Below are 113,254 nucleotides of genomic sequence, written 5' to 3'. Positions count from 1 at the left end.
GCCGCGGTTCCCTGCGCCCTGATCTCCATGGGCATCGCGCTGCGCCGCTACGGGTTGCAGATGGGCTGGAAGCTGCCGACGGTGATCTCCTTCCTCAAGCTGATCGTGCATCCGCTCATCGTGCTGCTGCTCGCCACCTACGTCTTTCCGATGCCGCCTGTCTGGGCGGGCGTCGCCGTGCTCTTCGCGTCCTGCCCGTCGGGGATCAACGCCTATCTCTTCGCCGAACGCTACGGCGAGGGCGTGGCCCTGGCGTCCAGCGCCATCACCCTGTCGACGGCGCTTGCGCTCGGCACGACCCTGATCTGGCTGCGCGTGCTCGGCGTCGGCTAAAGCATCGGACCCAAAAGTGGATTGCACTTTTGGGATCCATCCGATGATTCTTCGTTATGATGGCGCATCGAACGATGCGCTAGAACCCGAGACGCCGCCGGATGTCCTGCGGGTCGATCCCCTCGGCGCGAGCCTCCGCCAGGGAGGTGGATTGGCGCCTTTTCGCCAGCTTATCTCCCATCGGATCGAGCACGAGACCATGGTGATGATAGAGCGGCGTCGGCAGGCCAAGCAGGACTTGGAGCAGGACGTGGAGATCGGTCGCCGCCTCGAGATCCTGGCCGCGGACCACATGGGTGATCCCCTGGAGCGCATCATCCACCACGACGGAAAGGTGATAGCTCGTCGGCGTCTCCTTGCGCACGATCACCGTATCGCCCCAGCGCCGGGGATCGGCCGCGACGGTTTCTTCGCGGCCCTCACGATCGAAGCGCCGATAGTGATAGGGGCCGGGCAGAATATGCTGCAGCCCCGCGCTGTCCAGGCGCCAGGCATGGGGCTCGCTCTTCGCGATACGCCGCTCCGCCTCCTCGCCGGACAGGCTCCGGCACGTGCCCGGATAGAGCGGCGTACCGTCGGGATCGCGCGGAGAGGGCCGGCCGGTCTCCGCCTCCCGGCAGGCGATGGCTGCCGCGATGTCCTTGCGCGAGCAGAAGCAGGGATAGACTGCTCCCCTCTCCTTCAGCTGCAGGAAAGCGACGCGGTAATCGGAAAAATGCTCCGACTGCCGGCGGACGGGAAGCTCCCAGGTCAGGCCGAGCCAGGCCAGGTCCTCATGGATCGCGGCCTCGAATTCGGGACGGCAGCGTGCGATATCGATATCCTCGATGCGCAGGAGAAACCGGCCGCCGAAGCGCCGGGCGAAATCGGCGTTGAGCAGGGCGGAATAGGCATGGCCCAGATGAAGCTGACCGTTCGGACTGGGAGCAAATCGAAAAACCGGCTTCGTCACGGGAGCCTGCAGTTGAAAGGGATGACGACGACATGGCCACCCTCCTCGAAACGGATGCGGTTCTCAAGAGGGGGCTCGATGCGCTGACCGAGGCCGACCCGGTCATGGCGAGGCTCGCCGCGAGCGGGATCATGCCGCAACTGCGCAAGCGTCCGCCGGGCTTCGAGGGTCTGGCCTGGATCGTCGTTGGGCAGCAGGTCTCGACCGCCAGCGCGACGGCGATCTGGAACCGGCTGCGGCAGCGCCTCGAACCGGCGACACCCGAGGCGCTTCTCCGGCTGTCCGATGAGGATCTGCGCATGGCCGGGCTCTCCGCGGGGAAGATCAGGACCCTGCGCGCCGTCGCGACTGAGATTGCCGAAGAACGCCTGCCCCTCGACCGTCTCCACGATCTCCCGGCGGACGAGGCGCACAATCTGCTCACGCGGGTGAAGGGGATCGGCCCCTGGACCGCCGACGTCTACCTGCTGTTCTGCCTCGGCCATCCGGATGCCTTCCCGAGCGGGGACCTTGCCGTCCAGGAAGCCGCCCGCCTCGCCTATGGCTTGGAGCAGCGCCCCGATGCGAAGGCGTTGACGGCTCTCGCGGAGAGCTGGCGCCCCTGGCGCGGCGTTGCCGCCAAGGTGCTCTGGGCCTATTACCGGGCGGTCAAGGCGCGGGAGGGTGCCCCTGTCTGACGATCGGGAGGGTGCATTATGGCCATGATTGACGGACCCCGCCTCGCGCCGAAATCCGGGACGGCGAAACAGCTCGTCGTGCTGCTGCACGGACTTGGGGCTGATGGAAGCGACCTCATCGAGCTCGGGCAGCAATGGCGGGAATGGCTGCCGGATGCCGCCTTCGTCGCGCCGCATGCGCCCGATCCCTGCAGCAATGTGCCGATGGGGCGGGAATGGTTTCCGCTCACGCTGACCGATCCGCGGGAGTTCTGGCGCGGGGTGACCTATGCGGCGCCCGGCCTCGAGGCTTTCCTTGACCGGGAACTCGCCCGGCATGCCCTGCCCGCTTCCCGCCTTGCCCTCGTCGGCTTCAGCCAGGGCGCGATGATGGCGCTGCATGTGGGCCTGCGCCGGCAGATCGCGCCGGCTGCGATCCTGGGCTATTCGGGTCTTCTGGTACTGGAGGACGGCAAGGGGCCTGAGAGCCTCAAGCCGGCGGCAGGAGCGGTCCCGCCGATCCTGCTGATCCATGGCGACCGGGACGATGTGGTGCCGGTCGAGATGTTTCTATTCTCCAAGGCGGCTCTCGGCGCTGCCGAGATCCCCTGCCAATGGCATCTCTCGGCCGGCCTCGGCCACGGCATCGACGAGGAGGGGCTCAAGCAGGGAGGCTTCTTCCTGACGCAGGCTTTCGGCCTCCCCTCCCCTGTGCGGATTTAGGCCCGCGCAGCAGCGAGGGCGGCGTGCGCTCCGGCTTTGAGCATGGAGATGTCGCTGCCGATGGAGACCATGTGGAAGCCTTTGCGGGCGAGTTCCGCCGCCCGGGCTCCCGAAACGGCGTAGATGGCCGTGAGCTTGTCGGCAGCTCGCGCCCGGGACAGCGCATGATCCAGAGCCTTCTCGACCTCGGCGCTGGTCGGGTCGAGGCCCTTTCCGCCTGAGAGCGCGATGGACAGGTCCGAGGGGCCGATGAAGATCCCGTCGATGCCGGGCACGGCCAGGATGTCGTCGACAAGGCCGAGCGCCTCGCGGGTCTCGATCATGGCGAAGGTGGCCGTGAGGCCGTTGGCCTTCTGCAGATACTCGCCCGCATCGAGCCCCGACAGCGAGAGTGCCCCATAGGCGCCCCAGCTGCGCTCGCCGACGGGCGGGAACTTGGTGAAGCCTGCCAGGCGCCTGGCATCCTCGACGGTGTTGATCATGGGGGCGATCACGCCGGAGACGCCGGCATCGAGATAGCGCGAGGCGGAGGCGAAATCCCCGACCGGGATGCGGACAAGGGCAGGCTTTCCCGCCGCCGCGATCAGCGGGATGGCCTGAAGCGCGGCGGCGAAATCGATGGAACCATGCTGCGCATCCAGCACCACCGCATCGAACGGCTCGCGAGCCAGGACCCCGGCAGTCGTCGGGTCGGGCAGGCCGCACCAGGCCGTCAGAAGCGGCGTGCCGCCTCGAAGGCGCTCGGGAAAGGACGGATCGGTCAGCATGGTGTCCTAATCAACAGGTTTCAAAAGGTCCGAGGGCACAGGTTAGGCCGACTACCGGCCCGCCTTGACCTCCTCGATCGCGCGCTCGGTCAGCTGAACCAGCTTGGCCTTGAGCTCGGTCTCGTCCGCCGGCTTGCCGGCGCCTTCCAGATCCTTGCTGGCCTTGCGCAGCACATCCGCGTCGCCGGCTTCCTCGAAATCGGCGAGAACGACGCTCCTGGCATAGGCCTCGGCCTCGTCTCCGGTCTTGCCCAGATGCTCGGCGAGCCAGAGACCGAACAGCTTGTTGCGGCGCGCGGTCGCCTTGAAGCGCAGGTCCTCGTCATGGGCGAACTGCTTCTCGAAGGCATTCCTGCGGTCGTCGAAAGCGGTCATTCCGTGTTCTCCTTAAGCTTGGGCCTTCGTGCGATATAAGGGCGCACTCGCGCGGATACCAGACGCTTCCCATCTTAAGAACTGTATTCGACGGGGCTGCGATCCTGGGGCCCACTCCACCGCGTTGTGCTTGCCCAAGGGATCGGATAGGTTGCCCCTTCAAGCGGAGCGCCGGTAAAAAGCCGCGCTTAACGCCAGCCGCGGATCTAAAAAATGACCATCCCCAGGAGCCACGGCAAATGGATTTTCTCAAACCACGGTACACGCCTATGAATCGTCGCCGTCGCATCTATGAGGGCAAGGCGAAGGTCCTCTATGAGGGCCCGGAACCCGGTACGCTGATCCAGCACTTCAAGGACGACGCGACCGCCTTCAATGCCAAGAAGCATGAAGTGATCGACGGCAAGGGCGTGCTCAACAACCGGATCTCGGAATACCTGTTCCAGCATCTGAACGACATCGGCATCCCGACCCACTTCATCCGCCGCCTGAACATGCGCGAGCAGTTGATTCGCGAGGTGGAGATCATTCCGCTCGAGGTAGTGGTCCGGAACGTGGCAGCGGGTTCGCTCGCCACCCGTCTCGGGATCGAGGAAGGCACGCAGCTGCCGCGCTCGATCATCGAATTCTATTACAAGAACGATGCCCTGAACGACCCGATGGTCTCGGAGGAGCACATCACCGCCTTCGGCTGGGCCTCGCCCCAGGAGATCGACGACATCATGGCGCTGGCCATCCGGGTCAACGACTTCCTGTCCGGCCTCTTCCTCGGCGTCGGCATCCGCCTCGTCGACTTCAAGCTGGAGACAGGCCGCCTCTGGGAAGGCGAGATGATGCGCATCATCGTCGCCGACGAGATCTCCCCGGATTCCTGCCGTCTCTGGGACATCAAGTCCAAGGACAAGCTCGACAAGGACCGGTTCCGCCGGGACATGGGCGGGCTGGTGGAAGCCTATACCGAGGTTGCCCGCCGTCTCGGCATCCTGTCCGAGAACGAGAACCCGGTCACCGGCGGCCCCCGCCTCGTGCAATAAGGCCTGCCTCCTGAACGACACGAAAGCCCGGCCAAGTGCCGGGCTTTTTCATGGTGTCGGTCATTCCCGCGCAGGCAGCAGCGGCATTCCCTTCGATGTCGAGGCCACATCGATTCCGGATCCTCTCCAGTCATTCCCGAACTTCTTCCGGGGATCCACGTCTTGGTTCAATCCCACCCCCTCACGTCATCACCGGCCTTGTGCCGGTGATCTCGACCCGAGAGGTGCGGCGCTTCACAGCATCGGGATGGCCGGGACAAGCCCGGCCATGACGTCTGTGGGGCGGCATGAGGGATGGTGTCATTTCCGGCCCGAAGCCACTGCGGGGCGCCGTGCGGCATTCCCCTTCCGCCCGTTTCGCGCATAGATAGAGCTATGCGTTTCCGTCCGTTGTGTTCCCCCTCCCTCATTCTGGCCCTCGGCCTGATCCTCGCCAGCTGCGGCTACATCCCCAGGCAGGTCGCAGGTCTTCAGGCGGACACGTCCTGGGATGCCCTGCCCTTGCGGAAATGGCTTGCCGAGGATCGGGCGGAGCCGGTGGCCCTGTCGTTCTGCGCCCCGCCCGAATGCGGGCCGGGTCTCGCCGTCAGTGTCATTCGCCTGGTCGGCAGGGATGCGGACGTCACGGAGGCTCTCCTGAAGGACCCGGAGCGCCTCGCCCGCGGCCTGCGCTCGCCCGCCGGGCGGGAGAAGCCCATCAAGACACAGATCGCCGTCGAGCGCCTGAGGGACGGGCCCAATCCCGGCTTCGCCATCGAGATGTCGCCGGTCGACGGCAGCAAGCGGCCGGCCTATGGCGCCGCCTTCGGCAGGCGCGAGGGGGAGGCCCTGTCGGTGGTCCTGGCGATCGGCGAGAATCAGGATGTTGTGAAGGACACGGCCCGACAGGTCGCTGCCCGCGAATTGGGCTCCTGAAGGCGTTGTCTCTTGCGCCTAATGGCTATAAGGCGTGGGGCACATTCCAAACAGCCCGAGGCCTCCATGAAAGCGCGTGTCACCGTGACCCTCAAGAACGGCGTTCTCGACCCCCAAGGCAAGGCCATCGAAGGCGCCCTCAAGTCGCTCGGCGTCGAGGGCATCGACGGCGTGCGCCAGGGCAAGGTCTTCGATATCGAGCTTGGAACCGCCGACAAGGCTCAGGCCGAAGCCCAGCTCAAGGCCGCCTGCGAGAAGCTGCTGGCGAACACGGTCATTGAAAACTATCGCGTCGAACTGACCTGACCGTCATGCCCGGACCTGATCCGGGCATCCACGTTTTTGCCGCGCCTTGAGGCGTGGATGGCCGGGACAAGACCGGCCATGACGATAGAAGGATGAACTGATGAAATCCGCAATCATCGTCTTCCCCGGCTCCAATCGCGAAGGCGATATGGTGCGGGCTCTCACATCGGCCGGCTCCGACGCCCAGAAGGTGTGGCACGCCGAAACCGAGCTGCCGAAGGGCACCGATCTCGTGGTGCTGCCCGGCGGCTTCTCCTACGGTGATTATCTGCGCTGCGGCGCGATTGCGGGCCGCGCAACGGTCATGGATGCGGTGCGGGCCCATGCGGCGCGCGGCGGCCTCGTGCTCGGCGTCTGCAACGGCTTCCAGATCCTGTGCGAGGCGGGCCTTCTTCCCGGCATCCTGATGCGCAACGCGAACCTCAAGTTCATCTGCCATCGCCAGTTCCTGCGGGTCGAGCGCAGCGACACGGCGTTCACCCGGGCTTACGCCAAGGGCCAGGCCATCGATGTCTGCGTTGCGCACGGCGAAGGCAATTACACCGCCGACGAGGAGACCTTGAAGCGGCTCGAAGGCGAGGGGCTGGTGGCCTTCCGCTATTCCGACGCGCAGGGCCACACCACACCGGATGCCAACCGCAACGGCTCGATGAACGCGATCGCGGGCATCTACTCGACCAAGCTCAACGTGCTCGGCATGATGCCCCACCCGGAAAACCTGATCGAGGACCTCGTGGGCGGCACCGACGGGCGCGGCCTGTTCGAGAGCCTCGTGTCGAGCTTTCCGAAGGCGGCCTGATCTCTGAAGCGGGACGAGACGCCCCGCAGCCCTCATCCTGAGGAGCGAAGCGTCTCGAAGGACGAGGGCGTCTCCAGCGTGCTCTGAAACCTCCTTCGAGACGCAGCTTTGCTGCTCCTCAGGATGAGGACATCCGATGTATTCCATTCCTCTTCGTTCTGGAGAGGGTAACAATGCGAGATAACGATGATCCGCAACGACGTCGCCATCACCCCGGAGCTGGTCAAGGAGCACGGGCTCAAACCCGATGAATACGATCGCTTCGTGAACCTGATCGGCCGCGAGCCGACCATCACCGAGCTCGGCATCGTCTCGGCCATGTGGAACGAGCATTGCTCGTACAAGTCATCGCGCATCCATCTGCGCGGCCTGCCCACCAAGGCCCCTTGGGTCATCCAGGGCCCCGGCGAGAATGCCGGCGTCATCGATATCGGCGATGGACAGGCCTGCATCTTCAAGATGGAGAGCCACAACCACCCGTCCTTCATCGAGCCCTATCAGGGCGCGGCGACCGGCGTCGGCGGAATCCTGCGCGACGTGTTCACCATGGGTGCGCGGCCGATCGCGTCGCTGAACTTCCTGCGCTTCGGCGAGCCTGACCATCCGAAGACCGCCCATCTGGTCTCGGGCGTGGTCGCCGGCATCGGCGGCTACGGCAATTCCTTCGGCGTGCCCACCGTCGGCGGCAGCGTCGGCTTCGACAAGCGCTACAACGGCAACATCCTCGTCAATGCCATGGCGGTGGGCCTCGCCCGCACCGACGAGATCTTTTATGCCAAGGCCACCGGCATCGGGAACCCGATCGTCTATCTCGGCTCCAAGACCGGCCGCGACGGCATCCATGGCGCCACCATGGCCTCGGCGGAATTCGACGATGCGTCCGAGGAGAAGCGCCCGACCGTGCAGGTGGGCGATCCCTTCGCCGAGAAGCTGCTGCTCGAAGCCTGCCTCGAGCTCATGAAATCGGGCGCGGTGATCGCGATCCAGGACATGGGCGCTGCCGGCCTCACCAGCTCCGCGGTCGAGATGGGCGCCAAGGGCAATCTCGGCATCGAGCTCGACCTCGACAAGGTGCCCTGCCGCGAGGAAGGCATGACCGCCTACGAGATGATGCTCTCCGAGAGCCAGGAGCGCATGCTCATGGTGCTCAAGCCCGGCATGGAGAAGGAAGCCGAGGCCATCTTCCACAAATGGGGCCTGGACTTCGCCGTCATCGGCAAGACCACCGACACCCTGCGCTTCGTGATCAAGCACGGGGGCGAGGTGATGGCGGATCTCCCGATCAAGGAGCTCGGCGACGAGGCGCCTCTCTATGACCGTCCATGGGTGGAAAGCCCGAAGCAGCCGGTGATCCTGCCCGACAGCGTGAAGGCCCCGATGTCGGAGGCAGAGGCCCTCCTGAAGCTCATCGGCTCGCCGGACCAGTGCTCGAAGCGCTGGGTCTGGGAGCAGTACGACCACCTGATCCTCGGCAACACGGTGCAGACGCCCGGCGGCGATGCCGCCATCGTGCGCGTGGAAGACGGACCGAAGGGCCTGGCGCTCACCACCGACGTGACGCCGCGCTATTGCGAGGCCGACCCGTTCGAGGGCGGCAAGCAGGCGGTGGCGGAGGCCTGGCGCAACATCACGGCGGTCGGCGGCCTGCCGCTCGCCATCACCGACAACCTCAATTTCGCGAGCCCCGAGCGGCCCGAATCCATGGGCCAGTTCGTCGGCTGCGTCAGGGGCATCGGCGAGGCCTGCAAGGCCCTCGACTTCCCGGTCGTATCCGGCAACGTCTCGCTCTACAACGAGACCAACGGCCAGGGCATCCTGCCGACCCCCGCCATCGGCGGCGTCGGCCTCATGGACGACGTCGCCCTGAACGCCTCCATAGCCTTCAAGAGCGAGGGCGAGGTCGTCATCCTCATCGGCGCGACGACCGGCTGGCTCGGGCAGTCGATCTATCTGCGCGACGTCTGCGGCCGCGAGGAAGGCGCTCCTCCGCCGGTCGATCTGGTCGTGGAGAAGCGCAACGGCGACTTCGTGCGCCAGCTCATCCGCTCCGCGCAGGTCAGGACGGTCCATGACTGCTCTGATGGCGGCATCGCGCTGGCACTGGCCGAGATGGCGATCGCCGGCAACATCGGCGCGGACATTGCGGTCGCACCCGAGGACATGCCGCTTAACGCCTTCCTCTTCGGCGAGGATCAGGGCCGCTACCTGATCGCAGCCGATCAGGATGCCGCAGCCGACATCCTCTATGAGGCCGGCGCCATCGGCATCCCCGCCGCCATGCTCGGCGTGACGGGGGGCGATGCGTTGATTCTGCCCGGCCGGCAGGCCATATCCGTCAAGCAGTTGAAGGCGACCCACGAAGCCTGGCTGCCGAACTACATGACCGGCAAGTCCTGACCGCTAAGTCCTGACCCGAAGATCCTGAGGAGCCCGATCCATGCCGATGGATTCGCGAGACATCGAAAGCCTGATCAAGACCGCCCTTCCCGACGCGGTGGTCGAGATCAAGGACCTGGCCGGCGACGGCGACCATTACGCCGCGACCGTTACCTCCTCCGCCTTCAGGGGGAAGTCGCGGGTGCAGCAGCATCAGATGGTCTATGCGGCGCTGCAAGGCCGCATGGGCGGCGTTCTGCACGCCCTTGCATTAACGACCGTGGCACCCGACAATTGAGACACGAACCCGGCGCCTTGACCGCCGGGACGAAGGAGAATTCCATGACCGACGCCCATCAGGTGATCGACAACGAAGTGAAGTCCAACGACGTCGTGCTGTTCATGAAGGGCACGCCGCAATTCCCCATGTGCGGTTTCTCGGGCCAGGTGGTCCAGATCCTCAACTATCTCGGCGTGCCGTATAAGGGCGTCAACGTGCTCGAGAACGAGGGCATCCGCCAGGGCATCAAGGATTATTCCAACTGGCCGACCATTCCCCAGCTCTACGTGAAGGGCGAGTTCGTCGGCGGCTGCGACATCACCCGCGAGATGTTCCAGGCCGGCGAGCTGCAGCAGCTCTTCACCGACAAGGGCATTCCGGTGCAGCAGAACGCCTGAGACAGGCACTTTTCCGGACAGGATCGAGGCGGGGCTTGGCCCCGCCTTTTTTCGTTCGGGAGCCCCGCTGCGGGGGCGTCTTATGTCGCATTCCTTAAACGGCTCAGTTTCCGGCACACTAGCGCATCGTGCGGAAAAGTGGACCCGGTTTTCCGCGCCCAACGATGCCAGCCAAGAGAAGGAGCATCGGATCCGATCCCAAAAGTGGGTCCACTTTTGGGTCCGATGCTCTGGATCTGTGCTGCATTCAACAGAAGAGCCGCTCGACACAGAATAAAAAGGAGCGGTGAGAAGGGGCTTTTCCATGCTCGAACCCGAGACCAACGTCATCGCCTTCAAGCCGCGGACGGCTGTTGCGCATCATCCGAAGAGCCTCATGGAGCGGATCTATGCCGCCGGATCCCTCTCCCTCCGGGCGGATGACAGGGCGACCAAGACCGCTGCTCTGATGTTGCAGGCCTTAGGATTTCTGGTGATCGAGGAAATCCTCGCCGACGGCACCCCGCGCCGGCTCAAGCGTGGCGAGGCCAGACAGGCCATGGACCGCCCCTGGCGTCTCTCGAAGCCCGCCTTCTCCGGCAAGATCGGGGTTCCGGACGGCGAAGCCTCGCCAGCCTGACCGGCTTGAGGGCAGACAATCGGTTGGCCGAGTCTGCCCGAAATGGTAGCTTGCACAGGCCGGTCGAAGCACGCGATCTTTTCGGTGTCGATAATCCCCCGATCCGATCCCGGCGCGATTTGGAAGTGCTTATCCATGGCGCACACCCAGTCCAGAATCTGCAAGGGCTGCTGGCAGCAGCTGCGGATCCCCGTACCCCTGCGCGGCCCCGCCTCCCTCCCCTTTCGGGCCTTCGGCATCCGCCCGAGCCGGATGAATCCCAATACCTGCACGGTCTGCGAACTGATGTTCACGCGGATCATGAGGGCGCGAAAGATCAGCGTTGACGTCTCCGTGCTGTTTGCGGATCTCAGGGGCTACACCGCCCTGACGCAGTCGCTTCCGCCGGATGCGGTCTCGTCCCTGCTCGATGCCTTCTACGACGAATGCGCCGAGGCGATCTGGGACCATGACGGCCTTCTCAACAAGACCATCGGCGATGCCGTGATGGCGATCTTCAACTTCCCGATCCAGCAGCCCGACCATGCCGAGCAGGCGGTGCGGACGGGACGGGAGATCCAGCGTCGCTGCAAGGCTCGATTCAAAGCCCTGCTGGAGGACCATCCCGCGCTTGGCGGGAGCGAGCTCGGCGTGGGCATCGGCATCGATTCAGGGGCTGTCAGCTTCGGGGAGTTCGGCCGCTCCCATCGCGACCTGACGGCGATCGGAACGGTGGTGAACACGGCCGCCCGCGCCCAGGCGGCGACCGCAACGGGCCAGATCCTGGTGACCCAGAGCGTTTACGACCGGGCCGGACGCGACCTGATCGAGGGTGAAGGCCGGGCCTATGACCTGAAGGGCTTCGAGGCTCCTGTGACGCTTTACGCGGCCTGACCCGGGCGCCGCTCGCTCAGGAACGGTTCAAAGCCGCTTTCATGAAGGCGAGCGCATCGGGCGATGCCCAATCGGCCGGGCCCTTCAAAAGCGCGATCTCGCAGCCGGAGCCGTCGACCACGAAGGTGGTGGGCAGACCGACCACATGGCCGGATTTCTGCAGCACCTGCAGCAGCTTGCCCTCGGGATCGGCGTGATAGGCGAGATTTTTGATCCCGTTCTCCTGCAGCCAGGCCTTCGGCTTGTCGCGGTTGCGGGTATCCACGTTGATGGCGACCACCTGGAAATCCGCGCCGCCCAGCTCCGTCTGGAGCTTGTCGAGGGCCGGCATCTCCTCGCGGCAGGGCACGCACCAGGTCGCCCAGAGATTGACCAGGATCGTCTTGCCCTTGAAGTCGGAAAGGCTCATGGGCTGCCCCTCCGGACCGTTGAAGGCGATGACCGGCGGCGGCTTTGGCGCGCCGTTCACGCCGACAGCCGCCACCTCGCCCTTGGCCAGCGGCTTCATCCGCTCGGTTACTGCCTTCGAAGCACGGCACTCGGCCGCTCCGGAGGCCATGGGATCACGGGGGGCGAGGCCGTACCAGACCGCGCCGGCACCGAGAAGTGCGACGGCGGCCAGGCCGGCCAGCCAGAATTTGCGGGATTTCACAGCGTTCGACATCGCCCGTCATGTGGCGCGTTTTCGGCAAAGCCTCAAGTCCTGGGCGCCGGAATGCCCACCGAAGCCCTTCACGAAAGCGTTGATCCGCCTCCACTTCTCCTCCCGTTGCGTGCTTTTTCGGATGCGGAAAAACCGGGTCCACTTTTCCACGCGATGCCTCTCTCGCCTGGCGCATCGCTTTGCGCGGAAAACCGGGTCCACTTTTCCACGCGATGCGCTATGGTGCGGCCACGTTTCGGAGTGTCTGATGTCGTCCAGCCTGTCCTTTCCTCGCGCCGTTCTGGTTGCGGGCCTTCTCGTTCTCAGCCTGACCGCCTGCGGCCGACGCGGCGCGCTGGAGCCGCCGCCGAGCGCCTCGGCACAGCCCGACACCCAGATGCAGACCCCGGTGAGCGATTCCACCCTTCCCTCGCCGGTCGGCACGCCCCGCTCCTCGGGCCGGCAGGGCTACACGATTCCGAACAAGCCCTTTATTCTCGACCCGTTGCTCTAGGCCCTTTCGATGCACCATTTCGCCTACCGTCAGGGCGTCCTCCACGCGGAGGGCGTCGACCTGCGCCGCCTCGCCGATGAGGTCGGAACCCCGTTCTATTGCTATTCCACCGCGACGCTCGAGCGGCATTACAAGGTCTTCGCCGAGGCCTTCGCCGACACGGATGCCCTCGTCTGCTACGCCATGAAGGCGAATTCCAACCAGGCGGTGCTGAAGACCCTCGGAAACCTCGGCGCCGGCATGGACATCGTCTCGGAGGGCGAATTGCGCCGGGCGCTCGCCGCCGGCGTTCCGGGAGAACGCATCGTGTTCTCCGGCGTCGGCAAGACCAGGACGGAAATGGCTTTCGCGCTGGAGAGCGGCATTCTCTGCTTCAACGTGGAATCCGAGCCGGAGCTCGACGCGCTCTCGGAAGTCGCGATCTCGAAGGGCGTGCGCGCCCCGATCTCGATCCGCATCAACCCGGACGTGGATGCCAAGACGCACAAGAAGATCTCGACGGGCAAGTCGGAGAACAAGTTCGGCATCCCCATCGCCCGCGCCCGCGACGTCTATGCGCGCGCAGCCTCCCTCAAGGGCATCGAGGTCACCGGCGTCGACATGCATATCGGCAGCCAGATCACCGATCTCACGCCCTACGACAACGCGACCGCCCTCTTGGCGGAGCTTGCCCGCGACCTCATGGCCGATGGCCACAGGCTGCATCACATCGATCTCGGCGGCGGCCTCGGCGTGCCCTATCGCGAGGATAACGAGCCCCCGCCCGATCCGCAGGCCTATGCGGCGATCATCAAGCGCCACACCAAGGATCTCGGCCTCAAACTCGTGTTCGAGATGGGCCGCATGATCGCCGGCAATGCGGGCGTGCTCGTCGCGCGGGTGATCTATGTGAAGCAAGGCGCCGACAAGCCGTTCGTGATCGTCGACGCGGCGATGAACGACCTCATCCGCCCGACTCTCTACGACGCCCATCACGACATCAGGATGGTGGTCGAGGCCTCGCCCGATACTCCGCGCATCGTCGCCGACGTTGTCGGCCCCGTCTGCGAGACAGGCGATTATCTCGCGCTTTCCCGCGATATGCCCGCGGTCAAGGCCGGCGACCTCATCGCGATCATGACCGCCGGCGCCTATGGCGCGGTGCAGGCCAACACCTACAACACCCGCCTCCTCGTGCCCGAAGTGCTGGTCAACGGCGACGATCATGCAGTGGTGCGCCCGCGGCCCACCTACGACGAACAGATCGGTCTCGACCGCATTCCAGGCTGGCTCGACTAAACTCCCAATGATGGTATCCATCCGCAAATGGAAAAACCCGGCGAGACGATCGCCGGGTTTTCGTTTGGTCACTACTTGGCTCAGATGATTAAGAAATCCTTCTCGGTCATGGCAAGACCCTTTTTCAGCGTAGCGATCTTGACCTGCGCCGCCTTGCCGTTGCCGTCGGCATCGTAATAGAGCGCGCCGGTCTTCTTGTCGTAGATCACGTAGTCGTTCTTGTCCTTGGCCTTCGTCCCGACGGTGAAGAAGTCCTTCTTCAGCTTTCCGGGCGCCGGCTCCGAGCCCTTGCCGATCTTGGTGAACACCGCATTGTCGAGCCAGATCGTGTCGTCCTTGACCACGAAGTCGGCGATCTTGTCGACGTTGGTCTTCTTGTTTGCCTTCGTGTTGAACACGAAGACATCCTTGCCTGCATTGCCGGTGAGCACGTCATTGCCCAAGCCGCCGAAGAGCGTGTCGTCGCCGAGGCCACCACCCAGCGTGTCGCGGCCTGCGCCGCCGACGAGGCGGTCGGAAGCCGCGGTGCCGGCGGTGCGCTCCGGATTGACGTCGCCGACGGCAATTGTCACCAGCGTGTCATTCGACAGGCCGGCAGAATCGGTCGCGCGGATGGTGAAGCTGTGCGAGCGCGCCTGCTCGAAATCGAGGGCGACGCCATCCGCCACTTCGAGCTTGTTGCCGTTCAGCCGGAAGGCGCCGGTTGCTCCGATGAGCGAATAGCTGACCGTGTCGCCCTGGTTCGGGTCGGCGGCCGTGATGGTTCCGACCAGCGTTCCTGCCGCCGAAAGCTCCGCCACGCTGCTCGCCTCGAGAGTGAGAACGGGTGCGGCCGGCGCGCGGTTGGCGGTCACAGCATTCACCGTCACCTGAGCCGTCACTTCGGGCGTGAAGCCGTCCGTCAGGGTCAACGAGAAGGCCGTTTCTTGCCCGGTGCCGATCGGGTCGGAGCGATCCGTCGGATTGAACTGGATCGCCTTGAGCGCATCGGTCACGAATCCGGCGCTGCCTTCGATCACGTAGCGGTCGTTCACCGCATCGTAGATCACGCCGCTCGGCACGACGAGCGTGCCCTTGGTCTTGTCGAACCGGATGGTGAGCGTGAGCGCATTCCCCTCCGCATCGTTGACGCGTGCGCTTGCGAACGGCGAGATGAGGCCTGTATCCGCAACCGTCACGGCCGAGGTCGGGAGACCTTGCAGCACCGGGGGCTCGTTGCTCTCAGGCGCTTCGACGACGTCAACGCTCACCCGTGCCTTCGTCTGCCCGGAAGCGGCATTGGTGAATGTCATCTCGATGAAGCGCACCCGGACGTCCGGATCGTTCGTTTCGATGTGCTGATAGGTGAGTGCCCGCACCAGCGTCTGCACCTGATTCGGCGTGACGGCGTCGGAGAAGTTGATCAACAGGCCGTTCGCACCGGAACCGTCGTGCACAAGGGTGCCGATCACAGTGCCGTCAACGCTGATGGTGCCATTGCCCACGCGAATGCCGCCGGTCTGAGCAATCGTCAGAAGATCCTGATCCTCGACCCGATTGACGATTTTCACGAGAAGCGAGGTGAATTGCCCGATGCCTGGGGTCACGGTCGCGTCGCCGCCGCGATCGAGACGGGCATTCCCGCCGACCGGCGACGTGGTGGCATCGCCGTCGATCTTATCGAGAACGGGTGCGTCGGCGATGTAGGTGCCGCCGCTGTCGACGACCTTTTCCACGCCCTGCCGCAGAAGCTGGTGGATCTGGTCATCATCGAGCTTTATCCCGCTGATGTCGACCGTGTCGTTTCTCCCCTCGCCCCAGATGCGAAGCGCCGTGTCCACCTGGGTTGCATCGAGGACGACGGTTGTTGCGGCGAGGCTGGCAAGGCTGATCCGCTCGACCTCGGTAATCGTCTTACCTTGCAGGTCGTATTCCGCAGCGGCGGTGAATCTCAACTCGTCCGTGCCGCCATTGCCGTCGATGGCGCTGAACTGTGCGAGCCGGTTCGCGTCCGTCAGGATCACGTCTGCACCGTCCGAACCGGCGATGGTTTCGAAGCTTGTCATCTGCCAGGGCTTGGTGAGATCGATGGCACCCGCGCCGGTCAGCTGAAGCGTATCGTTTCCGCCCAAGCCCTGAAGGATATCACCGTCGGTCAGGCCTCCCGCATCGACCAGCAGAGTGTCCGCCTGATCGCTGCCGGTTGCATGCTGAACGCCCTCGGTTATCCTGTCACCTTGCCGATATGTGCGCTGATGGATGTCGGTCTGGTTGTCTGTACGCAGTGATTCCCAAACAACGGTCCATCCGCCGTCATCTAACGCCGCTACTGCTGACTTCTCCTGATCCCTTGAGAAGTCAGCGTTGACGAACCGATCGCCCCCGATGGGATTTCCGTTATTGTCGAAATAGCGTTGGACGATGTAGTTCTCAACACCGCCGCCACCCGCATAGGTCCAGGTCACCACCCATCCGCCGTTTTCAAGCGCGGCGATCGACGCCTCCGTCTTGCTTCCGACAATCGCTCCGTGGACCTGCCTGTCGGCGTCGAATTGTGCGACCCCGAAGCGGTCGTAGTGCTGCATGAAGAGCCCGGGCGATCCTCCGCTCTCCGATTGCCAGATGACGACCCACCCTCCGTCTTTCAAAACGGTGACCTGAGGAAAGTTCTGCGCCCCGATGGTGGTCTGGTTGACGACGACATCCTGCTGGAACACCCGCGAGCCGTTGGCGTCGAAGCGCTGCATGCGGATGTCGGCTGCCGGTGAATTGTAGACGCCCTCGACCCACGTGACGATCCAGCCTCCATCGTCAGGATCCACCGGATCGTCCGGGAGCGCCGTGACCTGCGCGTGACTTTGACTATGGCCCGTTCCTGCCGAGAGCCTTTGACCCTCCGGCCCGAATTGAGCGACGCCGGATGCGTTGTAGAATTGTTGGACGACCCCGCCGCCGATGGCCGTGTCATGCCACGTCACGACCCAGCCGCCATTCGGCAAGCCGACAACCGTTGCTGGCTCACTCGCGGCAGTCAGATTGCTGCCGCTCACCTGTTGCACCGCATCGCGAGCCGTTCCGTCCGGATTGTAGCGCTGCTGGAAGACCTTGGCCCTCGATGCGTCGACCCCTTCCACCCATGTCACAACCCACCCGCCGTCGTCGAGCACCGCAACCTGAGATCTGAACTGGGCGCCGGTCGTATTTGTGTTGACCAGTTGATCGGCTTCGAAAAGGGCCGTTCCCTCTGCGTCGAAGCATTGCATGTAGACGCCGGCAAGGCTGCCGTCCTGGCCCTCGGAGGTCCATGTCACGACCCATCCGCTGCCCAATGAAGCTACGCTCGCGTCCCACTGGGTGGACGCTGTCGTGATGTTGACCCGCGTCTCGTCGCTGACGTCGAGAATGGAAAAGGCCATTGCACCCCCCAAGGAAACGGCGCGCAACGCGCGCTCGTCTGCCTTCCGTGGGGCCGCCTGTCCGCCCCCGGAGGCAGTGGATCGCTCGACCTTAATGTAAAGATATATCGATTCAATATATTTGTTATTAAATTCTCACTCTTGGCCTGCCCTTCGTCCTGCATATTGCAGCGGAACTCGTCTGTGACACGCCTCTAAATCACGAAAAATTCCTTCGCCGTCAGGGCGAGCCCCTTCTTCAGGCGGGCGACGTCGATGGCGGCCTTGGCGCCGGAGCCGTCGGGATCGTAGGAGAGGATGCCGGTTTTCTTGCTGTAGACCAGGTAGTCGTTCTTGTCTTTGGCCCCGTCGCCGACCTTGAAGAAAGCCTTGTTCAGTGCTGCCGGCTTCGCGAGGGAGCCGGACTTGCCGAGCTTGGAAAAAACCTTGTTGTCGAGCCAGATCGCGTCGTTCGGCACGCTGTAATCCCAGATGACGTCGACATTGGTCTTCTTGTACGGCTTGGTGTCGAACACGAAGATGTCCCGGCCGCCATCGCCGATGAGGGTATCCCGGCCGAGACCGCCATAGAGCCAGTCGTCGCCGGCCCCGCCGTAAAGCCGGTCGTTGCCGGCGAGCCCTTTCACGATGTCGCTGCCGGAGCCGCCCTTAAGAATGTCGCTGCGGCTCGTGCCGGTGACGGTGTCGATCCGGTCGAGCAGGACGATCTCGAAGCTGCCGCCGATCGTGTGGATGCCGTCGGAGACCGTGACGCTCACACGGTGGTGCGTCGGGTCCTCGTAATCGAGCACGATGCCGTCGCGGACGACGATGTCGTAGCCGCCCTGCTCGTTCTCCAGGAGCGCGAACAGCTTCGCACTCTCCGGCGAGAGCGTGTAGATCATCTCGTCGTTCTCGGGATCGGTTGCGAGCAGCTTGCCGACGACCGTGTCGCCCTGCGCGCCCTCCGCCACGGCGGCCGGCGTGAAATTGAGAGCGGGCTCCTTGTTGACGAAGGTGAGGTAGAAGGTTTTCTCGACCTCGTTGAATCCGCCATCGCCCGCGATGACGGCAAAGACCCTGTGCTCCGCTCTCGTGTAGTCGAGCGTCACGCCCGCCTTGACGAAGACGTCCCAATGCCCGCCGGCATTCCTGACGAGGTCGAACAGATCCTGGCCTTCGATCAGCTTGTAGGCGATGGCGTGACCGTCCGGATCTGTGGCGATGAGCGTCCCGACATGCGTGCCGCCCTGGGTGACCTGGCTGACGGGAATCGGCGCAAAATCGATCTCCGGCTCGAGGTTTTCCGAGAGGTTGAGGTCGAAGGTCTCCAGATAGGGTTCACCGCCATGCGTGATCGTCAGTGTGAATTGCTCGTGGCCGTCGGTTCCGAACCTGAGCCCGCCCGCGACCGACCGATCGACGATGACGCTCCAGCTCCCGTCCTTGTTGTCGACGAGGTCGAAGACCTTTTCGCTGTCTTCCGACAATTGATAGGTGACGAGATCGTCCTCGGGGTCGTCGGCGACGAGCCGGTAGACCACCGTTCCGGGCAAGGCGCCCTCATGCACGTCCCTTTCGTCGAGCGGGATATAGGGCCGCTCGTTCACATCGGCGATCCGGATCGCCAGTGGATGGTCATCGACCTGGGTGTTGCCGTTGGTGCTCGTCGCCTTGATGGGCAGGCTAAAAAACCGAGGCCCCGCCTCGTAGTCAAACTCCGCTCCCGCCTTCACCACGAGGTCGTAGATCCCGTCTCCGTTCTCATCGGTAACGGCGAAGTTCGGATCATTCAGCGTGAACTTGAAGGCCTCACCCTCCGCACCCTCGACGACGCGGAGCGTGCCGAGGACGGTACCGGCATCCGCATCTTCCGGAATGGTGTTGGCGGGATCGGTCGCCGACGAGAAAAAAATGGCAGCCATGAAATGTCCCAAAAATCATCGTTACTTTGTTATGGTGGAGATTATGTATCGGTATTACGTTAACAGGGTCAAGGAATTTACTGCCGCAACGGCAGGCCCACGGCGAAGCTTGGCACTTTCTCTAGTCACCGCTTGTTGAAGGGTTGTGCCCATTTGACGGCTGGTCATCCGGGGCATGCGTGCTAGCTTTTCCAGAAGGGGGCGACTGCACATCGCGTGCAGCGGGAGATTTTTTGGCATGAGCGAAGGCCCGAACCCGACGCCTGGACGCGGCCACCCGAACCGGCGGTTCGGGCGTCTGGTGTCCCATGCCCGCTGGTCTCTCTGGTGGGAGGAGGCCTGGCCGCGCCTCTGGCTGCCGCTCGCCATCGTCCTTGCGTTCTTCACCCTGTCCTGGCTCGGCCTCTGGCTCGACGCCTCGCCCCTGTGGCGCACCATCGGATTGGGGCTGTTCACGGCAGCCTTCCTGATCTCGCTCTGGCCCCTCGTCCGCCTGCGCCTTCCGAGCCGGACAAGGGCTCTCGACCGGCTCGACCGGGAAACGGGCCTCACCACGGGGCCGGCCCGCGTCCTCGACGACACTCTCGCCCTCGGCTCGGCGGATCCGGGGACCAAGGCGCTCTGGGCCCTTCACCGCAAGCGGGCGGAGGACGCGATCGGCCGCATGCGCGTCGGTCTGCCGCAGCCGAACATGCCGAGGCGCGACCGTTACGCCCTGCGCGCCGCGGGCCTTCTCGCCCTTGTCACCAGCGCCTTCGTGGCAGGCCCCGAGATCGGCTCGCGCCTTGCCGCCGCCTTCGACTGGCGTAAGGTGGAGACCGCCTCCCCGTCCTTCCGCATCGACGGCTGGATCGACCCGCCGCTCTATACCCGCACGCCGCCGCTCATGATCGACCTCGCCCGCGGCCAGAATCTGCGGGCACCGATCCATTCGACCGTCGTCATCCGCATCGCGGGCGAGGGCAGCGCCGAGATCAAGCCGGGCAAGGGGCTGACACCCCTGCCGCCCAAGGCCAACCAGCGCGCCGACATGCGAGAGGAGCGCTATCAGCTCGACGGCTCGAGCGAGCTCACCGTCAGCACTGGCTTCGCCAACAGCGTGACGCTGACCATCGAGGCCATTCCCGACCGGCTGCCGGAGATCGCCTTCACCATGCCGCCCGAGGTCAATGCGCGCGGCACCTTCACCTTGAGTTACAAGGGCAAGGACGATTACGGCATCGCCTCCCTCGACGGCATCGTCGAGAAGGCGGACAGGAGCCGTGGCCGCTCCCTCGTTCCCGCGCCGCAGCTCACCCTCGCCCTGCCGAGCCATGAGGAGAATGCGCCGGACACCAAGTCGCCGGTCGATCTCACGAACCATGCCTGGGCTGGAGCGCCGGTGACGATCCGGCTCAAGGCCAAGGACGAGGCCGGCCAGGAAGCATCGAGCGAGGCGATCAACTTCACCCTGCCGCAGCGCCCCTTCACCAATCCGCTCGCGAAAGCCCTTGTGGAGCAGCGGCGCAATCTCGTGCTCGCCCCCGATGACCGCAAGCGCGTGCAGATTGCCCTCGACGCGCTGCTGATCGCGCCGGCAACCTACACGCCGCAATGGGGCGTGTTCATGGGCCTGCGCGCCGGCGCGGAACGCCTGCGCGTTTCCCGGACCGACCAGGACCTGCTCGACGTGGCCGATTGGCTCTGGGCCATGGCGCTCCAGATCGAGGATGGGAATCTCTCCGATGCGGAACGGGAGCTGCGCGCCGCACAGGACCGCCTGAAGGAAGCCATCGACCGGGGCGCAACGGATGACGAGATCCGTCGCCTGATGGACGAGTTGCGGATGGCCATGGACAAGTTCCTGCGCGAGTTCGCACAGCGCATGCAGCAGAACCAGCAATCGCAGGATCAGAACCAGCGCACGCCGCCGGACCGGATGATCTCGCAGGACGACCTCAACCGCATGCTGCGCCAGATGGAAGACGCGATGCGTCGCGGTGACGTTGCGGAAGCCCAACGCCTGCTCGAGCAGCTGCGCAATATCCTGGAGAACCTGCAGACTGCTCAACCCAACAACCGCATGACCGATCCGCTCGGACGCGAGATGAACCAGGCCATGCAGGACCTGGAGGACATGGCGCGCGAGCAGCAGAACCTGCGCGACGAAACCTTCCGCGACGGCCAGAACCGGCGCATGCAGCAGGGCGACCGCAACGGGCAGCGCCAGCAGGGTCAGCGCCAGGGCCAGAGGCAGCAGGGTCAGCGCCAGCAGGGCCAACAGGGACAGCAGGGGGAGGGTCAGGAGCAGGCCGAGAACGGCCAGGGTCAGGATCCCTCGGGTCTGAGGCAGCGGCAGCAGGCCCTCCGCGAGCGGCTGCAGGAGTTGCAGCGTCGGATGGAAGGCATGGGCATGCAGGGCGAGCAGGGGCTCGGCGATGCCGAAGGGGCCATGCGCGAGGCCGAAGGCGCGCTCGGCCAGGGTCAGGACGGCCCCGCCGTCGATGCACAAGGAAGAGCGCTGGAGAACCTGCGCCGCGGCATGCAGGGCATGGCCCAGCAGATGCAGCAGATGCAGCGGGGCGACGGCCAGGGTAACGAGCAGGCCGGCGATCAGCCCGGCCAGGGCAATCCTCAGGGCAACCAGCAGACCGGCCAGCGCGACACCGATCCGCTCGGTCGTCCGACGCGGAACAGGGATTATTCCGACGGCCGCGTAGAAGTGCCCGGCGCAAACGCATCACCCGCGCAGAGGGCTCAGCGGATCCTGGAGGAATTGCGGCGCAAGCTTGGCGACCCCAGCCGTCCACAGGAAGAGCTGGACTACTTCGAGCGTCTCCTGCGCCGGAACTGAACGTTACGGCAGGCACCTTCTGTAGCGTCAGCGAGCCTCTTGCCTCCGCGATGGGTTCGGGCCACGGTCGCCCGACCATTCGAGTGGAACTCAGATGAATCGTTTCATTGATTTGCTTGTGCCGATCGCCGTCGTCGCAGTCGCTTTCGTGCTACTTCTAGGCTTGGTTAACATGCTGCGCGGCGGCAATGCCAATCGGTCGCAGCACCTTATGAGACTGCGTGTCCTGCTTCAGTTTATCGCCATTATCGTGATCATGGGCGTTATCTGGTGGAGAGCGGCTTAGGCTCCCCCGTATTGACACTTTTTCGCCACGCTCTGTATTAAGAGAACGTTAGCCATAAAGGCCTAGCCTGGTGGCGTGATTTTTATTGAGTTACGGATCTCTTAATGCGTGTCAGTCCAGCCATAGGCATGAGCCTTCTGATCCTTTTCATGGGATCATCGGGCGCCCTGGGCTCCGACTTCAAACGGCAAACGAATTCCTCCCCGGCCCCGATCTCACCGAGCTTCCTTTCGGAATTCCGTTTTGGATTGTCCGCTCAGGATCCCTGGGGCGCGGAAGGACGCGACGGCTCCGCCAACGTTACCGGCGAGATTCTTTTTGCGAAGCCATTCACCGCATCGGACCTTTTCACCAGCTATTTCATCCCCCGTCCGCATGTGGGCGGCAGCCTGAACTTCGACGGAAAGACGAGCTTCGCCTATGCGGGCCTGTCCTGGACCGTCGACGTGACGCCCGATCTCTTCATCGAGGGCAGCTTCGGCGGTGCCGTGCATAACGGCAAGGACCATCCCCTGGCCGACCGCCAGCAACTCGGCTGCTCGCCGCTGTTCCGCGAATCGGGATCGGTGGGCGTGCGGCTGTCGGCCAATTGGAGCGTCATGGCCACCATCGAGCATCTGACGGACGCGGGAACCTGCTCGGACGAGAATAGAGGCTTGACGAATGTCGGCGCGCGGGTTGGGTATTCATTTTAGCTGAATCCCACTCCCGGGCGCGTCATGGTCGTTCTGAACCGCATCTACACCCGCACCGGCGATACCGGCACCACGGCGCTTGCCGCCGGCGGGCGCCGCCCGAAATACGATCTCCGCGTCGAGGCCTACGGCACGGTCGACGAGACCAATGCCTGCATCGGACTGGTCCGCCTTCACACGAAGGGCGACGAGATCGATGCGATGCTCGGCCGCATCCAGAACGACCTGTTCGATCTCGGCGCCGATCTTTCCACCGTCGAGACGGGCAAGCCCCTTCCCTATGAACCCTTGCGCATCACGCAGGGACAGGTTGACCGCCTCGAGCAGGAGATCGACCGGCTGAACGCGGAACTGTCGGTGCTGCGCTCCTTCGTCCTTCCCGGCGGGACGCCCGCCGCCGCCGCTCTCCATCTCGCCCGCACCATCTGCCGCCGCGCGGAACGCCATGTGGTCGAGCTCATGGAAAAGCCCGAGGAGAAGGTCTCGCCGGAGACCGTGAAATATCTGAACCGTCTGTCCGATTTTCTCTTCGTCGCGTCACGTTACGTCAATGACAAGGGCGCGCTCGACGTTCTCTGGGTACCGGGGCAGAACCGCTAGAGCCGTTTCCACTGACGTGGAATCAGCTCTCTCCTTTGCTTTGCCGCATTTTTGACGGCGGACCGGATCCACTTCGCCGAAAAATGCTCTAGGAGGGGAAGATGTTTCTACCGCTTCACGACGGCGTTCCGCTCAAGAACATGAAGACGCCGCTCGCGACGCGGTGTCTGATCGGCCTGTGCGTCGTCGTTTACATCCTCACCTTCTACGGCCCCTGGGGCGAGGATGAGATTGTGGGCGGTCTCGCCTTCATCCCGTCGGTCCTGTTCGGCACGGAAGTGCTTCCCGACGGCTATCCGTTCGTGCCGGTCGAGCTGACGCTGGTCACCAACATCTTCCTGCACGCCTCCCTGTTCCACCTGATCGGAAACATGCTGTTTCTCTGGGTGTTCGGCGACAATGTCGAGGATGCGATGGGCCATCTGCGCTTCATCACCTTCTTCCTGCTCTGCGGCATCGCCGCCAGCCTTGCCCATGCCTTCATCACGCCGGAACCTCATCGCCCTCTCATCGGTGCGTCCGGCGGCGTGTCGGGCGTGGTGGCGGCCTATCTCATCCTCTATCCGCGCGTGAAGATCTGGGGCCTCTTCCTGAAGGGCATTCCGTTGCATCTTCCCGCCTATTGGACGATCGGCTTCTGGTTCGCCCTTCAGTTCATCGCCGCCTTCATCGGCGGGGACGACAGCGTGGGCTGGTTCGCGCATCTCGGCGGCTTCCTCGTCGGTGCCGCCCTCACGCCCCTGATGCGGCGGCGCTACGATCCCGTGCTCGCACGGATCGAGGCCCAGGAGCTGCAGACGCCGCGCTGATGCCCGTAGACCGGAAAATGCATTCCCCTTTCCGATCCGATGCTCTAGGGTCCCGTCCACCTTTTCCCTATATGTCCTGAGGGCCTTTTGGGTCATATCCGGACCTGACTTTCGATGAGGACGGGCAATGAAGCTTCTGGTCTGTGTGAAGCGTGTTGTTGACTACAACGTGAAGATCCGTGTGAAGGGCGACGGGTCCGGGGTCGAGCTGGCCAACGTCAAGATGTCGATGAACCCCTTCGACGAGATCGCCGTCGAGGAAGCCGTGCGCCTGAAGGAACAGGGCAAGGCCACCGAGATCGTCGCCGTCTCCATCGGCCCGCAACAGGCCGGCGAGACCATCCGCACCGCGCTCGCCATGGGCGCCGATCGCGGCATCCTGGTCAAGACCGAGGCAAGCGTCGAGCCGCTTTCCGTCGCCAAGATCCTGGCCAAGGTGGTGGAGCAGGAAAAGCCCGACCTCGTCATCCTGGGCAAGCAGGCCATCGACGACGACGCCAACCAGACCGGCCAGATGCTGGCGGCGCTCCTCGGCTGGCCGCAGGGCACCTTCGCCTTCAAGGTCGCTGTCGGCGAGGGTTCGATCGACGTCACCCGCGAGGTCGATGGTGGGTTGCAGACGGTGGCCTTGAAGCTTCCTGCCATCGTCACCACGGATCTGCGCCTCAACGAGCCGCGCTATGCGTCGCTCCCCAACATCATGAAGGCCAAGAAGAAGCCCCTCGACGAGACCTCGCCTGAGACGCTGGGCGTCGACGTCAGCCCACGCCTGAAGGTGCTCAAGACCACCGAGCCCGGCGGGCGCAAGGCCGGCGTCAAGGTGGCTTCCGTCGCCGAACTCGTCCAGAAGCTCAAAGTCGAAGCCGGCGTGCTCTAAGGGAGACCGACACCAATGACCACCCTGCTGATCGCCGAGCACGACAACGCTCACCTCAAAGACGCCACCCACAAGGCCCTCTCCGCCGCCAAGGCGCTTGGCGCGCCCGTCCATGTCCTCGTCGCCGGATCCAACGCGAAGGCTGCTGCGGATGCCGCTTCCAAGCTCGAGGGCGTCGAGAAGGTGCTCCTCGCCGATGGCGCCGCTTACGAGCACCAGCTCGCCGAGCCCACCGCCGCGCTGATCGTGTCGCTCGCCTCCGCCTATGACGCCCTGGTGGCGCCGGCGACCACCACCGGCAAGAACGTGATGCCGCGGGTCGCCGCGCTGCTTGACGTGATGCAGGTCTCCGACATCACCAAGGTGGTCTCAGCGGACACCTTCGAGCGGCCGATCTATGCCGGCAACGCCATCCAGACGGTGCAGGCGACAGATGCGAAGAAGGTGATCACCGTGCGCACCGCCGCCTTCCCGGCGGCTGCCGAGGGCGGTTCCGCCGCCGTCGAGACGGTGAATGCCGCCGACGATCCGCAGCTGTCGTCGTTCAAGGGCGAGGAGATCGCGCAATCCGACCGGCCCGAGCTGACTTCGGCCAAGATCATCATCTCGGGCGGACGCTCGCTCGGCTCGGCCGAAAACTTCACCAAGTACATCGAGCCGATCGCCGACAAGCTCGGCGCCGCCATGGGCGCGTCGCGGGCGGCAGTGGATGCGGGCTATGCGCCGAACGACTGGCAGGTCGGCCAGACCGGCAAGGTGGTGGCGCCCGATCTCTACATCGCCGTGGGGATTTCAGGGGCGATTCAGCATCTCGCCGGCATGAAGGATTCCAAGGTGATCGTGGCGATCAACAAGGACGAGGAGGCCCCGATCTTCCAGGTCGCCGATTACGGCCTCGTCGGCGACCTCTTCACAATCCTGCCTGAACTCAAGGAGGAGTTGACCAAATAGGGTCAATAAGGTCAGGAATAGTGACGGACCGGGCGGTCTTTCCGCCCGGCCGTTCGCATAAGGATGCAGGCAGCAGATCGATGGGCATAGAGATCAAAACGGTTGGCGTCGTCGGCTCGGGACAGATGGGCAGCGGCATTGCCCATGTCTGTTCGCTCGCGGGGTTCAACGTCCGGCTCAACGATCTCTCGGAGGAGCGGATCAATGCGGGCCTTGCCACCATCAACGGCAACATGGCCCGGCAGGTCTCCAAGGGCGCCATCACCGACGGCGACCGGCAGAAGGCGCTGGAGCTGATCAAGCCGGCCGTGACCTACGACGATCTCTCGACCTGCGACCTCGTGATCGAGGCGGCGACCGAGAACGAGGAGGTGAAGCGCAGGATCTTCACCAATCTCTGCCCCTCCCTGCGCCCGGACGCGATGGTCGCCACCAACACGTCCTCGATCTCGATCACGCGGCTGGCGGCCGCCACCGACCGGCCCGAGAAGTTCATCGGCATCCATTTCATGAACCCGGTGCCGGTGATGCAGCTCGTCGAGCTGATCCGCGGCATCGCCACGGACGACCCGACCTACGAATCCTCCAAGGAATTCATCGCCAAGCTCGGCAAGACCTCGACCGTCTCCGAGGATTTCCCGGCCTTCATCGTCAACCGCATCCTGCTGCCGATGATCAACGAGGCGATCTACACCCTCTACGAGGGCGTGGGCTCGGTCGAGGCCATCGATACCGCCATGCGGCTCGGCGCCAACCACCCGATGGGCCCCCTCCAGCTCGCCGATTTCATCGGCCTCGATACCTGCCTGTCGATCATGCAGGTGCTGCACGAGGGCTTGGCCGATTCCAAGTACCGCCCCTGCCCGCTTCTGGTGAAATACGTGGAGGCCGGCTGGCTCGGCCGGAAGACCAAGCGCGGCTTCTACGATTACCGCGGAGAGAAGCCAGTTCCGACCCGGTAAATCTGTTCCCTAACGTCACGATCGTAGGGGCATCCACATCCCTGTGGGTGCGTCACAAACGTTCCCGTGACGATCTTCACAACAGCGTCACACTGCCTATAGTCTACTCGGACGGGATAACCCTTCTCTTGTCCGGCGCGCCACTGCTTCGGCTGCGCCGGCCAGGAAGAAAAGCATCGAATCAAGCTTGAGGGCGGCCTTCGCTTTCGGGTCCGATGCTCCGAGGAGGTGAGGTGACGATACACGTCCAGCCTGTTGTGCGACCCGAGGCCTGTCCGGCTCTCGTGCTCAATGCCGATTATCGGCCGTTGAGCTACTACCCCTTGTCCATCTGGTGTTGGCAGGATGCGATCAAGGCGGTCTTCCTCGACCGGGTCAACATCGTCTCCGAATACGACAAGATCGTGCGAAGTCCCACCTTCGAGATCCGCCTTCCCTCGGTCATCTCCTTAAAAACCTACGTCAAGCCGTCACGGCACCCCGCCTTCACCCGCTTCAACGTCTTTCTTCGCGACCGCTTCAGCTGCCAGTATTGCGGAGACCGCGAGGACCTCACCTTCGATCACGTCGTCCCCCGCTCCAAGGGCGGGCAGACCACCTGGGAAAACGTCGTCGCCGCCTGTGCGCCGTGCAACCTCAGGAAAGGGGACAAGCTGCCCCGCGAGGTGGAAATGTGGCCCCGGCAGAGCCCCTTCGCCCCCACCGTCCACGACCTCCACTCCAACGGCCGCCTCTTCCCGCCCAATTATCTCCACGACAGCTGGATGGACTATCTCTACTGGGACAGCGAGCTCGAGCCGTAAGAGCCCCCCATCCACAACCCGATCAGATCAGCCGGCCCCTCGCCGCGACCGGCAGTTCCCCGACGATCCTGTCGCCCCGCACCGTGACCAGCCGGTCCACCATGTTCACCACCACGCAGACATGGTTCGGCACGATGCGCACCACATCACCGATATTGGGCCTGTCGTTGCAGGCGGAGAGATCGAGGAAGCCGTGCTCCTCCGCGAAGCGGGCGATCCTGGCCTGGGGATGTTCGAGGATGAGGCCATGCCCGTCGAGGCCGCCGCCGGTGTCGCTGGTCAGGGTTTTGGAACCGGAATCGAGAATGCCGCGCTCCGGACCCGCCCGGCTGACAACGGTCGCGTAGACCGTGAGCGCGCAATCCTCCAGCCCGGCGACGCCGGCAGCCAGCATCATGCGATCGTTGAACACCGAAGTTCCGGCCCGATGCTCGGTCACGTTCCTCATCTTGCCGAGATTGCGCAGATTGGGCGTGCCGCCCGTCGAGACGATGCGCGGCTCGAGCCCGAACTCCCGGATACCGGCCGTCGCCTTGTCGAGGAAGGCCTGCGTCTCGACCGTGGCGTCCTCCGGCGGATAGAGCATGAAGCCGGCGAATGAGAGTCCGGGACGGGAGGCGATGTCCGTGGCAAGCGCAACCGCCTCGGCGACCGTCTCGACGCCGGCCCGCTTGCGCCCGGTATCGCACTCGACCACCACCTCGAGATCGCGTCCGGCAATGGCAGCAGCATGCGGCAGGCCTGCCACCACGACAGGGTTGTCGGCCGCCACGGTGACCGTCACCTGGGACAGAAGCTTGCCGAGGCGTCCCATCTTCTCCTCGCCAAGGAGATTATAAGCGATCAGGATGTCCTCCTGCCCGCCCTCGGCCATGATCTCGGCTTCGCCCAGCTTCTGGCAGGTGATGCCACGGGCGCCCGCCTCGCGCTGCATCCCGGCGATGACCGGGCTCTTGTGCGTCTTGATATGCGGCCGGTTGGCGATGCCCGCCGCATCGCACAGGGCCTGCACCCGCGCGATGTTGCGCTCGACCACGTCGAGATCGATCACGACGGCCGGCGTTCCGAATTGCCGCGCGACCTCGCTTTTAAGAGCCTCGATGCTCATGAGACGTTTCCCCGATCCTGTTCAGATGAAGCTAATGAAGCTGCCTCGTCCGGCGCAAGCCCCGCCTGCAGAGGAAGGCCGGAAACCCTTACCGGCCGATGGAAAAGCCCTTGCGGGATGCGGCCAGGGCAGCAAAGGCCGCCAGACCGAGTGAGATCAGCACGTTCCAGCCGGCCAGCGACAGGCCAAGGAAACGCCACGCCGCCTCCGTGCAGCTGACGACACGGGTGGTCTGCAGCTGGCTCATGAAATCGCCCACGGTGCCTGCCGCGGCGCCCGAGCCGCCGCCGCAATCGCTTGGCCCTGCGAAGAAGCCCCATTCGACGCCGGAATGATAGGCGCCGAGCCCCGCGCTCACGATGAAGATCAGCGCCAGCAGCCACAGCCCGATCCTGGCCCAGTGCGACGGCAGGACCGCGGCGGCGAGGCCGAGCGGAATGGCGATGTAATAGGGATTGCGCTGGATCAGGCAGAGCTTGCACGGCACGTAGCCGAAGACATGCTCGAAGACGAGCGCGCCACCGATGGTCGCCGCGGCGCCGAGGGCGACGGCGAAAGCCGCTTGGCGCATGGTCAAGGCGAGTCGCATCGCTCTCTCCTCAGAACAGGTAGCGGAACGCCACGAACCCGCCGACGAAGGCGACGATGGCCAAACCTGCCACCAGATTGAAGTTGTTGTCGATGATCGACTTGATGCGCGGACCGAACTTGCTCATCAAAAGGGCGATCAGGCAGAAGCGCGCGCCACGGGTCAGGATCGAGAGGACGATGAACCAGCCCAGGTGATAGCCGGCAAAGCCGGAGGTGATGGTCACGAGCTTGTAGGGGATCGGGGTCAGGCCCTTGAGCAGGATCACCCAATGCCCGTATTCCGCATAGGCGTGCCGGAACGTCTCTGCGCCCTCCGTGAGCCCGTAGAGCTGGAACAGCCAGGCGCCGATGGAATCGTAGAGGCCCAGGCCGATGAAATAGCCGAGGATCCCGCCCAGCACCGAGGCGACGGTGCAGATCAGGGCATAGGACCAGGCCTTGTCGGGCCGTGCCAGCATCATCGGGACGAGCATCACATCCGGTGGGACCGGAAAGAAGGAGCTTTCCGAGAACGAGACCAGCGCCAGCGCATAAGGAGCCGAAGGGCGCGCCGCGAGGGAGAGGGTCCAGTCGTAGAGGCGTCTGAGCATGGAAGTCCGCAGGTTCGGGTCCGGGCGGGGCCGCGCCCCGCGGCCCTTCTTTGAGCACAAGGCGCCAGGAAAGGCGAGAGGCCGGCATTGCGGCCTAGCTTCACATCTCTCCGATTGACCGGCCTTTATCCCGCATGTTAGGTCGCACTTCCTTGCCCCTGTGGCGGAATTGGTAGACGCGCTCGACTCAAAATCGAGTTCCGCAAGGAGTGCTGGTTCGATCCCGGCCAGGGGCACCATATTGATTTTGTTCATGAAATTGGCTTCGCATGTCGGAGCTTTTTCATTTTCAGGCTCCCATGTCGGCACCCTGTCGGCACAAGGGCGGGAGTAGCATCGACAGCGAAGGACGACGCCTGCCGTAGGGATCACGGGTTTAAAGCCCATCAGCATCTCGTATTCTGTGCCAATAGGTCGGATTTCAGGTTTCTCGCGTAGCGGCGCACAATTCCTTCCGGCAGCGCTTGCTGATAGCCTTAACCCCGCACCGGGAGCGAGAACTCGGAGAGGGACTGCTTATGGCTACTGAGTCTGCCAGCATGGGTCAGCCATCAACAAGCCTCCGGAGCCAATGACTAGCACGCACGTGGGTGCACTCGCGATAGATTGATGGCCTACAGGCGGCCATCCAGCAGATACCAAAGTTGAGCCAAGAGTCTGTAGCACTGCGCAAGCATTACGTTCTAAGATAACTCAGACGATACGGTTTAAAATAGAGAATGGGCGGGGCGACGGATGAGGGACGAGGCTCAGATCAGATCTGATCTGACGGCCATAGCCGCTGCCGAAAAGGCCATGGCCACCAATCCAGACTGGCAGATAACCACCAAACAGGGAGCTGATCATCTGGCGATTGCGTGCCCATTGGCGATTGATGGCGTGATTGTGTCGGGTCTTCGTTTGGAGGTCTTCGGACCTCAAGCTGTTCCGGCGAGCCGATCATTCTACGGGCTCTCGGCACACTTGTTTGCCGTCCAACATCTCCGGAACTGGCATCTATGCCGGATTGAATTCGACCCCGAGAACCCGCTGAAACCCCATCGAAATCCACTCGGATCCCATGGGGCTCCGCCGATTGTAAGAGGGCCTCACATACATCCGTTCCTTGAAAATGCTGCTCTTGGAGTGGACGCGCTAACCCCGGAAGGCAACCTACCAATTGCCTTTCCAATCAAGAATGAACTCGCAACGTTTGATGATATACTAGATATTATCAGAACTGGCTTCAATGTGCCGGGTCTGTGGTTGGAGGAGCCCACATGGTCGCGAATGCTAGTTTAACTAGGTCCGACAGTATGCGGAAACTTCTCGACGAGATTAGCCGCGAACTGATCATCACAGATATAGACAATGGCGACGGCCTAATAGCTCTTCCAGATGTATATCCTGGAGGATCCAGTGTCGTTGTGCGCATTCGACGCGACAGCGATACCTATATAATCACCGATCAAGGCAATGGGTACCACGAGGCAGAACGTCTTGGGGGGTCGAGTACATTCATCCGCGTCGCGCCCTCGGTAGCTCAACTATACGGGGTCAAATTCGACAGTCATATGCTATTTGCGATGGAGGTCTCGCGCGAGTGGCTTGCGAATGCTGTGATATTTACGGGAGCAGCCAGCCGGAAAGCCGTAGAGGCGACCGCAGAAAGGATGGCTGAGGAACGCGAGACGACAGCCCGCCAAGTATTCCGGGACCATCTACGGGAGGCTTTTGGGGATAAGGCAGAGTTCGATGTGCCCTTCCGCGGCCGCTCGACGAAGGAATGGCGGTTTGGGGCTCGGGTAATGCGCCAAGGTCATCTTTCCCTGTTCGATTTAGTTACTCCTCACCATGTGTCGATCAACTCAACAATCGTTAAGTTCCAGGACATCTCAGCATTGGATGAAGGCATATCGAACGTAGTTGTCCTTGCGGATCGGACGAAAATGGAGAGTGCAGACGTCGATCTTCTCTCTAGATCGGCAAAGTCTGTGATTCCCCTCTCGGCAGATAGATCAACTCTCCTTCGAGTGGCTTAATTCTAGCCCCGGCCGCAAGTCGGGGCTTTTGTTTGGCCTAGCCTTAGGAACTCTATCACGATCCTGAGATTAAAAGATTGAGGGTCGGTTGGTAGGGGCGTGGGCCCTCAGTTGAGTAGCCCTTCGCGTCGGTAGCAGGCGCGAAGGGTTTCTGTTGCGCCAAGCTGAAACCCTCTCACAGGCTGATTGTTGCCTCGTCGAAGACTGCTTCCGCAATAGGGTCTTCGGGAGAAGAAGGCTTCCTCATCTTCAGGCAATGGCGGGTGAGGAGGCCTTTCTGTTTTTGGAACAGGTTGCCCTTAGCAGTTGCGGCGCACATGATGCTCAGCCGCCACGCCTCTTCTTCTGCCGTGCTCGGCGGTCGGCCCATTCCATGATGGTCATGGCGATTTGGCGCCGTCGTCCTCCGGCCGCCCAGTGGCCCCACCTTCTCGATCTGGGCCTGCGCTGGTCGATCATGGCTGAGATGGGCTGCTCCAGACCACGCGGCCTCGAGATCGTCCTTCGCCTCGGCGTGTAGACCACGACAATGAAAGTCCCTGTTGCAGCCATCAAGAGCACCCGATGCTTCCAGGGCCGCCATCTGTCGGTCGCGATCTGCTTCGTCAGTCACGATGAGTGCAGATCGTGAATCTAAAGCCGAAGAGGAAGACTCGCGAGATGCTGGCCGCAAATAGGCGCTTGGCGTCAAGGATCTAGACAAAGGGCGTGGGTGCTGAAGCTCGAGGAGCGTGTTGGCCCTACCCTCTTTCCAAGCTTCCTCGCGGGGGTGCGGGAAGTAGTCGATGCATTCGAAAAATGGGGCAAACAGAGGCAGGCATGAGCCGCCGACCGGCGAGGGCTAAAAACCGCGCAATTCCAATCGCTGTTGCGCGACAATTAAAACCCCATGCGTTCCGACAATTAGACGTGCCAATCACATTGGGCTGTTTGCTACGTCGGCGTGCATCGCTCATCGAGAGTGCTTGCGGCTGAAATCCGCGTAAAGCCCGACCTTCAGTCACCGCCTTCGGCGGCTACCGGGCTTGACGCGGATTTCGGCCGCGAGCCCATCTGCAATCATCGCTTGCATGCCTAATTGTCGCTGGCTTGAGGTCTCTAATTGTCGCGCAACAAATCGCCCCTTGCGACAGTTGCGACGGTTGAGGCTGGTTAATAAGGGTGCCAGCGTCCTCGTGATCAGCCTCAGGCTCGCTCCGAGGTCAGGAGCGTTTTGAGCAGTCGCACGAGCGTCTCGGGATGAACCGGCTTGCCGAGGAACAGGGCTCCCTCCGGCAAGTCGCCTGGCTTGGGGGCGGCCCGGCCGGACGCGATCAGGATCCCGATGTCCTGCCGATCGAGTCGAACCCGCCGGGCGAGTTCGAATCCGTTGATGCTGCCGCATGGATGCCTGAGACCGCACTCAGGACCCGCAGCGCCTCGTCCGCATGCGCGGCTTCGATCACCTTGAAGCCGGCATCCTCCAGCACATCCACGAGGGTCAGCCGAACGAGCACCTCGTCTTCGACAACCAGAACGAGAGCACGCGCGTGGGGATCCGGGCCAGGCATGCCCGATGAATGAGGGAGCAATGGTCTTTGTTCCTAGGGTCAAGATCAAAAGCAATGTCTCTTAGGTAGGCCCGGATCAGCCGGGGTCGCCCCCTAAAGCTTCATGCCGGAGCAGCTTCGCCATCGCCTTTTCCGGGAAGCAGAGGCCGCCAGCCGTCACGCCGTGCCTAACCGTCTTGGAACCAGACCCAGCCGCCAGGCTTTTCCAGCCTTGCAGTAAGACAGCCCTGGTGGGGCTCTGAGCAGGAGGCACGATGCCCAGGAGGAGCGACGGCCCGAGCCCTGAACTGAAGCGCATGCATGAGTACCAGCGGGCGCTTGCCGCCTTCGGCCGGACGGCCTCCCAGGTTCTGCCGCGTGAGAGGCTGTTGCACTACGTGACCGCCCAGGTCTCCCGTGTCACCCACATCAAGCACGTGAAGGTGCTGTGCTACCGGCCGGATCACGGCGACCTGCTGATGGTGGCAGGTGTGGGTTGGAAGCCCGGCATGGTGGGGCAGACGACCTTCGCCCTCGACAATGCCTCACCTCCCGGGCGCACAATGCAGACGGCTGCTCCGGTGATTGTCGAGGACCTGCCGAACGATCCCGAGTTCCGCATGCATCCGAGCCTGCGCGACCACGGCATTGTCTCGCTTCTGAACGTGCCGGTGCGGATCGACGGGCGCACCTGGGGCGTGCTGGAGGTGGATGCAGAGGAACCACGCACCTTCGACGAAAGCGACGTAACCTTCCTGACCACCATGGCCAACATCTTGGGCGTGGCCCTGCTGCGGCTGGAGACAGAGACCAAGGCGGCGGAGGCGGCCGCTGCCCATGCCCAGGAGAAGTCCTTTGCCGAGGTGGTTCTGCGCGAGTTCCAGCACCGGGTGAAGAACAATCTCCAGACCATCATCTCCTTCCTGGCCCTGCAACGGCGGCACGCCTCGACGCAGGAGGACCGGGACCGCTTCGTCAGCGTCATGGACCGGGTGCATGCCATTGCTCTGGCCCAGGATCAGCTCTCATTCGAGAGCGGCATCAGCAACGTGGAGTTCGGCGATTACCTGCGGGCCTTGTGCGCCAACATCGACCCGCAGCGCGAGACGGTGAGCATCGATGTCGAAATCGAGAGAGGAGCCCTGCTTCCTCTGGACCGAGCGGTGGCCGCCGGGCTGATCGTCAACGAGCTGGTCACCAACTCGCTCAAGTACGCCTTCAACGAGGACGGTGGGACGATCCGGGTCAGCTTCACGACACAATCCGAAATCGGCGAGGCCTGCCTTGCGGTCGAGGACAATGGGCGCGGCATGGGTCCGCCGCGGAAGGGCGGGCTCGGCCTTCAGCTCATCGACGCCTTCACCAATCAGCTTGATGGGCAGGTGGAGCGGGAGGCGGTCGAGAAGGGCACACGTACCTGCGTCAGATTTCCCCTGCCGCTATGATGATGTCAGGCTCGCTGAATAGGCTCGTTAAGTGAAGACGATGAATGGGTCTGCAACGGGTCAGACAAGGTAATTGCCAATGCATCAGGAATGCCTGCTATCACTTCCCTCAGCAGAAATTCGGTCTACTTCGCAAATGTGCCAGAAGGCAACATTTGCAACATTGGCTGACCCAACAACTTACCTTCTTCGAGAAAGCCAGCGGCTTGCCCGGGCAGGCTTGCATCTCTGAGAGCCCTATGCGCAGCCGGGAACTTCGGTCTGGCCGCCCTGTTGTTGGATAGCTCGGCTCATCGAGCTGAGAACAGGGTTAAGTTAAGCGGAGCTGACGCATGAGTGATATGGAGCATTCCGACCAACCGATTCCGACGACACCTGGGAACCCGCCTTCAACGGAAGCGCCAAGTTCGACGGAAGCAGCGGTCGGAGCGCCCACGGATCCGGCTGGACCCGCGACGGACGCCCCAACGGAGGCAGCTCCAATAGAAAGCTCACCAGCTGAGGTGGCCCCTCCGCCGAACGTGCAGGAGCGTCCAAAAACCAAGGGTGTGGCTGACATCGTCTTCCTCGTCGATGTGAGTGGCAGCATGTCGCCCTGCATTGATGCGCTCCGCCGAAACATTGAGGCCTTCATCGACTCCCTGAGCCGGGGCGATGCCAACAACGCCGCTCCTGTGAGGGACTGGCGCGGCAAGGTTGTCGGGTATCGTGACATCGAAGCTGCCCAAGGCGAGGGGCTGTCCTGGATCGTCGATCACCCCTTCGTGCGCGATGCTGGAGCACTCAAGGCGCAGCTCGGCACCTTGCAGGCGAACGGCGGCGGCGACGAGCCTGAGTCGCTTCTCGATGCGCTGTACAAGGTTGCCTCCATGGAGGCGGTCCCAAAGGGTTCACAGACCGAAGATCCGGCTAAATGGCGCTACAGGAGCGATGCGGCTCGCGTGGTCATCGTCTTCACCGATGCGTCGTTCAAGGAAACCATGAGCCTTCCCGAGGCGAAGGGCGGTTCGCTCCAGGATGTGGCAAACCTGGTCATGGCCAATCGCATCATCCTCAGCCTCTTCGCTCCCAACTTCGAGGGCTATGATCGTCTGAGCCAGATCGACAAGTCGGAATGGGAGGTTGTGGAGTACGAAGGCTTGAACCCGCAGGAGGCCTTGCAGAAATTCACGTCCGATCCGGTCAATTTCCGCAACACCCTGAAGCAACTGGCCGCCAGCGTTTCGCGCTCGGCAGCGACCGTGGTGCTGTAGACACCTACCCTGTCACAGTGAGCACAAGCCATGGCCAAGAAGCTGAAGGTCGGCGATCAGATCCGGCAGTACCGCATCACGAAGGTCTTCGGACCAGGCATGATGGCGATTTCCTATGGAGCCGAGACGCCGACTGGTGAAAAGGTTTTTCTGAAGCAGTACAAGTCTCCTGCTCCTACGGTCGTTTGGTACGAGGCATTCATCACCTACCAGAACGAGCTCGGAGCCCGCGTCCGGAACGGGCGGGCGGCTCAGTTCGCAGTGCGGCAAGTGGATGCATTCGAAGAGGTCTGGGGCGGCCCCTGCTACTTCCAGGCCTTCGAGTTCGTCGAGAACGGCGCCGACCTCCAGCAAATGCTCGATGAGGAACGGGAGCAACATCGCCGCACCAAGGTGCCCGCCACCAACAACCCTACCCTCTGGGCCCGTCATGTCACCTGGGCCAAGGTCTTCATGACTGGAATGGCGGCGCTCCACGAATCCAAGATCGTCCATGCGGATCTCAAGCCGGCGAATGCGTATCTCATTGAGGACCCGACGATCGGCTCGGGCTACCAGCTCAAGCTGATCGACATGGACTTTTCGCTTCTGGCTGACCGCCGCGCACCCTGGCATGGCCACCAGGGCTATGTCGGCACCGACAACTACCGCTCGCCCGAGCACATGACCCGCGGGGGCGTGCCGGGGCTTGCCTCCGATGTCTTCACTTGTGGGCTGATGCTCTACGAGCTTCTCGCCGGCTACCATCCCTATTGGGTCGAGGACCAGGCGGAGTATGCAAGGTTGGTACAGAGCCATGCCGCCAAACCTCCGGCACTGGCCGGGGTGATGCCGGCACCTGCAAGCAATGCCGAAGTCAGCTCCTTCCTGCACCGCTGCCTTGCACCGGATCCCACCGCGAGACCGGCGGCTGCGGAACTGCGGGCTGTTTTGAGCGGGCGCGGCGCGGGGGCGTCTGCCTCCAAAGAAGGTTCGACAGCGGGTGACGGCGCTCCACGAGCTGCCGCCGAGTTAATCCTGTCCGACAGAATCGAGCTACTTGGCCCCGATGGACGCTCACTCCAGATTGGGGTCAGGACGGAGCTCGGAAAAACTCTGGTGCGGCAGTTCGGGCCGGACAGCGAGTTCTGGGACAACCGCCAATGTATCCTGGAACGCCATTCCGGGCGGCAATGGGTGATAACGCCTGTGGCCGGCACAACCAATGAAACCCTCGTGAACGGTGCAGCGCTTACAGCGCCTCGCCCGGTCAGGCAAGGAGATCGGATCGCCGTCGGACGCCAGGCCAAAGGCATCGTCAAGATGCCGCTTACGGCGCGGGCGCTCACATGAGCCGGCCTGGCGGACCTGAAGCGCCTGAGCCTGTCTCTCCTGACGAGAAGCCGGAGGAGCGGGAAGCGGCTTCCACGATGGCGGATGTGCCCAGAGACCAACCTGCGGCACCGGATACTGCACAACCGCCAGAATCCCCTGCGTCCGATGCTTCCGTTGTAGGCGGTGAACCGAAATTAGACGATGCAGCACCTCCGCCGGTGAGCGAAGAGCTCCCGCAGAACATGAGCAGTCTGCCTTCTGACACTGCTCCCACCTCCGTTATAGCGCAGCCCCCCTTGCAGATCGTGGAGGTGGAAAACCTGGACTGGATGGCTGTCCGCGGTGCGGCCAACCCGTCCTCCATCCGCTCGAACATACGAGCGACGGTGGAGCGGATGGAGGCGCTTCTCGACAAAGTCGACGGACCCGGCATGTTGTTCGACAAGAACCGCTCCGATCCCGCCGACAAAGCAATCCAGATCTCTGATGTGGATACCGGAAGCCCGTTGTGGATCATCGGTGATCTGCACGGCGATCTGCTGGCGCTCGAGGCCGCACTGGCGGCAATGCGCGATCCGCCACGGCAACCCGACGGGGGCCAGCCCCGGATGGTGTTTCTCGGCGATCTTTTCGACGATGAAGGTTTCGGGCTCGAAGTTCTTCTTCGCGTGTTTGAGCTGATCGTGGACGCGCCGGATCACGTGTGCCTCATCGCAGGCAACCACGACGAGGCGCTCTTCTATGATGGCGTGCGGTTTGCCTCGAGCGTAACCCCATCGGACTTCGCGGATCTGCTGAACGCCAATATCGCGCATGAATGGATCGAGCGGGCCGGCAAGGTGGCCGTGCGCCTGTTCGCGCGTGCTCCGCGGGCGCTCTTCTTTCCCGATGGTCTCCTGGTGGCCCATGGAGGCTTCCCGTTGACGGATCTGCATGCGCGGCTCGCTGAGACAGGAGATTGGAATGACCCGATGTGCCTGTCGGATTTCGTGTGGACCAGGGCGCATCCGAAAGCCCGCAAGAAGCTCCCGAACCGCTTTTCGCGGGGAAGCCAGTTCGGGCATGAGGACTTCGCCGCTTTCTGTTCCCTGAGCGCCAGTTTGGGACGGCCGGTCACTCACATGGTGCGCGGCCACGATCATGTGGAAGAGAGATACGCCGCCTATCCAGCCTATCAGGCGCATCCGGTGCTGACGACCGTAGCGCTCTCCCGCCGATTGAGCCGTGAGAGCTTCGGCCCCTACGAGCGCGTTCCCACCATGGCGCAATTTGTCGAAGGAACGCTCCCCCGGGTGTATCGGTTGCACATTCCTGCCGACATGATCCGCGAAGTCTATCCGGAGCTCGCCCCCGGCAGCCCTGAGAGTGAAACGAGCCAGGAACCTCATTGATGACCGGCGTAATCCTGCGTTGCCCGAATTGCGGTACTTCGAAGGCGACACCTGGCGAATGTGAAGCCTGTCACGAGGCGCAGGTCCGCTACTACTGCACGAACCACAAGCCCGGGCGCTGGCTCGACACCTCCGTATGTCCGGAATGCGGCGCGAAATTCGGGGATCCGGTCCGCCCGGCAGCAAGGCCCGTTTCGCCTGCTGCTCCGCCTCGTCCACGGACGACGGTCACGTCCGCTGCACCGCCGCGCACCGATCCTCCTCCGTCCCCGAGAACCAGTGCCAAACCCTGGAGCCGCAGGGAGCGGGAGAGATCTCCCGATCATGGTCGAGGTACAGGCGACGAGAGCGCCTCGGTGCGCGATATCCGTACGGCAAGAATGCTGGAGATCCTCCGGGCCGCTTCACGTGCCGGCCGCATGTCCCGAGAAGCAACCTACACCACTCCTGAGGCACCACCGGTCGGCGCGGCGCTGGGCGGTTGCCTGATGCGCTTTGTGATCCTTGCGATGTTCCTGCTCATCAGCTTCTTTCTGATGCTGTCGCTTGTGGGTGGTTCCCTGTTTGGAAGTTATTACTTCTGAAGCAGCGACGCACCGAGCGGCGGATTAGGGAGGAGTGCTCTGACTTAGAACTGCGGCACCAGCCGATCGATCTTATGAGTGACGGCGGTTGAACGTCCGTGTTGGGTCAATCGAGGGCGTAGACCGGCAGTTTCTGAAGGTCCGCTGTTCATTACCATTCGGACGCTCCTGCTTACCTTACAGCTGGGATGCAGAAGGCCTTTGCCTCGCATTGCGGAAGGCCTCGCAGAGCACATCTATCCGTTCTTCAACAATCCCCATCGCTTTACGGATAAGAGTGCGGATAGCTTCGCTTCCTACCAAGGCTCTAGGGCCGCTTGTCTACGCGGGCGGCGCACTAGTCATCGGGCCACATCCGGCACCCCGTTGGCGTCCACCTTCACAATCGGAGCGATCACCCGCACGATCGGGAGCGAGCGCTCGTTCCAGCCGTCGAGTGCACCCGACGCAACGAGGGCCTCCATCTGCCGATCGGCGTCAGCTTTGTCGGTCGCGCGGATGATAGGAAAGCACCGAGTCTCCTGACCGGAAGTCGATGCCTGCTCCAAGCGGCGGGTCCGTGTCTTCAAAGTGCGACTCATTTCAATCGTTCTCCTTCGAGGCTTTCAAGCCGTTCCAGAATGTCGGTGGTTTCGACAGCGCGGACATAGCGGTCCACGAGCCGGGACAGGTCCTCTGCCTCCGAGGGCGTGAGGTCGCCCGATGCGACGGCCTCAACAAGAGCAGCGGATGCTTTCACCGCATCGGCGGGCGTCTCGAGTTTTGGCAGAGCGAATGTCACGGGCCGATCCTTCCGAGGCGGCAGGATCCGATCCATCACGAGCCGCATTGCCGTCGTATCGCCACCGAGCGCCATCTCGACAGCCTTGCGCGTCAGGGCTTCAGCTTCGCCATCGAGCAGCGCCTCCAGGGCCAGTGTTGCCTTGTTGCGGGAGCCTCTCGGGCGCCCGGAGTTGCCGGGCTCGAAGGGTTTGCCGCGCGTATTCTGGGCGTTCTTACGTGGATCGGGAGACGACATGGCGCAATCCCAAACTCTCGCTCACCTGGAACTGAAGATCCTGTCGTTCAAACATGGCAAGTCCCTTGAGGTTCTATCTTTGTTCTAAATATCATGTTCCGCGTAGCTTTCGTCCCCTGCCGCAATTCAAACTTCCTTGAGCGGGGGTCAGGCGCACGCCTGGCTGCCCGTGATTGAGGAACTCAATTCCGGGTTGCTTGCACGAGGTGCCCGTTCCCCAAGGTTTGAGACCATCGCCCCGCTCTTGAAGCCGCTCCCACGGCTTGCCGTCGGTGCGCTCCTCGGCGACCCGCTGACGCGCAAGTGCTCTTGCGCTATCCAACGCTCGCTGCTCTTCCTGGGTCAACTTCACGATTGCGCTCCTTTCGGCACCATTGGCCATCGCAGTCTCGGGCGCAGCGGCGCAGCGGCGGAGCGGGAACCGTTGTGGAGAAAATGTAGAGCCGCATTATAGAAGTAAGTGCTTACCTGATCTAGGCCGTAATGCCGCGGCTAGGCGTAACAGAGCGCACTTCTCGTCAGACGTGGTGCACTGCTCTTCAGAGGAACACGTCCCTTCCGTCGTCCCCCGAAATCGCGCTTACTCATCTTACTGTTCAACAGCATCCTTGTCCTCCGATCCCAGGACCCAAGGATAACCCTTGCAGCTTGATGACCCCTTTCCACTTGAAGAGCTTCCTGTTCATATCCGACAGACAATCCTGCAAGAGTTCGGGGGTCGGCACCCGTCCATCCGGGAGGTCGCCAGCCTGCCGGATACCCATTGGCTCCAGCTGCCTCATATCGGTCCAAGGGTCCTGGCATCGATGCGCGAACTGACACGAGGAGCCCGTCGGAAGGCGAGGCTGCCCTCCCTGGCAGGACTGACAGACGCCGAGCTGCAAGCGGAGTTCGATCGCCTGAGCGAGGAGAGAAAGGCTGTCGATACTCAGCTCAAAGCGGTGAAAGCTGAAATGCGCTTGAGATCCGAGGCTAAGCGATATGCCGATGGGAAGGGCGCATTTTGAACATCTGATGGCCTCCCGCGTCTTCCTCGACTCTGAATGAAGGAGGGAGACGTGAGCTGGCAGCTGATTGAAACCGCGCCGATGCGGTAGGTGCAGGAGCAATCCGTAACAGGTTTCTGGAACAGAAATAAGTTACATGACATCGTCTCAAAAACATAAGTTAAAATGTAACCTTTGTGAGTAGCGCTTCTACTCACAAAGGTATATTGCGAAAAAACCAGAATTCCTTTGATCTGAAACTATTAGGGGATGCGGATCATCTGTCGGATCCGTTTTGATGACGATTTTTTATCTGTATCCGAGTGAGCTGATGCAAAACAATACTCTTCGGAAAAAAAACTTAACCTTGCCAGGATCAACAGGGACGGATGACAAATTAAGTGATCCAACCTTCTGCGGCCATCACCAGAGCATAAGAACAACAACAGTTCGCGATTTCGATGCTCTCGCTCCACACGTCCTCGCTTGGGATCGTCTCGCCTGGGAGTCTCCCCAAAACGGTTGGACTCTGCTGCCGGGCTGGGTTGACGCCTTTCTTCGTCATCAGCTGAAGCCAAACGAGAACTGGTTCTGCAGCTTTGCCTATGCTGGGGACAGGCTTGTCGGAGTCCTGCCTGTCATCGTGACACCGCACGCGCTCCTGGGCCATCGCTCGCCTCAGTTGCGGACTCCATCTGATGAGCGGATGGACAACAGTGGTGACATCGCGCTGGCGCCCGGTTGCGCTGCAGTGGCGCTCAAGGCACTGCTGGCCGAGATAGCCCGTGAGGTGCCCAATCACTTGGGCCTCTATCTCAGGGCTGTGCGGCATAATTCTCCTGTATGGCGCGCCCTGCGGGACGGAGCCAGTGGGTATATCGTGCGTAGCGGCCCATGCCGTCGGTATTCGTTTCTCGATGTGCGAGGGGACTCTAGCAGTTACTGGGTCAGTCTCGGTAAGATGCGCCAGAACCTAAGGCGGCGCCGCAGAAGGCTTGAGAAACGGGGCGCCGTCTCGGTGGACATGAGGAAAGGATCAAGGGCTGGCGAGAACTTTCTTGCCGAGTTTCTGGCGCTCGAAGCCTCCGGCTGGAAAGGCCGCATGGGTACCGCCATTCTTAATGATCCCAAGCTGGTCGCCTTTTACACGACGCTAGTCAGAAATTTCGCGAACCAAGGCCGGTTGGAATGGCATGGAATTCGAGTTGGCAGTCGGCTCATCGCTGGACAGCTTGGGGTTCGGTGTAGGGAGGCGCTGATCCTACACAAATACGCTTATGATGAGGATTTTGCTGAGTGTTCGCCGGGACATCTTTTGACAGAAGAGGTTATCAAAGAAGCATTTTCCTGTCGCGATCTTGCTGAGCTTAGTCCTATGAGCGAAGCGCATCAGTGTCGCCTCTGGCACATGACCCCTGACAAATACACCGATGCGCACTTGGTGCGCTGCAATGTCCTGCCGTTAGCGTTTCACCTTCCACATATTGCAGCGATAGCCATATATCATAATCATGTAGTGCCGCGAATTCCGGAAGCGGTGAAGCAGATCTATCGTCGGTTCGAACTCAGGAGATTTTCCAAGCCTCGGTGGCCAAGTTTGGCTGATTGACCACAGTCGATGAGGACTGTGCTTCTATGATGATTGAAGCGGGGAGTACCCAGTGAAAATCGCATGTGTTGGCGCAGGCCCAGCCGGTCTGTACTTCGCAATCATGATGAAGCTGCGTGATGCGGAGAACGACATCACAATCTTCGAACGGAACCCTTCCGGGACCACCCATGGATGGGGTGTCGTGTTCTGGGACGATTTGCTCAACAGCTTGAACAGCAACGATCCCCAAAGCGCGCGTGAGATTGTCGAGCACTCTTTCTACTGGACTGGTCAGGTCGTGGACGTAAAGGGAAAACAGCGAGTCCACAACGAGGGCGGTGGCTATGGCATTTGCCGTCGGCAGCTTATGGCTATCCTGACCAAACGGGCGACAGAGCTAGGGGTAAGAATTCAATTTGAGCGCGAAATCGCGGACATCAACCAGCTGCCCCATGCTGATCTGATCGTTGCCGCCGAAGGGGTCGGGAGCCAGTTGCGGCAACGTCATGCCGATCAATTCAAGATGCAAGTCAATGTTGGTCGCAACAAGTATGTCTGGCTGGGAACGACACAGGTCTTCGCGGCTTTCACGTTCGGCTTCGTGCCAACTAAGGCTGGATGGATCTGGTTTCACGCTTACGCCTACAAGAAGGATATGAGCACATTTATTGTCGAGTGCGCCCCAGAGACGTGGGAGAGACTTGGTTTTGACACGATGAATGCAAGCGACAGTCTCAGGCTCCTCGAGAAACTCTTTGAGCAGCATCTCGACGGCCATCAACTGATGACCAATACCAGTAAAGGCAATAAACTGCCCTGGCTCAGCTTCCGCACCCTGGTCAACGGGACATGGCACATCGACAACATCGTTCTGATTGGGGATGCCGCGCACACTACCCACTTCGCAATTGGCTCGGGGACGCGTCTCGCAATCGAGGACGCTATTGCACTTACTAACGCAGTAGGCGACCAGCAGGATGTTCACGCGGCGCTCAAGGTGTATGAGATCGAGCGGCAGCGCGCACTAACATATCCAGGGCGGGAGGCGCGTCTCAGTGCGCAATGGTTTGAGAGCCTTCCGCGCTATATCAGTTTCGATGCGCCGGAGTTTTTCACGCTGTTGCTGAACCGACGCTCTCGTCTGATGCCTCACCTGCCCCCGAGACTATATTATAAGCTCCATACAACTCTCCTACGGCATCCAGTTCTTAGAGGACTGTGCAGGTGGGCGGCTCCCATCCTTGGAAGCCTCTACAGGCTGCGGTTACAGCCCTAAAAAAGTCGGCGATGGGCTTCTGGCACGCGCTCGTCGCGCATTCACCAGCGTATCGGTCGCGTTGTCCGCCCGTTCGGAGCGGGTGCAAGCCTCCCGGTCAACTCGCGGGCGCAGGCTCTCGCGTGCGCCAGTTCTTGGTCGTTAGTCCCACGGCCGCGCCCTTTCAATGTTATCAGGCATCTCATCTTGGGCGGAGCGGAACCGGTGCGCTTATCAGGCGGTTGCTCGCGAGTATACGACCGGAAGGCTAGCCTGAATCCCGGCCGCAATGCCGCAGGTGAGGTTTGCAACGCAGCGGGCTCGCGTCGACGGTCTCCGGTACGCCTCTTTCTGCGCGACGAGCAAACGAGAACTCGGCCAGGTCGATATCCTAGCTTGCTGGAGAGCGGCCGCCTCAGCCCAACCCTGACTTGAACACAAAAAAAGCGCCCCTCGTGAGAAGGGCGCTTTAGGGCCTGGCCCATAGGGGCAGAAGAGAGCCAGAGGACTATCAACATACGTGCGGCGTCTTGGTTCCCCAGAGCTGCCAGATGATTTTCGAGCGCGAGCTGCATGCAAGCCGAGGTTAATTCTTAGATAACGGTCTCCCGTTGGGGCGATTGCGGGCCGGAGCCGCGTCTAGGTTCAAAAGAATCAGGCGCGGTTTTTCTCTTGTGCGCTTGAATCCCGGTGCAGTCTTGTCAGTATGGCTCGACAGAAGCACCGACCGAGCCAGCGGGCGAGGCCAAGCAGGTGATGGCGACGAGGCGTCCGATCCCCGTCACCGCGGCACTGTCAAGATTGGTTTTATCAGGCCTCATGGGCTAGGAACAAGACCTGATACGCCAATCGGGAAGAGGGGGATCGCTGAACTTCAACCCTGCGGGAACACATTCTGGGCGACTCGTATCCGTGGTTGAGAGCGGCGAGGAATCGACTGACCCGGTTGTCTCAGGATCTGTGAAATTATCGAATTTCTGGGACCAGAGATGGTGCTGCCGGAATGTATCAGAGTTCATGTTCTCGGTTGTGGTGCTCTCGGCTGCGGTGACAGAGAGCGTAAGGCCAACCAAGAACACTGCTGCTGCGGAAATTCTGAAGCCGATCATTGTTGCCTCCAGGGTAGGACCGAGAATTAATCCTCCTCTGACCAACAGCGTTCCCATGAGACGGTGATCTTTGTTCTCCAAAGCGCGGCTATGCCGAAGGTCCATAAAATCCGCCCTGCGCTGTCCATTCTATCGATCGTCGTAACAGGTGATGAGAATGTGGCTTTCGTCCATCTCGCAAGCCGTGTGCGAGCATCGGTACAACACGGCTAGCCCGACCGCCGCGTCGCGGCGCTCCTCAGAGGTTAGAAAGGCATGGAAAGCCTCCTCGACCTCGGCCATCGGGAGCAGCAGCGTCTCTCCAGGGGCTAGGTACGCCGGTCTGTTTTGCAGGTCCGTCGCTTTCATGATCGCTGGTTTGTCAAAAAGACCAATCTTGAAATCCTGACTTCTGCAGGCGCCAGTTACGGACGGCAGCGATGAGCGCAAACAGCAGCGCACAGGCCGAAACAGTGGCGATCAAGCGGGGGACGAAATGCTCGCTCAGGGCTGCGGAGGTGTAGCCGGCATGGTCATGGCTAAAGTGATGGATGGTGGCAATGAAGATGCCGGCCATGAAGCCCAGAACCGCCGCCATAGGAACGCTCCACGGTTCCGCTGCGGCCGGTATCTTGCTAGTGCTGGTCTCCATTTTGGCGGACTTTCCGAACTACTGCGAGTCGCTGATACCATTGCGATACCATCTCAGTAAATTGACTGACATAAGGTAGGTTAACGGAACGGGCGCGGCTTTTATTCCATCCCGGGGGATCGGCAAGTAGTCGTATTGGCAAAGTTCGGGCAGGCAGCTAGATACCACCATGAGACCTTAGCAGTATCGATGCCGCCAAGGTCTTCATCGGGCGGCCTAGGCTGCTTCAAAGCCTGAGACTGTCGATGCGCTGCTACTTCCACTTGGCGAACGGTCATGAGACCATTCTGGACGACATCGGCATCGAGGTCTCTGATTTGGACACAGCGCGCGAAATGGCGTTGCAGGCCATTGAGGACATCAGGAACGAGGCGACCAATCTCGATACATCATGGCAGGGCTGGCGGCTCGATATCGTGGGTCCCTCCGGCCATACTCTCGTATCGATCCCCCTGGAACCTACGATCCACTGACTTAGGACAGAGGGTTAGGCGCGCTGAGCCAGCGACGGCTCGATCACCTGCGGCGTGGCCAATTGCTGGATCACGTTGATGACGGTGTCGGGGAGAAAGGGCTTGGCGAGGAACGCGATTTTGTCGGACAGGTCGTCAGGACCAGGGCGCTCCCGTCCTGATGTCATGACGACGCCAAGGCTCGGCCATCGCTCCTGAATGGTCCGAGCCAGGGTAGGCCGTTCATGGAACCTGCCGGCATCTCGATGTCGGTGACCACCACCTGGATGTCGGGACGGGCCTGAAGAACGGTGAGAGCCTCGTCGGCGTTGACGGCCTGGAAAACCTTGAACTCTGCCTCTTCGAGGAAGTCGGCCATAAACATCCGAACGAGGGTCTCGTCCTCAACGACGAGGACGGCGATCCGGGGCTCGAAAACTGACATGTGAGCAGTGATCCTCAGATACCCAGCGGAACCTCAACGGCTAAGCGTAGCCTTGGTTCCCGTACCGAAGGTGTTGTCAACACGGGGTTAACAGGAAACTCGCGACCTTTTGCTCAACAAGGGATTTGGGAGTGGTCTATCGGCCATCCGCGTCCGCCGCCAATCCTTCCAAGTGCTGGGCGACCTCGAACAAGTGAAACTTGGCCTCAAGGAGCGAGACCTGCTCTGCAAGGATGCGGATCTTCTCAGCCTGCTGGCGATACTCGGCCGCCTTGTCGGGGCGGAACACATCCATGCTCTGTACCTCCGATCAAGTTCCTCGCTTACCAATGCGCAAAAGATGCTATGGTTCGTTGTTTGATGAACGTAGCGCCGTCCGCACAGGTCTCCCGTGAATTCTCATCGCAGCCGACATGAAACACTCTGGCCAAAGGGAGTGATGAATTTCAGCTCGGGCGTCTTCCATGATTGGGCAATGGTACTCGGATCAAGAATGCATAGTAGGTTCAGAGTGCCCACGACCTGACCCGGCCATGAGGGTTTTCAGTACCATCTTCAGCAGATCATCCCGGCCGGTCGGCTTCTCAAGCCACGGCGCGGCCCGAAGCTCGGATGGCATCCTATCGCCTCGAGGATATCCAGAGTAGATGACGAAGGGGATCGCACGACTGTTGAGCTCGCGCGCCAGTGCTGTGGCAGGGCCATCCTTGAGCATGAAGTCGACAATGGCGACGTCGGCAATATTGGCTTCCAGCCATGCTCGCGCCTCGGCCATGGAACTCACGGTCTCCACGCCTATCCCGGCCTCTTCAAGGTAGGTCTCGATCGACATGGCAATCAGTGTCTGGTCTTCGATAACCAGGCAGCGAGGATGATCATTTATCTCTGTGCTCATGATCTCCTGGTTAAGGGAGGAGAAAGCAGCCAGCATTCACTTAAGTGGATCTGGGCCGTACCAAATCGTTCTTGCGCCCACCAGAAAAGTAACATAGATCAACGACAGACATTCAAATGTCTGAAACGCTGGCTTTATCACCATCTATGGCCACGTTTTAGGTGCTGATCTCCGGAAATGCTTCCGCCGACAAAGGAGAAGCAGCATGGTGCCCGCACCTTTACTCTCGCCCGGTTATCATCCGCTGATCCGCAAGCTGGAGAGCATCTTCCCGCTCAACGATGAGGAGCGGCAAGCCCTGCAGGACCTGCCGATGCAGGTGGCCGCCCTCAAGGAGGATCAGGACATTGTGCGGGAAGGTGACCGCCCCTCCCGGTCGTTCGCAATCCTGAGCGGCTTCACCTGCACCTACAAGATGACCGGAGACGGCAAGCGCCAGATCGTGACCTTCAGCATCGCCGGTGACATGCCGGACCTGCAGAGCCTGCACCTGAAAGTGCTGGACATCAGCGTGGCGACCCTGACCCCGTGCACCGTTGGCTTCATCCAACATGAGGCTTTATGGGATCTCTGCACGCGCCATCCGCGGATCGCTGCGGCCTTCTGGCGCGAATGTCTCGTCGAAGGCGCCATCTTTCGTGAGTGGGTGCTCAATGTCGGACGCCGCGAAGCCTATCATCGCATGGCGCATATCCTGTGTGAGCTGCTGGTGCGCCTGCGGGTTGTGGGACTGGCAGAGGACCATGCTTGTGAACTGCCCATTACACAGGTCGAGTTTGCCGATGCCCTTGGCATCACGGCGGTTCACGTCAACCGGGTGATGCAGCAATTGCGCGCCGATGGCCTGATCAAGTCCAACGGTAGCCGCTTGAGCATTCCCGACTGGGAGCGGTTGAAGGAAGCAGGCGACTTTGATCTGACCTATCTGCATCTCAGACGGGACGAGGCGGCAGCATGAGCTTCAGCTGACGCTTGGAGGAATTGCCCAGAAACATCTCCGACCGATCTACTTACTTCGATTGGATTTGCGATCTGGGATCTTCCGCAGGGCTGCGATTATGTGCTGCTTGATAGCATCGTCATAACTCGTCAACGAGCTGCGAGCTGTCCTCTCCTCTGGCAGCCCTTCCAGAAATGTGAGCTGAAACAAGTAAAAGCCATTGAGCAATGCGCCGCTTCGTGCCGCCTGAGGGCGAAACCCTGGCGGATGAGGGTCACTAGCATGCAGAGCGCTCCAAAAAGTCCACTGTTCCCGCGTGATGAAACCCGGAACAGGTCGATCCAACGGGATTGCACATAGCAACTCTGGCCGGTCGATATTTCGAAAGAGATTGTAAGGGCAGTCACGCAGATCCTGCTCATCATTCGCACAAACCGAGCCGATTTCATGCCTCTTGCGGGATGGTGCGGACATCGGCAGGCGTCAACCTTCCATACTCGGTTGCGAGAGCCCTGCCGGGGGAGGTTTCCCGGCAGGGCTCCATAGGAGGAACAGGCTGCAGAACCTGCTCACTGAAATCATGACTGTGCTGAGGACAGCGCGCGTTAACACATGTAAGTCGGTAGCCCAAAATCAGGTGAATGCGTAACAGTTGCAGAGCTGCGCGATCGGCTCCTTACGACCTATAGCTGCCCGGCGGCTCGTGCGCGAGTTTTCAACGGCATCACCCGATGCAGATATAGACGAAATGGTGGCGAGTTATCTACAGTGCATCGGGCTGTCAATTGCACGCTGCAAGAACGCGACAGCTTAAGTACTTGCAGGCGAGCCTTCTTTCGCCCGAATTGCGCGTTCAACTGCTTTTCTGTGCCAGAATGGGACTTGGGCAGGTTGCCTTCAGTTACGCTTATCAGTCCCTCGGACCTATGGAGAGCGTCATGCGAGCTATATGCAGGCAAGCTTGGAAAGCTATTGTCGTTCCTGCCGTCCTCCTAGGCTCTGCAGCACTCGGGCAAACGAGAGGAGCTTGGGTTGACCCGCCTGCCGATCTGTCTGCGCTTTCAGCGCAACCGACCGAGCAGAGCCCTTCAGCGGAGCCTCCCTCTCAAGCGAGGACCTCTTCGGTACCGGCAATTGCGGCTCCAGCATCACAGGCGGGGCCAAGCTCTTCTCGCAGTGCTGTTCATTTGAAATCCAAGGCCATAACAGAGGGGGCCTCATTCGAGCATTCCGAGCAGCAGGGGCCGTCCGCTCCATTTCAGGCTGTTCCACGGCAGCAAAATCCTCGATCTACCTCGGAAGCCAGAGGCGCGCCAAAGAGCACTTCTGACATAGCAATTCGGCCGCATCCGGTTCGAGGACGGTCAAGCTCTCAGGAGCAAGCCGCGCAGAGCTTGGCAATTCATTACCTTAACCTCTGGTCCGCTTCAAATCGTCAGGCACTTCAAACCACGCCAGAGTTCTACGGCCCGAGAGTACTCTTCCACGGAAGGAGAATGAGCCTTGGAGATCTATATGCCGAGAAACGCCGCTTCGCTCAACGGTGGCCTGACCGAGATTATCGATATCGCCCTGACACATTGAACGTGCGATGCAATCCTGGACCGAACACTTGCACGGTACGTTCAGCTTTTGACTTTGAGGCTGTCAACTCCAAGCTGGACAAACGCTCCCGTGGGGTTGGGACGCATGAGTTGGTTGTGAGCTTCGCAGGAGAGCGGCCGGTGATCGTCTCCGAAACGAGCCGTGTGCTGAGCAGAAAAAGACGCCCGTGATCGAGAGCTGTCACAGAAGCTGGCGAGAAGGCTTTCATGACTGCGATAATAATTAATTCAGTTTCTGCTGCGACGAGTGCGAATATAGGCCTGGTATTAAGGCGATATTCTCGTAAGGCATTACCAAATCTGGCTATGTTGACGCCTAGGGCAGCTAAGTTACGATAACGTCGTTTGCTCATAAATGGCTTATTACCAAAGCTTGCCGTGTCCGAATGATTTTGGCTTTTGCCTTGTCCGCGGTGTGACAACGGGAACTGCTGTTGTCAAAGAGATTGTGTAATGCCGATCCAACAGCTCCCCAGGTGCTCGCCTTGGCTTACGAGTTGACAGGGGCGCTCCTGATGGAGGTCCGATATGTGCGGACGAAAGTTTGCAGAACTCACAAGTCGCTCCGTGAGGCTGCATATCGCGCCATTCAGCCAAGCGCCCCGGGAAGCCCGTGGCGATCTCGCAAAGACGTTTGCAGCAGTTCTGATAGGGTCGCTGTTAAGTGGCCCTGTGATGGCCGAGGATCGAACACTGACAGAGCAGAGCAGTCATTCTAACATCCAAGTTCTTCAGACCACCAAATGGGCCTCCAATCTGGTCAATCAGACAGAGACTAGCGACGTTGGTAATACCCCTAATGTCATGCCCTTGCTGGTCGATACACCGGAGCGGCGGCAACTCGCAAAGGATATCGAGCACCTCCTTCGGGACGGCAAAATAGAAGAAGCTGAAGGCTACCTTGATAAGGCGCTAAATGTAGCCACCTTTGCCATTTTCCTCCAAGACCAGCTTAAAACGCCAAGCTTGTTAGCCGAGCTACAAGCACTCGGCCTCCCAGACGACAATCGGTCCACCGTTCTTCCAGGTGCCAGAGGGCGGCCCGTGGCACTTGCACCAGATAGTTCGGGTGCGACACATGCTGTGCCAACAACTGATGAGCTTGCAGAGTTGAAAGTTGCAAGAGAGCGGGAACAGCAACGGGCTGATGCCCTTTCCCGTGACCTTGCGACTGTTACGGAGGAGCTGCGTGCGCTTCAAGCTTTGCGGGCGCAAGAGGCCGCTTCTGCGGCAGTAACCGCTCAACAATGGGCAGACCTCAGGGCGTCCCTTGAAAACGAGCGCGGGCGGGCAGACGCTGCTACCCGTGATCTTGCCGTTATGGCGGAGGAGCGTCACGCCCTTCAGCGACTGCGGGGGCAGGATGCGGTCCTTGCCGCCTACAGCCGCAAAGAATTGCAGGAATTGAAGAATGAGCTTGGGCGAGAACGACAAAGGAGCCAGGCCGCGTCTGCCGTGCATCAGAAAGCGGAACAATCCCAGAGCAACACGAGAGGTGAACCGATAGGTACGGCAAGCCTCGTACCGTCGCCTGGGGCCAGTTCACCGGGGTCATTACCGGCCCGGGCGACTGTTCAGGCAACCACCCGTAGACTTCGTGGCGTTCCGAACGTTGTCGATGCAGCAACACTTTCACTGCAGGACCGCACCATTCGCCTGGTTGGTGTTCAGACGGATGGTGATGCACGCAGCGCCAGTGAACTGATCAAATATCTGGATGACCGCGAAGTGGATTGTGAGCCTGCGGGTCCAACGGATGTTTACCGATGCCAAGTCGACGGGGTGGACCTATCCACAGTCGTGTTGTTCAATGGCGGTGGGCGGGCTGCGCCGGATGCAACCCCGGGACTTGCGCTTGCGGCGGACCGAGCGCGATCAGCTCGCATAGGAGTCTGGAGCCGATGATACCCGCCGTCGACTAATCCGGAAGGCCCGCCCTCCGCAGTCGATCGATGTAGCGCAGTCTGGCATCCGGGTCCGAGAATTGTGAGACGCGCTCCGCCTCCGAGAGAGTAGCGCCGGAATGGATGCGGAGCACCCTCCTTAAGGGAGGACCTGGCCTCGTCCATCCGGTCCAGTAGCGCGTAGGAGGCTGTCATAATCCGATATGCGCCGATGTAATTGGGTCTATCCTGCACGAGGCACCGTCCCGTGCGGATTGCTTCCGCATAGTCGCCGGCCGCGAATGACGTCATGCCTCTTGTGGTCAGGTAGTCATTCGCGAGGAACGGTTGCGCGGACTGAGGCGGACCGCCCGCTCCAGGCCCTATGACGATCTGGAGCCGCGTGAGATCGTGTGGCTTGTTCACGAGGATGTGACTGAACGAGTCTTCATGGCCACGACTGTGCCAGGCTGGGGAACCGGCCCATGACGATGTCCAGTTCGACACGATGCCCGAGGTCGAGACGTTCATGACAGGCCGCAACGCCATGCTGCAGCCGGTCACTGCAGAGGATGGCCCATGGATTATCGCCCGTTTCTATAAGGATCTAAGGCAGAAGACTGCATCTTAAGCGCTGAGACGAGAAGCCGTTTCAATGCTGCTCGAACTTAGTCGCTTAGTGTTTCCGGAAGCCGTTGCTGCTAGGGTGTCTGGGTTGCGCCACAGGCGTCCGAGACGGACTGTTGGCGGTTGCGTTTAAACGCTTCCCGTAGCAAGCCGGACAGGCGCGCTTCGCGGCTGCCGGCAACCGATCCTGCTGGCGGGTACTGAAAAGCCGCCAGCGGGCTCGGTGCGCGGTTTGGCTCGCAAGCAGGATTGCCGACAGATCATATCCGTGAACGCCCATCGCTCCGCCTGAAACGCGCCCATCCGACAGGGTTGCGGCTGTCGCCGTGATGTTGACGACCGCCGCGCCTTTCAGGGCCCAGACGAGCACGTCAGTGGAGAACGGATGGGAGACCAGCCGAGCGTGGCAGCGTCATGTCCATGGCGGTCAATGAAGCGGTCCACATCATTGGCGCAGATGCCGATACGCTCAACGAAAGCGATGCGCTGATCGGGTTGGATGACAACTGCCTCCTCAACGGTCGCGTGGGCCTCAATGCGCTGACGGGAGGGCTCGGATCCAACGTGGGTATGGGTTTCCGACGAGCGCGCTCTAACCTGAGTTTGTTCCTGAGGTGCTGATCAGAGGTGAATTATGAAACGACTGAAGGTGCTTTGTGACCCAGTTTCAAAACTCGCGCGCGGCGGCGGCACGGAGCGGCGGGCTATTTGGACCTATGCGGGCACAGGTCCGACGCTTGTGGACTTTCTCAACTTCTGCCGGAAATTTAAAATGTCCGCTGGACTAACAGCAAGTCCAGCAACTGGGATCTCGATGAGATGCAAAGGCGCGGCGCGATCGAGGTAGTTGAGGCATAGGGCCATCCGCTGGCTTACCCGATGACCCCTTTCGGCGGGATGCTCCGTCGCATCACGTGCTCGTAAATCGGATTGGGGAGGGTCATTGCACCCTCCTCGGTCCTTTAGCATAGTGTCAGGATCTGGGGCGACGAAGAAAGACCCGTTTTCTGCTCCCGGCGATTTTAGGACTTCAGCTGCCGGAATAGGTTATCTATTTAGCGGGCTCCTTATATTCGCGGCTGCCACCTTCTTCGGCCAACAGTGCTACAGATGGCTTAAAGAAGGCGTTACATCGCTGACTGTCACCTCGCTGCTGATGATCAGAAATTGGGCGATATGCTCCGTCAGGCAGCCGTCTCAAACATTCTCGAATTTTTGTTGGTCGTAGGGTCGGGCGCGGCGGGGTGACCCCGCCGCGCCCAATCTAGAAAATTTGCTCGTCATCGATCAGACCGAGTTTGGCCATTCGACGGAGTTCGTTCATCTGTTCAATATAATTCAGCTGTTTGTTGACCTCCAAGTACTCAAAATACTCGGCAGCAACCCGCGCAAGTGGCTGGACCAAATCCGAGGCACTCGATCCGACAATGCTCTCAAGCGGCCCGATGAGGCCTGCGGCAAAGTCGGTGTCGGGCTCGAGTCCGGTGTAGGAGACGTCACTAGACAAAATATCGAGTGCCGTGGTCAGCGTTCTTACAGTTATACGCACATCGTCCGCAGTGATCGCGTTGCTCATGCAGGTTGCGCAGAGCACGTCCCGGACACTAGCGAAGCAGACGGAGTGTCCCTGCTCCACCAGTCGCCTGTGGACATTCCTGGTCGTGCGTTCGCCCACGGGAAGTGCATTGTACACCTCAAGAATAAATTTCGGGTCAATCATGTCAGTCATTCCAATTCCTAAAGTGCGAGGGAAGGTGGAAGTACTCAGCTTCGTCTGGAGGATCGCGGCAGTGCGAAGTCGCCTGTTGTCCTTGAGGACTTGAGAGGCATGGGTGGATTTCTAAGCGCTGCGCCAGTGGTGAGTTTCTCGCGGCCAACCTGAGTTCTGTCTCTATCCCTGCTGGGGCGAACTCTGCCCGTCGGCCCATGCGCATATTGGGCTTGAGGCTGCCGGGTGTTCCTCCGTTGCGGCGCGGGTTTAAGGCGACTCTCTTGACGCCTGTGCGGCGATCGTTCGGTACCCCTCGCAGGAGGAGTTCAAGAAGAACGGCCAGGGCCGCCCGCGGCATGGCGACGGCCTTTGCTTGATGGGGGCCTTGGAGGATCATGCTCTGTATTTGTCTCGAAAGGCCGTGCCCCGCCCCCGTCCCATTGCAAGGGGCGATAAGATCGATAAGAAAGTAAGAAAGGGCCTTATTCATCAGCGCCCCCCCTCTACACGGAAGCCTGTTCCGCTTCTTATCTTCTTACCGTTCTTATCGGGGGTAGAGGTTTGGGTCTTGATAAGATCCGGTCTCTCCGGATGAACATACAGTCCCCGCTTGACCTTCCGCACCTGACCGGCTTTGGCCATCTTGAAAAGGAGCTGGTCGACACACTTCCGATTGGCTCCGGTCGCGATTGAGATCTCGTGCGGATTCATCGGTTCGTCCGCATCGACGAGCACGCCGAGAATGCTTGACCGCTCGTCAGTGCGGCGCACGTCTTCGGCCTTGCCCATGACGAACCAGCGACAGTTGTCCTTGTTGAACTCGACAGCGCTCTCGATTTCTTCGATATCGCGGCCTCGTCCGTAGATCGTCGCGCCGTTGCTGTCGCGGTCGAGCACGACAGTTGTGTCCGCCGCACCTGACAGGCCGAGCGTGCCGCTGACCTTTTCGAACGGGTCTACATCGCTGCCGCTCTTGCGGGTGTGGTGCACCACAATGACCGCAATGCCGAACTCGGATGCGAGGGCCTGCAAGCCTTTGATGGCGTGATAATCTGCCTCGTACATGTTGTCCCGAGTGCCGCTCGCGGGGCGAAACATGGCCAACACATCCACGATAACGAGGCGCGGGTTCTGAGCATCCGTGATCCACTCCCGCATTGCATCGAGGCCGCCCTCGCTGGCACGAGGCCACTCGTTGGCACACCGAAAGCTCCCCGGCCACTCGTTGACCGGCCCAAGCACTTTGTCGATGCGCCGTTGCAGGCGGCGCTGGTTGTCCTCAAGGGCCAGATAGAGAACGTCTCCCTGCTCGCAAGCAATGTCACCGAGGCAGGTGCCGCCTGTGGCAACGGCAAGCCCCATGTCGAGCACCAGCCATGACTTGCCCAGCTTCGGACGGCCGGCCAGGAGCGTGCAGCCCTCGGGCACATAGCCGGGGATAACGAATCGAGGCGGCGGGAACTCCTTCTGCCGCAGCTCGCGAGCGGAGATCGTGCGGATCGGCACGTTGAAGGCGCTGCCCGCGGCGTCTGACTTCTTGTGGCCGTTCTCCCGCTGTCGCTGTGCGCGCAAATCGTTGAGGTCGATGAAGTCGCGATGCATGTCCATGTCAGGACACCTTTCTGAAGCGCTCGAAATGCGAGGAGGGAATGAGAATTCGGGGCTTGGGGCGGGTCAGGACCCGGTCCAATTCCTCGCCGTGCTCTTCATCCTCAGCAAGGAGCGGCCCGGCGTCGTCGAGGTAGTGCGCCGCTGCCTGCGGGCGGATGAGGCAGATGCCGTCGCGGTAGGCCTGCAGCCAGCCGGCCAGAGAACGATGCACCTGAATGCCTGCGTGATCGATTAGACGCGGAGCGTAGACCTTTTCCTGACCCAGCGCCCATCCTCGTCCAAGCCATGTTGCGAGCTTTTCGGCAGATGGCGACCAGGCAACGATGTCGATGGCCTCGTCCCATTGGTTGGTGATGAGAAAGATGAAGGCGCGGGCGCCTTTGTCTGCATAGCGATGATGGTGATGCTCGAACTCGAAGCGGTCGCCGTCGAAATTCACAGTGCTTGAGACAACCGGGATGGGGCCGGCAAGAGCATCGGGCGGAATGCCAAGACGTTCCAACTCCTCGACCTCACGCGGCGTCAGAGTACGGCAGGCATTGAAGGTGCCCATGATCCGGTCGGGATGCATGAGGTTCATGATTCCCCCCCGCGCTCTGGAGCGTGGGGAGCGGCCTCCCGGTCGTGGTCGAGTTGCCGGTCGCGCATGCGCTGGGCGATTTGCTCGCAGACCTTCGTGACGGCATCGCCGAGGGGGATCCAATCGCCGAGATCCTTGGGGGCGGAAGGGATCTGTTCGCTCTCGAGAGGCTCAGCCATGATGGACCTCGTGCGAGGCGGCGAGCAATTCCGCGATCAGGGCAGCCTGGAGCGGGCTGACGCGCGCTTGGCGAGCGATCCGGTGAACGGCATAAGGAAGAAGGAGTTCGATCTCGCCCGAGGAGTGCAAGTCGTCGGGCTGGTCGGGAAGGTGTTGGCGCTCCACGAGCGTCATGTTAAAGTTCTTGGGCATAAGAAATTTCCTTGAGCCCTGCGCACGGCCCCCGTGTTCGGGGCTTTCCTTTTGTCCGCGCAAGAGGCCTTGTTGAGGTTGCGCGACTACCCGGCGGTTACGGTGCGTTCGGACGTCGAGCGGCGGACGCGGTCGTTCATCCACGCCATCACAGTCGGGATGTGATAGCGGACAGACTTGCCGATCTTGTTGAAGGGAGGCGTGTCGCCAGACAGGCGACGCTTGTTCCAAGTGCTGGCGCTGATTCCGGTGATCTCGGCCAGCTTCCGCGTATCAACGTATTCGTTGGAAAGCATAGGCGGTTCCTCGTCTAGGAGAGGCCCGGCATCGCCGGACCAACGAGGAATCCAAGTACTACCTGGGAAATTGGCGGTCTAAATTGGCAAAGTAGCGGTCAGCTGTTTTCGGCCAATTTCTTCGCGCCAGTTTTCGAGCGTCGCCCACGTTGCACCCATTCCTTGGGAGCGAGATCGCTTCTTAATTTTCTGATGCGGTCTCGTGACAGCGTTGGGAAGTGCTCTCGCATGTGTCGTAAGTCATCGTCTCGCGATGGCGGTGTCCAGCCCTCATGCTGCTCGATCCAACTCTTGTAATAGAGCTCGACTTCGGCCTTTGTTGCGCGCCTGTAAGGTGTGGGTTCTGGTTGATGGCTATCGCTCCGTAGGAAACTATCAGCGCGACGATCTCGATTGCTCTTCCGGTGGTTCATTGGAGATGTCAACGCAGTTGAAGAGGTCGCCAAGGGCGACGCTGCATGCGGCTCATCCCCGCTTAGAAGGGTCGCAAGCTCTGCTTCATTGATCAGCGGGTTCGACAACCCGGCTTGCTTATGCGCATTCGCAGCCCAACGTGCGCTCCAGCTGGAAGCCTTGATTTTCAAAGGATCGCCGCCATCATTACCGAGGCTGAAGGCTGCAAGTTTCCCATCATACAGGCCTTGGCGAAGCCGCTCCCATGCTTCATCTCTCAGCATTTCCCGTCTCTCTATGCGCTGCTGGATGGATTGGATCTCATCGTCTTCGATGGCGTCCAGACGCGCAGTTTTCTCCTGGCCCTCACTCATCGGACGGACCTGGTATGGCGCTTCGGGCCAATGGCCTGCTGCCCTCCGGCTGAATGAGTTCATATTGGTTGCTGAGGCCCGCATCGCGTTCTCAGCATGTTCGCGCGCTTTTTCAAAGTCGCGCTCCCACATATCTACGCGCTTGAGGTCTTCGACTGCTCGGCTATGCCGTGCGAGCCTTTCTTCTTCCTGAGGGCTGATCTCGATCTTGCCGTACTCCTGGGGGAAGAATACCGCTGCTGCTCGATTAACAGCTGTTTCCAGCGTGCAATATCCTTGAGGGACGAATGGGTTCGGCGCGTGGCGCTCGCGCCACTTTGCAAGTTTCCGTTCTATTGAGTCCAAGGTTGCTTTGTAACTCATCGACATCACTGCCACACCGCCCTTAGGCCACGCGAGGCAAGCACCCCAGCGGTGAATGGGATACACGGTTGGCCGACCGTCCTCGCGCCTCTAATCTCATCCGGCACCTTTCCGAAGAGGAATTGCCTGCTGTTCGCCCGCGTCACCGACGGAAACTTCGGCACCAGTGGACGACAGGATTGAACTTGCGATCCGCTCCGCCAGATCTCGCACAGGATTGGTCTGCCGCGACACGTAGCGTCCTGTCATCGCTAGTGTCTTGTGCCCCAGCGCGTCGCGTAGGATAAGTGCATTCGCCCCCAGCGAAGCTCCTCGTGTTGCAAAGGCATGACGCAAATCGTGAAGATGCAGGTCCTCGACTTTTGCGGCCTTCAGGACAGCTGCCCAAGCGTCGCGGATATTGGACGCGGTCAACGGGCCATTACCTTCGTCGTTGGCAATGACCCACACGCTCAACCTAGGGGCCGGGCGTAGAAGCGCCACGACAGGCCCTGGAAGCGGCACCGTGCGAGCACCTGCCTTGGAATTCTCGGCGCGCAGGCGAAGCACGGCGGCGTCCAGATCGACATCGGACCACTTCGCTGTCAGCCACTCACCACGCCGACACCCAGTCAGCGGAAGGAGCTTGAACAGGAGACGTGCATTTGGCCGGATGGGCACTTCTTCAATCGCCGTCCAGACGGCTTTCAGCTCGTCGTCAGTGGGAATACGGTCACGGGATTTCTCAGGATGGGGCGTAATCCCCCGCGCTGGATTGTCAGGGATCAGCTCATCCGCGACCGCGAGCTGAAGGGCCTTACGGAGTATGGCGAGGTCAAGATTGGACTGTCGTGGCCGATGGGTCTGCTTGGCATGCCAGCTCCGGATCTGTGTCCTAGTTAGGTCGGACAGGCGCGTCGCACCGAACTCGGGGATCAGTGTCCGGCGGATCATCTCTTCGAAAGCTTTAGCCGTGCTGGCCTTACGCTTGGGCTTCCAATGCTGCTCTAGCGCCACGAGCAGAACGTCTTTTACCGTGGGCTCCTGCTTGCGGGCCATCCGGGCAGCTGCCGGATCTTCTCCATGGGCGACACGGGCTAGGATCTTCTTCGCCTCCCCGCGGGCCTGATCGGGCGTCAGTGGGCCATGGCGGCCTATCGAGATCCGGCGCGTCGGAAAGCCCCTCCCCCGCCCGGCCCGGTATTCGACAAGATAGGTTTTCGAGGTGTCAGCATTCAGCCGGACAGCGAACCCAGTTAGTATATCATCACGGACAATCCGCCCGGCATCCTCGGGCTTGAGCCCATCGACAAGGCGCTTCGTGATCCTCGGCATAGCACCCTCCAGAGGATGCGGCCTGCCTTCCATGTCGGCACCATGTCGGCACCTGAAGGCAAACGCAGGACAACATGAGGAAACGTCATGCTAAGGAAGAGTAAAGCTCATCAAGGACTTAGTGTCACCACGGGATATATGGGGAAACGTGAGGCAACAAGACGCATCAAACTCAAAATCGAGTTCCGCAAGGAGTGCTGGTTCGATCCCGGCCAGGGGCACCATTGTCGTTCGCGCTGAACGGCAATGAAGGGCTGTCAGACGTCTCCTTGCCCTTCTTTCCAGGGTTTTTTCTACAAATCCGGACCGCCTTGCATCTCGTTCGGGCGTGCGGTCGCTTTCGGGGTACCCCGTTTTCCGCCTTGCGGACTCCTCACCGCTTCTAACAAATGACCCGGCCGAATATGACGGGTTTCGGATTTACGATTGGGGCGGCGCAAAAATGCGCCTTGGGGGATTTCGGCTCACGATATCAATCGCCTTCAAAGCCGCTAGGAGGGGCTTGTGATGGAAGCCGAACTCGAATTCGTTGCGCGCGCTCTTCATGATACCGAGGATGATGCCCAGACTTGGGATTGCGAGCCCGACATCATCAGGGATGAGTTTCGTCTGTATGCGCACGCGGCGCTCGAATTGCTCGCGGAGCATCGCCAGCACAACACCTCCGAGACGAAGTTTCTTGCCTTTCCCTATGCCGCCTGAGACATGACCCGCGCTCCGTAACGTCGAGCCGCGGGTCGTTTCCGCTCTCCCGACCGCAGCCGCGCGGGGCAGCCCCCACAACCTTGATTGCCCGAAAAGGCGTCGCCCGCAGCAGGTTCACAGCGGGCGACGGGGATAGTCTTGCGAGGCCGATCAGCCGCGATGCTCGATCACCGTGACGATCCGACGGGTACGCGGCTCAACGATCACGATCTGATCGCGCACGACCACGTACTTACATTCGGGCAGGCCGGTCAGGATGCGCTCGACATTGTCCGGGCAGTCATAGAGCGTCGCGACCGATGTCGGGATCGTCGAGCCCACGCTGACGCTGAAGGTTACGTTCGTGAGCGGCTGGACGTTCACGCTTCGGAACGACTCGGTGATCTGGGTCCGCTGCTCCGAGGTCACGTTCACACTGGCGGAACTCGGCGACTGCGTGCTGCCGGTCGTATTGGCGTTATTGCCCGGCTGGCCGGCTGTATTGCCGGTCGTGTTCCTCGTTCCGCCGGTGTTGCCGGATGCCGTTCCGGCAGCGTTGCCGCGGTTGCTGTCGGATGGTGCCTGCGCGGCGCTGTCGGCCGGGCTATTGCCGCGATTTGCCGGAGCGGTCTGGCCGCTCGACGCAGAACCCGCAGCCGAGCCTGATGCTGAGCCCGAACCACCCATCGTTGCACCCGGGGAAGAACCGGACGTGCCTCCGCTGGGCGGCATGACCGTCGTGCCTCCGGACGCACCGCCGGAGGCGCCACCACTCGCGCCACCGCTGGTCTGGGCCATCGCTGCCACGCTGAGGGAAAGGGTCGCTGCAGCGACGGTCGCCATCAGGAATGTCCGCATTGAAAGATCTCCCATGAATAGAGCGCCCCTCCGGCGCTACACATGGGCTGTCAACGAGATCTGTCCGGACCTGTTCCGCAATTTTCTCTATTGGCTTACTGCGTACAGCTACCGTTCATATAGATGAATGGCGCGAAGGAAAAAAATTCGCCTCTCTTCATAAATATTGCAGAAGACAAGCGTAAGTTTAAGCCCTGAACGCTTAAATCAATTCGGTCACGAATGGATTTGCGTCTGCATGTTTTGCGCCGAGAAGGGTGCGAAATCGACGACCACCTTCTCGTAGACGGGGCGCTTGAAGGGAATGATGAGCTCGGGCAGCCGGTGCATTTCCTCCCAGCGCCATTCGTCGAATTCCGGGCGATGGCCACCGCCGCCGGGCTGACGGATGTTGATCTCGCTCTCGTCGCCCTCGAAGCGGAAGGCGAACCATTTCTGGTTTTGCCCGCGATAGCGCCCGCGCCAGGCGCGTCCAGCCACCATGGATGGCAAATCGTAGGCGTACCATTCGGGCGCTTCGGCCAGGAGGCTGACGGAGCGCACGCTGGTTTCCTCGTAGAGTTCGCGCAATGCCGCCCGATAAGGCTCCTCACCCGGATCGATCCCGCCCTGCGGCATCTGCCAGGCATAACCGTCCGCATGATTGTCGGCTTCGGAATGCCGCCGTCCGATGAAGACCAGGCCTTCCTTGTTGATGAGCATCACACCGACACAGGAGCGGTAGGGCAGATCCGTTCTGGCCTGTGATCCTCTTGCGCTCCTCATCCGATCTTCACTCCCTCGATGATGGACACCCGGTGCGGCCGGTTCTTGATAGTGCCGACGCTGACGCAAGGTTCCGAAACAGGGAAGAAGAGTGCCGTTTCACCGACCGGTATACAAGCCTTTCCGTTCGGTTGTGGACGTCTGAATAGGAAATGAGCCCGATGGGGTGTACCCACCGGGCTCATTTTGCAGCTTTGTTTCCTGAATGCGGAGCGAGCCGCGATCAGTTGGGCGTCGTGGTCGCGTTGGCAGCGCCCTTGCGAACGCCATGCAGCAGGTCGTAGGCGGCCAGCAGCTGCTTGTCCTTGGTCGGATCCGGCGGGACATAGGCGGAGGAACCGCCGCGCTCATCCTGCTCGCCACCATTCTGCAGGTGGCCGCGCAGACCGGCCTCGCCCTTGGTCTCGTCCTTGCCCTTGAGCTCGTCCGGGATGTCCTGCAGCACCTCGATATCCGGCTCGATGCCCTTGGCCTGGATCGAACGGCCGGACGGGGTGTAGTAGCGCGCCGTCGTCAGGCGCACGGCACCGTTGCCGCCGAGCGGGATGATGGTCTGCACGGAGCCCTTGCCGAAGGAGCGGGTGCCGAGCACCGTCGCGCGCTTGTGGTCCTGCAGAGCGCCGGCCACGATCTCGGAGGCCGAGGCCGAACCGCCGTTCACGAGCACCACAAGCGGCTTGCCCTTGGTGAGGTCGCCGGCCTTGGCGCTGAAGCGCTGGGTGTCCTCCGCATTGCGGCTGCGGGTCGAGACGATCTCGCCGCGGTCGAGGAAGGCGTCGGAAACCATGATCGCCTGATCGAGCAGGCCGCCCGGGTTGTTGCGCAGGTCGATCACGAAGCCCGACACCTTGTCGGCTCCGATGTCGGAGGTGAGCTTGTCGATGCCGGCGCGCAGGCCCTCGAAGGTCTGCTCGTTGAACTGCGTCACGCGCAGAACGCCGATGTCACCCTCGACGCGGGCCCGCACCGGACGGACCTTGATGGTCTCGCGGGTCAGCTTCACCACGATCGGATCCTTGGATTCCTTGCGCTGGATCTTGAGCGTGACGGCAGAATTGACCGGGCCGCGCATCTTGTCGACGGCCTGGTTCAGGTTGAGGCCCTGGACCGCCTCGTCGTTGATGTGGGTGATCACGTCATTGGCGAGGATGCCGGCGCGGGAGGCGGGCGTCTCGTCGATCGGCGTGACGACCTTGACCAGGCCATCTTCCATGGTGACCTCGATGCCGAGGCCGCCGAACTCGCCGCGGGTCTGCACCTGCATGTCGCGGAAGCTCTTGGCATCCATGTAGCTCGAATGCGGATCGAGCGAGGTAAGCATGCCATTGATGGCTGATTCGACGAGCTTGGACTCTTCCGGTTTCTCGACGTAGTCCGTGCGGACCTTTTCAAAAACGTCGCCGAAAAGGCTCAGCTGGCGGTACGTATCAGCCGAAGCGGCAACCGCGCTCATGCCCGACAGAAGGCTGGTCTGCGACACCATGGTCGCCCCGCCCGCGCCGATCGCCGCACCGAGAATCAAAAGGGATAGTTTGCGCATTATCCGCGAACCTTTTCGCTTTGCGATTTTGCCCACCAGGGACCTGGGTCAATTGAACCGCCGTCTTTCCTGAACTCAACATAGAGGACGGGATTGTTCTTTTCTATGGCGGCGCCGATCAAACTCATGAGAGGAGCTTCTCCCATGGTCGCAACGGGTTCGCCCGCGAGCACGAACTGCCCGACATCGACGTTGATTTGGTCCATCCCGGCCAGAAGAATATAGTATCCCCCACCGGCATTGATGATCAAGAGTCGACCATAGGAACGAAAGGGGCCCGCAAAGGCGACCCAACCGTCCGCCGGTGATACCACGCTTGCTTTCTGTCGGGTCGTGATCGAAATGCCACGCGTCGTTCCGCCATACCCGTCGGCAGCGCCGAATTCTTGGGCAGTCTCGCCACTGACCGGGCGCGGCAGCATCCCACGCGCCTCGGCAAAGGGAATCTTGGGCGCCAGGCGGGCCGGATCCCGGAAGGCCAGCTGGGCAAATTTCTCGCGGGTCTCGCGCTCCTGCGCCTCGGCGGCCCTGCGGGCCTCCGCCGCAGCCCTTTGGGCGCCGGCGATTTCCGTCTCCATGCGGTCGATCAGCTCTTTGAGGGTTCCCGCCTGACGGGAAAGCTCCTCGGCCTTCTTCTGCTCCGCCCCCACGTTGCGCTCGACCTCGGCGATACGGCCCTGCCGTGCCTCCATGAGGGCGGCTAGGCGCTCCTGCTCCCGGTTGAGGCCGGAGAGTTCGCCGTTTAGGGTCGTGCGGTCGGTGGTGATGGCCCCTTTCAGACGTACGAGCTCACCCAGATCGGTTGCCAGGATTTCGGCCTCGCTGCGCAATTCGGGCAGGACGGCGCCCAGCATGATGGAGGCGCGGACCGCTTCGAGCATGTCCTCCGGCCGGACCAGCACCGCAGGCGGCGGGCGGCGGCCCATGCGCTGGAGGGCGGCAAAGACCTCGACGATGACCCCGCGCCGGTTCTGCAGGGAGCGACGAATGGCCGCCTCGCTGGCGCTCAGCGTCTGCAGCCGCTGTTCCAGGCCGCGGATGCGGTCCTCGGTGCCGCGCACCCGCTCGGCGGTCTCGATCAGGGCGGCATTGAGCTTGGCCCGGTCCGCCTTGATGGATTCGACCTCGGTCTCGAGACGCCGACGTGCCTCGGCATTAGCGGTGATCGCCTCTTCCAGAACTTTCAGATCCTGCTCCCGCCTAGCTTTCTGCTCGGCCGTCTCGCTCTGAGGGGACGGCGCCACGGGCGCAGCCAGCTGCGGCTGGGCTCCGGCGGGGCCCAGGGAAGCGACAACCATCCATGCGGCAAGGCCAAGCGCCTTGCGGGGGAATGAGAGTTTGAAGCGGATCATCCGTCAGGAATCATCGTGGCCGGCGCGATGATAAGGGTGACCGGCTATGATTGTCAGGGCCCTATAGACCTGCTCGGCCACGAGCGCGCGCACGATCTGGTGCGGCATAGTGAGCGCCCCGAAGGAAACGACGAGGTCGGCCCGCTGCCGCAGCCTGGGATCCAGGCCGTCCGGCCCACCGATTACGCAGGCGATGCCCGCACGACCCTCATCGCGCCATTGCCGGATCTTTTCAGCGAAAGCTTCGCTGGAAGGGCTCTTTCCGCGCTCGTCGAACACGATCAGAACGGACGAGCCCACCTTCTCCAGCAGGGCCGCTGCCTCCTCCGAGCGCCGGTCGTCATCCCGGCGCGCCCGGCTCTCCGGCAGTTCGACGATATCGAACCCCGCCAGACCCAAGGCCCGGCCCATGCCTTCCACGCGCTGCCTGTATCGTTCGACCAGCTCCCGCTCGGGGCCGCTCTTGAGACGGCCCACGGCCAGCAAGCTCAATCGCACGATCTCAGGCCTTGTGTCAGCTCGCGCGATCCTGCGGGCGGTCGGCGCCCCACATCTTCTCGAGGTTGTAGAAGCCACGAACCTCGGGACGGAAGACATGGATCAGCACGTCGCCGGCATCGATCAGCACCCAGTCGCAGGCCGGCAGGCCCTCGACGCGCGCATTGCCGAATCCCTTGTCCTTGAGATCCTTGATCACGCGCTCGGCAATCGCGCCGACATGGCGGTCGGAGCGGCCCGATGTGACGATCATGGTGTCGGCAAGGGAGGTTTTTCCGGCCAGGTCGATCTCGACCGTGTTCTCGGCCTTCATGTCATCGATGGAGGCAAGGACGACAGCCCGTATGTCCTCGTCTGCAGGAGCAGTCGCTCCGGAGAGAGGAGGAAGCGGATTCAGGCCCGCTTCGGCAGAAGATAGTCGGTTCAGGTTCAGACCCTTTCTCAACGGCACTCAGGGGTGCCGACCCTTAAGATAATGCGGGAAGGCCCCAATTTTCAACGCCTTCCGTTTACGGAAGTTCGTCGCAACCGGCGCAGCTGGGTGGAAGAGAGGTGCGAGCGGGGGCCATGCAGGAAGATCCAGGCCGGTGGCTTCAGTCCTGGCAATGCCTTCGCATCGGCCTCGTCGATCCTGCTGTCGGCCAAGGCTGCGGCGCTCTTCGAGCGGGCGGCTTTCAGGGTCCAGCCCGGCCGGTCGATCACGGCGATCGGCATCATGCGAGCGATGCGCCGCCAGTCGCGCCAGCGGTGGAAGCTCGCCAGATTGTCCGCCCCCATGATCCAGACGAAGCGGACATTCGGATAACGCCGCTTGAGATAGGCAAGCGTATCCACCGTGTAGCGGGCACCGATCCCCTCCTCGAAGGCGGTCACATCAATGCGGGGATCGTCGGAGACCTGTCGGGCCTCCTCCACGCGCATCGCGGTCGTCGCAAGCTCGCCCGTATCCTTCAGGGGATTGCCCGGGGTGACGATCCACCAGATCCTGTCGAGCCCGAGCCGCTTGAGCGCCAAGAGGCTCACATGCCGGTGCCCGGCATGGGCCGGGTTGAAGGAGCCGCCGTAAAGGCCGATCCGCATGCCGGAGGCGACCCGCGGGAGGCGAGTCAGGCCGGAGGGCGCGATGCGGAAGCGGGACGGACTGAGCTTCACGGACGCGTCTGGCCCGAGCCGCGGATACGATACTTGAACGAGGTCAGCTGCTCCACGCCAACGGGCCCGCGGGCATGCATGCGGCCAGTGGCGATGCCGATCTCGGCCCCGAAGCCGAATTCGCCGCCATCGGCGAACTGTGTCGAGGCGTTGTGGAGCACGATGGCGGAATCCACCTGAGCGAGGAAGCTCTCGGCTGCGGCCTCGTCATCCGTCACGATGGAATCCGTGTGATGCGAGCCGTATGTCTCGATATGCCGGATGGCGTCGTCGAGCCCGTCGACGACACGGACGGAGATGATCGCGTCGAGATATTCGGTGCGCCAATCCTCCTCGGTGGCCGGAGTCACGCGCGGATCGGAGGCCAGAACAACGTCATCGCCACGCACGGCGCAACCGGCATCGAGCAGCGCGGTGACGAGAGGCTTCAGATGCGTCCCGGCACAGGCGCGGTCCACAAGCAGCGTCTCGGCCGCGCCGCAGACGCCCGTGCGCCGCATCTTGGCGTTCAGAACGATGCTTTTCGCCATCTCCAGCTTGGCATTGCCATGCACATAGACATGGTTGAGCCCCTCGAGATGGGCGAAGACCGGCACCCTCGCCTCTTCCTGTACACGCGCCACGAGGCTCTTGCCCCCGCGCGGCACGATCACGTCGATGTTCCCGTCTAGGCCGGAGAGCATAGCGCCCACCGCCGCGCGGTCACGGGTGGGCACGAGGCTGATCGCATCCGCCGGCAGGCCCGCCTGATCTAGCCCCTCTCGCATCGCCTCCGCGATAGCGAGCGAGGTACGGAAGCTCTCGGAGCCGGCGCGCAGGATCGCGGCATTGCCGGCCTTGAGGCAGAGCGCGCCCGCATCCGCCGTCACGTTCGGGCGGCTCTCGAAGATCACCCCGATGACGCCGAGCGGCGTCGCCACGCGCTCGATCTGCAAGCCGTTGGGACGTTCGAACCGAGCGAGCACGCGTCCGACCGGGTCGGGCAGTTGGGCGATGCTCTCGACGGCAGCGGCGATGGCTTCGAGACGCTCCGGATCGAGGACCAGGCGGTCGATGAAGGCACCGGTCTGTCCCTTGGCCCGCGCATCGGCGAGATCCTCGGCATTGGCCGCCAGGATCGACTTTTCCTGCGCACGAATGCTGGATGCCATGGCACGCAGCGCGACGTTCTTCTCGTCAGTGCTCGCAAGCGCGACACGCTGTGCGGCGGCTCTCGCACGGCGGCCGAGATCGGCCATCAACGCATCGACATCGCTGCCTTCGATCACTGTCAGGGCATCCATCCTTCGCCGCTCCCTAAGCTCCGGCCAGCGCCATGTCGTCCCGGTGAATCATTTCAGTGCGGCCGGGATAGCCGAGAATGCTTTCGATCTCGCGGCTCGGGCGGCCGATGATGCGCGCCGCCTCCTCCGCGTCATAGGCTACGAGGCCGCGGCCGAGCACGCGGCTCTCGCTGCGGATCGTCACCGCATCGCCGCGATGAAACGCGCCCTCGATTCGCTGCACGCCCACCGGCAGCAGGCTCGCGCCGCCCTGGAGCGCACGCGCGGCGCCCTCGTCCACGAAGAGGATGCCGCGCGGCTCGAGGGCGCCCGCGATCCAGGTCTTGCGCGCGGTGGCGGGATTGGACGGCGTCAGGAACCAGGTGCAGCGCCCGCCATCGGCCACGCGCTTGAGAGGGTTCTTCGCGCGCCCGTCGGCGATGACCATATGCGTGCCGCCGGAGGTGGCGATCTTGCCGGCCTCGATCTTGGTGCGCATGCCGCCGCGCGACAATTCGGAGGCCGCTCCACCCGCCATGGCCTCGATGGCAGGCGTGATGCGCTCGACCACCGGAATGTGCTCGGCCTTGGGATCGAGGGCCGGCGGCGCCGTGTAGAGGCCGTCGATGTCGGAGAACAGCACCAGGAGATCGGCACCGATCATCGTGGCGACGCGGGCCGCCAGCCGATCGTTGTCGCCGTAGCGGATCTCGGAGGTCGCCACCGTGTCGTTCTCGTTGACCACGGGCACGGCCCGCATCTCGAGCAGCTTCAGCGTCGTCGCGCGCGCATTGAGATAGCGCCGCCTCTGCTCGGTATCCGCAAGCGTCACCAGGATCTGGCCGGCCGTGATGCCATGATGCGCCAGCACCTCCGACCAGGTGCGCGCGAGCGCGATCTGCCCGACGGCTGCTGCCGCCTGGCTCTCCTCGAGCCGCAGAGGTCCGGACGGAAGCCCCAGCACCGTGCGCCCCATGGCGATGGCACCGGAGGAGACGACGAGAACGTCGGCACCCTTGGCATGGAGATCGGCGATATCCTCGGCGAGCGCCGCAAGCCAGGCATGGTTCAGCCGCCCGCGGGCGCGGTCCACGAGGAGAGCGGAACCGACCTTCAGGACGACGCGGCGGAACTGGCTGACCTCAGGGCTCACGGATGCCACTCTTCCTGGGACGCGACGGGCTCTTCCCCCGCCTTGGCCTGATCGATCACGGCAAGGAGTGCCTGCAGCACCTCCTGCACGCCCTGCCCGGACGCGGAAGACACCACATAAGGCTTCCGGCCGCAGGCCTTTTTCAACTTCTTGAGCTGCTCCTTGAGCGTATCCGCATCAAGGGCATCGGCCTTCGAGAGGGCAACGATCTCGGGCTTGTCGGCAAGCCCATGGCCATAGGCCTCGATCTCGTGGCGCACTGTCTTGTAGGCCTCGCCCGCATCCTCGCTCGTGCCCTCGACCAGATGCAGCAGCACTCGGCAGCGCTCCACATGGCTCAGGAATTTGTCGCCGAGGCCCACGCCCTCGGAGGCGCCTTCGATCAGCCCCGGGATGTCGGCGAGCACGAATTCGCGGTTATAGGTGCGCACGACGCCGAGGCCGGGATGAAGCGTGGTGAAGGGATAATCGGCAATCTTCGGCTTTGCCGCCGTGACGGTGGCGAGAAACGTCGACTTGCCCGCATTGGGCAATCCGACGAGGCCCGCATCCGCGATCAGCTTGAGCCGCAGGATCAGCGTCTGCTCCTGCCCTTCCTGGCCCGGATTGGCCCGGCGCGGGGCACGATTGGTGGAGCTGGTGAAATAGGCATTGCCGAAGCCGCCGTTGCCGCCCTTCGCCAGAAGCACCTTCTGGCCCACATGGGTCATGTCGGCGATGACGGTCTCGCCGTCCTCGTCCAGGATCTCGGTGCCGGCCGGCACTTTCAGCACCGCATCGGCGCCCTTGGCGCCGTGCCGGTTCTTGCCCATGCCGTGGCCGCCGGTCTTGGCCTTGAAATGCTGCTGGTAGCGGTAGTCGATGAGGGTGTTCAGACCCTCCACGCATTCCGCCCAGACGTCGCCGCCGCGGCCGCCATCGCCGCCGTCCGGCCCGCCGAACTCGATGAACTTTTCACGGCGGAAGGAGATGGCGCCGCCACCGCCATTGCCGGAGCGGATATAGATCTTGGCTTGGTCGAGAAATTTCATAACCCGCATCCTTTACGGGACTGGAGCATTTTTCGCAAAAGCGGATCCCGCCTTGCGGTTAAAAAATGCTCCCGTCGACGATGGCCGTGCGGGAGCAACGCGATCACCAAAGGTAGCGCTCCCGAATGATTGTTCGGGAGCGCCTGCCGTTTTCAACTGGCGAGCGACATCTCGCGGTCAACCTCGACCTCGAGAGAAATCGGCTCGCGCACGAGGCCGGTCTGGCCCCAGGTCTTCAGGCTCTCCCAGGCCCGCCGGTCGAGGCGGAAATGGTCGGCCGGATAGAGCCCGCCGCGGGCCGGCAGCTCGACGAGGCCGGCGCCCTGATAGGCGAAGCCGCACTTCTCCAGCACCCGGCGGGAGGCCGGGTTGATCACCCGGGCACTCGCCGTGAGCTCGTCCTCCTCGCCATAGGCGAAGAAGGCATCGATCAGCGCTCTCGCCGCCTCGGTGGCATGGCCCTTGCCCCAGTAGGGGGTGCCGAGCCAGTAGCCGAGGTTCGGCTTGCCCGTCTCCGGATCGGGACCGATGCCGACCATGCCGATCAGGCAGTTCGGCCGTCCCTTCGGCGTGATGGCGAGCTGCAGGCCCCCGCCATCCGCATTGGACCGCCGGGACTGGAAGATAAATCGCTCGGCATCGTCCGGGTGATATGGATGCGGAATTCGAGCCGTCATCTCCGCGACCGCTTTCTCACCGGCGAGGCGTACGATGGCTTGCGTATCCGCAAGGCGGGCCCAGCGCAGCCACAGGCGGCGGGTCTCGAGGCGGAAAACATCGTCACGGGTGAGGTCGGGAAACATCGTCTTGCTCCGATCCGTGGGCCCTCCCTGGGCCCTAGAAATGACGAAGGGGAGGTGGACATCCCACCTCCCCTGTCAGTTCGGATCTGAGCTTGGCCTTTAGAGGGCCTGTCTGGAGCTTTAGATCCGCCGGGTCGGTGTGATGCCGGCGGGAGCTCCTTCGTTTCGCTCTCGCCGTTTACTCTGCAGCCTCTTGGGCCGGTACGACCGATACAAAAGCTCGGCCTTGACGCGTAAGGAATCGGACTCGGCCATTGGCCGTGGCAAAGAGGGTGTGGTCTTTGCCCATGCCGACATTCGCGCCGGCATGCCATTTGGTGCCGCGCTGACGAATAATGATGTTGCCGGCGACGACCTGCTGATCGCCGAACCGCTTGACGCCCAGACGACGGCCAGCGGAGTCGCGCCCGTTGCGAGACGAACCGCCTGCTTTTTTGTGAGCCATGGGTTACTCCCGTGTTCCTGTCAGTTGCCGAACGCTTATTCAGCGGTGGCCGGCGCAGCTTCGTCAGCCGCAGCCTTGGTGGTCTTCTTGGCCGCAGCCTTCTTGGGCTTTTCGCCACCGGCGAGGATCTCGGTGATCCGCACCACGGTGTAGTCCTGGCGATGCCCGCGCTTGCGGCGCGAATTCTGGCGACGGCGCTTCTTGAAGGCGATGACCTTCTCGCCGCGGGTGTGTTCCACCACCTCGCCCGCCACGGTCACGCCCTCGATGAGGGGAGCGCCGAACTGGGTCGAGCCGTCGTTCGTGACCATGAGAACCTGGTCGAACGTGACGGTGCTGCCCGGCTCGCCTGCGAGCGTGGCGACGGTGATGACGTCGTTGGCGGCAACGCGATACTGCTTGCCGCCGGTCTTGATCACTGCGAACATCTTGATCCTCGTGTTCAAACCCAAAACTCAGCGGGGCAAGCCCCACCGGATTGGCTTTTTGGCAGTTTCCGGCTTCGGTTCACGGCAGCTCGAGAGTGCCGCATGGATATGGGCAGGCACATGGGCCCGCTCATAGGTGAGGGTCTCTACGGGCAAGACCCCGGCTTTGTCAATCAAAAACCTTGCTTTTGACGCTTGAAGACCCGCCAAGCCCATGATATCCACCCCGCCTCAACCAGCGGGCCAACGGCCTTCGCGACCCGGAGAGGTGGCAGAGTGGTTGAATGCACCGCACTCGAAATGCGGCATACGGGCAACCGTATCGGGAGTTCGAATCTCCCCCTCTCCGCCATTCCTTCCCAAACCCCTTGATTCTGCGATAGAATTCTCGCCGTGCAACGGCTTCGTGGCGCCCCGTGCTACACAGGGGTGCTCCACATGGCGCTCGGCATGGCCCGTCCCCAGAAGCATCGCAGGACCGGGGTCTACCTCTTCCGCCGGCGGGTGCCGCGGCGGCTGCGGGCCGTCGTCGGCAAGACCGAGGAGGTGCGCAGCCTCGGCACCAAGGACCCTGCCGTCGCCCGCGCGCGCTTCGCCGCCGTCGCGGCCGAGGTCGAGGAGCGCTGGACCAACCTGGCGCGCGGCCCGGCGGCGCTGACCCACGAGCAGGTCCTGGCGCTGGCCGGCGAGCTCTACCGCGACGAGGTCGCGGCGCACCAGGCCGACCCGGGCGACGCGCGGGCCTGGGCGGCGGCCGAGTTCCTCGACCGCCACCTCGCGGAGATCCGCCGGCGGGCGGCGGGCAAGCCGGACGGGCACCGGCTCGCGACCGGCTGGTCGCTGCCGGAGACCCTGGCCCGCGACCACCACGGCGCGCGCGTCGACGCCCTGCTCGCCCGGCGCGGGCTCCAGGTCACCCCGGAGGACCGCAAGCGCCTCGTCCTCGCCACGGTCGACGCCATGGCGGACGCCCACGCCCAGCTGCGGCGCAACGCCGAGGGCGACTACCGGCCCGACCCGCAGGCCGCGCGCTTCCCGCCGCCGCGGCGCCTCGGCCCGCCCCTCACCATCGCGGCGCTGTGGACCGACTACAAGGAGCAGAAGCAGCCCGGCCCGACCACGATCAAGCGCTGGGAGCCCATTCTGCGCAAGCTGGAGGCCTTCGCCGGGATCGCGGACGTGCGCGACCTCACCGAGGACCATCTCGTCCTGTGGCGCGACCACCTCCTCAAGACCGCGGCCGACCCGCGGACGGGCCGACCGCTCCAGCCCAAGACGGTCAGAGACGGCTACATCGCCGCCGCGAGCGCGGTGCTGGCTTGGGCCTGCGAGCAGCGCAAGCTGACGGCGAACCCGGCCGAGAAGATCAAGGTGACTGTGCCGGCCCGGCCGCAGCTGCGCGACAAGGGCTTCACGGAGGAGGAGGCGCGGACGATCCTGTCGGCCGCGCTGGCGCCGCCGGGCCGCCTGATCACGCCGCAGCACGCCGCAGCACGCCGCTGGGTGCCCTGGCTGTGCGCCTACACCGGCGCGCGGGTCAACGAGATCACCCAGTTGCGCGGCCGGGACGTCATCGAGGGCGCGATGGTCCGGATCGCGGACGGGCGCGTGGTCGAGGAGCCGTTCTTCTTCATCAGGATCACGCCCGAGGCCGGCAACGTGAAGACCCGCCGATTCCGGGAGGTCCCCCTGCACAGCCATCTCGTCGAGCAGGGCTTCGTCGACTTCGTCCGGCGGCGCGGCCAGGGCCCGCTGTTCTACGCGCCCGAGCGCCAGAAGACGGGCACCTCGGGGCAGAACCCGACCTATGTCCGCGTCGGCCAGAGCCTGGCGCAATGGGTCCGCGGGCTCGGGATCGACGACCCCGCAGTTGCGCCCAACCATGGCTGGCGCCACCGGTTCAAGACGATGGGTCGCCGATGCGGCATGGACTCGGCGAAGCTCGACGCGATCCAAGGCCACGCCCAAGCCAACGAGGGCGGCCACTATGGCGGCTTCCCGGCGGATGCCCTCAAGCCCGAGATCGACAAGCATCCCCGGTATGAGGTCACGGCAGCCGTGACGACCGGCCGCCGCAGGACCCAGCGGGTCGAGGGGCGAGCCGCTAAAGCAGCGGACGAGAAGTGATGCGTCCTTGGATCCTCCCGGATCTGCATCCGGAGGATGGCATCTGAGCGAGGTCGGCCAGGTCAATTCCGCCCGTAACCTACATAATTCAGTCAGTTTGCACGCTGCCTCGCAAAACAAGGTCAACAGCCTTATGTGATCGGCAGATCAAAGGAGATATGCATGAAGAAGCGAGGGTCCAGCAAGGTAGGATTGTGAGTAGAGTAGAGGTCGAGAAGGATGGGAAGCATCGCATCAGACGCCTTCGGCAGGTTCAGACCGATGCCGTTGGCCCCGATGCAGCAGTACCTGATGAGGACGCTCTTGCGGCAGCGATCAACGACGCACTCAACCAAACGCAGGGCCAAGATATTGACGGCATCGAACTTCAACCGCTTCCGGAAGGCGATAGTAGCAAATAGTAAACGCTCCGCAGCGGAGCCTGTATTTCTGTAGATTGATCAGCAGCAGTGGGCAGGGTGGCCTGTCCACCAGCGGCTGGGCAGCGTTCCGGCGGTTCCTAATTCGCTTGGGATAGCCAGTAATCGCGATGGTCATCCGTGAAGAAGATGGGGACCTTCTCGCCTGTGGCGGGGATCTCGACCTCGATGACCAAACCTTCAAGCGTCGTGACGCTCGTGCCACACCGGAATTCGAGCACCCTGCGTGTCCCTCCGCTCTTCAATGCGGCCGTGATCTGTCCCCGGCTGATGCGCTGCCCGTAACGGTGGTGCTCAAGATGCGAGAGGATGAGGAGGTTGCCGGCGTGCCGTGCGCCGCCGGATTTCACCGCATCGGGATGGTGCGCCTCGATGAGACGCTGTCGGTTCTCCTGGTGCTCCACATAGCTCCCCGGAGGCGCGAGTTCTCCCGGCTGCATCCGCGCAAGGCCGATCTGGCAGTGCCACGCGTAATGCTCGGCCTTCAACTCGTGCCGCTGGACCTCCTCGTCCGGTGCCGCTGGCCGATCTGCGGATGGCCTCCTGGGCCCTGACGAGGCCTTGACGTTGCCGGAGTTCGACGAGAGCGGACGCGGGGCAGGACGGTTCTTGGCCGGATCCGGCTGCCAGTCGTGGTGGCCGTTCGGGGCCTCGCCGAGGTTGTCTCCGTCATCGTCTGATTGACCTTCATCGTCCCCATCTGCGTCGTCGTCCAAGGCCGCGTCCCGCTGCGCCTCATGGATCTCGACGCGCAGTGCCCGTTCGAGCGCGGCTCCGAGAAAGAGCGGCGCCCCAAAGACGAATATGCGCTCGCACAAAGCATCAAATAATGCATCCTTGACGTCGAGGTCGGCTCCCGCCTTCGCCAGCCACAGCGTACCGGATACCTCATCGAATCCACGTGCGACGCGAGCTGCGATCTTGCGCCGTTCGACCTTGAACACCGCGGAAACCTCGTCCGCAACGATTATGGCCTGGATCAAAGCCAATCTGCGGTGCCATCGCGGCTCAAGCAGATCCAAGTCCACCCCCATTCGGTCGAGGCGTTTCTTGAGCTCGCGCGCCATCCGATCACTGCGCAGTTTTTCCAGGATTCCGGTTACCCAGGTGGGTGCCGGGCTTCCCTCTTTTCCGGTCACGCTCACAGGGTCCTTCGCGACTCGCCGGAGCGATCTCAGTCCGGCAAGAAGAAGGATGGTGGTGATTGGCGCGGTGACCTGCGCGTGCTTGTCGATGGCAAGCGAAATGCTGGCATCATCTTCACGGATGGTCATCCCGAGTTCCGGGAAATCATCGACATAGCAACGGCCCGATGCGGAGATAGCCTCCCGCCGAGAGACCAGTCGCCGTTCCCCACCTCGTTCCACCGGGATGCAGGGTAGAGTGTCATTGACGGTCCACCAGCATTGGGTCCCGCGCTCGTGGCCGATGTGCCTCAAGACCTGAGGCAGATGCCCGTCGACCAGGTCAGGATTCAGGTCCAGCCATTCGAAAAACGCCTTCGATTTGTCCGGGAAGGGCTCTGCGGGGAGCACGCCGGCACGCTTGTAAAGGTTCTGGTCGATGCGCGCGAGCTTCGCGCCGCTGATCGGCAGGCGCCATTGCCCCCAGTAATCGCCGCTGTTGCCTTTGAACGCCAACTCGGCCGGAGCCCGGAACGTGTCACCAACCCTGATGCAGCGTATCTCCGCAATGCCCAAGGGCTGATCCGCTGGTGTCGCTTCGTCCAATGCCTGAAGCCTGGGGATCAAGGCCGGCTCGTTCTCGGGGTCGGACCGGAGGGCGGCCAGGACAATCGAGGCGGAGGGCTTTCGTGCAGGGGGCACCAGAGTGTCAAGTTCGCGCGCAGGTCGGTCCAGCAGATGTTCCGGCAACAGGCTCAGCCGGTCGACCATTGGCGAACGGCGCACCAACCCATCGGCGAGACACAGGATACCAGCTTGGCTCAGGGCAGGAACGTCGGCGGCCAAATCCGGCAGCATCGCCGCAACCCTTCGATCCTTTGCAAGTTGCCGCAACTCGTTCTCAAATTGTCGGAAACTCTCCTGCTCCATGGCAGTGAGGGGACGGTCCGTCGGGAAGAATGCGACCTTATCCCCTAACCAAGCATCGATCTCATCTTCAGTTGGATGGAGTCTGAACTTGAGGCAGAGGCCCCGCTTGCCCATGTGACCGGCGAGCTTCAATGCTTTCGGATGCGGGCGGTGCAGAACGCCCGCGAGGATGTCGCCGGCACGCGAGGGCGCCTTGGGATTGCACAGACGTTCCAGGGAACCAGGTGCGCCCTTGCTGTCCGGCCAAATCGGAAGGCCGCGCAGCTTCGGCCAGGAGACCTTCGGCACCTTTGTTGGGTTCTCACAGACCCACTTGAAGAGATCGGCGCACCGTCGGTCACTCGCCTCCACCGCGTTGAAGCTGTCCAGGAAATCGTCGAACGAGAAGACGGGAATGCGCCACGCCTTCAAAACCGGATGCTCCGCAATGGCTGGGTGCACCCGGGGCGGCAACTGCAGGCCAGGCAGATTGCCCGGCACGTTCACACCGCTATGCAGGCGCTCGATTGGGCATGGGCGCCCATCCATGTCGGGCAGGTGGACGCCGGCCTTGTCGAAGCTCAGTTTCCCGTTTGAAAGGTTCTTGGCGCGCGCGAGCACGTCCAAATACAAGACCACCTGTTTTGGATCCCGCAGCACCCTGCGCCAGGACGCCTCGCTCGGCCAGGGGAATACCGTCTCTTCATCTGGTTTGAAGGGTTTGAGGCGGTCGAGGATATCCGTTTCGTCGAATGTGATATGGCTGTCATTCCACCCGGGAAGGCAGCGGGACGCAAGGCACTGGACCACCGCCTCGGGTGCGCCTGGCGCGAGCAGCCACTCGTCGGTTGGCGCGAGCGCCGCCAACTCCGGTGCGTAGCGTTCCGGGCGCATCGTCAAAATGGGGACGAGGCAGCGTTTGCCAGTCCTCGCCTTTCCAGCACTCTTTCCTTTGGTGCCAGGCCGAACCACGGGTAAGGCGCTGGCCTTCGAAATCTTGCCAAGCATCATTTCGAACCGCGTCGGCCGCACCTCATCCGGCCCCAGAAGGATGGAGAACGCCTTCGAGCCGTAGCGCGGGACGAGAAGACGGGCGAACGCATCGACGAAGAGCGCATCGCAAGCCTCAATCAGAGAGTCATTCCAGGCTTCCTGTGGCGCGAGCCCGTGCCGTTCGGTGTCAGAGACGAAGGGGGCGGAATAATGGGCCCCCACGCCGGAGGTCGAGCCAGTGGCGCCGTCAGGGTAGGCGATGGGATACCGCAGCTTGCCCATTCCAAGGATGGGCATGCCCCGGGTATCTTCGCCCCAAGCGACATCGACAAGGATCCCGTCTCGGTCGCGGAAGAATTCCGGGATTGTACGATTGTCTTTTCCTGGCCTGGCGCACGTCCGCGTCACCACCCGTTCGCGAATGATCGCTGCCGGAATGTCTTGGCTGCTTGGTTCAGTGCGGCACTCACGGAAATAGGTGTCGAGTCCTCCCTTCCGGAGGACCTTGCTGCGCCGGAAATGGAAGCGAACGCTGCCCAGCGTGTGGTGCCGGATCTCGATCAGGTGCTCGGGATGACGTCCTGGCCTGGTTATCCCGAGGAAGCGGTGCGGCAGCTCAGAAACCGCCGCCCGGAAGCGAGCCTCGACGTCCTCCGGAAGAAAAGGGGGCAAAGTGATCCGCTCGCCATCGTCCGCCACGAAGGCCTTGGTGCGATAGGGCACCTCGATCAGGCAGCCCACTGCGGGCGCGAGCTCGTCCGGTATGGCGTTGCTGGCCCCGGGATGGGGCGGCTTGTCGGGGCCGTGCTTGAAGAGCGTCTGGTGCGCCGCCAGTCCGCCGGATCGAACGTAGATGTCATTTCCGATGGTGAAGCAGGCCTTCAGACCGTGGTTCTTCACCCCGATGAGACCTTCCTTCTGGGCAACTTCGTACCCTGCCCCGCGGAGATAGCCCAGCCGCGCCCAACCAGTGTCGTCGACGACCTTCCCCGTCCCTGTGCACCGAAGGCGATCCTTATCGAAGGACAGGATCGTGTGCGTCGAGCCGGCGTCGATCTCGTTTTGAATGAGCTCGGCCACGAGGTCATCCAAGCGGAGGTTCTTCAGGAACTGCCAGAACTCCGGAACGACATCAGTTTTCGTCTCATATACCCACCTTACCGGCGTCTTGGCGTCCACGGCGCTTCCCCCCACAACCTGTGCAGAATAGCGAACGTAGTGCAGGGTGGAAGGGATATGGATAACCCTTAAGGCCCAATGGGGGCGGGTCCTCCGTCAAAGGCAGGGATCCGCGCGCCTCGTCGAGCCTGTGCAGCCCAGGACGAATCGTTCCCGGGCGGTTAGGGTGGCCACAACAAGGGTGCCCCGGAGGTTTTTCCGGCGGCGAACCGATACAAGGCTAGAACCGGTTCACTGCCGGGGCCTACGGGTGGGGGCATGACGAAAGATCTCTATCATCCGTCGCATGTTGCGGCGGCCCTGGACAGGATCGCGGATCTGGAGGTGGCGGAGCTCAGGGCAGAGCTCCAATCGGCCAGAACCGGCCTGGGACCGCGTCTTCCGGACGAAGCCCTCGTCCGGGTGATCCGCCGGTCCCGGGTCCAAGGGGACGAGGCCACGGAGAGGCTGGCATACAAGGCTCTCATGGAACGCCTGACAGGGTGGGCCTGGAAGGCCTACTCCACCCTGTCCCAGCAGGACCGGCAAGACCTCGTGGCCAGCCTGTGCGAGGTCATCGTCAAAGCCGTCGCGAAGACCGACGGCATCGACTTCTGGGAGATCACCTTCGCCCGCAACCGGGACCGGGCGGCGGCCGACATCTATCAGCAGTACCTGTCCGATCTGTATGGCAACGTCCACGAGGAGTTCGAGGCCGAGAGCCACGGGGAAGACGACGGCGGAGACGCCGCAATCGAGATGGCCGAAACGGCGCTGATCGAGGCGCGGGCGGCCCAGGTCCTCACCCGTGAGGAGATGAGGTACTTCCACCCGCTTTTCCTCTCGGAGATCCCGCTCAAGAGCCCGCGCGCCAGCACGGATCTCGTCCGGATGCTTGGCAAACCGGAGGGCACGCTCCGGGAGATTAAGACAACCATCAAGAACAAGCTGCAGAAAGCTTGGGAGCCACTGACATGAACACCGACCGTCTCAACAAGGCCAGGTTGGCCGCGGACGAAGTCTTCGAGAGGGGTTCGCGTCCCGAGGACATCCGCGCTGCGCTCGCAGAACTCGCTGACGAGAAGCGTGCATTCCTGGATCGGCTTGCAGTGCGTGCCTCCCTCCAGGCCGCCAGCGAGTGCGAGGCTGAGGACGCACCGCCAGCCTCAATCCTCGACTCGCTGATGACGAGCTACGACACCGCACGGGCACAAGCTCGCAGCATTGACCTCGCGACGCCAGCGCCGTGGCTCGCCGCCAAGGCCGCCTTCGGCAACGACATGCCCTTCATCATGAAGTTGGCCGGCCGTCAGATCACGACCCCAACGAGGGGCTTCCTTCGCTACGCCGCGGACGCGCTGGGCGTCGCGATTGAACGCCTGCAGGAGCACTTCATCGTCTCGGGCGGGCCCGCTCTCGCTGGAGTGGAGCGCAAGGCCTCCGGAAAACAAAGCGGCCCCACGGTCGAGAGCTTCGAGGCGGCGATTCGGGCCTCGAAGCTTCCAGAGGACCTCAAGAACCGTTGGCTGTCGGAGTAACGCACGTGGATGCTTTCGCGCTCGCACGGTCGAAGGCCAGGTCGCTGCGCGCGAGCGTCGGCGCGGCATTCACATCAGCCTACGATTTGGTGAGCCAAGCGCTCGCCGAAGCGGGATACGGGATCTGCCCCGTCCCCTACGACGGGGTCCTCCTGCGAGGGGACGACGCCCAACTCCACCGTGCCTTCTCCCAGGTGCTGGTGCGCGACGACGTCGGTGAGGACGAGCAGGCGCTGCTCGCAGCCCACGAACTTGGTCATCTCGTCCTGCACCGCCCGGAGGAATGCTGTGAGCTGGCAACGAGTGGGGTTGGCTCGGGCTCTCGCGCGCTCTCCCGCGTCGAGACCTACGGCCCCCGCGAACGGCGCGAGCTCCAGGCGAACGTCTTCGCCCGGGAGTTCATCCTCCCCCGCGAGCAGGCTCGACGCCTCTTCCTGGACGAGAAGTTGCCCGCAAGCGAGATCGCCAGGCGGATCGGGATGCCTCTCCCGGAGGTAAGGCGCCAAATCCTGGAAGCGCTGCTCAAGCCGGATGACGCGCCCCCTCTGCCGGCGTCTGCTCCAACCCCGATCAAGCTCGATCCCAGCCAGCAGAAGGCTGTCGACTTCAACGGCCGTGCGCTTCTCGTGGAGGCCGGGCCCGGTTCGGGCAAGACGCGCACACTCGTGGCCCGCATCGAACGCCGGCTCGGAGACGGCGTGCCACCGTCGAAGATCCTCGCGCTGACGTTCTCGAACAAGGCCGCCGCAGAACTGTCCGGCCGAATCGCCGAGCGCAGGCCTGATGAGGCCGCGGAGGTCTGGACCGGAACCTTCCACGCCTTCGGCTTGGAGGTGATGCGCCTCCATTACGACAGGATGGGCCTGACGCCCAACATCCGCCTCATCTCACCGTCGCAGGCCGTCGAGATGCTGGAGGAACGTCTGCCCCTGCTCGGGCTCACGCACTTCCACGACCTGCGCAACCCCGGGAGCAAACTGAAGGAGATCCTGAAACCCATCGGCCGGGCCAAGGACGAACTCATTGCGCCACCCCGCTTTCGTGAGCTCGCCGAGCAGGGCCTAGCCGAGGCCATGGGCCGGCGTGCGGCGGCCGCGAACAAGAAGGAGCAGACCGCCGCCGACAAGGCCGTGATCGCCGCCGAGAAGACCCTGGAGGCGGCCACCGTCTACGAGGTCTACGAGCACATGTTGCAGGAGGTCGGTTGCGTCGATTTCGCCGATCTGGTCATGCGCGCCACGCTGCTGATCGAGAACGACGAAGAGGTCAGGCGATCCTTCTGGCAACGCTACCGCGAGATCCTGGTCGACGAATACCAAGATGTGAACCGCGCCTGCGCGCGGCTTCTGAAGGCGCTGCACGGGCCAGAAACCACCCTGTGGGTCGTCGGGGACTCCCGCCAGTCGATTTACAGGTTTCGGGGGGCCTCATCTCTGAACATGGATTGGTTCACCCGTGACTTCGAGGGCGCGACGACGACGCCGCTCGAATGGAATTACCGGTCGAGCGAACACATCGTCGGGCTCTGCCGCACCTTCGCCAAGGCCATGGATGGGCGCCAAGCGAAAGGCGGCGAAGCGGTCGCGGCCCGGTCGCCCTATTGCGCCCAGGCGAGGCGCGGCGAGGTCGGCAGTCGGACCGTGCTGCATGTTGGCCTGGATGACCCATGCGAAGCCGATCTCGTGGCAAAGGAGATCAGGGCCCTGGAGGCCATGGGCGTTCCCCTGGGTCATCAGACGATCCTGGCCCGCACGAACGCCCGCTTGGATGCGCTCGCAACACAGCTCGCCGCCCGCGGCATCCCGACGCTTCACCTCGGTAGCTTCTTTGAGCGCGAGGAGGTCCGGGACCTCCTCTCCATCCTCGCTCTCGTCGCGGAACCGAACGGGGCGGCGTTGGTGCGGATTAGCGCCCTGCGCGAGGTCGATGTTCACTCCAGCGACATCGCCTTGGTCCTCATGCATGCGCGGGAGCGCAATCTCGCGCTTGCCGAGGTGCTTCCTGACGCGGGCAGTGTGCCGGGACTCAGCTCTCATGGGGCAGCGTCCCTGGCGCGCCTTGGGCGGCGCTTGGCTGGGCTGACGCCGCGCACACCCGCCTTCGCGGTCGCCGCCACCTGGCTGCTAGAGCAGAGCGATTACCTCCGGGACCTCTCCGAACAGGATGGGATCGAAGGCGATCTGAGCCGGGCGGCCCTTTGGCAGCTGATCGAATTTCTCGACCAGACGGAACCGGATGGCCGACCCTTGAGCGGGAAGGAGATCCTGCGCCGCGTGCGAACCGTCATCCTCATGGCCGATGACCGCGATCTGCGCGAACCTGGCCTCGGTGGCGATGTGGAGGCGGTGCGCCTCATGACGGTCCATGCCGCGAAAGGCTTGGAATTCCCGGCCGTTCACATCGTCGGGCTGCACGAGAAGAACTTCCCGTCCCAATACAAGACCGCCATCTGCCAGCACCCTGCCGGCATCGACGACGGGCGCGACCCCAAGGAGGCGCAGGCTGAAGAGGAGGATTGCGCTATGTTCGTGGCCATCTCTCGCGCCGAGGATCACCTGCGGCTCTACCATACCGAGAAGGCGGCGAAGCAGGCTCGGGAGCCGTCTCGGTTCCTAAGCGATCTTGGTGTGACCTTGGGCGAGCGCCTGGATGCGACTTCGCTGGCTACGCCTGCGGTCGGCGCCATGCCGGAGCCCATCGATGTCGGCGTGCTCAGCCTCCACGACCTGAACGACTTCGACGGTTGCCGCCTCAAGATCGCCTACAGGCACCGGATGGCGATCCGAAGCCGCCGCTACGAGGGCCCGTTCCTGCAAGCATCCGGGGTTGTCTACGAGATCCTCGACCGGGTTTCCGAAATAGCGGCGTCGGGCGTGACTGTCCGGGATGCTGTCCAGGCGGCCCTGGACGAGGTGTGGCAGGATCGCGGACCTGTCGGGCACAGCTTGGAGACGAAGTATCGCGAACTCGTTCAGACGACGCTTGGCGACCTGGCCAAGCTCATTGATGGTTTCGATGGGCTGCCGGAGCGGACGATCAAGGTGCCTATCGATGGAGGGCACGTCGTCGCGCCCGTCCCGCTCATCTCCTCCGGAGCCGGGCCCCGGACCGCTCGCTTCATCGAGCTCCGGTCCGTCAAGCCCAAGGAGTTGAGAGCCGGCATCCTCCATGCGGCGGCCGTGATCGCGTTGGAGCAGCGCGCCGCCGTCGAGGTCGCCCAACTCACCGATGGTGCCATCGTGCCGGTGGTCAGGAGCGCCGACGAGGCGGCGGCCGATCTTGCCCGAGCGGCGGAGATCCTGGCCGTCATCCGGTCCGGCGCGCTGCCGCCCCGCCCTGAGATGCACACCTGCATGAAGTGCGCTCACTTCTTCTCCTGTCCAGCCACGGGCGCCCGGCGCGCACGTTAGGCGCTGATCCCTGGCCGCGAAAAAAGTGGAAGCTTGGCCAGAGGTTTTTCCGTAGGACAGCCGATGAATTTCCTGAACGGCCAGTCGGGCCGTGAAGGAGTTCAGAAAATGTCTAAGAAGATCGAGATCTTCATCCATCAGGCGGGGCAGAGCGGGCCCGTCCTCCTCGAAACGCACGACGGCACCTCGGTCGTCGCCCTCAAGGCCGACCTTGCCAAGGGCGACGATGCCGAGTGCTTCCTCTTCGAGGAGGACGCCGACGAGCCCCTCCAGGATCATCACCAGATCCGTCACCACGGCGAAGGGACCAAGATCCTCCACCGCAGCAAGTGCAACCGCACCCAGGTCACCGTCCGCTACGCAGGCCGGGTGATCTCGGACGACTTCGGGCCCGGCTCGACCCTCGACCGGATCAAGCGCTGGGCCGAGCGCAAGCTCGGCATCGACGAGGTCGACGCCGCCGAGATGTCCCTGCAGATTGCTGGGACCACGGAGCGCCCCGACGGGTCCACCCACATCGGCTCCCTCGTCACCCAGTCGGGCTGCAGCATCACGTTCGACCTGCTCCCTTCCGAACGCGTGAACGGGGGCTGGTGATGACCCCGGATCGCGCTGCCCTTGAGCGCGACCTTGCGGCCCCCCTCTTCAGGGAGGGGGGCGCCCGCAAGCGTTGGCGCCTTATCGAGATCGCCTGGCCATATGTGCTGATCGGCGTCACGGCCCGCGACGGGCGGGAATTCGTTCTGCGCCTGGAATGCTGCGGATACCCGGCGCAGCCGCCCACAGGTGGCTTCTGGAACCAGGATCGCGGGGCCTACCTCGACCTGTCGGAGTGGCCGAAGGGCGACGATGTCTTCCAAAGCGTCATTCGCTGGGACTGGCGTCAGGGCGCGGCCCTGTACTTCCCCCTCGACCGTGTCTCACGCACGGGACACGAGTGTTGGGCCGCGTCCCATCCCCACCTCGTGTGGAACCCTACGAAGGGGATCGTCCAATACGTTGCCGAGGTCCATCGGCTGCTCAACTCGCGAGGCTATCGTGGCATCACCTGATCCGACGCTGACCCTCTCCCTGCCCCTGTGGTGGTGCCTCATCCGCGAACTGCGTCGCCGCGGCGGCGGTGTCAGCGAGTCCGGGGCTTTCGTGCTCGGCCATCGGCAAGGCGAAACCGCGCAGGCCCGCCGGCTTGTCTTCTATGACGACATCGACCCTGGAGCCCTGCGGACCGGCATCGTCCGTCTCTCGGGTCAGGCGATGAACGCCGTATGGGAGACGTGCGCTCGCGAAGGCCTGGAGGTCCTCGCCGACGTCCACACCCACCCGGGCGGAGCCGGCCAGAGCCGCTCCGACAAGGAGCATCCGATGGTCGCCACCCGAGGCCACATCGCGCTGATCATCCCGAACTTGGCACGCAGTGTCTTCGACCTCGCTGGTGTCGGCCATTACCGGTATCTGGGGGCCAAGCGGTGGGACGTCTTGCCTGCGCCGCGCCTCGGGTTCCTCAACGTCCAGTTCCGAGGCACGCTATGACTTTCGATAACCCTGCCCTCCTCAAGGAGACGCTCAACCGTGCCGCCAAGATCGACGTCGACAGCGGCGCGGCCCCTGATTTCGAGACCGCGGTTCGACGCCTGCAGGGCCACCGCATCCAGATCGCCGTGGGCCCCGAAGTCGCGACGAGCGCCGCGCACCAAGCCGCCGTGCTCACCATCGTCAACGTGGCTCGCCGGTTCGCCCTCGGAGGCGTCCTGGTCGATGGCCCCCTGGATGGAACCGTCTTGGTTGGCCCTGTCCTCGGCATCCCACTTGACGTGGCGGTGAGGGATGTTGGCGGGGTCGTCGGCGCATTCGAGGACGGGCTGCCGACCATCGTCGTCGGGACATCCGCCAAGGCAACCGGCCGTGGTGCCATGGTCACCTTCGAAGGCTGGCGGGGCGGCATCGTCCGGCTTGATGGCCATCGTCTGTCCGAGCGCACGACCGTCATCCCGGCCGCCGTGCTCGCGGGCGCCGTCGCCGCCGGCGAGGCCTTCGCCATGCTGCGTGGCGAGGTCGAGGCGGGGCGGCGGTCGATGGGCCTGTCCCTTTGGCGCCCCGACCGCACCGCCGATTGGACATCCGCATCGAGCGATGGTCCAGAACTGCAGGCCTTGCCTGATCACCTCTGGGTCCTCGGCTTGGGACATCTCGGCCAGGCGTTTCTGTGGACCTTGATGCTCTGCGATTTCGCAGACCCCGCACGGGTGCGCCTGACGCTCCAGGACATGGACCGGGTCACGGGATCGACCGACAGCACATCCATCCTGACGCAGTCGGGGATGGTCGGACAGCTCAAGACCAGGGCTGTCGCCGAGGTGTTGGAGCGCCGTGGCTTCGCCACGACATTGATCGAGCGCCCGTTCAACGGCCGGTTCGATCATGATCCTACCTCGGACCCTGCGGTCTTGGTGTGCGGCGTGGACAACGCGCTCGCCCGCTCCCGGCTGGAGACCCCTGGCTTTCCCTTCGTCGTCGAGGCCGGCATCGGCCACCGTGCCGGAGACTATCGTGCCCTCCGTGTGCACACTTTCCCATCAAGCGGGAAAAGCGCGGCCGTCTTATGGGCCGCGCCGGGCAGCGGCGGCACCACCGTTCTGGACCGTCCGGCATACCGTCGCCTCGCCGAGAGCGGAGGGGATGTCTGCGGCCTAACTCAGTTGGCGGAGACCGCAGTGGGAGCTCCGTTCGTCGGAACCGTCGCCGGGACGCTCATGCTGGCGCAGGTCCTGCGCCTGTTGGCCAGCGATGCACCGGACATGCTGATCGACATGGATCTCCGTGCCCCTAAGGCGCGGCGTGCCATCTTCAATGGCAGGACCATTACGGCCGTTCCAAGCTTTCAGCAGCTACGGGGGGCTAGCTCGATCTGATCGAATGGATGAGCACCATTTCAAGCATTGAACACTGTGACATCCAATGTAAGGGGTCTGAATTAACCTTGGTTCATTCAGACCCAGCCTACAACATCGATATTCCAGTTTAGCGCTGGCCTGGAAGCGGAGATGCTAAGATTATCCAAGTTCCGGATTCGTCCCGCCTGGTGAAAGCCCTTCATGACGCTCGCTGACCAAACGCTCGTGCAGTCCACCTCCCTGCACAAGAACCCTTTCTTCGTGATCGGTGCCACGACACGGGACAACCGCAATCGCCTCATTGAGCTCGCCGAGGAGCAGAGCCTGATCCGCGATGCGAACGAATGCCGCGATGCCCAAGGGGCCCTGATCAATCTCCGCACCCGCCTGGGGGCCGAGATGGGTTGGCTGCCCGGGGTGGCGCCACGCAAGGCCAATCAGATCGTCACCGGTCTGGCGGACCCGGCGGCCAGGACGAACGCGGGCGAACTTCCCCCCTTGGCGCGGGCCAACGTGCTGTCGGCGGTCGCCGAGACACTCGGCGCCGCAACCAAACCGGGAGAGGCAGCCGCGCTGATCCTGCACTTGGCCGAGACCGTGGAAGGCATCGATCCGGATCTGATCCTGAGGGACATCAATGAGGATCGGTCCGTCGCAGGCTTCCCCCCCGTCCGAGATGTCGGCCCCGTCGAAGAGGAGCTCGATGCCAGGAGACGGCATTATCGAGGCGTCGTGAGGGATCTCGTCGACCAATTTTCCAGCGAGACCATCGTCAAGATCATCGACGTCCTGGTCCGGAAAAGCACCGCTGAGGGAACCCGGCACGCGAATGCCTTGGTCCAAGACCTCGTCGATGTCTTCGAAACGGGCGCCCAGAGCTTCATCCAACAGGAGATCGAGAACGTCACGGCTCTCGTCGCACGGGCGAATGCCGCCGCTCCCCATGGTGAGAGCGCGGTGCTGAAGATCATCGAGAACATCAAGAGCACCGCTCTCAACTTCAACAGGATCGTGAAACCCATTCAGATCGTCAGCAAGGCCAACGGGATCGATCACCGTCCGAGCCGTGAACTGGCCGGGCTCATCCGCTCCCTCGCGGTGGATCTGTACAACGAGCACGGGATGGTTGCTGCACCCGCGCAGCTGACCGAATTCCTTCGCGACAACTTCCCACACCTTGACGAGCTTTCCGAGCGAACAGCCGAAGATGCCGAGTACCTGAAGAAAGCGCAGGAAGCTCAGCGCCAGGCCGAGCTCGATCAGGAGGAGTTCAACCGCTCGATCACCTACAGCGCTGAACTCGGCGTTCTCTTCAAGGACAAGGTTCAGATCTCGCCTGCAGGGGTTTATTGGCGCAACAACCACATGCCATTGGATGCCATCACCCGCATTCGCTGGGGCGCGACGCGCCACTCCGTCAACGGGATTCCTACCGGGACGGACTTCATGATCCTTGTGGGCGACGACCGGTCCTCGTTCACCATCAACATGAGGAACAAACAGGTTTACGGAGAACTCGTTGACCGGTTGTGGCGTGCGGCCGGGGTGACGATTCTGGTCAACCAGATTCGGAAACTGAAGGCCGGGGAGCACTTGACCTACCCCGATGCCGTCATTCGCGACGATGGCCTCACGCTGACCCGTCATCGGACGTTCGGGGCGAATGAGCAGGTCAGCCTTCGCTGGGATCAGGTCAAGATCTGGAACCACGACGGAAACTTCGTGGTTGGCGCAAAGGAAGACAAGAAGGTGTATGCCGTCCTGTCGTACCAGAAGCATGACAACGTGCATGTGCTGGAGAACATGATCCGGGCCTACTTCAAGAGCAGCAAGCCCCGATTGAGCCAGCTTCTGGATTGATAGGCTACCTCCAGTTCCGGATCTGCTCCGCGGCTTGAGCCTCGATGATCGAGCGTTGGGCCTCGACGGAGGTCCGGGCGGAGTCCAGGTCTCTTTGGCGATAACGGTAGGTCCCGCACCGCGTGTTGAAGTCGCCCACTAAGGCATTGTAATTCCGCACATGGGCAGAGATGCGGTTGTCTGTCAGCATCTCCATGCGATCCAAGCGGATCTTCTCGGTCAGGCAGTAGCGCAGTTCCGCGGTGCTCAACGTCTGGCCCGGCGCGCCGGAAGGCCTCGACACGGTCTCAACGGCAGGCTTGGATGTCGGAGCGGGCTTGCTGGGAGGCGAGGGATAGGTGGACGGCTGACTGGGGGCATAGCCACCTGGCGAGGTGGCGACAGTGCTCGACGGAGCCCTGGTCTGTGTTGTCTTCTGGGACATGTTCACGACGGTGATGAGGCCGATGGCACCGACCGCCACCGCCGCCCACTTCCGCCCAGACGTCCAAAACCCTGGTTGCTCGAACGCCGGTTGGGCCGTCGCATGCGTTGCCGCGGGCTGGGGCACCGGATTTGCTTGGGCCGGTGCAGTCGTGGGAGCGGCCGTCTCAGCCGGGAGGGTGGACGCCATTGCTGAAAGCCCGGCGAACCCACTCTTCTTGGCGTTCGAGGATGTCGCTCCACTCATGACACGGATCCTTGGATGAAACCTATCGGATTGCGCGGTGCCGGGCCGCGGTCGCTGGCCGGGATCGAGGCGATGGCGGCCATGAGGCTCACCGCATCGATCTCTGCTTTCCGGGCTTTGGCTGCTAGCCTGGCGCCTTCCCGAACCGCGAACGCGGTGTCCGACAGCGGGCGCCCTGCCAATCGCATTGCAAGGGCACTCAGGTCGACGTCGCTCGCGATGGGCACACCATCGAGAAGCGACTGCATCAGGGCCAGCATCTCCTCTACGTTGGCGTAATCGACCTTGATGACATGATCGAAGCGTCCCCGGCGCAGCACAGCGGCGTCGATCATGTCGATACGGTTTGTCATCCCGATGATCAGGACGCCGGCCTTGATGGCCTGGGGGATCTGACGAAGAAACTCCGCGACCTCTTCGACGCGATGCTGGGATGCGGCTCCGGCGTCGCGGGCGGCCAGGAAAGCGTCCATCTCGTCGATGACCATCACGGACGGAGCGGCATCAATGGCCTCGGCGAAAAGCTGCGAGATCTTCCGACTCGTTTCATGGATGTACGGACTGGCGACGGTGCCGGCCTCGACCTTGAAACTGGGCCACCCGAGGAAATCGATAAGCTTTTCGACCGCGACGGTCTTGCCGCATCCCGGAGGGCCCTCAAGGATGATGGCGGGTGGATTGCCGATCCCGAGGGCCTGATAATGTTCGCGGTTCTGGACGACGTCGATGACATGGTCATTGAAGAAGTCTTCCAAGACTGCCCGGCCAGGAAGGCTGAAGCGACCTGTCCCATGCCCGCTGCTGGCTGATCCGGTGCGCCGCAGAGGGTCCGGCTCACCGTTCAGCGCGGCGTCCTCCGTGACCATGCCTTCAACCGCCAGGCCGGCGGCCTCAACGATCTCCCGCAACTGCTCGGGGGACAGCCAACTCAGCAAGCCGCGGATGCGCGACACGGGATGGACCGATACCCTCAGGCCTCCGGTCAGCCAGGAGCCGAGGACGTAGGCATCGTCGGCTCCTGGCGAGCCACCGTACACCGGCAAGACCCGGGATAGCTTCTCGATGTAGATCCCATCCTCCAAAGAGGAGGTTCGGTCGGCGGCGCGGGTCGCCCGGATCGCGGAAGCGAAGGCAAGCGCCTCCACCTTGTCCATGGGGGAGTGGCACTTCGCCAGGGACGATAGCGTATGCTGCGATCCGCCATCGATCATCCGGAACGACACCTCCCCGAACCGGAAGGGGCGCATCTCGCCTTCGCCCACGACCCCACTGGAGATCCATCGTTCGGCAAGGGGCATCCGTGCGAGCAAGGCGCGGCCGCCACCATTGACGGCGAGGATCTGCCAGTCCTCGCCAGTATCGATGACACGGCCCGCTCGGATGCCTTCGGTGATCGGGGCGCCGATGGGAAGCCAGGGATCGAGCGTCATATCAGTTCGCGATGATGTTGCTTGCCGCGACGAGGTCGTCCGCGTCAGGCGAGGCGATCCTGTTGACGTCGAGGCCGATGACGACGTTGCGCAGCCGTTCGACATCATTGGCGGCCAGGGCTTTGCGTCCCTCCTCCACCAGTTTGGCGTAGAGCCCCTGGTCGCTGAAGAGGTGGGGCGCCTCGGCATACCAGTTGAAGCGGTCCACGATGAACCAATCCTGTCGTGCAAGGATGGCGACAACCTTCGAGCGGAGCTCACGGATTTTCATCTCGAATTCCTGGCCCCGGTCACCGAGCACACGTTCGGCGGAAGCCTGAAGGTTTTCGAAGGACGTGACCTCGGATGGTTTGGCGTGCGGCCTTGCGGTCCGATGGAACATCTCGACGACGCCGTCCAGTTCGATCCGCCTGATCACCCGGATGTTCGCCTTCCGGGCGTCGGCGAGAAGACGTTTGGCCGCCTGGATCTCATCGGCCGCTTGTTTGGCCTTCTCCGGATCGGTTTCGTCCGGGGAAAGAGCCGCGGCGCGGTCCACGCGGCTTTGGGCCTCGTCGAGGTTCGGGTCATGCACTCTGGCGGCGATTTCTGCGATCTGGCGGGTTGTCGCCTCCGCGTCCTCACGGACGCGTCGCGCCGCCTGACTATAGTCGATCATGGCCGATTGGCGGGAGTAGAAGTTCCGTCCCGACCGGAACGACCCGCCGATGCAGGGCACCGAGATCTCCAGGTCGATGTTGCCGGAGTCGCTGATCTCATAGGCGAGGAGGAGGTCGGCACCCGCCGGGATCACGCCGTCGTCAAAGTCGCTCCCCGCGACCTCGAACAGGCCCACGAAATTGTTGTTCGAAATCGGGTGGACGATGTCGCCCTCCCAGACCTTGAATTTGAGGGAGCCTGGCGAGCCGGCCCGCAGGGATTCCTCAGCCTTGTACCGGCGCTGCCCCTTAGCCGGCAGTTGATCGCCTGCCTTGACCAAATAGTCGATGACAAGCGGCCCTCCGATCCTTTCCCGAACCTCGACCCCGATGGAGTGCGACGCAGGGATCGCATCGACCGTGGCGGCTGTCCGGGTGATGACGATCCGATCCTGGGCCAAGGCGATGGGGCCACCGGATGGATCGAACACAAAAATCTTGAAGCTGTTGTCTCCCGCCTTGGCGAGAGGAACCTCCATGATAATCCCATCGCGCAACTCGGCCCGTCCCGACGACCAGCCGGTGTCCAGGCTGTCGATCTGGAAGCCGGAGCCCGGCAACGGCGCCTGGCCGAGCCTCAGCGCCACCTTCGCCTTGTGGTCCGGCGTCCGGGATGCGTAGTTGATGGTGAGCTGGAAGCCTGCTCCCGCACTGACGGTGCCACGGGCCGTCTTGCGCGACCTGTTCTGTGTGCTCCAATCGATGGACTCGGCAAACACGGCCGCTCCGGCGGCGACCGCCGTCATCGGGTTGACGTCGGTCGAGGGCGCAATCCCGAGTTCGAAGGCCACACGGTCGCGCAAGGGCTTGTACTGCGTGGGACCGCCTACGAAGACGATACGCTCGATGTCGTGCGGCGTGAGGCCGGCCTGCTCGATGGTTTCCCGCGCGGCCGCCACAGACTGCTGGATCCGCTCCTCAATGAGAGCATCCAGCTGCGAGCGGGTCACAGGGACGTCAATGAAGATCTCGGCGCCGCCCAGATCCCTGCTCGCGACCTCGGATTCGGAGGCTGAGATCACCGCCTCCTCACGGCTAGACAGGTCGATCTTCGCCTTCTCCGCGGCATGCTCGGCCATCCGCCGCAAGAGACGGTACTGCGGGTCGCTCACGAAGCCCTCAGGCAGGTCGAACTCCTTTTGCAGCCACGGGCTCACGATGTTATCGACGATCACCCGGTCGAAGTCCCGGCCTCCGCACATCGGGATGCCACCCTGGCCAAGGAGGCTCACACGCCCCCCGATGCTCTGGGCAATCGCGATGTCCAAGGTTCCGCCGCCGAGATCATAGACGAGGAAGATGCCGTCGCCTTTCCGACTGCGCATGACGCTCATCACGGCAGCGACCGGCTCCTGCATCAGGGCGACCTTACCTAGCCCCGCCGCACGCGCGGCCTCCATGGTCGCGTCCTTCTGCATCTGGTTGAACGCGGCCGGAACGGTGATGACCGTCCCGGTTTCCTCGTCGTTGCGGATCGCCTCGGGCAGGTAGCCGAACAACGTCCTGAGGATTTCGGAGGAGCATTCCTCAGGTGTCATGGTGATGCCGACCGCTGGCAGCTTCACTGGGGTGGAGGTTCCGATGACACGCTTGAACAGGAGAGCTGCATTGTCAGGGCTTCGCGCGGCATTGTTGTAGGCGCGCAGGCCGACGAACCGGTTGCCGCGGCGGTCAACGAAGATCGCTGACGGCGTGACATCCGTCTGATCCGGACTCTTGTAAAGGTGGACCTCTTCACCATCATACGAGCAGATCGCGCTGTTGGTTGTCCCGAGGTCGATGCCGACGTAGCTGCTCATTGGTCTGCCTTACGCAACATCACGGTTCCTGCCCGCAGCAGACCCGATGTGTTCATCACGATGGGTTCGATCATCTGGTCGACGACAAGTTCGTCGTCGGGGCCGAAATCGGCGATGTTGATCGCAGTGACGGCAGCGCCAACATCATAGGGCTGGCCTTCCAGGCTTACGAGCTGCATACCCGCGGCATGTAGGCATTCGGAGATCCGCTTTACGAAGTAGCGGTGTTGATTGGCGAAACGCAGCGACTCACCGGCATCCAACTTGGACATCGCCCTGGTGAAAAGCTTCTGGAACCGCCAGCCCTCCAATGCCAACTCAAGAAGAGCCGTGTCGGCTCGCTTTACATCTGCACAGTCGTCCATGATGGCCTTCTATTGAGCCCTTGTCTTTACCGAAAAACGGCCGCGAATCCACGGCCGTTTTCTGCCCGCACAAATGGTATGAGATACCTGTGGAAGTGCAATCCTCCACCCGCGAATGATCCAGATTATGGCTAAAATCCTTCTCAGCCGATGGCCGAGGCGCCTGCGCATATAATGGCGAAACAGGTTGGATCTTTGGGAAGTGCCCTGAGCCGAACCCGCCGGCGAGGTTCAAGAGCATTCCTACTGACAGGCACGTGGTCCAAAGGCTGGCCAGCTCAACCAGGCGACGGCACCCCCCGGCCGTCCGACCATCGGCCTACCCCGACAGGGGACTCCCTCATCCGCGTCATTGACCCCTCGGCCCGGCCAGTGTTCTGTCTTTGTTCTCAATCGAGGTATCGCCCGAAACCCTGAGCCCGCCACCCCCCCGGAGGCGGGCGCCTGGCCCTCCCGGCCGCCCCAACGCGGACCGGGCGCGCCGGAACTTGTCCGAGGTTCGCCATGGGATCGTTCTTCATCACCCGCCCCGCCCCCGTCGCCCGCTTCGAGGGCGGCAAGACGTTGGCGCCGATCCCGGTGCGCAGCCGTGCGGTTTTCGACACCCTGATCCTGGCGACGCTCGACCCCACGGTCGACGCGCTCGCACCGGCGGACCCGGTCGTCGTCCGGGTGGGGGGTCAGGTCCTGGCCCACCAGCCGGATGTGCATCTGATCGCGGGCGGGCGGGTCACCGTCGTCGACGTGCCGAACCCCTCGCGCGTCGCGATGGAGGGCCCCCGGTACGCGGCCGTCGCGGCGGCTTACGCCGAGCGCGGCGTGGCCTACGAACGGCGCCGTCCGCCGCAGGTGCATGGGTCACCGCTGCTGATGAATGCCAGGGCCGTCTGGGCCTGCCGCGGGGCGACCGTGTCCGCCCCCGATCAGGTCCGCGTGCTGGAAGCGCTCGCGGGCGGCCCGCGGCCGCTGGCCGAGGCCGCCCGGGCGGTGCCGTCCGGCGACGGTGTTGTCGTCTGCCTGGCGCTGGCCTGCCGCGACCTGCTGGAGATCGATCTCACCGGTGCGCCGCTCGGCCCGGAGACCCCAGTCAAACGTCGGCGCCACCCTTAGCCGGCCTCCGCCCGGCGAGGGCCGTCCGCGCCCTCCTGACCAGCCGCACGCGCCCGACCCTAATGGTCGACCGGCGGGACCTCCCCGGCGCACGCCGCCGCATGCCCGCCCAACCCTGTGAGGCAGCCATGCCCGACACCAACACCACAAACCACAGCAATCCCTTATTCGATGATTTCACACTGGAGGATGCGGCCCCGGGGCGGCGGTCCCTGCCGCCCATCGTCCCGCCGGTCCCCGCCGAGGAGGCCCTGGCCCATTACGCCCTCGACGCGGCCTTGGACCGGCGGGCGCGGCGCCGCATCGCCACGGCGACGCCACTCGCTGTCGTGATCGCCGTGCCCTCCGCCGCCTGGGTCGAGCCGGTTGAGCGCGCGGCGGAGTCCCTCGGGTCGTGGGACCGGATCATCGTCCGCAGCGGCACGGATCGGGCGTCCCACCGGCCCGACCGGGGTAACGAGGGGGTCGTGGAAGTGTTGGGCCGTGGCGGCCGCATCCTCGGCGTCGCGCCGGATCCGCAGAGGCACCTGCCGTCGACGCTGACCGGCGGGGCCGACCTGCGGATCACCATCCCACATCCGTCGTCGGCGATCCTGCGCCGGGTGATCCGGGCGGCGACAGGGCGCACCGCCCGCCGCCTGCCGGAGCCGCTAGGCCTCGGGCTCGATTATCAGGAAATTTGCAGCGCCGTGCGCCTCCGGACCTCACCTGGTTCCTGTGTCCGCCGGATCCAGGCGTTGGTCAGCGCACGCGCCCTGACCGATCCCGGCGTGGCCGCGGCGCCGCTGCTGTCCGAGCTCTGCGGCTACGGCGAGGCGATGGCCTGGGCGCGCCGGCTGGTCGTTGACATCGAGGCGTGGCGCCGGGGCGAGCTGGCCTTCGATGCCATCGACCGCCGCGCCGTGCTGGCGTCCCCGCCAGGGCTGGGCAAGAGCCTGCTCGCGCGGAGCCTGGCCCGCACCGCCGGCCTGCCGCTGGTGACGACGTCCGTCAGCGCCTGGTTCGCCGCGGGATCGTACCTCGACTCCGTCCTCAGGTCCTTCGACCAAGCCGTCGCCGCGGCGAACGCGCATGCTCCCGCCGTGCTTTTCATCGATGAGCTCGACGCCCTCCCCAACCGGGCCAGCCTCATCCAGCGGGACACTCCGTGGTGGGGAACTTTGGTTTCTCACGTGCTTTTGGCTCTCGATAGCAGCCTGTCGACGGCGACCGCCAAACTGGTGGTGCTGGGGGCGACGAACTTTCCCCAAAGGCTCGACGAGGCCCTGGTCCGGCCGGGTCGCCTGTCCCGGATCATCCGCATCCAGCCGCCGGACGCGACGGCCTTGGCCGGCATCCTGCGCCTGCACCTCGGCGGCGACCTGCCCGGGACCGATCTGGCTGCGGTCGCCCGGCTCGGCGAGGGCGCATCGGGCGCCCAGGCGGCGGCCTGGGTCGAGGGCGCCCGGCGCCGGGCCCGCGCCGCAGGACGCCCCCTGGCCTTCGCCGACCTCCTCGCGGAGGTCGCGCCACCCGAGATCCGCTCGCCGGCGACGCTGCGGCGCTGCGCGCTACACGAGTCGGGGCACGCCTGCGTGGCGCACCTGACCGGCGCGGCCGAGGTCACCGCGATTTCCCTCGTCGACCGCCATGGCGGGGGCTATGTCCTGACCCGCTCGGCCTACGATCCGGCGCTGCGGCGAGCCGACCTGGAGATGATGGTGATCGTGGGCTTGGCCGGCCGCGCGGCGGAGGAGATGATCTGCGGCGGGGCGTCGTCCGGGGCCGGCGGTTCCGCGTCCTCGGACCTGGCCATCGCCACCGGCCTGCTCGCGAGCCTGCACGGGGCGCTCGGGCTGGGCGAAACCCTGGCCTACCGCGCCTCCCCCGAGGCCGCGCTCGGGCTGGTCGCCCTCGACCCGGAGCTGCGGCGCACGGTCGAGGCGGACCTGCGCCGGCTCTACGCCTGCGCCCTCGCCCTGGTGCGCGAGCACCGCGTCCTCGTCGAGGCCGTGGCCGAGCTGCTCGTCGCCCGGCGTCATCTTGATGGAGGCGACTTCCTCCGCATCTTCCGCAACTACGCCCGGACGACGAGGCGGCGGCGCAACGCGGGAGGGCGCCATGGATGACCGGCTCGCCGCCGTCGTGGTGCGGCTCCTCGGCGTCCGCCAGGCCCTCGGCGACGCCTCCTACCGCGACGCGGTCGGCCGGGCGCTGCAGGGCATCGCCGCCGCAGCCCAGGCCGAGGCGGAGCGCCGGGCCCGCCGCCACCGGCCCGTCCGGCCGGGCGTGGTGGTGCGGTTCCCGCTGGGGCGAGCCCGCGCGAATCAGCGCATGGCCCGGGACCCGGAAGCCGGCCGATGAGGGTGGGCCAGGGCGCCCGAGGCCCCGGCAGCGACCTTGGGGCGCGCGCCTTGACGGCGCCGGGGACCCCGCGCCGGACGGCGTCCACGACGCAAGGCTCAGCTGGCGGTTGCACCGCGCGACAGATCCTGCGCGAGGATCGATGAAGCGGTCTGCACGAACGGCGCACCGCGACCCGCCCCCGCGCTGATGAATAGCCGTACCCATCGTTTGAGCGCGATGACGGATCGAGTCGCCGTTCAGAACCTTTGGTTGCCGCTCAAGTAACTGTAAAATAATGACTTTTTGCTTGCAGGTGACCGGGGGCGGAGTCACAAGGAGGGACGGATGGACCAAGACCACGCCCCCGGCCGCGGGGGCCCGACAGGGGAGAATTCAGCCATGGGCGGATGGACCACGTTCCTGCAGTTCCTGTTCGACCGCGCCTACACCGTGCCGGAGGTCGCGGAGAAGCTGGCGATCTCGCCGCGCCAGGTCCAGGCCCACATCGACGACGGGAGTTTGCCGGCCGTGAACGTCGGCCGGGGATCCGACAGACATGACCTGAGGATCCTTGATGACGATCTGGAGGCGTTCGTGCGCCGCCGGAAGCTGGTGCCGCCGCACGCGCCTGGCCAAAGGATGCGCGGCACGCCGCGGCCTACGGCCGGGCCAGCGCCGGACGGGGACAGCTATGCCGCGCAACGGGCGGCGCGGCGGTTGCGGAAGGGGGCCTGACCATGGCGCGCGGTGGACACGGCGGACGTCGGCCCAAGCTCGTCACCAAGTTTGCCCGGTCGCCCTGCTACCATTTCGACTTCGTGGTCGGCGGCACCCGGATCACCGGCTCGACCGGCGAGACGCAGGAGCGGGAGGCGATCCGTGTGGCCCGGGAGACCCGCCAGCGTCTCGTTGCGCAACAAGTCGGCCTGGGCCCACGCCGCCGCGGACGCCCGCAGGCTATGACGCTCCTAGCCGCCGTGGAGCGCTACCACCGCGAGGTCGGACTGGCATGGTCGGACGGGGCCCGCATGGACTGGCTGACCGACGAGATCGGCGACGGCACGCCGCTGTCCGAGATCGACGACGATCTCGTCGCGCGGCTGGTGGCGAACCGCAAGGCGACCCATCGGTGGGGCGACCCGAAGCTCGGCCGTGTGACGCCCGCCGAGGTCAACCGCAGCGTCCCCGACCTCCTGCGGAAGCTCCTGCTGCGCGCCCGCGACGTCTGGAAGCTCTACCTGCCCGACATGCCGCATTGGCGCCGGCACCGACAGAGCGAGAAGCCGCGGCAGCGCGAGATGACGATCCAGGAGGAGCTCGCGCTGGAGCGGGCCGGGCGCGGGGACCTCCGGCCGCTCTGGCAGTTCGCCCTGCTCTCCGGGCTGCGGAAGCGCAACGCGCTGCTGCGCTGGTCGCAGGTCGACTGGTCTCTGGGCGTCATCCGCGTGACCGTGAAGGGCGGCACGGCGCGGGAGGTGCCGATGACGGCAGAGATCCGCAAGCTCCTCCGCCGGGAACGGGGGCGTCATCCCGAGTTCGTGTTCACCTTCGTCGCCCAGAAGACCTGGACCGAGCCGCGCCGCGGGCACCGGTACATGCGCGGCCAGCGCTATCCGGTCACGCCCAATGGCTTCGCCTCGTCCTGGCGCGCGCTCTGCCGGGCGGCCGGGGTCGACGACCTGCACATCCACGACCTACGCAAGACCTTCGGCGCGCGCATGACCCGGGTCGCCGGCATCGCCGCCGCCTCCAAAGGATTGCACCACTCGACCATCGCGCTGACCAGCAAGACCTACTCCTACATCACGACCGACGACGTCGGCGACGGGATGCGCATGGTCTCGGTCAGGGTGCGGTTCTGGCGGCGCAAGGCGCGCGAGGCCGGCGGGACGACCGGCTGAGGTCCCAGACAAGTCCCAGACCCCTGCCCCCGGTGCCGCGCAAGCCCTTGCGGCATCGGCGCTTTCGCGCCCAGGACAACGGGTCTCCAAAACCCGATGCCGGGGCTTCGATCCCCTCCGCCCCTGCCAGCCTTCCCGCGACCCAAGCGCCTGAAACGCCTCGTGTTTTGGCCGCGGATCCGCCTCTCTGCAGGCGAGCAAAACAGGTGCGGGAAACTAGCTTAACAGCACGGAAAAGCACCGTTCGGTGCACAAAGTCCCAGATAACTCCCAGACTCGTTCGCGGTTTGTCCCACCTTGATCTTGGAACCGGTCGCTCACCCGTGCCAAGTTCTGGAGGCTTAACGGCTGTTGCCCGAAGGGCTCCAAGATCGAGGCCCAGAGGGTGCTCGTGACCCCGATAACCACAGCAATCCTCGAAGCAGCATTGGATACACAACCCAATCCAGACGGGCCCGCATGGAAGCATCCGTGCGGGCCCGCGGCACTGATCAGTCTTCCTTTGCCATCGCGCTGCGATAGGCGATCATGCCCTCCCAGCCGAGATCGGGGTCAGGGTTGAACCGCTCGATGTGTTTCTGGAAGGCTTGGATCGCTTGCTCCGAGACAAGCGCCAAGGTGTCGCCGGAAGGTCCTTTGACGAAGCGCTTTCCCCCATCGTCCGTGACGGTGTAGGCCGCAAAGGATTCCCCATGCGAGGCGCGGTAGAGGGAATAGCTTTCGTCGTGGGTTTCGGGTTCGTTGCCCAATTCGAGCCAAAGCTCGAAGTCAGTTGTAGAAGTCATAGAAATATCCTGTTCCAAATAAAGTCGTCCGAGCCTTAAAAATCGATTGGCCGAACTGTGACAGTGTCTCATAGCTTGGCCATAAAGTCAAGCATTACGTTCCTAATTCTTGCTTTTATTCCGGAATGGGCGAGAGCCGCACTAGGACTGCGTCGAGCGGCAAATCGGCCGCGACGCCGACGTCCCCCCGCGCGCTGCCTTGTGGTTGTCCGAAGGCGCGGCCGGGCGCCAAGCAGCTGCGGCTTGGCTGACTACGGCCAGGTGTCAGACTGGTGCGGTACTCCGTTCGCGAGGCAGAATTCGCGGAATGCCTCCACCGCGTCGCTGCGGCCCGCGAACTTCTCCTTGAGCAGGGCGAGCACCAGGGCCGGCATGGCCGCCCCGCTCGCGTCGACCCAGAACTCGTGCTCGTCTCTCCCCGAGACCTGCTGCGCGGCGGCCCGATGTCCTGCGTGCTGAGACGCAGACTGGCCGCAGAGACCGACAACCGCACGGAACGGAACTCCTCACCCTCTTGGCGCGAGTTCGATGGATTGCTTCCCTTGTCCTTCCATTCAGGGATGCTCCGCGCCATTTCCTGGCGCATGGACAAGGGCCCGGATCGCCTTGCCCACGGTGTCGGCTGTCCACATCACTCCGGTCTTGGTCCGCACACTTGACTGGTTCAGGTATCCGGCGATCCGGCCATGCCGACCGCGGCCAGCGGGCACCCGGTCCAGCGCCGCCGCGAGCATCCGGGGGATCGCCTCCTGGCGCTGGGCTTGGCTCAAGTCGCCCAGGCGCCGCCAATCCCTGAAATGCGCAGTCGGGTTGAAGGGCTCGCCATCAATGGGCCACTCAATGGGATCCAGCGGCTCGTTCCGCATTCCCATGTCGTAAAGGCAATGATGCAGGTGAGGGTGCGGGCGCCAGCCGTTGCTCTGCGCGAAGTTAACCCAGAGGAGCGTCGCCTGGCCTTCGACGCAGTGGCGGCGTGCCCGCGCAAGCCCGTCCCTGACCTGCGGCGTCCCACGGTCGGGGCTGACCTCAAGGAAGACCAGCTCATCGACGAGGTCGCCCCGCCGTTCCCGCACGTGCCGCTGGACGAGCTCGCGCTGATAGCGGATGGTGCGGCTCTGCCGTGCCGCCTCGTCCGCATCGCACGAGAGGTCGGTGAACCCTGCCCATTTCACCGGAAACGTCCAATAGAAGCCCACGAACTGTGGCCGGTCCCCTTCGTCCTGCATACGCCCCATCCTTCAATCCGGAAAATTCCGACAGGCCGTCTTTTGCGCGGCCGTTCGGCGATACTGCGAAGGTAACACGGAGAAAGAAACATGCCCTCAATCCTTCGCATCGCGAAAATCCCCGTCGGCAACGCGGGCGGCATGCTTGGCGTCACCTTCGCGCCGGGCAAGAAGCAGGTGAGCGCCTACAGCGGCACCCATGATCGGGATCTGCATCAGGACCTCGACGTGGTCGCCGCCTGGGGCGCCGCCGCGGTTGTCACCCTGGTGACTGAGCAGGAGCTCGCCGAGCTTCGGATCCAGACCCTGGGGGACGAGGTCCGCGCCCGTTTCATGGAATGGCACCACCTTCCCATCGCCGACTACCATGCGCCTGATGCCGCTTTCGAGGCCGTCTGGCCCGATACGTCCAAGCGCCTGCGGACGCTGCTTGAGGCGGGCGCCCGCGTCCTCGTCCATTGCAAGGGCGGGCTCGGCCGCGCGGGGACCATCGCCGCCCGCCTGCTCGTCGAGATGGGCGCCGATCCCGAACAGGCGATCTGCGACGTGCGGGCCGCCCGCAGCCCCGATGCCATCGAGAACCGTGCGCAGGAGGACTGGGTCCGGCGCGGCAAGGCCGCCGACTGCGAGGTGGACACGGGCCTCCACGCCATCCGCGACCGCGCCATCGGGGCGCTGGTGGGGCTCGCCGTCGGCGACGCGCTCGGAACGACCCTGGAGTTTTCGCGCAAGCCGCCGAAAGCCGTCCTGCACGACATGGTCGGGGGCGGCCCCTTCGGCCTCAGGCCCGGGCAGTGGACGGACGACACGGCGATGGCCCTAGCCCTCGCCGACAGCCTGACCGTCCACCCGGACCTCGACGCCCACGACCTGATGGAACGCTTCGTCGCCTGGAACCGGGATGGCACCTACTCCTGCACGGGAGCATGCTTCGACATCGGCATCACCACGGCGGAAGCCCTGAGATGCTTCGAGAAGACAGGCGACCCCTTCGCCGGGTCGACGGATCCGGACAAGGCCGGCAATGGCTCCATGATGCGCCTGGCGCCGGTGGTCATCCGGCATTGGTCCGACCGAAACACGTTGCTCCGGGTGGCGCGGGACCAGTCGCGCACGACCCATGCCGCCGCGGAGGCCGTCAATGCTTGCGAAACCCTGGCACTGATCCTGGCGGACGCCATCGCCGGCCGGTCCATGCCGGAGATCGTCGCCGGAGCCGCAAGCCGCGTGAAAGGCTTCCGCCCGGGCCAGCCGCGAGACGAGGTCCGGGGCACCGGTTATGTGGTCGCGTCCCTGCACGCCGCGATCTGGGCAGTTTCGCGCACCACGAGCTTCGAGACCGCGGTCCTGCTCGCGGCCAACCTGGGCGAAGACGCCGATACCACCGCCGCCGTCGCGGGCCAGATCGCCGGCGCCCTCTACGGCCTGTCCGGCATCCCTGAGCACTGGCTCGCTCAGCTGGCCTGGGGTGCGCGTATCCAAGGCATGGCTCAGGCCCTCTTCGAGGCCAGCACCCTCGCGGCCGCCGCCTGAAACCGGAGCCGAGCCCTGGCCCGTCAGAACCCGGCCAGGGATCAGCCGTGCGCCCCCAGGCTAAGCGACCTCACTTCAAGGAATTCTGCATGAACTCAGCAACCCATCCTGCCCTCATCTTCTACGGCTCGACCCGAGACCCGCGGCATCGGTTCCCCCTGATCCTGGTGGTCGGACGCGAGCCGAACCACAGCGCGCCCGTGGAGATGGTGGCCGGGCCGTATGACTTCGACGGCCTCACGCCGGCCGACAGGAAGGCAGCGCGGAACTGCGGCTTCTGGCACATGGCGTACCGGATCACTGGCCGGATGCACGACATGGGCGATCCTTCACGCTCCGCGTCGTGGCTGAAGGATCATTGTCGGCAGCGAAGGTGTTCGCCGATCATCATCGCGGATGCGATCCCGCAAGGCCAATTGAATGCCGTGGCTGACAAAGGCATCGTCCGGCAGCAGATGAGGGAGCATCTGGCCGCCCATGCCCGGGGCATCTTCGAGCTCGATCCCGCCGTGATGAAGCGCGTTGGTCTCGTCCTCCTCTCGGGCCTGGACGGAACGGTCTTCGAGCCTTCGGCACAGGCTATCCGCGAGGAGGCCGAACATCGCGCGATCCCATGCCAGGCCATCCGGTTCCTATCGCCGAGGAATGGTCGCAAGTTCTTCAAGGAGGACATCCTCGCAACCGCCAGGCCGAACCTGAGGGAACGCTACCTGACTTCGAGCCTTACTGAGCCCTGTATCGCCACCACTCGACGGATCGTCTCGGAGTTCCTGATGGTGGCGCATGCAAGATGACTGCTTCGCGGCATGGTTCGCCGGTGTGAGAGCGCATCCCGCGACCAGACCCCTTCTTACCAGTCAGAGGCTCCGCTGACGAATCCCCTCGGGAGGAGCCGGATTTCGATGGGCTGAAAGCGGAGAAAACGGTCGAAATCGGGGGTGTCCGAGGGCATTTCCGCCAAATCTCCGCCAAGCCCATTTGCCGTCTCGACGAGATTTTCGAGCCAACGCTGGGTGACGTTATCCAGGCCTCAGGATCCGAGGTGCTCCGGTTCGTCCCCGACGAGCCTGGAAGGCTCATTTCGTCCCCAATCCTGTTTGTCCAGGACCAGCGACATCTGATCGACAACCGATGACGCTGCTACCTTGCCACGGCGTTCAAGGAAGCGCTGTGGCAAGGTACTGATGGGAGTGGCTCTATTATGGTCTAACGTCATTGTTCAGCTGTGCGGTGTGGATTAACTGTGCTTACTCACTTTCAAAGTTTGCCACACCTCACAGTGGACCCTTGCAGGAGCCAGATGCGATTTCCATCACCTCAGACGTGATCCCATCGCTGGCTGCGACACTGGCCCAATGTCATAGTGCCAGAGGCTAGATTCAGTCTGAGCACGCCAATATAGAAGGTGTCGTCCTACCAAGAGCCACTGTACTTTAGAAAGAGCCACTCAAGTTGCAGCGGCTAACCTCTTGATCGACTCAGTCGCCGCCTCCAATCCTTCAACGAATGACTGAACAAGCTGCAGCCCCTGCACTGTTGGTTTCGCATGCTGGTCCACCTTGGCGTTGCGAAAGGCGGCTTCAAGGTCACTACTGCCCAGGTGAGCATCGACCTGCCGCAAGTCCGCGATCCCGAAGAACGGTGACATCAGTGAGTAGGCATCGCTCTCCGGGATGACGCTCGCGATCACTCTCTGCAGAGATTTGAGGGATCCCTGCCTCTCTTTCTTTGGAGGAGGCACAACAGCGTCCAGTTGGCTAACATCAATGCGCTCCGCAAAAAGCCGAAAGGCGTCTTTGGCAAGAGCGAAGATACCGTCAGCATCTGCGGCCCTGAAGCGATGGATGCTCCGGAGGAGCCGCTCAGCTGTAGCATGATCCCGAAGCAGCCGTCTCCCCGTCCTTTCCATAAATGTGTTCTCAAGACCGGACAATGCATCCGGTAGGCGCGCCTCTGGCGCAATCGTCACTGCTGGGGAAGCGCGCACTTGGGATGCGAGCAACTCATCCGATACACCGCCTTCGGGAACGACGCTGTACGTGCTCCATACACGCTGCTCCCATGCCGGAAGGTGTCCGATGTCCTTTGCAAGCACGTTGATGAAGCCAAGCGGGTTCACACCGAAGTGGACGCCGTGACGAGTTGCCCCGACAATTCCAGTGTCGCGGGTAAGCCAGTTTAGAACAGCTCCACGTCTCCCTGACAGCAGGCTCCGCACAACCGCGGGATCAAACCAAAGCCATCGGAGCGGGCCAGACTTGAGATTTTCGCTTGTTTCGCGAGCGCCGGACGCATCAATAGCGAAGGATACGCCAGACAGTTCTTTGTCCCCACGCACGCGGACACTCCGGCCGGGCGGGTCGAACCATTCCGTTCTCCAAAGCTGCGCGAGAACCTGGTACCCCCCGCCCCTCGAACCGGAGACCACCCTCACATCTGTCTCCACGCTGGCGTCATTAGGAAATTCTAGCACCGGATTGTCATCGTGCTGATCGAGATCGGTCCGCCGCGCCGAGAAAACGACCATCGTACCGCCACCTAGATCCTCCTCGTTGAGGATGTCGGCCTCCAGCCTGTCCCTACCCGCGTTCCGGCGGAGACCACCTGGTGGCCATGCAAAAGATGGACGATCTTCGGTGCACACTGATCGCGACCGGTAACTCGAAAGATAGAGTGCCATACTGCGGGCTGCGAGATAGTCACCAAGGAACTCCGCGCGTATCAGCATGCGACGCGGCTCCGACTCTTCGTCAAGTTCAAGTTTCGCGACTTCGTACCACCCCTCATCGGGGCGGAGCCAGACACTACCCTCTTTGACAAGCCCTAGCGCTATCACGAGATCCTGGTGCAGGTGCCAGACATCTGGCCCCCCATCCTCGCGGCGCTGGTCTAAGACGAGGCGTACTCCAATCGGATCACCGCCCCAATTCTCGTGGACATCGCTAGACACGTAGTTTTCGGGGCCGACTTCGGGAGCGTGATGATCAAGACCGAGTTGATCCCACGTGAGCTTGTCCGCCGCCGCACGACTGGTGGACGGTATCGCAAGCGACGATATGCCGACAAACTCCTCAGAGCCATCGCGGTACTTGTACTCCTGGGACTGGCGAAGCGTGATCCAAGACTCACGCTGCATAGAACGCACATCTTCGAACTCGAACCAACCTTGCCGCATCTATCCCTCTTTAATTGGATGATGAATCATACACGCGTGTGGAGGCTCATATAGGGGACTATGCCATACCCCAAGGGCAAACGACGGCCTGATACCGCTGTAGGCTAGTGAAACTTGGCAGATTCGGTGGATCCCAGGGCCAATCACTTAATCATCAAGGAGAACGAGAGATGACGGATGGTAGCCTCAGGTATGCTTGAACTCTTCCGGGAGGTCCCCGGTCGGCCGGTCACTGAGGGGGCATCTTTTAACTCCCATCTGGATGACGCGCTCCAACCCACCTTAGGAAATCTGATACAGAGATCAGGAACCGAGTTCTTCCGCTTCGTTCCGTTTGGCAGGCGAACGCCCCACATAACCCAGTTCTGATCGCGTAGGACCAACGACGCCTCTAAGCATTCCTAGACATTGTCAGACCAGATGCTCGCGAAGAGACGATTGGAACGTTTGGTCCAACATGTTCCATTCCTGAACGCGAAAGGCGCCGGGCATGAGGCGCCCTACGCGGTATCCAGGATAGAGCCGTAACGATCAAGCAGGTACCGTGCCCATTCCCGTGCGGCAGGGTCGCCATGATTTGCGTCAATGAAGGGCCCGAACGCCTCATGAGTTGTCCGGCTCAGAAAGTCGTCAGGCTGAACTAGGACCGAACGGAACACGTTGAACGCGTCGTCGCCGAACCGCCTCAGGTTTGGCGCGGTGACCTTGCGAAGGACGCTGTTCCCTGCCGGCGAGATGTGCAGCACACGGACTCGGTCGGCACTGGATTCCTTAGCCTTGGTCATTTGCCACGCCAACATCTGCTGGCGGAGTAACTGGTAGAACGGCTCCCAAAAGAAGTCCTCAAGCGTCAGGCCGAGATCTGCCCGTACAGGCCCATTAGGCGCGAAAGCCTTGTCAGAATAGCGCATAACGCGTGTGGCGTTTCCTTTCTCGTCGATGGCCGCACCGTATTCCTCGGTATATTTCCACTCGATGAGGAGTGTCTCGATCCTTCCCTCGCGTTCGAACCGCACCACTGCGTCGGCGCTGGTCGCATTGGCCCCTCGCGTGGCCGACTTAGCGCCCTTCGCCCATTCGCCCAGATGGTTGGCAAGGCCCGTCCATTCAAATCCCACGAACCAGCGCTCTCCGCCCGGCCCCTCCTCGACGGGCAGCATGCGCGGCTCCGCGATCCCCAGCGCATGGCCAATGACTTGAGACAGCAGATCAGGGTTGGTTGCGAGCGGTCCCAGAAAGTTCAGGCAACAGATTTGGGAGGACAGGCCATGGTCGGCATGTTGATGCCATGTGATGCTTCGTGGAGGCCCAAAATACACTTCCATCGATTCACGGATCGTGGGTGCAAGGTTCAGACCCCGCAGTCCTTTCAAGAGGCGCCATCCTTCGCTGGGTCTGATCGAGTCCGGCGGCACGGTGCGCTCGAAGAACGCCGCCTGAGCTTTCCGTTGAGATGCGATAAATGCGGACTTCAAAACCATTCCCCTGCCGTGTTCTGATCGTCTGACGCTTTGCAGGACGATCCTTGCCGATCAAGAAAGTAATCCAGCCCTAAACGCCTTGGTCGTCCGATAGGCCAAACGCTCATGGCAGTGGGATCCCGTGAGCCGAAAGCCGATGCTGGGCGGCATCGACTGCTTCGGTGGGAAAGCGTTGCGGATAGCGCATGATGACGTGTTCAGCGGCAAACTCGGGAAGTCCGTTCTGGACCAGATGGTGGAAGCCCTCAGACGCCTCCTTCTTCATTGCCAAATACCGAAATGTCTCCACCACCCCATCACGGGCGCGCTTGTCGCTGATTCGACGTGCCCGTTTCCGTCTGCCGCTTTCCTCAAGGTAGATTTGCTCAAGCGCCGCCACACAGGCATCAAACTCCGCTTCCAAGGGATCGTCGGCGTTGCGGCCGGTGAGCGTGCAAAGACGCCGGAAGGCCCGACGATAAAGATCAGGATGCTTATCCTTCACTCGGGCCATATATGTGCGCAAGTTCTCGGGGTTGGTTTCGCCATCGGGGTCATATGCCACTTGTCTTGTCCTTCATCGCTTCGGTGCGACATGCTGTTTCGGTCACTCCCCAGACCTGCGGGTACTGTCGATCAACCCGCCCCCATGCGGGCTGTCGCTTGCTGGATGGCATCGTCAACTCCGGAGCCGATTGTGTTCATGACACGGAAGACCAGGGCGGCTGAATGGCGTGTCATCGCCAGCGTCACGATCTCGTCGGGGCTGTCCTCCGTTGCAAGCGGCGTGGCGGCCGGCGTGCCAGCTTGGGTCAAGCCCAGCGACATCGCGACTGCGGCTGCGCCACTGTCAGTCAGCTTATGCCGATTGCGGCCATCGGGCCCTTTTGAGATTTGGAACATGGCCAACAAAGGCAGGGCGTCGGCAACGCCATCTCCCAGTCGGTCAGTTCCAATCAACAGAGGAACCTCGGAGAGTGTTGCGCCAAGACGTTTTCCGAACGCCCGGAGAGCACCTTCGACATAGGCGCTGGCACGTTCCCCCGTTATGGGCTGCTCGGCGGCAAGCCTTTCAGCGATGGTTGAGATCGGAAGCGGCGGTTCACCGTCACGCCAAGCCCGCCAGTAAGTCGCGAGGATGAACGTTTGTCGCTCGTTCAACGGCGGACGTTTCGTGAGCGCAGCGACAATCTCAGCCACCGGCTTGGCCACGGCTTGCATGCTCTCCGATCCGCCAATCGGGATCGATGGCGAGACGTTGGCACTTGCTTGGGGCGCAGGTGAGAGCACCGGCAACCCGAGAGCTTCAAGAGCAGGGTGGTGCTCTGGCGAAATTGCATCGGCAGGGATGATGTAGGCAAGCATCGGCAGCGGGTTCACGGCAAGACCTCATTTCTTAATGACAAGAAATATCTTCTTGCTGGCGTTGTCAAGGCCGTAGCCCTCGCAGAGGGTGAAACCGCTTTCCCCCTATGAAGCCTGTTGGCTCCTGAGCATTCCATACTCCGGCGGCACCTGTGTGCTTGCGTCAGCGTCGGCCAGAAATAAAAATCCTACTCTCTAGGAAAATAAATATATTGCGGTCTGACTGCCCAGTTGCCGATAATGCACAAGTCGATGCCGTGAATGTCCGGGGCTGTCCCGTCTTCGCCTCATTTTTCGAGGCAAGGCACGACACCATTCAGCTTAAGTTATTTTGCAACAATTCAAATCGAGACAAAGATGCCTCTGACAATTTACCTGGGCGGCAGGCGCCGCCGTACTCCCACCCAGCTTAACCTTCCCCATCACCATGCCGCTGCGGTTCCGTTCACGCCGCAGAACCTCCAGGTCGCCTATCATGAGGCTGGGCATGCCGTGCTCGGCCACATCACGGGGATCTACCAAATCAATGGTCCTATCGTCACCGCCGGGATGACCAAGGCCTGGGTTTCGTTCCACTGCAATCCTCGCCTGGTGGCCCTCCGTGCCCGCGTGGGGCAACCGCGGAACCAGGCGGACTTGGTCAGGGAGCAGGCCATCATTGGTGCGGCGGGTGTGGCTGCGGAGCACATCCACCTCAGGAACATGGGGGTCACACCGAATTCCCGGGCGCTGTTCAGGGGCGCCCATGGGGATGTCCTCGCGATCCGTCAATTGGTCGGCCCCGGACACTTCAACCAGTTGGTCCAGCATGCCGAATGCCATCTGGCCGATCCCAGGGTCTGGGCGATGGTCGAGGACCTGGTTCAAGCGATCACGGCATATTCTGGCTTCGTCCCGGGCTATGCCGCCGCTTGGACGCTGGAACGCTCCCGGCGGCACCAGGCTGTTGCCTTCCGCATCCTGCGCTAACCGAACAGCGGCATGGGCGGCTCGCCGCCCATGCTCTCGACCCTCGGGCCCAGAAACGCCTGTCCTACCTCTGGCCTACCACTGAAAGGCATGGATCCGATGCGCAATGCCCGTTGTTCTGGGCCCCACAGGGGTGCTACACCGGCGGGGCAGCGGCAGCCACGAAGCTCTTGGAAAATAAGGAGTTTGGGCGGCGGGACCGGAGTCTCCCCCTCTCCGCCAAGTCTTTCCCGACTCTTCGCCAATTATAAGGTACGCAGACGGAAGGATTTTCCGCTTCCCCGGCGTACGTGCATTGAGGTGTACACGTGTCGGTATCGTCACCCGAATCGCGCCGTCTTGCTCGGCGCCCGCCCTACCTGGACCGCTCCGGGGGGAGGTGGCTCTTCCAAATTCGCATTTCAAAAACCCTTGATCCGGGCGGCAAAAGGTCCCACCTCGGGGCGTTCGGCGCTCGGCGCTCATGAGACCAGGAGGCGGGCCAACATCCTTGCGTCCCTCTCCCAAATCGCATTCGAGACCCTAAGGATCCGGCACTTAAACAACGAGGACGACAGAGAACAATCACAGGTCGAGCCAATGTTCCCGGGCAACGATCCCATGCTGGTCCTGGCAAAGATGAGAGCGATCCGGGACCGAGCGAAAGCCCGTACTTCTAAGGAGAGGATGGCCACGGGCCCCAGCCTCGGCGGACGACTTGCTTCAGCGGCAGCGTCGGCTGGATCCGGTGCCACCCCACGGTCATCGCGAGCCAGCCCATCCAGAGATCGTGAACTTCTCTTAGTTCTGCCTAAGCGGCCGTGGCCTGAGCGATTGCCTGCCTGCGATCGGACGTACGGCGGTCGTACTCATCCGCCAGCGCATTGAGCGCCGCTCCGCCGTCGCCCGAGAAAGACGGTCCGTGCATCAGCGCCAGCGTCCGTGGCAACAGCTTTGCGAGCGAACGGATCGTCGTTCCCATGTCGGGGCTCAGGCTGGAGTACTGGAACAGGTCCTCGGCGGCGGTCGCCGGACCGACGATGTCGCCTCCCATCAGCGCCGGGCCATTGCCGAGCTGGGTAAAGAGATCGCCGCAGAGCAGCGTTCCGGTCGCCTCCTCGTAAATCACGCCGGCATCCCACCCGTGCGGGGTGTGCGGGGTATCGAGGTAACGAACCCTCTTTCCTCCGCCCAGATCAATGATCTCGCCGTTCGCCAGCACCCGCGGCTGTCGATCCGACATGTCGTTCAGGGACACGAGACACCCCGTCATCCCATGCGCCACCTGAGCGTCCGGGGCCATGGCCAGCCATTCATTCATGGCGCCGCACTCATCGGCCTCGTAGTGGCCGAACGTGATCCAGCGCAGATTGTGAACAGGCATGACCCGGGACACCGCTTGGGACACGAGCGGAAACATCTTTCGCAACCCGGTGTGGAACAGCAGCGGCTCGTCGCCGAGCACGAGGAAATGGTTGAAGGTAAAGCCGACCGGTGGGGCGATCTCCGGGACGAAAACGGAGATCCGATAGATGCCGTCGGCGATTTCGCTGATGTTGGGTTCCATGACTTTCTCCACGCGATCATCCTGGTGGTCGCCACCGGCCGGACTGGGCACGATGGACAGCAGTCACATTTGAACGTACAATCATGTGCAGCGAAAATGGCAGGTGGTCAATATGGCGGCGCAGTGCCGTGTGCCGAAACACACATGACCCGGACCTACACCCTCAAGAAGCGTGCGGAACAGCAGGCGGAGACCAGGCTGCGGATCGTCGAAGCCGCCGTGGATCTGCACGGCAGCGTCGGTCCGGCGCTCACCTCGCTCAGCATGATCGCCGAGCGGGCCGGCGTTCAGCGGCACACGCTCTACGCTCACTTTCCCGATGAGCGCAGCCTTTTCCTGGCCTGCTCGGGGTTGTCCCTGGAGCGTGATCCCCTGCCTGATGCGGCAGCCTGGCGGACGATTGGGGATCGGGCCGAGCGCCTCGGGGTTGGCCTTGTCGCGATCTACGGCTGGTACGAACGCAACGCCGAGTTGGCCGCATGCGTGCTGCGGGATGCCGAATACCACCCATTGACGAAGGAGATCGCCGAGTTGCGATACGGCCCGTTCACGGCGACCTATCAGGAGGTGCTCGGAGCGGACTTGGGCATGGCGCAGCGGACCGTGCTGAGGCTGGCGCTCAGCTTCTTCACATGGCGGACCCTGGTCCGCGAGAGCGGCCTCGAACTGGAGGCGGCTGTCAGAGCCATGGTCCAAGCGATCGCTTGCGCCAAGGAAGCATGAACACTGGCGGCACCGCCGCCGTAAACATGAAGCAGCGGACCAGGGCTCGGCCGCTTCGAAGACGTCGGCCAGCGGGGGGCGATGGCGAGGAAGAGGAGTAACTTAAGGCGCCCATGGTCACGTGCCCGGGGTTCAGCCCTGACCAGCATGCGGATCTCGTCCGTTGGTCCGGTCTGGCAGGAGGAGGCTTACGATGCCAGGCCCTGTCGACGTTCTAATGCTCCGGAACGGAGTCGTCGTGCAGCCGCCATCGTATTAAGATCGCTCCGGCGCCTCACCGAGCGCCAATCAACCGGGGGAGGCGCCCGATGTCCCGCCGCAAACACCAAAGACGCCTGGAGGAGCACTACAGGATCCAACTTGCGCCCTGGATCGCCGGTACCTTGGGAGCATGCGTCCTGCTCATTCTGGCGATCTACGTGGCCACGATGCCTCTTTGAGATCGAACCGCATCGAGCGTCGGGCCGGAATGGGAGAGGACCTGCGGCTCAGCCACCCGTCATGCTCATGTGACGCGAGTTCGCAAGACAGTCGTGGCGACGATGAACGACGCCCCGAGTTATCGGAAGCATCCCGGCCTATCGCTTGCCGATTGACGAACGGCTATGCTGGCTTGCGCCAGGGTGTCGCGTTCAATCATGAGCATGACGGCATCATCTTGGTTCTCGTCGTCAACTATTGCCGGGTCCAGAGATGGTAGTTCGCATCCCCCAGAGCCTATCGACGAGCCCCAGCCTGGAAACCGGATGGAATGTGCTCGATTACGAGTTGCGCGAGCAAAAGGCGCAGACGTTGGGGAGTCTGGCTGGCCAAGTGGAACAGGCCCTTGCGGCATTGCGTGCCTTCGATGCGGCGGCGCATGGAACGGGCGGGGAGGAACGGCGTCGTGCAATGCTGCATGATGCCGCCGACCTGGTCTGGGCCTTCATGATCCAGCGGGAGCTGTGCGGGTTCCGGAACTGGGAGGCCGTGGTGAAGGATTACGGCATCCCGCGTGAGGTATTGAACCGGGTTGGGCAGGTCAGGCGCAAGGCGGACTAGAGCTGTTTCCACTTGCGTGGAATCATCTCTCTTCTTTGCTTTGCTGCATTTTTTGACGGCGAACCGGATCCACTTCGCCGAAAAATGTTCTAGGTACCGAGCACCACCGACCTTCGATCCGCCTAAACGGACCCTTTCATGAGCCGGGCTGGGAAGGTCTGAAACGGATCGAAATGCGACTTTGTTCCGATTTTATGAACGTCCACTTCAACGCTATGAGGCGACCCTCGCGCGTGAGGATCGAGCAAGGATTCATCTTCGCGGATCAAGCCTACGTTATGTATCCAATCCTGCTTTCCTAAGCAGAATCGGAATTCGGGCGCATGAGGAGTTTCAGGCCGCGTCGGACCGGGCTTTATTGAGGTCGACCTTGAACTCGGCCTGGGTCTTGGCCCTGATCTCGTCGACGCTGACGCCCTCAGCCAGCTCGATCAGGCTCATGCCGGTGCCGCCCTTCTTGTCGATGGCGAACACGCCGAGATCGGTGATCACCAGATCGAC

At 62.9% G+C, this 113,254-nt stretch carries 111 protein-coding genes, 2 tRNA genes and 1 pseudogene (1 of these 114 cut by a window edge); 60 read left to right on the top strand and 54 right to left on the bottom strand.

What is annotated here, in order from left to right; genetic code table 11:
• Positions 1–333: the 3' portion of an AEC family transporter gene (locus JKL46_RS17370; RefSeq protein ID WP_201835152.1), read on the top strand. 585 nt of this gene lie to the left of the window's left edge; 333 of the gene's 918 nt are visible here — the last part of the coding sequence; the start codon falls outside the window, past its left edge; its stop codon occupies positions 331–333.
• 79 nt (positions 334–412) lie between these two features.
• Here the strand turns inward: JKL46_RS17370 and gluQRS are convergent, their stop codons facing one another.
• Positions 413–1,285: a tRNA glutamyl-Q(34) synthetase GluQRS gene (gluQRS, locus tag JKL46_RS17365; RefSeq protein WP_201835150.1), complete on the bottom strand. Its 873-nt coding sequence runs from the start codon at positions 1,283–1,285 to the stop codon at positions 413–415.
• Positions 1,286–1,317: 32 nt separating this feature from the next.
• Between gluQRS and JKL46_RS17360 the strand changes: the two genes are divergently transcribed.
• Both JKL46_RS17360 and JKL46_RS17355 read left to right on the top strand, forming a co-directional pair.
• Positions 1,318–1,962 (top strand): DNA-3-methyladenine glycosylase family protein, encoded by a 645-nt coding sequence (locus JKL46_RS17360; RefSeq protein ID WP_201835148.1) that lies wholly within the window; start codon positions 1,318–1,320, stop codon positions 1,960–1,962.
• An 18-nt stretch (positions 1,963–1,980) separates the two neighbouring features.
• A complete protein-coding gene (locus JKL46_RS17355; protein WP_201835146.1) occupies positions 1,981–2,664 on the top strand; it encodes an alpha/beta hydrolase in 684 nt (227 codons plus the stop codon).
• Here the strand turns inward: JKL46_RS17355 and JKL46_RS17350 are convergent.
• Both JKL46_RS17350 and JKL46_RS17345 read right to left on the bottom strand, forming a co-directional pair.
• Positions 2,661–3,431, bottom strand: a complete 771-nt coding sequence (locus JKL46_RS17350; protein WP_201835144.1) for an HpcH/HpaI aldolase family protein — start codon at positions 3,429–3,431, stop codon at positions 2,661–2,663. The genes JKL46_RS17355 and JKL46_RS17350 overlap by 4 nt on opposite strands.
• A gap of 51 nt (positions 3,432–3,482) precedes the next feature.
• Entirely contained in the window at positions 3,483–3,806 is a 324-nt protein-coding gene (locus tag JKL46_RS17345) for a DUF1476 domain-containing protein (protein ID WP_201835142.1), read from the bottom strand.
• Positions 3,807–4,045: 239 nt separating this feature from the next.
• Between JKL46_RS17345 and purC the strand changes: the two genes are divergently transcribed.
• The 9 genes from purC to JKL46_RS17300 all read left to right on the top strand — a co-directional run bounded on the left by purC (position 4,046) and on the right by JKL46_RS17300 (position 11,406).
• A complete protein-coding gene (purC, locus tag JKL46_RS17340) occupies positions 4,046–4,840 on the top strand; it encodes a phosphoribosylaminoimidazolesuccinocarboxamide synthase (RefSeq protein WP_201835139.1) in 795 nt (264 codons plus the stop codon).
• A gap of 375 nt (positions 4,841–5,215) precedes the next feature.
• Positions 5,216–5,755: a hypothetical protein gene (locus tag JKL46_RS17335; protein WP_201835137.1), complete on the top strand. Its 540-nt coding sequence runs from the start codon at positions 5,216–5,218 to the stop codon at positions 5,753–5,755.
• Between the two features lie 66 nt (positions 5,756–5,821).
• Positions 5,822–6,061, top strand: coding sequence for a phosphoribosylformylglycinamidine synthase subunit PurS (gene purS, locus JKL46_RS17330; RefSeq protein ID WP_201835135.1), 240 nt, complete (start codon positions 5,822–5,824; stop codon positions 6,059–6,061).
• A gap of 100 nt (positions 6,062–6,161) precedes the next feature.
• Positions 6,162–6,860, top strand: coding sequence for a phosphoribosylformylglycinamidine synthase subunit PurQ (gene purQ / locus JKL46_RS17325; protein WP_201835126.1), 699 nt, complete (start codon positions 6,162–6,164; stop codon positions 6,858–6,860).
• 186 nt (positions 6,861–7,046) lie between these two features.
• On the top strand, positions 7,047–9,257 hold the full coding sequence (gene purL / locus JKL46_RS17320; protein WP_201835124.1) for a phosphoribosylformylglycinamidine synthase subunit PurL: 2,211 nt from the start codon (positions 7,047–7,049) through the stop codon (positions 9,255–9,257).
• A 40-nt stretch (positions 9,258–9,297) separates the two neighbouring features.
• A complete protein-coding gene (locus tag JKL46_RS17315) occupies positions 9,298–9,534 on the top strand; it encodes a BolA family protein (RefSeq protein WP_201835121.1) in 237 nt (78 codons plus the stop codon).
• A gap of 44 nt (positions 9,535–9,578) precedes the next feature.
• Positions 9,579–9,914 (top strand): Grx4 family monothiol glutaredoxin, encoded by a 336-nt coding sequence (gene grxD, locus JKL46_RS17310; RefSeq protein ID WP_201835119.1) that lies wholly within the window; start codon positions 9,579–9,581, stop codon positions 9,912–9,914.
• Between the two features lie 304 nt (positions 9,915–10,218).
• A complete protein-coding gene (locus tag JKL46_RS17305; RefSeq protein WP_201835117.1) occupies positions 10,219–10,533 on the top strand; it encodes a hypothetical protein in 315 nt (104 codons plus the stop codon).
• A gap of 135 nt (positions 10,534–10,668) precedes the next feature.
• Positions 10,669–11,406, top strand: a complete 738-nt coding sequence (locus tag JKL46_RS17300) for an adenylate/guanylate cyclase domain-containing protein (RefSeq protein ID WP_201835114.1) — start codon at positions 10,669–10,671, stop codon at positions 11,404–11,406.
• A gap of 16 nt (positions 11,407–11,422) precedes the next feature.
• On the opposite strand, the gene tlpA is transcribed toward JKL46_RS17300, so the two are convergent.
• Positions 11,423–12,070: a thiol:disulfide interchange protein TlpA gene (gene tlpA / locus JKL46_RS17295; RefSeq protein ID WP_201835112.1), complete on the bottom strand. Its 648-nt coding sequence runs from the start codon at positions 12,068–12,070 to the stop codon at positions 11,423–11,425.
• A 247-nt stretch (positions 12,071–12,317) separates the two neighbouring features.
• Between tlpA and lptM the strand changes: the two genes are divergently transcribed.
• Positions 12,318–12,563 carry an LPS translocon maturation chaperone LptM gene (gene lptM / locus JKL46_RS17290; RefSeq protein ID WP_201835110.1) on the top strand — a complete coding sequence of 82 codons (246 nt, stop codon included), beginning with the start codon at positions 12,318–12,320 and terminating at the stop codon, positions 12,561–12,563.
• Positions 12,564–12,572: 9 nt separating this feature from the next.
• A complete protein-coding gene (gene lysA, locus JKL46_RS17285) occupies positions 12,573–13,841 on the top strand; it encodes a diaminopimelate decarboxylase (RefSeq protein WP_201835108.1) in 1,269 nt (422 codons plus the stop codon).
• An 80-nt stretch (positions 13,842–13,921) separates the two neighbouring features.
• On the opposite strand, the gene JKL46_RS35205 is transcribed toward lysA, so the two are convergent.
• Entirely contained in the window at positions 13,922–17,236 is a 3,315-nt protein-coding gene (locus JKL46_RS35205) for a cadherin domain-containing protein (protein WP_210381382.1), read from the bottom strand.
• 194 nt (positions 17,237–17,430) lie between these two features.
• Positions 17,431–19,140 carry a hypothetical protein gene (locus JKL46_RS17275; RefSeq protein ID WP_201835105.1) on the bottom strand — a complete coding sequence of 570 codons (1,710 nt, stop codon included), beginning with the start codon at positions 19,138–19,140 and terminating at the stop codon, positions 17,431–17,433.
• A 238-nt stretch (positions 19,141–19,378) separates the two neighbouring features.
• Here JKL46_RS17275 and JKL46_RS17270 point away from each other — a divergent pair, with 238 nt between their 5' ends.
• From JKL46_RS17270 to JKL46_RS17230, 9 genes are all read left to right on the top strand, one after another.
• Positions 19,379–21,973 (top strand): TIGR02302 family protein, encoded by a 2,595-nt coding sequence (locus JKL46_RS17270; protein WP_201835103.1) that lies wholly within the window; start codon positions 19,379–19,381, stop codon positions 21,971–21,973.
• Between the two features lie 94 nt (positions 21,974–22,067).
• Positions 22,068–22,259 carry a twin transmembrane helix small protein gene (locus tag JKL46_RS17265; protein WP_201835101.1) on the top strand — a complete coding sequence of 64 codons (192 nt, stop codon included), beginning with the start codon at positions 22,068–22,070 and terminating at the stop codon, positions 22,257–22,259.
• A gap of 104 nt (positions 22,260–22,363) precedes the next feature.
• Positions 22,364–22,954 (top strand): acyloxyacyl hydrolase, encoded by a 591-nt coding sequence (locus JKL46_RS17260; RefSeq protein WP_201835099.1) that lies wholly within the window; start codon positions 22,364–22,366, stop codon positions 22,952–22,954.
• Between the two features lie 24 nt (positions 22,955–22,978).
• Entirely contained in the window at positions 22,979–23,554 is a 576-nt protein-coding gene (locus tag JKL46_RS17255) for a cob(I)yrinic acid a,c-diamide adenosyltransferase (RefSeq protein ID WP_201835097.1), read from the top strand.
• A gap of 101 nt (positions 23,555–23,655) precedes the next feature.
• Complete coding sequence (locus JKL46_RS17250; protein WP_201835095.1) at positions 23,656–24,363, top strand: rhomboid family intramembrane serine protease; 708 nt, start codon at positions 23,656–23,658, stop codon at positions 24,361–24,363.
• Between the two features lie 127 nt (positions 24,364–24,490).
• Positions 24,491–25,240, top strand: a complete 750-nt coding sequence (locus JKL46_RS17245) for an electron transfer flavoprotein subunit beta/FixA family protein (protein WP_201835093.1) — start codon at positions 24,491–24,493, stop codon at positions 25,238–25,240.
• 15 nt (positions 25,241–25,255) lie between these two features.
• On the top strand, positions 25,256–26,191 hold the full coding sequence (locus tag JKL46_RS17240; RefSeq protein ID WP_201835091.1) for an electron transfer flavoprotein subunit alpha/FixB family protein: 936 nt from the start codon (positions 25,256–25,258) through the stop codon (positions 26,189–26,191).
• Between the two features lie 80 nt (positions 26,192–26,271).
• Positions 26,272–27,153, top strand: coding sequence for a 3-hydroxybutyryl-CoA dehydrogenase (locus tag JKL46_RS17235; protein ID WP_201835089.1), 882 nt, complete (start codon positions 26,272–26,274; stop codon positions 27,151–27,153).
• Positions 27,154–27,386: 233 nt separating this feature from the next.
• Entirely contained in the window at positions 27,387–27,956 is a 570-nt protein-coding gene (locus JKL46_RS17230; protein WP_201835087.1) for an HNH endonuclease, read from the top strand.
• 22 nt (positions 27,957–27,978) lie between these two features.
• Here JKL46_RS17230 and JKL46_RS17225 read toward each other — a convergent pair whose 3' ends face one another.
• The 3 genes from JKL46_RS17225 to JKL46_RS17215 form a co-directional block, all read right to left on the bottom strand.
• Complete coding sequence (locus JKL46_RS17225; protein WP_201835085.1) at positions 27,979–29,064, bottom strand: D-TA family PLP-dependent enzyme; 1,086 nt, start codon at positions 29,062–29,064, stop codon at positions 27,979–27,981.
• 88 nt (positions 29,065–29,152) lie between these two features.
• On the bottom strand, positions 29,153–29,653 hold the full coding sequence (locus JKL46_RS17220) for a disulfide bond formation protein B (RefSeq protein WP_201835083.1): 501 nt from the start codon (positions 29,651–29,653) through the stop codon (positions 29,153–29,155).
• A gap of 10 nt (positions 29,654–29,663) precedes the next feature.
• Positions 29,664–30,245: a YqaA family protein gene (locus tag JKL46_RS17215; RefSeq protein ID WP_201835081.1), complete on the bottom strand. Its 582-nt coding sequence runs from the start codon at positions 30,243–30,245 to the stop codon at positions 29,664–29,666.
• 154 nt (positions 30,246–30,399) lie between these two features.
• Here JKL46_RS17215 and JKL46_RS17210 point away from each other — a divergent pair.
• The 3 genes from JKL46_RS17210 (at position 30,400) to JKL46_RS17200 (ending at position 32,266) form a co-directional block, all read left to right on the top strand.
• Positions 30,400–30,484 (top strand) — tRNA-Leu (locus JKL46_RS17210).
• A gap of 496 nt (positions 30,485–30,980) precedes the next feature.
• Complete coding sequence (locus JKL46_RS17205; RefSeq protein ID WP_201835079.1) at positions 30,981–31,526, top strand: hypothetical protein; 546 nt, start codon at positions 30,981–30,983, stop codon at positions 31,524–31,526.
• Positions 31,505–32,266, top strand: a complete 762-nt coding sequence (locus tag JKL46_RS17200; protein WP_201835077.1) for a hypothetical protein — start codon at positions 31,505–31,507, stop codon at positions 32,264–32,266. Before JKL46_RS17205 ends, JKL46_RS17200 begins: the two co-directional genes overlap by 22 nt.
• A 175-nt stretch (positions 32,267–32,441) precedes the next feature.
• On the opposite strand, the gene JKL46_RS17195 is transcribed toward JKL46_RS17200, so the two are convergent.
• Together JKL46_RS17195 and JKL46_RS36590 are read right to left on the bottom strand one after the other, a co-directional pair.
• A complete protein-coding gene (locus tag JKL46_RS17195) occupies positions 32,442–32,879 on the bottom strand; it encodes a hypothetical protein (RefSeq protein WP_201835075.1) in 438 nt (145 codons plus the stop codon).
• A gap of 700 nt (positions 32,880–33,579) precedes the next feature.
• On the bottom strand, positions 33,580–33,837 hold the full coding sequence (locus tag JKL46_RS36590) for a response regulator (protein ID WP_343074072.1): 258 nt from the start codon (positions 33,835–33,837) through the stop codon (positions 33,580–33,582).
• A 233-nt stretch (positions 33,838–34,070) separates the two neighbouring features.
• On the opposite strand from JKL46_RS36590, the gene JKL46_RS17185 reads away from it, so the two are divergent.
• The 5 genes from JKL46_RS17185 (at position 34,071) to JKL46_RS17165 (ending at position 39,782) form a co-directional block, all read left to right on the top strand.
• Entirely contained in the window at positions 34,071–35,240 is a 1,170-nt protein-coding gene (locus JKL46_RS17185) for a histidine kinase dimerization/phosphoacceptor domain -containing protein (protein ID WP_201835073.1), read from the top strand.
• A 548-nt stretch (positions 35,241–35,788) separates the two neighbouring features.
• The gene (locus JKL46_RS17180) at positions 35,789–36,493 is read left to right on the top strand and encodes a vWA domain-containing protein (RefSeq protein WP_201835071.1); all 705 of its coding nucleotides are present in this window, start codon (positions 35,789–35,791) and stop codon (positions 36,491–36,493) included.
• Between the two features lie 30 nt (positions 36,494–36,523).
• Complete coding sequence (locus tag JKL46_RS17175) at positions 36,524–37,825, top strand: protein kinase domain-containing protein (protein ID WP_201835069.1); 1,302 nt, start codon at positions 36,524–36,526, stop codon at positions 37,823–37,825.
• 224 nt (positions 37,826–38,049) lie between these two features.
• On the top strand, positions 38,050–39,198 hold the full coding sequence (locus JKL46_RS17170; RefSeq protein WP_201835059.1) for a metallophosphoesterase: 1,149 nt from the start codon (positions 38,050–38,052) through the stop codon (positions 39,196–39,198).
• A 356-nt stretch (positions 39,199–39,554) separates the two neighbouring features.
• On the top strand, positions 39,555–39,782 hold the full coding sequence (locus JKL46_RS17165; RefSeq protein ID WP_201835057.1) for a hypothetical protein: 228 nt from the start codon (positions 39,555–39,557) through the stop codon (positions 39,780–39,782).
• 341 nt (positions 39,783–40,123) lie between these two features.
• On the opposite strand, the gene JKL46_RS17160 is transcribed toward JKL46_RS17165, so the two are convergent.
• The gene (locus JKL46_RS17160) at positions 40,124–40,363 is read right to left on the bottom strand and encodes a hypothetical protein (protein ID WP_201835055.1); all 240 of its coding nucleotides are present in this window, start codon (positions 40,361–40,363) and stop codon (positions 40,124–40,126) included.
• Positions 40,360–40,800 carry a DUF5681 domain-containing protein gene (locus tag JKL46_RS17155; protein ID WP_201835053.1) on the bottom strand — a complete coding sequence of 147 codons (441 nt, stop codon included), beginning with the start codon at positions 40,798–40,800 and terminating at the stop codon, positions 40,360–40,362. Before JKL46_RS17155 ends, JKL46_RS17160 begins: the two co-directional genes overlap by 4 nt.
• A 1,284-nt stretch (positions 40,801–42,084) precedes the next feature.
• Between JKL46_RS17155 and JKL46_RS17150 the strand changes: the two genes are divergently transcribed.
• Both JKL46_RS17150 and JKL46_RS17145 read left to right on the top strand, forming a co-directional pair.
• Complete coding sequence (locus tag JKL46_RS17150; protein ID WP_201835051.1) at positions 42,085–43,395, top strand: GNAT family N-acetyltransferase; 1,311 nt, start codon at positions 42,085–42,087, stop codon at positions 43,393–43,395.
• A gap of 52 nt (positions 43,396–43,447) precedes the next feature.
• Positions 43,448–44,653, top strand: a complete 1,206-nt coding sequence (locus tag JKL46_RS17145; protein WP_201835049.1) for an FAD-dependent monooxygenase — start codon at positions 43,448–43,450, stop codon at positions 44,651–44,653.
• A gap of 1,449 nt (positions 44,654–46,102) precedes the next feature.
• Here the strand turns inward: JKL46_RS17145 and JKL46_RS17140 are convergent.
• The gene (locus JKL46_RS17140) at positions 46,103–46,318 is read right to left on the bottom strand and encodes a hypothetical protein (protein WP_201835047.1); all 216 of its coding nucleotides are present in this window, start codon (positions 46,316–46,318) and stop codon (positions 46,103–46,105) included.
• Between the two features lie 299 nt (positions 46,319–46,617).
• Between JKL46_RS17140 and JKL46_RS17135 the strand changes: the two genes are divergently transcribed.
• Complete coding sequence (locus tag JKL46_RS17135) at positions 46,618–46,845, top strand: DUF6894 family protein (protein WP_201835045.1); 228 nt, start codon at positions 46,618–46,620, stop codon at positions 46,843–46,845.
• Positions 46,846–46,859: 14 nt separating this feature from the next.
• Here JKL46_RS17135 and JKL46_RS35590 read toward each other — a convergent pair whose 3' ends face one another.
• The 4 genes from JKL46_RS35590 to JKL46_RS17120 all read right to left on the bottom strand — a co-directional run bounded on the left by JKL46_RS35590 (position 46,860) and on the right by JKL46_RS17120 (position 48,164).
• Positions 46,860–47,012 (bottom strand): hypothetical protein, encoded by a 153-nt coding sequence (locus tag JKL46_RS35590; protein ID WP_246529360.1) that lies wholly within the window; start codon positions 47,010–47,012, stop codon positions 46,860–46,862.
• Positions 47,009–47,269 (bottom strand): response regulator, encoded by a 261-nt coding sequence (locus tag JKL46_RS35585; RefSeq protein ID WP_246529359.1) that lies wholly within the window; start codon positions 47,267–47,269, stop codon positions 47,009–47,011. Before JKL46_RS35585 ends, JKL46_RS35590 begins: the two co-directional genes overlap by 4 nt.
• A gap of 136 nt (positions 47,270–47,405) precedes the next feature.
• Positions 47,406–47,564 (bottom strand): hypothetical protein, encoded by a 159-nt coding sequence (locus tag JKL46_RS17125; protein WP_201835043.1) that lies wholly within the window; start codon positions 47,562–47,564, stop codon positions 47,406–47,408.
• A 192-nt stretch (positions 47,565–47,756) separates the two neighbouring features.
• Complete coding sequence (locus JKL46_RS17120) at positions 47,757–48,164, bottom strand: response regulator (RefSeq protein WP_201835041.1); 408 nt, start codon at positions 48,162–48,164, stop codon at positions 47,757–47,759.
• A gap of 205 nt (positions 48,165–48,369) precedes the next feature.
• Between JKL46_RS17120 and JKL46_RS17115 the strand changes: the two genes are divergently transcribed.
• The 3 genes from JKL46_RS17115 to JKL46_RS17105 all read left to right on the top strand — a co-directional run bounded on the left by JKL46_RS17115 (position 48,370) and on the right by JKL46_RS17105 (position 53,839).
• Positions 48,370–49,122: a Crp/Fnr family transcriptional regulator gene (locus JKL46_RS17115; protein ID WP_201835039.1), complete on the top strand. Its 753-nt coding sequence runs from the start codon at positions 48,370–48,372 to the stop codon at positions 49,120–49,122.
• Between the two features lie 2,261 nt (positions 49,123–51,383).
• Positions 51,384–52,613: a thermonuclease family protein gene (locus JKL46_RS17110; protein WP_201835037.1), complete on the top strand. Its 1,230-nt coding sequence runs from the start codon at positions 51,384–51,386 to the stop codon at positions 52,611–52,613.
• Between the two features lie 1,019 nt (positions 52,614–53,632).
• Complete coding sequence (locus JKL46_RS17105; RefSeq protein WP_201835035.1) at positions 53,633–53,839, top strand: hypothetical protein; 207 nt, start codon at positions 53,633–53,635, stop codon at positions 53,837–53,839.
• Between the two features lie 643 nt (positions 53,840–54,482).
• On the opposite strand, the gene JKL46_RS17100 is transcribed toward JKL46_RS17105, so the two are convergent.
• The 8 genes from JKL46_RS17100 to JKL46_RS17065 all read right to left on the bottom strand — a co-directional run bounded on the left by JKL46_RS17100 (position 54,483) and on the right by JKL46_RS17065 (position 60,265).
• Entirely contained in the window at positions 54,483–54,947 is a 465-nt protein-coding gene (locus JKL46_RS17100; RefSeq protein WP_201835033.1) for a hypothetical protein, read from the bottom strand.
• 471 nt (positions 54,948–55,418) lie between these two features.
• Complete coding sequence (locus tag JKL46_RS17095; protein ID WP_201835031.1) at positions 55,419–56,537, bottom strand: AAA family ATPase; 1,119 nt, start codon at positions 56,535–56,537, stop codon at positions 55,419–55,421.
• 1 nt (position 56,538) lies between these two features.
• Positions 56,539–57,120: a hypothetical protein gene (locus JKL46_RS17090; protein ID WP_201835029.1), complete on the bottom strand. Its 582-nt coding sequence runs from the start codon at positions 57,118–57,120 to the stop codon at positions 56,539–56,541.
• Entirely contained in the window at positions 57,117–57,299 is a 183-nt protein-coding gene (locus JKL46_RS17085) for a hypothetical protein (protein ID WP_201835027.1), read from the bottom strand. Before JKL46_RS17085 ends, JKL46_RS17090 begins: the two co-directional genes overlap by 4 nt.
• Positions 57,292–57,492, bottom strand: coding sequence for a hypothetical protein (locus JKL46_RS17080; RefSeq protein ID WP_201835024.1), 201 nt, complete (start codon positions 57,490–57,492; stop codon positions 57,292–57,294). The genes JKL46_RS17085 and JKL46_RS17080 overlap by 8 nt, the downstream gene beginning before the upstream one ends.
• A gap of 86 nt (positions 57,493–57,578) precedes the next feature.
• On the bottom strand, positions 57,579–57,788 hold the full coding sequence (locus JKL46_RS17075) for a helix-turn-helix transcriptional regulator (protein WP_201835022.1): 210 nt from the start codon (positions 57,786–57,788) through the stop codon (positions 57,579–57,581).
• Between the two features lie 98 nt (positions 57,789–57,886).
• On the bottom strand, positions 57,887–58,918 hold the full coding sequence (locus tag JKL46_RS17070; RefSeq protein WP_201835020.1) for a hypothetical protein: 1,032 nt from the start codon (positions 58,916–58,918) through the stop codon (positions 57,887–57,889).
• A 96-nt stretch (positions 58,919–59,014) separates the two neighbouring features.
• Positions 59,015–60,265, bottom strand: coding sequence for a tyrosine-type recombinase/integrase (locus tag JKL46_RS17065; RefSeq protein ID WP_201835018.1), 1,251 nt, complete (start codon positions 60,263–60,265; stop codon positions 59,015–59,017).
• 474 nt (positions 60,266–60,739) lie between these two features.
• Between JKL46_RS17065 and JKL46_RS17060 the strand changes: the two genes are divergently transcribed.
• Entirely contained in the window at positions 60,740–60,934 is a 195-nt protein-coding gene (locus JKL46_RS17060; protein WP_201835008.1) for a hypothetical protein, read from the top strand.
• A 153-nt stretch (positions 60,935–61,087) separates the two neighbouring features.
• On the opposite strand, the gene JKL46_RS17055 is transcribed toward JKL46_RS17060, so the two are convergent.
• The 13 genes from JKL46_RS17055 to rplU form a co-directional block, all read right to left on the bottom strand.
• On the bottom strand, positions 61,088–61,774 hold the full coding sequence (locus JKL46_RS17055) for a DUF1236 domain-containing protein (RefSeq protein WP_201835006.1): 687 nt from the start codon (positions 61,772–61,774) through the stop codon (positions 61,088–61,090).
• Positions 61,775–61,990: 216 nt separating this feature from the next.
• Positions 61,991–62,539: an RNA pyrophosphohydrolase gene (locus JKL46_RS17050; protein ID WP_201835004.1), complete on the bottom strand. Its 549-nt coding sequence runs from the start codon at positions 62,537–62,539 to the stop codon at positions 61,991–61,993.
• 223 nt (positions 62,540–62,762) lie between these two features.
• Positions 62,763–64,079, bottom strand: coding sequence for a S41 family peptidase (locus JKL46_RS17045; RefSeq protein WP_201835002.1), 1,317 nt, complete (start codon positions 64,077–64,079; stop codon positions 62,763–62,765).
• Positions 64,079–65,431, bottom strand: a complete 1,353-nt coding sequence (locus JKL46_RS17040; RefSeq protein ID WP_201834999.1) for a murein hydrolase activator EnvC family protein — start codon at positions 65,429–65,431, stop codon at positions 64,079–64,081. The genes JKL46_RS17045 and JKL46_RS17040 overlap by 1 nt, the downstream gene beginning before the upstream one ends.
• Before the next feature lie 3 nt (positions 65,432–65,434).
• The gene (gene rlmH, locus JKL46_RS17035; protein WP_201834979.1) at positions 65,435–65,929 is read right to left on the bottom strand and encodes a 23S rRNA (pseudouridine(1915)-N(3))-methyltransferase RlmH; all 495 of its coding nucleotides are present in this window, start codon (positions 65,927–65,929) and stop codon (positions 65,435–65,437) included.
• 16 nt (positions 65,930–65,945) lie between these two features.
• Positions 65,946–66,275 (bottom strand): ribosome silencing factor, encoded by a 330-nt coding sequence (rsfS, locus tag JKL46_RS17030; protein ID WP_343074074.1) that lies wholly within the window; start codon positions 66,273–66,275, stop codon positions 65,946–65,948.
• Between the two features lie 149 nt (positions 66,276–66,424).
• Positions 66,425–67,081 carry a nicotinate-nucleotide adenylyltransferase gene (locus JKL46_RS17025; protein WP_201834977.1) on the bottom strand — a complete coding sequence of 219 codons (657 nt, stop codon included), beginning with the start codon at positions 67,079–67,081 and terminating at the stop codon, positions 66,425–66,427.
• Positions 67,078–68,364 carry a glutamate-5-semialdehyde dehydrogenase gene (locus JKL46_RS17020; RefSeq protein WP_201834975.1) on the bottom strand — a complete coding sequence of 429 codons (1,287 nt, stop codon included), beginning with the start codon at positions 68,362–68,364 and terminating at the stop codon, positions 67,078–67,080. Before JKL46_RS17020 ends, JKL46_RS17025 begins: the two co-directional genes overlap by 4 nt.
• A 13-nt stretch (positions 68,365–68,377) precedes the next feature.
• On the bottom strand, positions 68,378–69,496 hold the full coding sequence (gene proB, locus JKL46_RS17015) for a glutamate 5-kinase (RefSeq protein ID WP_201834973.1): 1,119 nt from the start codon (positions 69,494–69,496) through the stop codon (positions 68,378–68,380).
• A complete protein-coding gene (gene obgE / locus JKL46_RS17010) occupies positions 69,493–70,527 on the bottom strand; it encodes a GTPase ObgE (protein WP_201834971.1) in 1,035 nt (344 codons plus the stop codon). The genes proB and obgE overlap by 4 nt, the downstream gene beginning before the upstream one ends.
• A 152-nt stretch (positions 70,528–70,679) precedes the next feature.
• Positions 70,680–71,330, bottom strand: a complete 651-nt coding sequence (locus JKL46_RS17005; RefSeq protein ID WP_201834969.1) for a GNAT family N-acetyltransferase — start codon at positions 71,328–71,330, stop codon at positions 70,680–70,682.
• A gap of 178 nt (positions 71,331–71,508) precedes the next feature.
• Positions 71,509–71,775 (bottom strand): 50S ribosomal protein L27, encoded by a 267-nt coding sequence (gene rpmA / locus JKL46_RS17000; protein ID WP_036355650.1) that lies wholly within the window; start codon positions 71,773–71,775, stop codon positions 71,509–71,511.
• Between the two features lie 35 nt (positions 71,776–71,810).
• A complete protein-coding gene (gene rplU / locus JKL46_RS16995; protein WP_201834967.1) occupies positions 71,811–72,203 on the bottom strand; it encodes a 50S ribosomal protein L21 in 393 nt (130 codons plus the stop codon).
• A 262-nt stretch (positions 72,204–72,465) separates the two neighbouring features.
• On the opposite strand from rplU, the gene JKL46_RS16990 reads away from it, so the two are divergent.
• Positions 72,466–72,555, top strand: a tRNA-Ser gene (locus JKL46_RS16990).
• A gap of 86 nt (positions 72,556–72,641) precedes the next feature.
• Positions 72,642–74,330: a DUF6538 domain-containing protein gene (locus JKL46_RS16985; protein ID WP_246529358.1), complete on the top strand. Its 1,689-nt coding sequence runs from the start codon at positions 72,642–72,644 to the stop codon at positions 74,328–74,330.
• Positions 74,331–74,461: 131 nt separating this feature from the next.
• Here the strand turns inward: JKL46_RS16985 and JKL46_RS16980 are convergent, their stop codons facing one another.
• Positions 74,462–74,701, bottom strand: a complete 240-nt coding sequence (locus JKL46_RS16980) for a hypothetical protein (RefSeq protein WP_201834965.1) — start codon at positions 74,699–74,701, stop codon at positions 74,462–74,464.
• Positions 74,702–74,829: 128 nt separating this feature from the next.
• On the bottom strand, positions 74,830–78,516 hold the full coding sequence (locus JKL46_RS16975; RefSeq protein WP_201834963.1) for a hypothetical protein: 3,687 nt from the start codon (positions 78,514–78,516) through the stop codon (positions 74,830–74,832).
• A gap of 81 nt (positions 78,517–78,597) precedes the next feature.
• Here JKL46_RS16975 and JKL46_RS16970 point away from each other — a divergent pair, with 81 nt between their 5' ends.
• The 9 genes from JKL46_RS16970 to JKL46_RS16930 all read left to right on the top strand — a co-directional run bounded on the left by JKL46_RS16970 (position 78,598) and on the right by JKL46_RS16930 (position 88,632).
• Positions 78,598–79,026 (top strand): hypothetical protein, encoded by a 429-nt coding sequence (locus JKL46_RS16970; RefSeq protein ID WP_201834961.1) that lies wholly within the window; start codon positions 78,598–78,600, stop codon positions 79,024–79,026.
• 186 nt (positions 79,027–79,212) lie between these two features.
• Positions 79,213–79,911 carry a hypothetical protein gene (locus JKL46_RS16965; RefSeq protein ID WP_201834959.1) on the top strand — a complete coding sequence of 233 codons (699 nt, stop codon included), beginning with the start codon at positions 79,213–79,215 and terminating at the stop codon, positions 79,909–79,911.
• On the top strand, positions 79,908–80,471 hold the full coding sequence (locus JKL46_RS16960; RefSeq protein ID WP_201834958.1) for a hypothetical protein: 564 nt from the start codon (positions 79,908–79,910) through the stop codon (positions 80,469–80,471). Before JKL46_RS16965 ends, JKL46_RS16960 begins: the two co-directional genes overlap by 4 nt.
• 5 nt (positions 80,472–80,476) lie before the next feature.
• Positions 80,477–83,881: a UvrD-helicase domain-containing protein gene (locus JKL46_RS16955; RefSeq protein WP_201834956.1), complete on the top strand. Its 3,405-nt coding sequence runs from the start codon at positions 80,477–80,479 to the stop codon at positions 83,879–83,881.
• Positions 83,882–83,989: 108 nt separating this feature from the next.
• A complete protein-coding gene (locus JKL46_RS16950) occupies positions 83,990–84,478 on the top strand; it encodes a hypothetical protein (protein WP_201834954.1) in 489 nt (162 codons plus the stop codon).
• Entirely contained in the window at positions 84,478–84,933 is a 456-nt protein-coding gene (locus JKL46_RS16945) for a DUF7665 family protein (RefSeq protein WP_201834952.1), read from the top strand. The genes JKL46_RS16950 and JKL46_RS16945 overlap by 1 nt, the downstream gene beginning before the upstream one ends.
• On the top strand, positions 84,920–85,411 hold the full coding sequence (locus JKL46_RS16940; protein WP_201834950.1) for an MPN domain-containing protein: 492 nt from the start codon (positions 84,920–84,922) through the stop codon (positions 85,409–85,411). The genes JKL46_RS16945 and JKL46_RS16940 overlap by 14 nt, the downstream gene beginning before the upstream one ends.
• The gene (locus JKL46_RS16935; RefSeq protein WP_201834948.1) at positions 85,408–86,790 is read left to right on the top strand and encodes a hypothetical protein; all 1,383 of its coding nucleotides are present in this window, start codon (positions 85,408–85,410) and stop codon (positions 86,788–86,790) included. Before JKL46_RS16940 ends, JKL46_RS16935 begins: the two co-directional genes overlap by 4 nt.
• Before the next feature lie 183 nt (positions 86,791–86,973).
• Entirely contained in the window at positions 86,974–88,632 is a 1,659-nt protein-coding gene (locus JKL46_RS16930) for a hypothetical protein (RefSeq protein ID WP_201834946.1), read from the top strand.
• Positions 88,633–88,636: 4 nt separating this feature from the next.
• Here the strand turns inward: JKL46_RS16930 and JKL46_RS16925 are convergent, their stop codons facing one another.
• The 4 genes from JKL46_RS16925 to JKL46_RS16910 are packed head-to-tail and all read right to left on the bottom strand — an operon-like array spanning position 88,637 to position 93,594.
• Positions 88,637–89,302, bottom strand: coding sequence for a dihydrolipoyllysine-residue succinyltransferase component of 2-oxoglutarate dehydrogenase complex (locus JKL46_RS16925; protein WP_201834944.1), 666 nt, complete (start codon positions 89,300–89,302; stop codon positions 88,637–88,639).
• A complete protein-coding gene (locus JKL46_RS16920; RefSeq protein WP_201834942.1) occupies positions 89,299–90,732 on the bottom strand; it encodes an ATP-binding protein in 1,434 nt (477 codons plus the stop codon). Before JKL46_RS16920 ends, JKL46_RS16925 begins: the two co-directional genes overlap by 4 nt.
• Before the next feature lies 1 nt (position 90,733).
• A complete protein-coding gene (locus tag JKL46_RS16915; RefSeq protein ID WP_201834940.1) occupies positions 90,734–93,229 on the bottom strand; it encodes an Hsp70 family protein in 2,496 nt (831 codons plus the stop codon).
• Positions 93,226–93,594: a hypothetical protein gene (locus JKL46_RS16910; protein ID WP_201834938.1), complete on the bottom strand. Its 369-nt coding sequence runs from the start codon at positions 93,592–93,594 to the stop codon at positions 93,226–93,228. The genes JKL46_RS16915 and JKL46_RS16910 overlap by 4 nt, the downstream gene beginning before the upstream one ends.
• 504 nt (positions 93,595–94,098) lie before the next feature.
• Here JKL46_RS16910 and JKL46_RS16905 point away from each other — a divergent pair.
• The 5 genes from JKL46_RS16905 (at position 94,099) to JKL46_RS16885 (ending at position 98,930) form a co-directional block, all read left to right on the top strand.
• The gene (locus tag JKL46_RS16905) at positions 94,099–94,704 is read left to right on the top strand and encodes a hypothetical protein (RefSeq protein WP_201834936.1); all 606 of its coding nucleotides are present in this window, start codon (positions 94,099–94,101) and stop codon (positions 94,702–94,704) included.
• Positions 94,705–94,832: 128 nt separating this feature from the next.
• Entirely contained in the window at positions 94,833–96,812 is a 1,980-nt protein-coding gene (locus JKL46_RS16900; RefSeq protein WP_201834934.1) for an AAA family ATPase, read from the top strand.
• A complete protein-coding gene (locus tag JKL46_RS16895) occupies positions 96,805–97,047 on the top strand; it encodes a hypothetical protein (RefSeq protein ID WP_201834932.1) in 243 nt (80 codons plus the stop codon). Before JKL46_RS16900 ends, JKL46_RS16895 begins: the two co-directional genes overlap by 8 nt.
• 381 nt (positions 97,048–97,428) lie before the next feature.
• The gene (locus tag JKL46_RS16890; protein WP_201834930.1) at positions 97,429–97,764 is read left to right on the top strand and encodes a helix-turn-helix domain-containing protein; all 336 of its coding nucleotides are present in this window, start codon (positions 97,429–97,431) and stop codon (positions 97,762–97,764) included.
• Positions 97,765–97,766: 2 nt separating this feature from the next.
• Entirely contained in the window at positions 97,767–98,930 is a 1,164-nt protein-coding gene (locus JKL46_RS16885) for a tyrosine-type recombinase/integrase (RefSeq protein WP_201834927.1), read from the top strand.
• A 491-nt stretch (positions 98,931–99,421) separates the two neighbouring features.
• On the opposite strand, the gene JKL46_RS16880 is transcribed toward JKL46_RS16885, so the two are convergent.
• The 3 genes from JKL46_RS16880 to JKL46_RS16875 all read right to left on the bottom strand — a co-directional run bounded on the left by JKL46_RS16880 (position 99,422) and on the right by JKL46_RS16875 (position 100,941).
• Complete coding sequence (locus JKL46_RS16880) at positions 99,422–99,715, bottom strand: hypothetical protein (RefSeq protein WP_201834925.1); 294 nt, start codon at positions 99,713–99,715, stop codon at positions 99,422–99,424.
• A 251-nt stretch (positions 99,716–99,966) separates the two neighbouring features.
• Positions 99,967–100,089 (bottom strand): hypothetical protein, encoded by a 123-nt coding sequence (locus JKL46_RS36330; protein WP_281399888.1) that lies wholly within the window; start codon positions 100,087–100,089, stop codon positions 99,967–99,969.
• Positions 100,090–100,269: 180 nt separating this feature from the next.
• Complete coding sequence (locus JKL46_RS16875) at positions 100,270–100,941, bottom strand: hypothetical protein (protein WP_201834923.1); 672 nt, start codon at positions 100,939–100,941, stop codon at positions 100,270–100,272.
• Positions 100,942–101,031: 90 nt separating this feature from the next.
• Between JKL46_RS16875 and JKL46_RS16870 the strand changes: the two genes are divergently transcribed.
• Both JKL46_RS16870 and JKL46_RS16865 read left to right on the top strand, forming a co-directional pair.
• Entirely contained in the window at positions 101,032–102,474 is a 1,443-nt protein-coding gene (locus JKL46_RS16870) for an ADP-ribosylglycohydrolase family protein (RefSeq protein WP_201834921.1), read from the top strand.
• Between the two features lie 89 nt (positions 102,475–102,563).
• Positions 102,564–103,268, top strand: coding sequence for a hypothetical protein (locus JKL46_RS16865; RefSeq protein WP_201834919.1), 705 nt, complete (start codon positions 102,564–102,566; stop codon positions 103,266–103,268).
• A 653-nt stretch (positions 103,269–103,921) separates the two neighbouring features.
• Here JKL46_RS16865 and JKL46_RS16860 read toward each other — a convergent pair.
• From JKL46_RS16860 to JKL46_RS16845, 4 genes are all read right to left on the bottom strand, one after another.
• Entirely contained in the window at positions 103,922–105,610 is a 1,689-nt protein-coding gene (locus JKL46_RS16860; RefSeq protein WP_201834917.1) for a hypothetical protein, read from the bottom strand.
• A 539-nt stretch (positions 105,611–106,149) separates the two neighbouring features.
• On the bottom strand, positions 106,150–107,124 hold the full coding sequence (locus JKL46_RS16855) for a PGN_0703 family putative restriction endonuclease (RefSeq protein ID WP_201834915.1): 975 nt from the start codon (positions 107,122–107,124) through the stop codon (positions 106,150–106,152).
• A gap of 109 nt (positions 107,125–107,233) precedes the next feature.
• Positions 107,234–107,674 carry a hypothetical protein gene (locus JKL46_RS16850; protein ID WP_201834913.1) on the bottom strand — a complete coding sequence of 147 codons (441 nt, stop codon included), beginning with the start codon at positions 107,672–107,674 and terminating at the stop codon, positions 107,234–107,236.
• Positions 107,675–107,745: 71 nt separating this feature from the next.
• Entirely contained in the window at positions 107,746–108,489 is a 744-nt protein-coding gene (locus JKL46_RS16845) for a hypothetical protein (protein WP_201834911.1), read from the bottom strand.
• 342 nt (positions 108,490–108,831) lie between these two features.
• On the opposite strand from JKL46_RS16845, the gene JKL46_RS16840 reads away from it, so the two are divergent.
• Positions 108,832–109,443 (top strand): hypothetical protein, encoded by a 612-nt coding sequence (locus JKL46_RS16840; RefSeq protein ID WP_201834909.1) that lies wholly within the window; start codon positions 108,832–108,834, stop codon positions 109,441–109,443.
• A 790-nt stretch (positions 109,444–110,233) separates the two neighbouring features.
• On the opposite strand, the gene JKL46_RS16835 is transcribed toward JKL46_RS16840, so the two are convergent.
• Positions 110,234–110,989: an oxygen-binding di-iron domain-containing protein gene (locus tag JKL46_RS16835; RefSeq protein ID WP_201834907.1), complete on the bottom strand. Its 756-nt coding sequence runs from the start codon at positions 110,987–110,989 to the stop codon at positions 110,234–110,236.
• A 144-nt stretch (positions 110,990–111,133) separates the two neighbouring features.
• Here JKL46_RS16835 and JKL46_RS16830 point away from each other — a divergent pair, with 144 nt between their 5' ends.
• From JKL46_RS16830 to JKL46_RS16825, 3 genes are all read left to right on the top strand, one after another.
• Positions 111,134–111,712 carry a TetR/AcrR family transcriptional regulator gene (locus JKL46_RS16830; RefSeq protein ID WP_201834905.1) on the top strand — a complete coding sequence of 193 codons (579 nt, stop codon included), beginning with the start codon at positions 111,134–111,136 and terminating at the stop codon, positions 111,710–111,712.
• Positions 111,713–112,020: 308 nt separating this feature from the next.
• Complete coding sequence (locus JKL46_RS36325) at positions 112,021–112,152, top strand: hypothetical protein (protein ID WP_281399887.1); 132 nt, start codon at positions 112,021–112,023, stop codon at positions 112,150–112,152.
• A gap of 253 nt (positions 112,153–112,405) precedes the next feature.
• Complete coding sequence (locus tag JKL46_RS16825; protein ID WP_201834903.1) at positions 112,406–112,753, top strand: DUF6665 family protein; 348 nt, start codon at positions 112,406–112,408, stop codon at positions 112,751–112,753.
• Between the two features lie 333 nt (positions 112,754–113,086).
• Here the strand turns inward: JKL46_RS16825 and JKL46_RS35580 are convergent.
• A pseudogene (locus JKL46_RS35580) lies at positions 113,087–113,254 on the bottom strand (succinyl-CoA--3-ketoacid-CoA transferase); the annotation flags it as partial.

The organism is Microvirga zambiensis WSM3693 (genome assembly GCF_016735695.1).
Classification (GTDB): Bacteria; Pseudomonadota; Alphaproteobacteria; order Rhizobiales; family Beijerinckiaceae; genus Microvirga; species Microvirga zambiensis.
This window is presented reverse-complemented; position numbering and strand designations above follow the sequence as displayed.

Excerpts from the sequence above, each read along its gene's own strand:
- JKL46_RS17360 (WP_201835148.1), top strand. The coding sequence starts at position 1,318 with ATGGCCACCCTCCTCGAAACGGATGCGGTTCTCAAGAGGGGGCTCGAT.
- JKL46_RS17355 (WP_201835146.1), top strand. The coding sequence starts at position 1,981 with ATGGCCATGATTGACGGACCCCGCCTCGCGCCGAAATCCGGGACGGCG.
- JKL46_RS17350 (WP_201835144.1), bottom strand. The coding sequence starts at position 3,431 with ATGCTGACCGATCCGTCCTTTCCCGAGCGCCTTCGAGGCGGCACGCCG.
- JKL46_RS17345 (WP_201835142.1), bottom strand. The coding sequence starts at position 3,806 with ATGACCGCTTTCGACGACCGCAGGAATGCCTTCGAGAAGCAGTTCGCC.
- purC (WP_201835139.1), top strand. The coding sequence starts at position 4,046 with ATGGATTTTCTCAAACCACGGTACACGCCTATGAATCGTCGCCGTCGC.
- JKL46_RS17335 (WP_201835137.1), top strand. The coding sequence starts at position 5,216 with ATGCGTTTCCGTCCGTTGTGTTCCCCCTCCCTCATTCTGGCCCTCGGC.
- purS (WP_201835135.1), top strand. The coding sequence starts at position 5,822 with ATGAAAGCGCGTGTCACCGTGACCCTCAAGAACGGCGTTCTCGACCCC.
- purQ (WP_201835126.1), top strand. The coding sequence starts at position 6,162 with ATGAAATCCGCAATCATCGTCTTCCCCGGCTCCAATCGCGAAGGCGAT.
- purL (WP_201835124.1), top strand. The coding sequence starts at position 7,047 with ATGATCCGCAACGACGTCGCCATCACCCCGGAGCTGGTCAAGGAGCAC.
- JKL46_RS17315 (WP_201835121.1), top strand. The coding sequence starts at position 9,298 with ATGCCGATGGATTCGCGAGACATCGAAAGCCTGATCAAGACCGCCCTT.
- grxD (WP_201835119.1), top strand. The coding sequence starts at position 9,579 with ATGACCGACGCCCATCAGGTGATCGACAACGAAGTGAAGTCCAACGAC.
- JKL46_RS17305 (WP_201835117.1), top strand. The coding sequence starts at position 10,219 with ATGCTCGAACCCGAGACCAACGTCATCGCCTTCAAGCCGCGGACGGCT.
- JKL46_RS17300 (WP_201835114.1), top strand. The coding sequence starts at position 10,669 with ATGGCGCACACCCAGTCCAGAATCTGCAAGGGCTGCTGGCAGCAGCTG.
- tlpA (WP_201835112.1), bottom strand. The coding sequence starts at position 12,070 with ATGTCGAACGCTGTGAAATCCCGCAAATTCTGGCTGGCCGGCCTGGCC.
- lptM (WP_201835110.1), top strand. The coding sequence starts at position 12,318 with ATGTCGTCCAGCCTGTCCTTTCCTCGCGCCGTTCTGGTTGCGGGCCTT.
- lysA (WP_201835108.1), top strand. The coding sequence starts at position 12,573 with ATGCACCATTTCGCCTACCGTCAGGGCGTCCTCCACGCGGAGGGCGTC.
- JKL46_RS35205 (WP_210381382.1), bottom strand. The coding sequence starts at position 17,236 with ATGGCCTTTTCCATTCTCGACGTCAGCGACGAGACGCGGGTCAACATC.
- JKL46_RS17275 (WP_201835105.1), bottom strand. The coding sequence starts at position 19,140 with ATGGCTGCCATTTTTTTCTCGTCGGCGACCGATCCCGCCAACACCATT.
- JKL46_RS17270 (WP_201835103.1), top strand. The coding sequence starts at position 19,379 with ATGAGCGAAGGCCCGAACCCGACGCCTGGACGCGGCCACCCGAACCGG.
- JKL46_RS17265 (WP_201835101.1), top strand. The coding sequence starts at position 22,068 with ATGAATCGTTTCATTGATTTGCTTGTGCCGATCGCCGTCGTCGCAGTC.
- JKL46_RS17260 (WP_201835099.1), top strand. The coding sequence starts at position 22,364 with ATGCGTGTCAGTCCAGCCATAGGCATGAGCCTTCTGATCCTTTTCATG.
- JKL46_RS17255 (WP_201835097.1), top strand. The coding sequence starts at position 22,979 with ATGGTCGTTCTGAACCGCATCTACACCCGCACCGGCGATACCGGCACC.
- JKL46_RS17250 (WP_201835095.1), top strand. The coding sequence starts at position 23,656 with ATGTTTCTACCGCTTCACGACGGCGTTCCGCTCAAGAACATGAAGACG.
- JKL46_RS17245 (WP_201835093.1), top strand. The coding sequence starts at position 24,491 with ATGAAGCTTCTGGTCTGTGTGAAGCGTGTTGTTGACTACAACGTGAAG.
- JKL46_RS17240 (WP_201835091.1), top strand. The coding sequence starts at position 25,256 with ATGACCACCCTGCTGATCGCCGAGCACGACAACGCTCACCTCAAAGAC.
- JKL46_RS17235 (WP_201835089.1), top strand. The coding sequence starts at position 26,272 with ATGGGCATAGAGATCAAAACGGTTGGCGTCGTCGGCTCGGGACAGATG.
- JKL46_RS17225 (WP_201835085.1), bottom strand. The coding sequence starts at position 29,064 with ATGAGCATCGAGGCTCTTAAAAGCGAGGTCGCGCGGCAATTCGGAACG.
- JKL46_RS17220 (WP_201835083.1), bottom strand. The coding sequence starts at position 29,653 with ATGCGACTCGCCTTGACCATGCGCCAAGCGGCTTTCGCCGTCGCCCTC.
- JKL46_RS17215 (WP_201835081.1), bottom strand. The coding sequence starts at position 30,245 with ATGCTCAGACGCCTCTACGACTGGACCCTCTCCCTCGCGGCGCGCCCT.
- JKL46_RS17205 (WP_201835079.1), top strand. The coding sequence starts at position 30,981 with ATGAGGGACGAGGCTCAGATCAGATCTGATCTGACGGCCATAGCCGCT.
- JKL46_RS17200 (WP_201835077.1), top strand. The coding sequence starts at position 31,505 with ATGGTCGCGAATGCTAGTTTAACTAGGTCCGACAGTATGCGGAAACTT.
- JKL46_RS17185 (WP_201835073.1), top strand. The coding sequence starts at position 34,071 with ATGCCCAGGAGGAGCGACGGCCCGAGCCCTGAACTGAAGCGCATGCAT.
- JKL46_RS17175 (WP_201835069.1), top strand. The coding sequence starts at position 36,524 with ATGGCCAAGAAGCTGAAGGTCGGCGATCAGATCCGGCAGTACCGCATC.
- JKL46_RS17170 (WP_201835059.1), top strand. The coding sequence starts at position 38,050 with ATGAGCAGTCTGCCTTCTGACACTGCTCCCACCTCCGTTATAGCGCAG.
- JKL46_RS17160 (WP_201835055.1), bottom strand. The coding sequence starts at position 40,363 with ATGAGTCGCACTTTGAAGACACGGACCCGCCGCTTGGAGCAGGCATCG.
- JKL46_RS17155 (WP_201835053.1), bottom strand. The coding sequence starts at position 40,800 with ATGTCGTCTCCCGATCCACGTAAGAACGCCCAGAATACGCGCGGCAAA.
- JKL46_RS17150 (WP_201835051.1), top strand. The coding sequence starts at position 42,085 with ATGACGATTTTTTATCTGTATCCGAGTGAGCTGATGCAAAACAATACT.
- JKL46_RS17140 (WP_201835047.1), bottom strand. The coding sequence starts at position 46,318 with ATGGCGGCGGTTCTGGGCTTCATGGCCGGCATCTTCATTGCCACCATC.
- JKL46_RS17135 (WP_201835045.1), top strand. The coding sequence starts at position 46,618 with ATGCGCTGCTACTTCCACTTGGCGAACGGTCATGAGACCATTCTGGAC.
- JKL46_RS35590 (WP_246529360.1), bottom strand. The coding sequence starts at position 47,012 with ATGACATCAGGACGGGAGCGCCCTGGTCCTGACGACCTGTCCGACAAA.
- JKL46_RS35585 (WP_246529359.1), bottom strand. The coding sequence starts at position 47,269 with ATGTCAGTTTTCGAGCCCCGGATCGCCGTCCTCGTCGTTGAGGACGAG.
- JKL46_RS17125 (WP_201835043.1), bottom strand. The coding sequence starts at position 47,564 with ATGGATGTGTTCCGCCCCGACAAGGCGGCCGAGTATCGCCAGCAGGCT.
- JKL46_RS17120 (WP_201835041.1), bottom strand. The coding sequence starts at position 48,164 with ATGAGCACAGAGATAAATGATCATCCTCGCTGCCTGGTTATCGAAGAC.
- JKL46_RS17115 (WP_201835039.1), top strand. The coding sequence starts at position 48,370 with ATGGTGCCCGCACCTTTACTCTCGCCCGGTTATCATCCGCTGATCCGC.
- JKL46_RS17110 (WP_201835037.1), top strand. The coding sequence starts at position 51,384 with ATGGCCGAGGATCGAACACTGACAGAGCAGAGCAGTCATTCTAACATC.
- JKL46_RS17105 (WP_201835035.1), top strand. The coding sequence starts at position 53,633 with ATGTCCATGGCGGTCAATGAAGCGGTCCACATCATTGGCGCAGATGCC.
- JKL46_RS17100 (WP_201835033.1), bottom strand. The coding sequence starts at position 54,947 with ATGACTGACATGATTGACCCGAAATTTATTCTTGAGGTGTACAATGCA.
- JKL46_RS17095 (WP_201835031.1), bottom strand. The coding sequence starts at position 56,537 with ATGGACATGCATCGCGACTTCATCGACCTCAACGATTTGCGCGCACAG.
- JKL46_RS17090 (WP_201835029.1), bottom strand. The coding sequence starts at position 57,120 with ATGAACCTCATGCATCCCGACCGGATCATGGGCACCTTCAATGCCTGC.
- JKL46_RS17085 (WP_201835027.1), bottom strand. The coding sequence starts at position 57,299 with ATGGCTGAGCCTCTCGAGAGCGAACAGATCCCTTCCGCCCCCAAGGAT.
- JKL46_RS17080 (WP_201835024.1), bottom strand. The coding sequence starts at position 57,492 with ATGCCCAAGAACTTTAACATGACGCTCGTGGAGCGCCAACACCTTCCC.
- JKL46_RS17075 (WP_201835022.1), bottom strand. The coding sequence starts at position 57,788 with ATGCTTTCCAACGAATACGTTGATACGCGGAAGCTGGCCGAGATCACC.
- JKL46_RS17070 (WP_201835020.1), bottom strand. The coding sequence starts at position 58,918 with ATGAGTTACAAAGCAACCTTGGACTCAATAGAACGGAAACTTGCAAAG.
- JKL46_RS17065 (WP_201835018.1), bottom strand. The coding sequence starts at position 60,265 with ATGGAAGGCAGGCCGCATCCTCTGGAGGGTGCTATGCCGAGGATCACG.
- JKL46_RS17060 (WP_201835008.1), top strand. The coding sequence starts at position 60,740 with ATGGAAGCCGAACTCGAATTCGTTGCGCGCGCTCTTCATGATACCGAG.
- JKL46_RS17055 (WP_201835006.1), bottom strand. The coding sequence starts at position 61,774 with ATGCGGACATTCCTGATGGCGACCGTCGCTGCAGCGACCCTTTCCCTC.
- JKL46_RS17050 (WP_201835004.1), bottom strand. The coding sequence starts at position 62,539 with ATGAGGAGCGCAAGAGGATCACAGGCCAGAACGGATCTGCCCTACCGC.
- JKL46_RS17045 (WP_201835002.1), bottom strand. The coding sequence starts at position 64,079 with ATGCGCAAACTATCCCTTTTGATTCTCGGTGCGGCGATCGGCGCGGGC.
- JKL46_RS17040 (WP_201834999.1), bottom strand. The coding sequence starts at position 65,431 with ATGATCCGCTTCAAACTCTCATTCCCCCGCAAGGCGCTTGGCCTTGCC.
- JKL46_RS17020 (WP_201834975.1), bottom strand. The coding sequence starts at position 68,364 with ATGGATGCCCTGACAGTGATCGAAGGCAGCGATGTCGATGCGTTGATG.
- obgE (WP_201834971.1), bottom strand. The coding sequence starts at position 70,527 with ATGAAATTTCTCGACCAAGCCAAGATCTATATCCGCTCCGGCAATGGC.
- JKL46_RS17005 (WP_201834969.1), bottom strand. The coding sequence starts at position 71,330 with ATGTTTCCCGACCTCACCCGTGACGATGTTTTCCGCCTCGAGACCCGC.
- rpmA (WP_036355650.1), bottom strand. The coding sequence starts at position 71,775 with ATGGCTCACAAAAAAGCAGGCGGTTCGTCTCGCAACGGGCGCGACTCC.
- rplU (WP_201834967.1), bottom strand. The coding sequence starts at position 72,203 with ATGTTCGCAGTGATCAAGACCGGCGGCAAGCAGTATCGCGTTGCCGCC.
- JKL46_RS16985 (WP_246529358.1), top strand. The coding sequence starts at position 72,642 with ATGGCGCTCGGCATGGCCCGTCCCCAGAAGCATCGCAGGACCGGGGTC.
- JKL46_RS16965 (WP_201834959.1), top strand. The coding sequence starts at position 79,213 with ATGACGAAAGATCTCTATCATCCGTCGCATGTTGCGGCGGCCCTGGAC.
- JKL46_RS16960 (WP_201834958.1), top strand. The coding sequence starts at position 79,908 with ATGAACACCGACCGTCTCAACAAGGCCAGGTTGGCCGCGGACGAAGTC.
- JKL46_RS16950 (WP_201834954.1), top strand. The coding sequence starts at position 83,990 with ATGTCTAAGAAGATCGAGATCTTCATCCATCAGGCGGGGCAGAGCGGG.
- JKL46_RS16945 (WP_201834952.1), top strand. The coding sequence starts at position 84,478 with ATGACCCCGGATCGCGCTGCCCTTGAGCGCGACCTTGCGGCCCCCCTC.
- JKL46_RS16935 (WP_201834948.1), top strand. The coding sequence starts at position 85,408 with ATGACTTTCGATAACCCTGCCCTCCTCAAGGAGACGCTCAACCGTGCC.
- JKL46_RS16930 (WP_201834946.1), top strand. The coding sequence starts at position 86,974 with ATGACGCTCGCTGACCAAACGCTCGTGCAGTCCACCTCCCTGCACAAG.
- JKL46_RS16925 (WP_201834944.1), bottom strand. The coding sequence starts at position 89,302 with ATGAGTGGAGCGACATCCTCGAACGCCAAGAAGAGTGGGTTCGCCGGG.
- JKL46_RS16920 (WP_201834942.1), bottom strand. The coding sequence starts at position 90,732 with ATGACGCTCGATCCCTGGCTTCCCATCGGCGCCCCGATCACCGAAGGC.
- JKL46_RS16915 (WP_201834940.1), bottom strand. The coding sequence starts at position 93,229 with ATGAGCAGCTACGTCGGCATCGACCTCGGGACAACCAACAGCGCGATC.
- JKL46_RS16910 (WP_201834938.1), bottom strand. The coding sequence starts at position 93,594 with ATGGACGACTGTGCAGATGTAAAGCGAGCCGACACGGCTCTTCTTGAG.
- JKL46_RS16905 (WP_201834936.1), top strand. The coding sequence starts at position 94,099 with ATGGGATCGTTCTTCATCACCCGCCCCGCCCCCGTCGCCCGCTTCGAG.
- JKL46_RS16900 (WP_201834934.1), top strand. The coding sequence starts at position 94,833 with ATGCCCGACACCAACACCACAAACCACAGCAATCCCTTATTCGATGAT.
- JKL46_RS16895 (WP_201834932.1), top strand. The coding sequence starts at position 96,805 with ATGGATGACCGGCTCGCCGCCGTCGTGGTGCGGCTCCTCGGCGTCCGC.
- JKL46_RS16890 (WP_201834930.1), top strand. The coding sequence starts at position 97,429 with ATGGGCGGATGGACCACGTTCCTGCAGTTCCTGTTCGACCGCGCCTAC.
- JKL46_RS16885 (WP_201834927.1), top strand. The coding sequence starts at position 97,767 with ATGGCGCGCGGTGGACACGGCGGACGTCGGCCCAAGCTCGTCACCAAG.
- JKL46_RS16880 (WP_201834925.1), bottom strand. The coding sequence starts at position 99,715 with ATGACTTCTACAACTGACTTCGAGCTTTGGCTCGAATTGGGCAACGAA.
- JKL46_RS36330 (WP_281399888.1), bottom strand. The coding sequence starts at position 100,089 with ATGCCGGCCCTGGTGCTCGCCCTGCTCAAGGAGAAGTTCGCGGGCCGC.
- JKL46_RS16875 (WP_201834923.1), bottom strand. The coding sequence starts at position 100,941 with ATGCAGGACGAAGGGGACCGGCCACAGTTCGTGGGCTTCTATTGGACG.
- JKL46_RS16870 (WP_201834921.1), top strand. The coding sequence starts at position 101,032 with ATGCCCTCAATCCTTCGCATCGCGAAAATCCCCGTCGGCAACGCGGGC.
- JKL46_RS16865 (WP_201834919.1), top strand. The coding sequence starts at position 102,564 with ATGAACTCAGCAACCCATCCTGCCCTCATCTTCTACGGCTCGACCCGA.
- JKL46_RS16860 (WP_201834917.1), bottom strand. The coding sequence starts at position 105,610 with ATGCAGCGTGAGTCTTGGATCACGCTTCGCCAGTCCCAGGAGTACAAG.
- JKL46_RS16840 (WP_201834909.1), top strand. The coding sequence starts at position 108,832 with ATGCCTCTGACAATTTACCTGGGCGGCAGGCGCCGCCGTACTCCCACC.
- JKL46_RS16835 (WP_201834907.1), bottom strand. The coding sequence starts at position 110,989 with ATGGAACCCAACATCAGCGAAATCGCCGACGGCATCTATCGGATCTCC.
- JKL46_RS16830 (WP_201834905.1), top strand. The coding sequence starts at position 111,134 with ATGACCCGGACCTACACCCTCAAGAAGCGTGCGGAACAGCAGGCGGAG.
- JKL46_RS36325 (WP_281399887.1), top strand. The coding sequence starts at position 112,021 with ATGTCCCGCCGCAAACACCAAAGACGCCTGGAGGAGCACTACAGGATC.
- JKL46_RS16825 (WP_201834903.1), top strand. The coding sequence starts at position 112,406 with ATGGTAGTTCGCATCCCCCAGAGCCTATCGACGAGCCCCAGCCTGGAA.